Origin of the sequence: Providencia sp. PROV119 (assembly GCF_028482435.1) — a bacterium.
GTDB classification, from domain to species: Bacteria; Pseudomonadota; Gammaproteobacteria; order Enterobacterales; family Enterobacteriaceae; genus Providencia; species Providencia stuartii.
Map to the genome: position 1 here is coordinate 115,343 of NZ_JAMPQL010000008.1, position 84,840 is coordinate 200,182.

At 41.8% G+C, this 84,840-nt stretch carries 83 protein-coding genes, 4 pseudogenes and 1 riboswitch (1 of these 88 running past the window's edge); of the genes and pseudogenes, 38 read left to right on the plus strand and 49 right to left on the minus strand.

The window, feature by feature from the left end; translation table 11 throughout:
* The 25 genes and pseudogenes from PSF11_RS09845 to PSF11_RS09965 all read right to left on the minus strand — a co-directional run.
* Positions 1 to 647: the 5' portion of a hypothetical protein gene (locus PSF11_RS09845; protein WP_272682760.1), read on the minus strand. Its footprint begins 1,027 nt before the window's first position; only the first 647 of its 1,674 coding nucleotides appear in the window; the start codon lies at positions 645 to 647; its stop codon lies off the left edge, out of view.
* 5 nt (positions 648 to 652) lie between these two features.
* A complete protein-coding gene (locus tag PSF11_RS09850; RefSeq protein ID WP_210853304.1) occupies positions 653 to 1,192 on the minus strand; it encodes a baseplate complex protein in 540 nt (179 codons plus the stop codon).
* Positions 1,158 to 1,922 (minus strand): hypothetical protein, encoded by a 765-nt coding sequence (locus PSF11_RS09855; RefSeq protein WP_272682761.1) that lies wholly within the window; start codon positions 1,920 to 1,922, stop codon positions 1,158 to 1,160. Before PSF11_RS09855 ends, PSF11_RS09850 begins: the two co-directional genes overlap by 35 nt.
* Positions 1,901 to 2,086, minus strand: a pseudogene (locus PSF11_RS09860) (tail fiber assembly protein); the annotation flags it as partial. The pseudogene PSF11_RS09860 and the gene PSF11_RS09855, both read right to left, overlap by 22 nt.
* 493 nt (positions 2,087 to 2,579) lie before the next feature.
* Positions 2,580 to 2,795 (minus strand): annotated as a pseudogene (locus PSF11_RS09865) (hypothetical protein); the annotation flags it as partial.
* A gap of 122 nt (positions 2,796 to 2,917) precedes the next feature.
* Positions 2,918 to 3,223, minus strand: a complete 306-nt coding sequence (locus tag PSF11_RS09870) for a hypothetical protein (protein ID WP_210853311.1) — start codon at positions 3,221 to 3,223, stop codon at positions 2,918 to 2,920.
* Between the two features lie 8 nt (positions 3,224 to 3,231).
* Positions 3,232 to 3,531 carry a collagen-like protein gene (locus tag PSF11_RS09875; RefSeq protein WP_210853312.1) on the minus strand — a complete coding sequence of 100 codons (300 nt, stop codon included), beginning with the start codon at positions 3,529 to 3,531 and terminating at the stop codon, positions 3,232 to 3,234.
* Positions 3,532 to 3,539: 8 nt separating this feature from the next.
* Positions 3,540 to 4,841 (minus strand): phage tail-collar fiber domain-containing protein, encoded by a 1,302-nt coding sequence (locus PSF11_RS09880; RefSeq protein WP_272682762.1) that lies wholly within the window; start codon positions 4,839 to 4,841, stop codon positions 3,540 to 3,542.
* Between the two features lie 3 nt (positions 4,842 to 4,844).
* Entirely contained in the window at positions 4,845 to 5,507 is a 663-nt protein-coding gene (locus PSF11_RS09885) for a phage tail protein (RefSeq protein ID WP_272682763.1), read from the minus strand.
* The gene (locus PSF11_RS09890) at positions 5,500 to 6,684 is read right to left on the minus strand and encodes a baseplate J/gp47 family protein (protein WP_272682764.1); all 1,185 of its coding nucleotides are present in this window, start codon (positions 6,682 to 6,684) and stop codon (positions 5,500 to 5,502) included. Before PSF11_RS09890 ends, PSF11_RS09885 begins: the two co-directional genes overlap by 8 nt.
* Positions 6,674 to 7,006 carry a DUF2590 family protein gene (locus PSF11_RS09895; protein WP_272520280.1) on the minus strand — a complete coding sequence of 111 codons (333 nt, stop codon included), beginning with the start codon at positions 7,004 to 7,006 and terminating at the stop codon, positions 6,674 to 6,676. The genes PSF11_RS09890 and PSF11_RS09895 overlap by 11 nt, the downstream gene beginning before the upstream one ends.
* Positions 6,999 to 9,074 (minus strand): phage tail tape measure protein, encoded by a 2,076-nt coding sequence (locus PSF11_RS09900; protein ID WP_272682765.1) that lies wholly within the window; start codon positions 9,072 to 9,074, stop codon positions 6,999 to 7,001. Before PSF11_RS09900 ends, PSF11_RS09895 begins: the two co-directional genes overlap by 8 nt.
* Entirely contained in the window at positions 9,071 to 9,229 is a 159-nt protein-coding gene (locus PSF11_RS09905) for a DUF6890 family protein (RefSeq protein WP_196718330.1), read from the minus strand. Before PSF11_RS09905 ends, PSF11_RS09900 begins: the two co-directional genes overlap by 4 nt.
* A 32-nt stretch (positions 9,230 to 9,261) precedes the next feature.
* Positions 9,262 to 9,522, minus strand: a complete 261-nt coding sequence (locus PSF11_RS09910) for a putative phage tail assembly chaperone (protein WP_115167863.1) — start codon at positions 9,520 to 9,522, stop codon at positions 9,262 to 9,264.
* Positions 9,523 to 9,613: 91 nt separating this feature from the next.
* Positions 9,614 to 10,012 (minus strand): hypothetical protein, encoded by a 399-nt coding sequence (locus PSF11_RS09915; RefSeq protein ID WP_272682766.1) that lies wholly within the window; start codon positions 10,010 to 10,012, stop codon positions 9,614 to 9,616.
* Positions 10,012 to 10,344 carry a M15 family metallopeptidase gene (locus tag PSF11_RS09920; RefSeq protein WP_110731688.1) on the minus strand — a complete coding sequence of 111 codons (333 nt, stop codon included), beginning with the start codon at positions 10,342 to 10,344 and terminating at the stop codon, positions 10,012 to 10,014. The genes PSF11_RS09915 and PSF11_RS09920 overlap by 1 nt, the downstream gene beginning before the upstream one ends.
* On the minus strand, positions 10,341 to 10,634 hold the full coding sequence (locus PSF11_RS09925; RefSeq protein WP_110731689.1) for a phage holin family protein: 294 nt from the start codon (positions 10,632 to 10,634) through the stop codon (positions 10,341 to 10,343). The genes PSF11_RS09920 and PSF11_RS09925 overlap by 4 nt, the downstream gene beginning before the upstream one ends.
* Before the next feature lie 14 nt (positions 10,635 to 10,648).
* Positions 10,649 to 11,104, minus strand: coding sequence for a phage protein (locus PSF11_RS09930; protein WP_272682767.1), 456 nt, complete (start codon positions 11,102 to 11,104; stop codon positions 10,649 to 10,651).
* Complete coding sequence (locus tag PSF11_RS09935; RefSeq protein ID WP_272682768.1) at positions 11,101 to 12,222, minus strand: DUF2586 domain-containing protein; 1,122 nt, start codon at positions 12,220 to 12,222, stop codon at positions 11,101 to 11,103. Before PSF11_RS09935 ends, PSF11_RS09930 begins: the two co-directional genes overlap by 4 nt.
* A 24-nt stretch (positions 12,223 to 12,246) precedes the next feature.
* Entirely contained in the window at positions 12,247 to 12,915 is a 669-nt protein-coding gene (locus PSF11_RS09940) for a hypothetical protein (RefSeq protein WP_272682769.1), read from the minus strand.
* Positions 12,912 to 13,382 carry a phage tail protein gene (locus PSF11_RS09945; protein WP_272682770.1) on the minus strand — a complete coding sequence of 157 codons (471 nt, stop codon included), beginning with the start codon at positions 13,380 to 13,382 and terminating at the stop codon, positions 12,912 to 12,914. The genes PSF11_RS09940 and PSF11_RS09945 overlap by 4 nt, the downstream gene beginning before the upstream one ends.
* Positions 13,379 to 13,831: a head completion/stabilization protein gene (locus tag PSF11_RS09950; protein ID WP_132495662.1), complete on the minus strand. Its 453-nt coding sequence runs from the start codon at positions 13,829 to 13,831 to the stop codon at positions 13,379 to 13,381. The genes PSF11_RS09945 and PSF11_RS09950 overlap by 4 nt, the downstream gene beginning before the upstream one ends.
* Positions 13,832 to 13,926: 95 nt before the next feature.
* Positions 13,927 to 14,628 (minus strand): phage terminase small subunit, encoded by a 702-nt coding sequence (gpM, locus tag PSF11_RS09955; protein ID WP_272682771.1) that lies wholly within the window; start codon positions 14,626 to 14,628, stop codon positions 13,927 to 13,929.
* Positions 14,628 to 15,659, minus strand: a complete 1,032-nt coding sequence (locus PSF11_RS09960) for a phage major capsid protein, P2 family (protein ID WP_131680172.1) — start codon at positions 15,657 to 15,659, stop codon at positions 14,628 to 14,630. Before PSF11_RS09960 ends, gpM begins: the two co-directional genes overlap by 1 nt.
* A gap of 46 nt (positions 15,660 to 15,705) precedes the next feature.
* The gene (locus PSF11_RS09965) at positions 15,706 to 16,461 is read right to left on the minus strand and encodes a GPO family capsid scaffolding protein (RefSeq protein WP_272682772.1); all 756 of its coding nucleotides are present in this window, start codon (positions 16,459 to 16,461) and stop codon (positions 15,706 to 15,708) included.
* A 148-nt stretch (positions 16,462 to 16,609) separates the two neighbouring features.
* Here PSF11_RS09965 and PSF11_RS09970 point away from each other — a divergent pair, with 148 nt between their 5' ends.
* Genes PSF11_RS09970 through PSF11_RS09985 form a run of 4 tightly spaced genes read left to right on the plus strand, consistent with a single transcriptional unit; the run spans position 16,610 to position 20,582 of the window.
* Complete coding sequence (locus PSF11_RS09970; RefSeq protein ID WP_272682773.1) at positions 16,610 to 18,388, plus strand: terminase large subunit domain-containing protein; 1,779 nt, start codon at positions 16,610 to 16,612, stop codon at positions 18,386 to 18,388.
* The gene (locus PSF11_RS09975; RefSeq protein ID WP_240133454.1) at positions 18,388 to 19,410 is read left to right on the plus strand and encodes a phage portal protein; all 1,023 of its coding nucleotides are present in this window, start codon (positions 18,388 to 18,390) and stop codon (positions 19,408 to 19,410) included. The genes PSF11_RS09970 and PSF11_RS09975 overlap by 1 nt, the downstream gene beginning before the upstream one ends.
* A gap of 56 nt (positions 19,411 to 19,466) precedes the next feature.
* Entirely contained in the window at positions 19,467 to 19,784 is a 318-nt protein-coding gene (locus PSF11_RS09980; protein ID WP_272682774.1) for an ogr/Delta-like zinc finger family protein, read from the plus strand.
* 57 nt (positions 19,785 to 19,841) lie between these two features.
* On the plus strand, positions 19,842 to 20,582 hold the full coding sequence (locus PSF11_RS09985) for a hypothetical protein (RefSeq protein ID WP_272682775.1): 741 nt from the start codon (positions 19,842 to 19,844) through the stop codon (positions 20,580 to 20,582).
* Positions 20,583 to 20,636: 54 nt separating this feature from the next.
* Here PSF11_RS09985 and PSF11_RS09990 read toward each other — a convergent pair whose 3' ends face one another.
* Both PSF11_RS09990 and PSF11_RS09995 read right to left on the minus strand, forming a co-directional pair.
* Positions 20,637 to 21,389, minus strand: a complete 753-nt coding sequence (locus PSF11_RS09990; protein ID WP_272682776.1) for a hypothetical protein — start codon at positions 21,387 to 21,389, stop codon at positions 20,637 to 20,639.
* 57 nt (positions 21,390 to 21,446) lie between these two features.
* Positions 21,447 to 21,632: a hypothetical protein gene (locus tag PSF11_RS09995; protein ID WP_132495678.1), complete on the minus strand. Its 186-nt coding sequence runs from the start codon at positions 21,630 to 21,632 to the stop codon at positions 21,447 to 21,449.
* 247 nt (positions 21,633 to 21,879) lie between these two features.
* On the opposite strand from PSF11_RS09995, the gene PSF11_RS10000 reads away from it, so the two are divergent.
* Complete coding sequence (locus PSF11_RS10000) at positions 21,880 to 23,031, plus strand: hypothetical protein (protein WP_272682777.1); 1,152 nt, start codon at positions 21,880 to 21,882, stop codon at positions 23,029 to 23,031.
* On the opposite strand, the gene PSF11_RS10005 is transcribed toward PSF11_RS10000, so the two are convergent.
* Entirely contained in the window at positions 23,028 to 25,133 is a 2,106-nt protein-coding gene (locus PSF11_RS10005) for a replication endonuclease (protein WP_272682778.1), read from the minus strand. The two genes, PSF11_RS10000 and PSF11_RS10005, sit on opposite strands and share 4 nt — an antisense overlap.
* Positions 25,134 to 25,493: 360 nt before the next feature.
* On the opposite strand from PSF11_RS10005, the gene PSF11_RS10010 reads away from it, so the two are divergent.
* Entirely contained in the window at positions 25,494 to 25,802 is a 309-nt protein-coding gene (locus PSF11_RS10010) for a hypothetical protein (RefSeq protein WP_115167847.1), read from the plus strand.
* Positions 25,803 to 25,808: 6 nt separating this feature from the next.
* On the opposite strand, the gene PSF11_RS10015 is transcribed toward PSF11_RS10010, so the two are convergent.
* The 5 genes from PSF11_RS10015 to PSF11_RS10035 form a co-directional block, all read right to left on the minus strand.
* Positions 25,809 to 26,051, minus strand: a complete 243-nt coding sequence (locus PSF11_RS10015) for a hypothetical protein (RefSeq protein ID WP_272682779.1) — start codon at positions 26,049 to 26,051, stop codon at positions 25,809 to 25,811.
* Between the two features lie 72 nt (positions 26,052 to 26,123).
* Entirely contained in the window at positions 26,124 to 26,474 is a 351-nt protein-coding gene (locus PSF11_RS10020) for a DUF5347 family protein (protein WP_272682780.1), read from the minus strand.
* A 9-nt stretch (positions 26,475 to 26,483) separates the two neighbouring features.
* Positions 26,484 to 26,636 carry a hypothetical protein gene (locus PSF11_RS10025; RefSeq protein WP_272682781.1) on the minus strand — a complete coding sequence of 51 codons (153 nt, stop codon included), beginning with the start codon at positions 26,634 to 26,636 and terminating at the stop codon, positions 26,484 to 26,486.
* Positions 26,637 to 26,643: 7 nt separating this feature from the next.
* Positions 26,644 to 27,153 carry a phage regulatory CII family protein gene (locus PSF11_RS10030; RefSeq protein ID WP_272682782.1) on the minus strand — a complete coding sequence of 170 codons (510 nt, stop codon included), beginning with the start codon at positions 27,151 to 27,153 and terminating at the stop codon, positions 26,644 to 26,646.
* A gap of 30 nt (positions 27,154 to 27,183) precedes the next feature.
* Entirely contained in the window at positions 27,184 to 27,408 is a 225-nt protein-coding gene (locus PSF11_RS10035) for a regulator (RefSeq protein ID WP_272682783.1), read from the minus strand.
* A 144-nt stretch (positions 27,409 to 27,552) separates the two neighbouring features.
* Here PSF11_RS10035 and PSF11_RS10040 point away from each other — a divergent pair, with 144 nt between their 5' ends.
* From PSF11_RS10040 to PSF11_RS10055, 4 genes are read left to right on the plus strand one after another with little or no spacing between them, the layout of a single operon-like run.
* Positions 27,553 to 28,140, plus strand: coding sequence for a phage repressor protein CI (locus PSF11_RS10040; protein ID WP_272682784.1), 588 nt, complete (start codon positions 27,553 to 27,555; stop codon positions 28,138 to 28,140).
* Between the two features lies 1 nt (position 28,141).
* Entirely contained in the window at positions 28,142 to 28,987 is an 846-nt protein-coding gene (locus PSF11_RS10045; protein ID WP_272682785.1) for a hypothetical protein, read from the plus strand.
* Position 28,988: 1 nt separating this feature from the next.
* Complete coding sequence (locus PSF11_RS10050) at positions 28,989 to 30,008, plus strand: phage integrase (protein ID WP_272682786.1); 1,020 nt, start codon at positions 28,989 to 28,991, stop codon at positions 30,006 to 30,008.
* Positions 30,005 to 31,024, plus strand: coding sequence for a hypothetical protein (locus PSF11_RS10055; RefSeq protein WP_272682787.1), 1,020 nt, complete (start codon positions 30,005 to 30,007; stop codon positions 31,022 to 31,024). The genes PSF11_RS10050 and PSF11_RS10055 overlap by 4 nt, the downstream gene beginning before the upstream one ends.
* 2,056 nt (positions 31,025 to 33,080) lie before the next feature.
* On the opposite strand, the gene PSF11_RS10060 is transcribed toward PSF11_RS10055, so the two are convergent.
* From PSF11_RS10060 to PSF11_RS10070, 3 genes and pseudogenes are all read right to left on the minus strand, one after another.
* Positions 33,081 to 34,268, minus strand: a complete 1,188-nt coding sequence (locus PSF11_RS10060) for an MFS transporter (RefSeq protein WP_036943102.1) — start codon at positions 34,266 to 34,268, stop codon at positions 33,081 to 33,083.
* 248 nt (positions 34,269 to 34,516) lie between these two features.
* The gene (locus PSF11_RS10065; protein ID WP_052127991.1) at positions 34,517 to 34,882 is read right to left on the minus strand and encodes a tetratricopeptide repeat protein; all 366 of its coding nucleotides are present in this window, start codon (positions 34,880 to 34,882) and stop codon (positions 34,517 to 34,519) included.
* A gap of 39 nt (positions 34,883 to 34,921) precedes the next feature.
* Positions 34,922 to 35,361: pseudogene (locus PSF11_RS10070) on the minus strand (transposase); the annotation flags it as partial.
* A 481-nt stretch (positions 35,362 to 35,842) separates the two neighbouring features.
* Between PSF11_RS10070 and PSF11_RS10080 the strand changes: the two are divergent.
* From PSF11_RS10080 to PSF11_RS10090, 3 genes are all read left to right on the plus strand, one after another.
* Positions 35,843 to 36,142 carry an HdeA/HdeB family chaperone gene (locus PSF11_RS10080; RefSeq protein WP_014657621.1) on the plus strand — a complete coding sequence of 100 codons (300 nt, stop codon included), beginning with the start codon at positions 35,843 to 35,845 and terminating at the stop codon, positions 36,140 to 36,142.
* A 523-nt stretch (positions 36,143 to 36,665) separates the two neighbouring features.
* Complete coding sequence (locus PSF11_RS10085) at positions 36,666 to 38,870, plus strand: TonB-dependent siderophore receptor (protein WP_004925228.1); 2,205 nt, start codon at positions 36,666 to 36,668, stop codon at positions 38,868 to 38,870.
* 62 nt (positions 38,871 to 38,932) lie between these two features.
* Positions 38,933 to 40,033, plus strand: a complete 1,101-nt coding sequence (locus PSF11_RS10090; RefSeq protein ID WP_072502811.1) for an ABC transporter substrate-binding protein — start codon at positions 38,933 to 38,935, stop codon at positions 40,031 to 40,033.
* A gap of 157 nt (positions 40,034 to 40,190) precedes the next feature.
* On the opposite strand, the gene PSF11_RS10095 is transcribed toward PSF11_RS10090, so the two are convergent.
* Entirely contained in the window at positions 40,191 to 41,084 is an 894-nt protein-coding gene (locus tag PSF11_RS10095) for a LysR family transcriptional regulator (RefSeq protein ID WP_272682788.1), read from the minus strand.
* Between the two features lie 98 nt (positions 41,085 to 41,182).
* On the opposite strand from PSF11_RS10095, the gene PSF11_RS10100 reads away from it, so the two are divergent.
* From PSF11_RS10100 to PSF11_RS10130, 7 genes are all read left to right on the plus strand, one after another.
* Complete coding sequence (locus PSF11_RS10100) at positions 41,183 to 42,514, plus strand: MFS transporter (RefSeq protein WP_072502813.1); 1,332 nt, start codon at positions 41,183 to 41,185, stop codon at positions 42,512 to 42,514.
* A gap of 3 nt (positions 42,515 to 42,517) precedes the next feature.
* Positions 42,518 to 42,910: a hypothetical protein gene (locus tag PSF11_RS10105; protein WP_180977800.1), complete on the plus strand. Its 393-nt coding sequence runs from the start codon at positions 42,518 to 42,520 to the stop codon at positions 42,908 to 42,910.
* A 568-nt stretch (positions 42,911 to 43,478) separates the two neighbouring features.
* A complete protein-coding gene (locus PSF11_RS10110; protein ID WP_072502814.1) occupies positions 43,479 to 44,339 on the plus strand; it encodes a helix-turn-helix transcriptional regulator in 861 nt (286 codons plus the stop codon).
* Between the two features lie 37 nt (positions 44,340 to 44,376).
* A complete protein-coding gene (locus PSF11_RS10115) occupies positions 44,377 to 45,453 on the plus strand; it encodes a chemotaxis protein (protein ID WP_072502815.1) in 1,077 nt (358 codons plus the stop codon).
* A gap of 55 nt (positions 45,454 to 45,508) precedes the next feature.
* Positions 45,509 to 47,080 (plus strand): cobalamin adenosyltransferase, encoded by a 1,572-nt coding sequence (locus tag PSF11_RS10120; RefSeq protein WP_072502816.1) that lies wholly within the window; start codon positions 45,509 to 45,511, stop codon positions 47,078 to 47,080.
* Positions 47,077 to 47,349, plus strand: a complete 273-nt coding sequence (locus PSF11_RS10125; protein ID WP_004925202.1) for a YkgJ family cysteine cluster protein — start codon at positions 47,077 to 47,079, stop codon at positions 47,347 to 47,349. Before PSF11_RS10120 ends, PSF11_RS10125 begins: the two co-directional genes overlap by 4 nt.
* 253 nt (positions 47,350 to 47,602) lie before the next feature.
* Entirely contained in the window at positions 47,603 to 49,066 is a 1,464-nt protein-coding gene (locus tag PSF11_RS10130) for an MFS transporter (protein WP_072502817.1), read from the plus strand.
* A 56-nt stretch (positions 49,067 to 49,122) separates the two neighbouring features.
* On the opposite strand, the gene rpoD is transcribed toward PSF11_RS10130, so the two are convergent.
* The 3 genes from rpoD to rpsU all read right to left on the minus strand — a co-directional run bounded on the left by rpoD (position 49,123) and on the right by rpsU (position 53,224).
* Entirely contained in the window at positions 49,123 to 51,030 is a 1,908-nt protein-coding gene (gene rpoD / locus PSF11_RS10135) for an RNA polymerase sigma factor RpoD (RefSeq protein WP_120752680.1), read from the minus strand.
* A gap of 117 nt (positions 51,031 to 51,147) precedes the next feature.
* Positions 51,148 to 52,893: a DNA primase gene (gene dnaG, locus PSF11_RS10140; RefSeq protein ID WP_004925191.1), complete on the minus strand. Its 1,746-nt coding sequence runs from the start codon at positions 52,891 to 52,893 to the stop codon at positions 51,148 to 51,150.
* 115 nt (positions 52,894 to 53,008) lie between these two features.
* Positions 53,009 to 53,224: a 30S ribosomal protein S21 gene (gene rpsU, locus PSF11_RS10145; RefSeq protein WP_001144069.1), complete on the minus strand. Its 216-nt coding sequence runs from the start codon at positions 53,222 to 53,224 to the stop codon at positions 53,009 to 53,011.
* Between the two features lie 326 nt (positions 53,225 to 53,550).
* Here rpsU and tsaD point away from each other — a divergent pair, with 326 nt between their 5' ends.
* A complete protein-coding gene (tsaD, locus tag PSF11_RS10150; protein ID WP_004925183.1) occupies positions 53,551 to 54,579 on the plus strand; it encodes a tRNA (adenosine(37)-N6)-threonylcarbamoyltransferase complex transferase subunit TsaD in 1,029 nt (342 codons plus the stop codon).
* 107 nt (positions 54,580 to 54,686) lie between these two features.
* Here the strand turns inward: tsaD and PSF11_RS10155 are convergent, their stop codons facing one another.
* Entirely contained in the window at positions 54,687 to 56,219 is a 1,533-nt protein-coding gene (locus tag PSF11_RS10155; RefSeq protein WP_040132438.1) for a methyl-accepting chemotaxis protein, read from the minus strand.
* Positions 56,220 to 56,418: 199 nt separating this feature from the next.
* Positions 56,419 to 57,075 carry a glycerol-3-phosphate 1-O-acyltransferase PlsY gene (gene plsY / locus PSF11_RS10160; protein WP_014657630.1) on the minus strand — a complete coding sequence of 219 codons (657 nt, stop codon included), beginning with the start codon at positions 57,073 to 57,075 and terminating at the stop codon, positions 56,419 to 56,421.
* A gap of 114 nt (positions 57,076 to 57,189) precedes the next feature.
* On the opposite strand from plsY, the gene folB reads away from it, so the two are divergent.
* The gene (gene folB, locus PSF11_RS10165) at positions 57,190 to 57,549 is read left to right on the plus strand and encodes a bifunctional dihydroneopterin aldolase/7,8-dihydroneopterin epimerase (RefSeq protein WP_004925173.1); all 360 of its coding nucleotides are present in this window, start codon (positions 57,190 to 57,192) and stop codon (positions 57,547 to 57,549) included.
* A 44-nt stretch (positions 57,550 to 57,593) separates the two neighbouring features.
* Here folB and PSF11_RS10170 read toward each other — a convergent pair whose 3' ends face one another.
* Together PSF11_RS10170 and PSF11_RS10175 are read right to left on the minus strand one after the other, a co-directional pair.
* Positions 57,594 to 58,838, minus strand: coding sequence for a multifunctional CCA addition/repair protein (locus PSF11_RS10170; RefSeq protein ID WP_272682789.1), 1,245 nt, complete (start codon positions 58,836 to 58,838; stop codon positions 57,594 to 57,596).
* 9 nt (positions 58,839 to 58,847) lie between these two features.
* Complete coding sequence (locus tag PSF11_RS10175; protein WP_014657632.1) at positions 58,848 to 59,465, minus strand: TIGR04211 family SH3 domain-containing protein; 618 nt, start codon at positions 59,463 to 59,465, stop codon at positions 58,848 to 58,850.
* Between the two features lie 391 nt (positions 59,466 to 59,856).
* Here PSF11_RS10175 and PSF11_RS10180 point away from each other — a divergent pair, with 391 nt between their 5' ends.
* The 3 genes from PSF11_RS10180 (at position 59,857) to hldE (ending at position 65,192) form a co-directional block, all read left to right on the plus strand.
* Entirely contained in the window at positions 59,857 to 60,819 is a 963-nt protein-coding gene (locus PSF11_RS10180; RefSeq protein WP_004925160.1) for a CYTH domain-containing protein, read from the plus strand.
* A gap of 9 nt (positions 60,820 to 60,828) precedes the next feature.
* A complete protein-coding gene (glnE, locus tag PSF11_RS10185; protein WP_053109743.1) occupies positions 60,829 to 63,690 on the plus strand; it encodes a bifunctional [glutamate--ammonia ligase]-adenylyl-L-tyrosine phosphorylase/[glutamate--ammonia-ligase] adenylyltransferase in 2,862 nt (953 codons plus the stop codon).
* Positions 63,691 to 63,761: 71 nt separating this feature from the next.
* The gene (gene hldE, locus PSF11_RS10190) at positions 63,762 to 65,192 is read left to right on the plus strand and encodes a bifunctional D-glycero-beta-D-manno-heptose-7-phosphate kinase/D-glycero-beta-D-manno-heptose 1-phosphate adenylyltransferase HldE (protein ID WP_004925155.1); all 1,431 of its coding nucleotides are present in this window, start codon (positions 63,762 to 63,764) and stop codon (positions 65,190 to 65,192) included.
* Positions 65,193 to 65,286: 94 nt separating this feature from the next.
* Here hldE and ubiK read toward each other — a convergent pair whose 3' ends face one another.
* A complete protein-coding gene (ubiK, locus tag PSF11_RS10195; RefSeq protein WP_004925153.1) occupies positions 65,287 to 65,571 on the minus strand; it encodes a ubiquinone biosynthesis accessory factor UbiK in 285 nt (94 codons plus the stop codon).
* Between the two features lie 281 nt (positions 65,572 to 65,852).
* Positions 65,853 to 66,003, plus strand: a riboswitch (FMN riboswitch).
* Positions 66,004 to 66,159: 156 nt separating this feature from the next.
* Here ubiK and ribB point away from each other — a divergent pair.
* Positions 66,160 to 66,813, plus strand: coding sequence for a 3,4-dihydroxy-2-butanone-4-phosphate synthase (ribB, locus tag PSF11_RS10200; protein ID WP_072502819.1), 654 nt, complete (start codon positions 66,160 to 66,162; stop codon positions 66,811 to 66,813).
* Between the two features lie 165 nt (positions 66,814 to 66,978).
* The gene (ygiD, locus tag PSF11_RS10205; RefSeq protein WP_014657634.1) at positions 66,979 to 67,767 is read left to right on the plus strand and encodes a 4,5-DOPA dioxygenase extradiol; all 789 of its coding nucleotides are present in this window, start codon (positions 66,979 to 66,981) and stop codon (positions 67,765 to 67,767) included.
* Positions 67,768 to 67,873: 106 nt separating this feature from the next.
* Here ygiD and PSF11_RS10210 read toward each other — a convergent pair whose 3' ends face one another.
* The 4 genes from PSF11_RS10210 to tolC form a co-directional block, all read right to left on the minus strand.
* Positions 67,874 to 69,034 (minus strand): glutathionylspermidine synthase family protein, encoded by a 1,161-nt coding sequence (locus PSF11_RS10210; RefSeq protein ID WP_072502820.1) that lies wholly within the window; start codon positions 69,032 to 69,034, stop codon positions 67,874 to 67,876.
* A gap of 6 nt (positions 69,035 to 69,040) precedes the next feature.
* A complete protein-coding gene (locus tag PSF11_RS10215) occupies positions 69,041 to 69,739 on the minus strand; it encodes a DUF1190 family protein (RefSeq protein ID WP_004925139.1) in 699 nt (232 codons plus the stop codon).
* 489 nt (positions 69,740 to 70,228) lie between these two features.
* Positions 70,229 to 70,432, minus strand: coding sequence for a hypothetical protein (locus PSF11_RS10220; RefSeq protein WP_127891330.1), 204 nt, complete (start codon positions 70,430 to 70,432; stop codon positions 70,229 to 70,231).
* Between the two features lie 319 nt (positions 70,433 to 70,751).
* Positions 70,752 to 72,128 carry an outer membrane channel protein TolC gene (tolC, locus tag PSF11_RS10225; RefSeq protein ID WP_004925132.1) on the minus strand — a complete coding sequence of 459 codons (1,377 nt, stop codon included), beginning with the start codon at positions 72,126 to 72,128 and terminating at the stop codon, positions 70,752 to 70,754.
* 343 nt (positions 72,129 to 72,471) lie between these two features.
* Here tolC and nudF point away from each other — a divergent pair, with 343 nt between their 5' ends.
* The 11 genes and pseudogenes from nudF to PSF11_RS10280 all read left to right on the plus strand — a co-directional run bounded on the left by nudF (position 72,472) and on the right by PSF11_RS10280 (position 84,748).
* Positions 72,472 to 73,110 carry an ADP-ribose diphosphatase gene (nudF, locus tag PSF11_RS10230; RefSeq protein WP_004925129.1) on the plus strand — a complete coding sequence of 213 codons (639 nt, stop codon included), beginning with the start codon at positions 72,472 to 72,474 and terminating at the stop codon, positions 73,108 to 73,110.
* A gap of 108 nt (positions 73,111 to 73,218) precedes the next feature.
* Positions 73,219 to 74,058: a 3',5'-cyclic-AMP phosphodiesterase gene (gene cpdA, locus PSF11_RS10235; RefSeq protein WP_014657637.1), complete on the plus strand. Its 840-nt coding sequence runs from the start codon at positions 73,219 to 73,221 to the stop codon at positions 74,056 to 74,058.
* The gene (gene yqiA / locus PSF11_RS10240) at positions 74,058 to 74,639 is read left to right on the plus strand and encodes an esterase YqiA (protein WP_004925122.1); all 582 of its coding nucleotides are present in this window, start codon (positions 74,058 to 74,060) and stop codon (positions 74,637 to 74,639) included. Before cpdA ends, yqiA begins: the two co-directional genes overlap by 1 nt.
* 96 nt (positions 74,640 to 74,735) lie before the next feature.
* Positions 74,736 to 76,631, plus strand: coding sequence for a DNA topoisomerase IV subunit B (gene parE / locus PSF11_RS10245; RefSeq protein WP_004925119.1), 1,896 nt, complete (start codon positions 74,736 to 74,738; stop codon positions 76,629 to 76,631).
* Positions 76,632 to 76,670: 39 nt separating this feature from the next.
* Positions 76,671 to 78,929: a DNA topoisomerase IV subunit A gene (gene parC, locus PSF11_RS10250; RefSeq protein ID WP_036943138.1), complete on the plus strand. Its 2,259-nt coding sequence runs from the start codon at positions 76,671 to 76,673 to the stop codon at positions 78,927 to 78,929.
* Between the two features lie 145 nt (positions 78,930 to 79,074).
* Positions 79,075 to 79,809 carry a 1-acylglycerol-3-phosphate O-acyltransferase gene (locus tag PSF11_RS10255; protein ID WP_014657639.1) on the plus strand — a complete coding sequence of 245 codons (735 nt, stop codon included), beginning with the start codon at positions 79,075 to 79,077 and terminating at the stop codon, positions 79,807 to 79,809.
* Between the two features lie 337 nt (positions 79,810 to 80,146).
* A complete protein-coding gene (gene ftsP / locus PSF11_RS10260) occupies positions 80,147 to 81,559 on the plus strand; it encodes a cell division protein FtsP (protein WP_040132433.1) in 1,413 nt (470 codons plus the stop codon).
* Between the two features lie 65 nt (positions 81,560 to 81,624).
* A pseudogene (locus PSF11_RS21305) lies at positions 81,625 to 82,048 on the plus strand (transposase); the annotation flags it as partial.
* A gap of 252 nt (positions 82,049 to 82,300) precedes the next feature.
* On the plus strand, positions 82,301 to 83,242 hold the full coding sequence (locus PSF11_RS10270) for a hypothetical protein (RefSeq protein ID WP_072502821.1): 942 nt from the start codon (positions 82,301 to 82,303) through the stop codon (positions 83,240 to 83,242).
* A 244-nt stretch (positions 83,243 to 83,486) separates the two neighbouring features.
* On the plus strand, positions 83,487 to 83,564 hold the full coding sequence (locus PSF11_RS10275; protein WP_376738355.1) for a hypothetical protein: 78 nt from the start codon (positions 83,487 to 83,489) through the stop codon (positions 83,562 to 83,564).
* A gap of 236 nt (positions 83,565 to 83,800) precedes the next feature.
* Positions 83,801 to 84,748: a hypothetical protein gene (locus PSF11_RS10280; RefSeq protein ID WP_004925096.1), complete on the plus strand. Its 948-nt coding sequence runs from the start codon at positions 83,801 to 83,803 to the stop codon at positions 84,746 to 84,748.
* Positions 84,749 to 84,840 lie beyond the last annotated feature (92 nt).

Below are 84,840 nucleotides of genomic sequence, written 5' to 3' on the forward strand. Positions count from 1 at the left end.
AGGTTCACTTTGTGCAGGAGTTTGCCATTTGTGTTCACGCCTGGTCTTAATGATTGCACCATCGGGACGGTCATGCTGTTCCCACCTGCTTGCGAGGTGGCAAATTCATTCGGGATTTCTACGGGTTTATTAGCAAATAATGAATGTGACCAACTGCCCACATACACATGACCATTCGGAAGCTGCTGCCACACATAATCACCAATATTGAACACACACCCTAAGTTGGTCAATAACTGATAACCTGTGCCACTGTGGGTAAAGTGAGGAATAGGCTCATCCACATAAGGCGCATCAGGTAATTGAAAGGTTAAGCCGCTTTCCTTTTGCAAGTGTTCGGCAATAGTACGCAAAGTGGGATGCTGAAAAGAACATGGCCACTCACGTTCAAACACGCCAACCAGTTCACGAATGAATAACCGTTGAAACCCATTGGATGAGGGCTGTGACCGCTCAACGTAACCAGTGAAATAACGCAATAATAGCTCTGGATAACCGACATCAAGACGCACTAATTTCCCTGTGTAGTCCTCATCGGTTTTCACGGTGACAAAGCCGCGCCCTGCGGCTGAAAGCTCTAACATAATATTGATATCGGTGACCTGAATTTCATCACCCGATAAATACAGTCGATTGATGGGGTTCATTCCCTTTACTCCAACGAATCGTTAATCGGTTTTAAGACTTTTTCTTCAAACCAGGTTAATTGCTCGGTTTCATCCGGAGCCCCTGATTGACCGCCTTTTATTGCACTGCCCCCTTGTGTTTTGCTGGCCACTTTGCTGTTGGCTCGGGCTTCGCGTTTTTCTGATACCGATAAATGCTCACGCAAGGTAAAAGTAATTTGCCACGCCTGTTTCCCTTCAATTTTGCTGGCATCAATGGAATTGGTAAAAGTACCGATACGAAAATTAATGGCTTGAGCCGTCAAGTTCGCCACGCGATAGCGCTTTAAATTGCCGTTTTCTTTAGCTTCTGCTAACGCAAAAAGGCGCGAAAATGCCTTATGCTCTGTAAAAGGTAAAATGCCCGTGATACGCAGTTCTTTGGGCTTAATGCCTTGCTCTGCCACGGCGGTACTTGAAGATTGCCCTGATTGGTCTTTATCCTGAAACATCATACTGGGCGTTACAGCCAAGTTTTTTAGTGGGATGGCTTCACCGTTCAGGGCAAGGGTGATGGTCTGTGTCATTTAACATCCTTGTTAAAGCGTGAATTTCATTGCCGACAAATAAGGTGGCGATAGTAAATATTGCGTCGGGTTCAGGAATATTTTTTCGCATTTTATCGGCCAAAGTGCTGGCATCATCCGTGCCTGAAAATGCCCAAACAGTCGCTGATTGGCCTAAAAGTCCATTTAAGGCGTCGTTCATCTGTTTTAAGGCATTGTCTTTTTGCTGGCTGAAATCGGATAGTGCGGATTTCATGCTATCCAACCCGATTGGCTGATTTGCGGCTGCTTTGGCCGCTTCAATTAATTGTGCGTTAGACGCCATGCGGCTGGTTGCCGTTGATAGGGATTGTGGCAAAGGTAAGCCGCCTGCCATTTTCCCTGGCAATTGCATTTTTGTGGTGGCCAACGTATGTGCCGTTCTGGCCATCCGTTCAACTTGAGCGAAAACAGGCAGCGGAAACACGGCCGAAAAAGCCGATAATTGCTGCATAAATTCAGCAAATGTTTTTCCTGTCACCATCAGTACCAATACCGAAACATGACCTGCGCCAGTAAGCTTGTCCGCTAAATGGTTAATCGCATTGGTGGGACTGAGGTAGCTGCCTGAGCTATTTGTTTGCCCAACACCATATATAAACGGATGCACGGGCAGAATGGAACAGGTGATCGGCGGCAAACTTGCCGCCATTTTCATGTTTTGTTGACGCCACTGATAACGTTGCTCGGTCATTGGGGTTTCTCTGGCCATGCGATATCGGGGGCGGCTGAAGTGTCGATACGGTTTAAATCAACACGATACTGTTTCCAAGCGTTTAGCTGGATAAGTTCTTTATCTGTAGCAATGCCTAAATCAATAGCATCTTGGAGTGGTGCAATGGCTTCACTCGCGACTTTCATCAAAGACTGTTTCTCTTTTAATGCTTGGGTTTGATGAAATGCATTGTCATAGCGATAGGAACAAATACCCTTTGCCGACAGCTCAAATTTAATATTCAGTAAGTCTTCAAACTCCCCATCAAACATGACCTCATAGAAATGTTTTTTTTCTTCTTGTTGAGGTTCAGGGATAATTTGATAGCAATCTAAATTACTTTTTTGTACCCATACAGTGATCATATTATGCCCTCACTCTGACTCGGATTTTACTGGGGGCACCACTAACACCGCCCCAAATGCATCGGAATGTTTTTCCTGAGTTTTCTAAGCGAATGCGCGCATTCCCTGACGCACCCGAATTAATCCCGACCTCGACATTGTCATCAGGTAAATATGCCGCTGACGTGATAACCCCCTCTGCATCATTGAAGTAAAACCAACACCCGCGGCAATCTTGCGGTAAGGCAATGGTTTGGTTATCTTTCATTCCAGCCCCTGAATAGACCGTAATATATTTATATTGCGGGTCATGGCCTTTGATTTCGTAGCGGTTATCTCCCTCGTTCTTCGTGTAACTGTCACCTTTAAGCGCATAATTGCCTGTCGGTTGATAACTTCCTTTTGGCTGATAACGCCCATCACTTTCGGTTTTTGTGTAGCTTTCCCCTTTAATGGCATAGTTGCCAGTTGGGGCATAATTACCTTTAGGCTGGTATTTATTATCAGTTTCAGTTTTGCTGTACGCCCCCACATCACCCGCACTTAACGAAATATCTGCGCTAAGCGGTTTGTTATTCACTTTTCGTCCGACGGGCACCGCACCGACATTCTCTGCGGTTAATCGGATCAACTTCCCTGTTGGTTTACTCATTTTGTTACCTCAATAGAAATAAAATCGCCATTTTTCAAGGCTTCGGCCAAATACAATGTGGTTCCCTCCACCGTGTACGCATAACCTTGGGGCTGAGTGATGCCATTAATTTGCACCGATAACACCGCCACGTTGCCGATGTTAAAGGAAACCTCGCCACCCTTGACCGCCGGAATAATAGACGTCACTTGAATATGGGCGTTATCGCCTTTTTCGCCGTCATTGACGACGAAAGAAACAGGCGGCAAGTTAGTGCCTGCACTGTTTTTAAACGTCAATGTGACCGTGCGACCTTTCGCCATGCATCACCTCACGGGTTTTCTTTAACTTGAACTGAAACGCTGACGATACTGGCACCTTGTGCGCCTGTAGTGCCTGTAATGCCTTTTTCCCCTTGAGCCCCTCGGTCACCTTTGTCACCTTTGTCTCCCTTTACCCCCTGCGCGCCTTTTTGTTCCGCAAAATATTGCGTTTCATTTTTTGCTTCATTCCCTGGGAGCTTTTTCCAAAGTTCAAAAGCGGATTCACCGTCTGATAGTTCAAACTCCGCACTTAATGTTTTTCCATCACTGGTTTTAAAATTCAATATAATTGTTTTTGGTTTTGGCATGTGTTCCCTCACTGATTTGTTTTAACTTCAACATCGATAGATGCAATTTTTTGCAATTCATTTTCTGAAATGAAAATATTTTCATCTGTACCAATAGCGACTAAATTCCGGCTATCCGCACTAATAAAATCCTTTCCCTTTAAGTTATGCACCGTTGTTCTGAGCGCCTCCACTTCATCGCGTAACACGTCAGTGTCAGAGCCTGTATGTAAAGCACGTTGGCTAATCACCGGCACATTAATCACTACCTCAATGTGGTCGTCTTTTAGCAACGGCTCGGCTAAATAAATCGTGTTGTTTTCAACGGCAAAAGAATAATTGGCGTATTGCTCAAGGCCATTAATAAACAGCAAACAGTGATGAAACACCTCGTTTGGGGTGAGGGTCGTTTCATTTCCTTTGGCGATATAGCGCCATGATTTCATTTCACTTTTTAGCGCGTATTGCTGCTTGATTTGCGCGATGCTTTGTTCCCATTTCGCCCCTTGAGGGCGTAAATCGGTGATTGCGCCTGTTTTATCAATCGCCGCGATGGCAAATACAAAATGGGCATAACCGCTACTGTCCACATAGTGTTTGAGTTGATTGCCCGTGGTGAGTTTAACCACCGTTTGCCATTGGCTGAGTAAGTTACCTTGATAGCTAAAATTCGCATAAATATAGGTATCGCGCAGTTTGTTAAACACTTGATTTTTAGCGAGTTTACCCCGTAAACCGCCCACATAGGCTAAACCGCTATTTACTGTGTATTGTTCGCCATCGCGGGTGACTTCAAAGGCTGAACCAAAGAAAGCTGCTTCCCCGTAACTGTCGGTATTAATTAGCCGCTGCGCTTCATCAATCCCCGTTAAGCGTGCAGTGAAATCAATTTGCCAGGTTTCTGCGGTGGTATTAATGGCGGTATCTTTAGCCGCCCCGTCAAACTCCAGCAAAAATGAGCGAGTTAAGACATTGCCCTGTTGGCCACCTTGCGTGCGCAGTTTCTTTTGTGTCGGGGCATGGGTGATCATCGCCACTGAGTTACTGGCTTTGTTTAACAACCCAATCCAGTTAAATTCGAAATCACCGACTTCAGTACCCAATGTCACGCTGTAGGCCACGGCATTTTCGCTGACTAACCCCGCCTTATTAATTGCTTGGCGATGCACAATGTGTTTGGCCTCGGGCAGTTGTTCGGTACGCTCAATGGGTTTCTTTGGGTCTAAATTTGGCACTAACGCAAACACAAACTCATCTAAAATGATGGGCTTACCCGTTGCGGCTTCCTGCGCTTTGTAGTGCTCAAATTCAAGGGTAATGACTGATGACATAATCTATCCTTTTAATGATGCCCCATAGGTCATATTGGGCGCGCTACTTCCTTGCAGCGTCGCATAACTGATTTGAATATCACTGGCGATTTCACCCACTCGTAGCGTCAAAATAGGCACAGGCAATTTCGCGTGATAACTGATGTAATCGCCCTCAATGCTGCCCACTCGCATATTCAGTTGATAATCGTTAATCACTTCAAACTGATAGCGTCGGCATGTGCGGCCATATTGGTAAATAATGTTGATCAGCAAATCAGGGGCGCGTGAGAGCTGCTCATCATTGAGCACGAGAATAATCACATCCCAATCGATGTGTGGCTGACGCTCTTTAATCAGTACGTTACCAATGCCCAGCCGTTCAAAAATGGCGATAAAACCCGCCACGCTGCCACTGTCTTTGGCGTTGATAAAGGCGTATTTCACCCGCTTGCGGTATAAGTCCAGCGGTTCACCATTAAAGCGCTGAATATCCCGCTGATAGGCCAGCAAGTTCAATAATGACTCTGTACAGGTTTCAGCGTCCAATTGCGCCAATGGCCACGTTAGCCAGCCATAAATCTGTGTCCAAAAACGACGTAATGCCGCCAGTAGCTTGGCAGGTTCGCCTTTGTCCATCCAACTTGGCAGGGCAAGGCGTTTCAATTTTTCGTGAAAGTCAGACATTTTTCACCTCAACCACTAACGATGTTAAGCGGGGGACATTGAGCTCACTTGTAATATCCCCCAATGAAAAATGCAGTGACTGAATATCACTAAACTGGCGATGTAACTCACGGCCTAAGTTTGAAAATGAAAACCGTGAATATGGCCATGTCTGTTTGACCTGGTACAAACTGTTTTCACGAAAGGCGCAGCGCACCAAATCGTTCACCTCATTTTTTAAGCTGCTCAGTTGTTCCGCGCTAAAGTTGCCGAGGTTATCGACGAATACGGTTAAAACTAACGCATGATGTGTTTCTGGCATGGCAAAACACTGCATGTCATCACCGTGGCCGTGATGGCCTTGTTTCATCACATACTCATTTACTTGGTCGATAAAAGGCTGACTTGCCACGCCACTGTCTAATAACAAATACGCATTGGCGGTACCTGCACCACGGGGCGCATCATGCAAAAAGAAAATACGGTCAATGCTCAAACCCACAAGGCTGGCTATCATGCCGCGATAAACCGCATCCGTGTGGTAATTCCCCACTAAATTGAATTGGTTGCGGCAGCGGTCGCGTAAATCATCATCGCTTTCAGCATCCGCACCAGGCGTCGTTAACCAATCATTTTCACTTTGCACCTGTTCAATCCCTGCGACGGCCACAGGCAAAATGCGAAAATAGCCTGGGGCGAGGTTATGCGCACCGCCTGCCATATCTGCCATCACAGGGATTAATTGGCTTTGCTGGCCTGCGGCAATCTCCACGGCTTGAGTGGTACTCACACTGTAAATCACCCCCGCGATGCGCTCCGTTTGGATGATGGTGCCTTTGGGTACGGTGACCGCGCTAGCGCCTGCCACTTTATAAAAGCGAATGACACCATGGGCTTGGGTGGCAGGTTTGCGGGTTAAGTTGACGCCCCAAGCAAACAAATCAAGCCATGCCCCTGATGCCGTGGCCAAATACATATTGCGCATCACCACATTGACTAAGGCCTCTTTTAACCACATTACTGGCTTGGTCACGATGGTGGTGATCAGTCGCCAAAACGGGGACATTCGTGAGGTATTGGTCACTAGCCCCTCATCGGCCACCACTTGGTTAAATTGTGCGTGAATTTCTGCTTCGGTGGTTGGCATCCCGCTATCTTGCAGGACTTTTTCATAATCAACGTCGGGTTTAGTCGCCATAATCCACTCCCACATCCATGCGGCCAAAATCATAAGTTTCAGCGGTGATCCACAATTTCACTTGTGATTCTTCTTGAATGGAAATTGTCCCTGGCACAATGCGTTCGTCATTTTCCACAAGCATTTCAATTTGGTTGCGAATATCGGCTCGCAATGTGGGGCTGCGTTCGCCCACCAATTGCGTGGCCAAGCCACTTTCCATAATGGCGTGAACACAATCTTGAGCAATAGACACACGGTTGTTGCACAAAATCGGCTCACTGCCTGAGTTCAAGGTAAAATCACGCTGAGTGATTAATAAATCAATGTATTGGCTATCCATGCGCTAACATCTCATATTCCGTTAATTGTTGTGGTGATGGCATTTGTTCCACTTTGATGATGATGTTTTCAAAGTTTTTACTGTTATCCACATGACTAGTCGTAGTGCCGATGCTGGTTTTTCCGACGCCGTTTTTATCAATGCCTTTGAGTTGTTTGCCCGTTAATATTTGTGTATTGGTGATGGGCTCCGCTTGCTCAACTTGTGCCTGCATAAACAATTGTTGCTGGCGAATAATATCGACCGCAGCCATGCCCTCAACATCAGGCACGCTATTGCTGGCTTGAGCTGCTGGGGTGTTGATTTCCATGCGCTCAATCTCAACACCGGGCAGATAATTCAACGTATCCACAAATGAGTTATAAATATCTGCAAAAGTCTGTTTTACCCACGTCCACACATTGCCGAAAATATCGCGGATGCTGTTGGCGACCGCTTCAAAGGTTTCCGTTAATGAAAATTCACCAAACCAATTGCACAGGGTTTCCCAACCTTGACCAATCCATTCCCATACATCGCTAAACACTTGGCCAACTGCCATCACAACTGCGGCCAACACTTTAAATGTGGTGGTGTCTTGAATGGCGGCCTTAACCGCATCCCAGTGTTTAATCAGGTAATAAATACCCACACCTAACAACGCAATCGCCCCAATAATCAAAATGATGGGCAAACTCATCAGGTTAAAACCAATACCTGCGGTGATGGCCGCCATCCGTAGCGCCAATAAGGTTCCGCGCAAAAGTTTTAAAGTGGTCTGCCAAATCAGCATCGCTTTATTGGCCAACCAGACAGCACTAGGGATTAATTTCAACGTGGCAAGGCTCAGTTTCCAGACGACCACTAACCCCGCCCAAATAAATTTACTAATGCCCATCACGATATTGGCCATCGCTCCCGCAGCGGCCACGCCTGTGATACTGGTGGCGATATAGCCCACGTATTTAGCGATATTGGGGAACAAGGTTAACCAGCGCTGGACGGTTTGCCCCATTTCCGCAATTTTATTTACCAATGGGGTAATGACAGGCAACAGTGTCATGCCCACAGCCACGCGCACGTTAGTCCAAATGGCCATTAAGCGTTCCCAAGGATCGGCCAATTGCTCGGCCATTTCACGGGTACGTTTCATGCCATCGTTCGCGCCCAGGGCGGTGATATTTTTGCGCAATACATCCACATCACCATAGAGCTGCTTCACGACAATGGCGGAATCCCCAAAGGCGGCTTCAATCTCTTTTTGCGCCTTAAGGTTGCCATCAATATTTGCGCCATATTTTTGCTGTAATTTCCCCAACATTTCAGGCAAGGAATTCATTTTGCCCGACGCATCGACAAAGCTTAGCCCCAGTTTTTTAGCCCCACCCGCTGCGCCCGTCATAAAGCCTTCATAGGCGCTACTGGCTTCGGTGCCCAATGTGCGCTGTAATTCCCCCAACACGGCCAGTTGTTCATCGATACCCACGCCAAAGTGAGTCCCTGCTGACCTTGCGCCCTCCATTAACCCCGTAATGTCTGCCATTGATGTGCCAAAGGTTTGCGACATATACAGCGCTTTGCCTGCCAGTTCTTCGGCAAATTGGCTTTTGCCCACTTGGTTGGCGTAGGTGGAAAACTGTGAAAACATCTGCCCCATATAGGCAGTAGTTTCATCTGCGGTACTTTTTAAGGCAGTGGCCGTGGTGTTGGTCACCGTGGTTAAATAAGGCAGTTCGTTATCGGCTACGCCTTGAATGGCTTTGCGAATGGTGAGCGCCGATTGGGTAAACTCCACGGAGGATTTGCCATATTGGGCGCTGAATTTCATCGCTGCTTGGGTGACATTTTTCATCACGCTAGCATCCACGCCTTGCAAACTGGCGGTTTGTAGCGCTTCATTCATTTGCAGCGCAGGGTCAAGTAGGCCTTTTAAGGAAAATAACGCACCCGCTAACCCTGCCACGCCAATGGCACTTTGGGTAAAGGCTTTTTGACTCTCATTGGCAAAATTGGATAACGCAGACTGTGCCTGTTTTAACGGCTGCGTCACGTTATCAATTAAGCTTAAGGTAAAATCTAATGAGTTCATTTATCACCCTTTAACGCCAGTGCAATGCCATTGGCCACGGCAATGCGCATATTTTCCCAGTGTTGGTTATTCAGCCATGCAGCACGAGCCAAACTATCAATTTCGTCACTATCATGAGGATAGTAATGACGACGCAGCGCAATAAATTGCTCCAACTCATTACGCTCAATAGATTCAACCCGTGCCCTCAGTTTTTTACGCTAATGTCCAATTTCGGGGCGTATTGCTCATTGATGGATGAAGCGATTTGCAGCGCGGCACCTGGCTGTTTTAAAAGTTCATCCAGCGCGTCTTTGTCGTCTTTCACCACAATGCGGCGTAAATAGGTGTGGGCAGGGGCAATTTTATTGTCCATCGCCATTTCATTGATAAACCCGTTATAGGCGGTCATGTTGGGTTCGAAACGGTAATCTTTTCCTGCGATGTCTAATGTGATTGGTTGGCTCATGGTTCAATTCCTTTTGCGGTTAATGTCATCCACTAATTGGTTATGACGTGCGGCACAATTGCCGTACAAGGTTAAAAACAGTTCTAACGGTTCACTGATGTGCTTGCCCGTTTGCCCGTTCAGTCTCGGCAACAAAATCGGGCATTTGGTTAACAGATTTTCCTGATAACTCTCGCTCGATACGCTCGGCGGCGCGGTTGTACAAGCTGACAAACTCAGGGCTAACACACACGTTAGTGAACACAGGTTTAATAACTTCGGTTCTGATTTCCTTGGGCGTCGCATTGGCGATATTCTCCAATTGGTTTTCAAGCTGACGCGCAGACTCACGGGAAATGGCTTGGGCTTCAGCTCGGGCTTTATCGCCTGCTTGTTTGGCAGCGCGTTCAATATTGAGCTGCAAACTGTCGTGATAAAGCCCATTCACCCACCAACCTGCACCAAAGGCCGCCATCCCTAACGCGAACACGAACGCAAGTTGTTTGGCCATTACTTCACCCCGTTATGGGCTAAGCTGAAATGGTTGCCATCGTTAAATCGGCCGCCCCAAGTGCCCCCGATAGATTCCCAATATTCACCCAGGGGTAAATAGCTTGGGGTATCTTCACGGTATTGGCCGTTGATAAATAAATTAAAATCCACGGCTAAACGTGAGGTGTGCAAGCTGTTTTTGATGCCTTTGCCTGTTTTGGCATTCGCGCTGGCTTGTTCGGTGGTACGAAAGGCTTCCCCAAAAGTCAGGCGGTAACCGTGCTCATCTGCCCATAAAATCAGTCTGCCAATCATCACAGTGAATAAGGCTTGTTTCTCTGAAAGTGTCATTGTTTAAATTTCCCTTTTAATAGTGCGCTTCCACGTTTGCGCAGCCACAATTCAATTAACTGATACCCCGCAATACCAAAGGCAGAGCCTAGTCCAGTGATGGCTAGCGGTGAGATATCGGGTACCCAAATCAAGATAGCGCCTGCCATCACTGACACGGCAGAACCCAAAAGAATGCGCCCAATAAATAAACGCAGGGTGATAGGTTCATCCCCTGTGAGCACCTTGCCAATGGCAATCAGTGCACCAATAAAAAACAGGGTGATAAATGTTTTCTCATGTTCTTCCATGAACACTTTTCCTTTTAACCAATTAATTTGTCTGTCAATTCTGACTCAAGGTAAGGAATACCATCCAAGCGTACAAAATCGGGGCTCGTGACAAGGAACTTCACCTTTAAATTGACGGTACTGCCGCCTTTTGGGTCATGATCTAAAATGTCCGATAACAGCAATTTGCAGCCAAAGGCTTCCACTTTCATTTCTTCACCGCCTGCTTTGGCGTACCACATCAAATCCACTTCGGGGATGCTGCGCCATGAGCCTGCCGCACGGGCTTTGGCTTTTAAAATCGCTAATGCTTTGGTGCTAAATTCCAGCTCACCCTCGCCAGACACATCCCCCGAAACCCAACCATCGGGCACACCATTGGTTTGGGCAACGCCTGTGTTATCCGTAAGGTTTAACGTTGATTTCTCAACATGAATGAGTGAGCCGTCTAAGTTGAAATCAAACGACTGACCCGAAATCCGTTTACTCATGCTGCACCCTCCAAGCTGGTATCTAAGATCACACTCGCTTCAATGCCTTTCGGGCACTCGTAGGTTCGAACCACAAAATAGACCGCGACTTTGGTTTTACTCATCCACGTAATGACCACGTCGCTGTCTTGTGGCGGTTTGCATTCCCCAGGGAACGTAATGCCGTTGATTTGGCTAGAGCGTGCCATTTCACGCATCACACGAGCAAAATAACTTTTGTGGGTTTCAATAGAATTGGGCGTACTGTTTAAGCTACGGTCACCAATTTTGGCAATTGCTCTGATACGCACGTTTCGCGCCACTTTATCGACAATGCGCAGGTTTTCGATGTTTTGAAAATCACCACCTTCTACGTCTAACGTGCGGCCATCTGCCCAATACAAACCATCGTAATCGGGATACCACATGGGTACACTGAGGCGGTTTTTCTCCAACGCTTGCAAGGTGGCCAAGTCAATCTCTTTGCCTGCGCCATCAAGGGGTAGCGTTGCGCCCATATCTTTTAATGCGCCCGTTTTTACACGAGCAGGCGTGTCCGCGATGGTCACCGAACGGGTACACAAACGGCCTGCCAATACACCCGCTTCTTTGCCCCACAGTTGCGGTACCAGTTGCACCGACGGGGCGGCAATGCCTTTTTGTAGCGCAATGACTTGTGCGACATAATCTGACCAGCTTTCGTCTTTGGTGGGGGCATTCACCGTAATGATTGACCAGACCCAACGGCCATACTTGGCAATCAAGGTTTCACGCAAGGTATTGGCGGCATCAATCACTTCTTTAGTGGCAGTGGTTAATAAAACGTAACCTTCCACACTAGCCACATCTTGCGCGGCAATCACCGCATTCACAAAATCCAGCGGCTCAGAATCAATGGGCATCACATGAAGATAAGCCGACCAGTTTTGCCCTGCATTATTCATTGCGGCCATCACATTACGTTTCAGATCGCTATCTTCACGGCCTAACACATCATCAAAATCCGTTTGCGTATTGACGGAAACCGTTTTGCCCACATTGGTATTGCCTGTACCGACAAACAATACGGTGCGTTCAACCTCTTTGGTTTCCCCTTGTAGCTGATTTACTTGGTTCACCTGTACAGATGGCCATGTCATAAAAAATCCCTCTTTTATGGTTGTTTAACCAAATCCAATCCCTTGCAGTTGCCTTGCGAGGGCTTTTTCAAATTCATCTTGATTGATGCCCAAAAACTCACGTGCTGGCACATCAATCACCCATGAATTTTGGGGCGTTTCATCGCTTAAGGTGCGGATTAATAAACCTGCTTTAGCAAAGCTCATCCCGTTTTCAATGGCTTTAACAGGCGGTTTGCGCCAGCCTTTGCCTTTGCGCTCCTTGTACCCTAGCGCCCGTAACTTTTTGGCTTGCTTCTTGGTGGCTGGCCGTGTTTTATCGCGCTCAGATTTAAAGCTGGATTTATTCACGGTCACATTCATCCCATGTTGTTGTGAGTAACCCACAACCCCCGCAGGGATCTGTTTTTTGCCATTGCGGTATTTGCCCCCTTTGAGGTAAATCCGCACACTTTGTGTTTCAGGCAGTTCCTTGATATGCAGCACTTTGGGCATATTGCGCAGCATCTTTTTACGCCAGTTTCCCTGGCGCTGTTGCCACGGTTCGCCCTCGGGTGTTTGTTGATTGCGAACGTTGCGTTTTGCCGCAGCAATCACACCATATTTGGCTATACGCCATAACAAGCGCTGGCGTTTTTTCGGCGTTAAATCAAACCGCTTAAGTGCCTCTTGCAGCGTGTTAAATTGGGTTTGGTTTAACTGGCCGCTTATCATGCGTGAACACCTGCAATATTAGCCTCTTGGGCAATCCACACATCGGGGTCACACAGTGTCCAGCGCTTACCATCCATGGTCACAATGCCGTTTTCGTCCTCTCGCATATTGACGTTCTCCGCCAGTTGCAGCGTGACAATCACCACCGCTTGGTGGCTCTCATTCAAGTCCACATCCATTGACGGGCGTTCTAAATCCAATTGAATATCATCGATATCGTCATTTTCATTGAGCCACGCATCAATCAAAATACCGATGTAATCAGGGTTCACTTGACGATAGGGGAAACGCCCCCACGCAATCGTCGCGTCATATTGTTTGATGTGCATTCGGTATTGGTCATTGCCCAAATCACGCTGCGCAGGGATGAATTGAATGCTGTCCATCACACTGGAAAACTCCACATTGCACACGCCATCGGGCAAGTTAGCCTTTAAAAAGGCGGTAAGTTGCTGCAATTTGCTCATATCATGGTTACCGTGGCACGTTTTAAGCCTTTCATATTGCGGATCACTAATGAGGATTCCGCTAACAGGCGGTTGCGCAATTCAGGGCTTTCTTGCTGCGAATTCGGGGCACGGTTCACAATGGAACTGTATTCCCCTAATAAATCCGCTTTGGCTCGCGCAAACACCGCTTTTAAATACTGCGCACATAAGGCATTACGGCCATTACGTTGCACACCTGGCACCTCTGCCGCTTGGTGGTAGCCTTTAGCGTGATGCTGATTTTTCACACTAGTGAGTTCACCATTGATTTCCGTGATGGTGTTCAGTAGTGCATCGGCTAAAAAATCCGTATCAATACTGGTCGGCAACGAACGGCTTTTCTGAAATTCCAGTAAATCCACATCTGGCCAAAAACCGTCATTGGTAATGATTTCTTGGCGATAATTACCGCTATTACCATCAAACATGGGCTGTCCTTAATTAAAAAGTGGGCAAGGCCAGCTTCCACGGCCAATTGCAATCAATTGCATTGCCTCAGCTGCGCCCACTTGGCTTGCGGTAGTCATTCGGCAGTAAGTGCCCTCAGTCGCATAGCAATACGCGTGCGATGGGTTCTTACGCCACTTTTGGGGTTAAGCTGATGCGCCCTCGCAAGGTAAGCATCGGCTTTTTCTAAATCATCCACATTATCAATGGCACTGGCTTTCGCTTCACCGTTATCCCCTTTGAGGATTTCCAAGGCCGCGAATTTGTACCACTTAGCCTTAATTTTTTCGTGAACCCGCCATTTTTCGGTGACGTTGTGAAACGTGCGTGAAAAATAGGGTTCAATGGCATGACCTGCTTCGCTTTCAAGCTGTGCCCATTGCAAGATGGTGTCAGCCACAAAGGCAGGAAAGCCACTTTTAAAGCCTGTCGGGGTGAGCTGTCCTTGCTCGATGGCGATGTCCGCCCAATCCAATCCTTGCTGGAATTCCCCCACATCAAACAGCCACACGACGCAGTAGGCAAAAATCGGGTTTTTATAGATTTTCCCGTCGTCCAGATAACGCTGGGCAGTCGGCAGATAATTGGGCAAAAATTCCTGCCGTTTTATCTCGGTGCGTTCTGCGTTGGTCATCCCTTTGAGCCGTGCGGCATCCTTGTCAACAGCACGCGCTTGTAAGTGCATACTTTCGCCATCGGCAATGGCAATTGCCTGTTGCTGCTCCAGCTTTTGGCGCATTTCCACTTTTAAGCGGTGGCGTTGACCGGGTGATAACATTACTCTGTCTCTACCGTGTCTTTCGGCTCAACGAGTTCACCGATAGTGACCGCTGACTCATCAATTGCCCCGTACAGCTCAGGGTATTCCAACGCATACCCCTCGTTACGGAGGTAATTGTTTTCATACTGTTTACGGTCATCCACAAATTCCGCTTTACGTTGGCGGGTATTGCGCTGCGTGTACAGGTGCAAGTTGGATAACGTGGTGACCACTAAACGTTTCCCTGGCATAAATGGCGGGATGTAGGCGGCACGGCCTGCAATAGTGGTACCCAGTAATTGCGCGGCAATTTTCTCCGTTGGGCGGTCAGCGGCTTGATATAAGCGATGCTGCTCAGCGGCTACCAAGTCAGCGCCCACTAACACCACAAGGCGTGGGTCGGTGCGGTATTGCACAGGAATACAGGTATTTACCACTTCTTGTGCCATCGCATCGAGCGAACGGAAATCGCCTTTTTCATCCAAAGTGATGGATTCGGAGATCACTTGTTTACCCCCGTCCCATTCTTTGGCGATTTGGTGCCAACCTTTGTTCACATCTTCCCCGTTCGGGTACTTTTTCGCGTCTGTGCTATCGGCCACATGGGTACCGTTAAAACCAATGCGCAACATGTCGAGGGCAAAGCTTTCATTAACGAAATTTTGCATCCGTTGGTAAAACTCATTTTCACCGCCTGAGTTTGCCCAAACGGACAGCACATCCCACGGTAAAAACGCCCCGGAGTCGGTTTCCGCTAATTTATACTCATTGCCATCAATCCCCGTTTCACGCATGAAACGGCCACCTTTTTTACGCCCCGTGAATAACCCTGGGTTACCCACCGAAATCACTTGGCCAGCCAGTTGGTCAACGTCCGCGCAGTAAATCAAGTTGAGAAACTCAACGGATTCCATAATCGCTTTACGTAACGCAATTTCTTTGGGTTCGGTGATGGCAAAATATTTGGACGCATCATCAATGTTGTATGAGCGTTCAAGGCCTGATTTATGGCCTTTCAAATACGTTCTAGCCGTATTGTTTAAAAACATGGAAATCCCTCTCCAAAATTCAGTAATGGGCTCTAATCACAACGGATTAGAGGTGTACAAACTCTTTACGGCCTGCGGGGTTTTTCCCTGGGAGTGGGGTCGCCACTTTGCTGAATGATTTGGTGATTTCCGGTAAGTTGTCGCGCAGTTTGGCGAAATCTTCGGTGTCCACGACCTCTTTCACCACTTCCACATCACTTTGCGCTTGTTCCAACATGGTTTCTAATTCAGCGATTTTAGTCAGTGCTGCCGCCAAATCTGCCGCCATGCCCGATAACACCTCATCATCAACGGTGGTTTCGGTTGGCTTTTCTTCTTTGACTTCTTCAATGCCAAAGTGCTGACGCCATGTTTTCTTTGCGGGTTTTGCCATTTTTCGTTTCCTTTGTTTTTGACGACTAAAGTCTAGCCTTGTCGTACCTACACTGGCTGGGGTGTCCGTTACCGCCAAGCCTTCTAAATATGTCACGCCTGAATTGCGAAAATCGGTATTCATTTCGACCGAGGTAAACACCCCACGGTTTTGGCTGTTCATTTCCAATAAACGGGCAAATGGCCGCAATACGGCATACAAACGTAACGTATCGCTTTCATCGGTATCCGCTTGTAACTCTATGACCTCTCCTAGTGGGTCACCGCGGTCTTCGCCTGGCTTATTGTGTCGAGGCCAAATCATGGCGGTATACAAATCGGTATCATAGGTTTCTGCCATTTCGATAATTTCCTCTGGCAGAATTTCCCGACCATCAACGGTTTCACCTTCCGTGGCAATGCAGAGCCATGTTGTGCGTAATTGCGACATTCAAAATCCTTAGCTGCATTCCGTTCCTTTTGAGCCATCAGTATTGCCAATTCTTATTCACGGTGCGAATGGTTGAGTTCGGTTATCCCGCCATTACCGAAAACAGGTAGATGCCTGCAATTTCTGAACATTGCACAATGGCACCACTATGGCTAAACACTCAGATGCAAAAATACAGGTCGCCAAGTCACTTTACTTGCGACGCTATACCCCTGCTGAAATCGCGGAGGAACTTAACCTGCCTAACAGGCGGATTGTCTACTATTGGGCGCAAAAGTGGTGCTGGGCGGATATGCTCAACCATGAGAGCGTGTTGGAGGCAATTAACCGGCGCATTGCGCTGTTATCGGAGCGCAATAAAAAAACGGAACTTGAACTGGAGGAGCTCGACAGGCTGATAGCCCATCACGTCAAATTGATGGCGCAGGCCAATAAGCACAAAGAAAAGCTGGCTGAAATCAAAGCGCAAGCGGAGTCTGGCGGGGAATACAGTGCAAGCGACGATGGCGAAAGTAAGAAAAAACGTCGTTATAAGAAAAATGATATCTCTGAACTGACCCCTGAAGACTTTCAGAAATTCGCGGATGAAATGCTATTTGGCTACCAAAAACACCTGCGTATTAATATTAAAAAAGCCATTCGCAATATCCTCAAATCACGCCAAATCGGTGCAACGTGGTATTTTGCCTTTGAAGCGTTTGAAGATGCAGTACTCACTGGCGACCCGCAAATCTTTTTATCCGCTTCACGACCACAGGCAGAGGTATTTCGCTCCTATATCGTCAATATCGCGGATAAGTTTTTTGGCGTCACGCTCACGGGTAACCCTATCCGTTTAAGTAATGGTGCAGAGCTGCGTTTTTTATCCACCAATAAAAACACTGCACAGTCATACAGTGGCCATTTGTATTGCGATGAATATTTTTGGGTGCCTGACTTTAAACGCCTAAATGAAGTCGCCTCTGCGATGGCAACCCACGATAAATGGCGCACCACCTATTTTTCGACGCCCAGCGCCAAAACCCATCCTGCTTACCCGTTTTGGACTGGTGACGAGTGGCGCGGCAGTGATGCCAAACGTAAGAATGTGGAATTTCCAAGCTTTGAAGAAATGCAAGACGGTGGCCGTGATTGCCCTGATGGCCAGTGGCGCTATGTCATTACCATTGAAGATGCGGTACGCAACGGATTTAACCTGGCATCCATTGAAAAACTGCGCAACCGCTATAACAAAGACACCTTTAACATGCTGTATATGTGCGTGTTTGTGGACAGTGGCGCATCCGTTTTCAAATATAACGACCTTGAAAAATGTGCCATCGATATTGGTGTCTGGGATGATCACGATATTAATGCCCCGCGGCCATTTGGGGATAGAGAGGTTTGGGGCGGTTATGACCCCGCGCGTTCGGGGGATACGTCCACCTTTGTGATAGTCGCACCGCCTTTGGTGGCAGGGGAATATTTTCGCATCCTCGCCACCTTTTATTGGCAGGGCATGAGCTGGAAACACCAAGCCAAACAAATTCAAGACCTGTACAGCCAATACCGTTTTACCCATATCGGCATCGATACCACGGGGATTGGTCACGGGGTGTATGAGATGGTGGCCGACTTTGCCCCGCGCGTCACCACGGCCATTCACTACAGCCAAAACACCAAAACTCAATTAGTCCTCAAAATGATTGATTTGGTAGATGAGCAGCGCATTGCCTGGGACGTTGAGCAAAAAGAAATTATGGCCAGCTTCTTAGCCATCAGGCACACCACCACAGGTAAAGGGGGTTCGATGACCTTTATCGCGGATCGCAGTAAGGAAACGGGTCACGCAGACGTGTTTTTTGCCACGTCACACGCCGTGGCCAACGAACCGCTAAACAATGAAAGACAGCGTAAATCTAAATATAAATTTCAAAAGGCTGCATGATGAGTAAGAAAAAGTTACGGAAAACTGCACAGAAACAAACTACGAGCCAAAAATCGATGAACATCATCACATTAGGCAAGCCAGAACCCATTTTAACCACCCATACGGAATACCAAAATATTTGGTATGACAATGATTATGATCATTACAGCCTACCCATAGACCGCACCGCCTTGGCGCAATTGGTGAATTTAAATGGTCAGCACGGGGGCGTTATTCATGCGCGTTCCAATATGGTGTTATCGGATTATCAGGGCGGTGGCCTGACGCATCAGGAGCTGCGCGCCAGCGTATTGGATTATATTGTGTTTGGCGATACGCCCATCTTAAAGCTGCGCAATTATTACGGGGAAGTGGTTGGGCTGTATGTGCTGCCTGCACTGTTTATGCGTCGTCGTAAAAATGATGATTTTGTGATTTTGCAAGAAGGTGAGCCGATGGTGTATACCCCCGACGATGTGATTTACATAAAACAGTATGACCCCCAACAGCAAGTTTATGGCATTCCTGATTATATCGGGGGCATTCATGCGGCCATGTTAAACAGTGAGGCCACTATCTTTCGTCGACGTTACTACCACAACGGGGCACATACAGGGGGAATGATTTTTTGTAATGACCCGATGCTGACCGATGAAGTGGAAGTGATGATCACCAAAAAGTTAGAACAAAGCAAAGGGATTGGTAACTTTGAAACCATGTTTGTGCATATTCCTAATGGGGATGCGGACGGCATCAAGTTTATTCCTGTGGGGGATATTTCGGCCAATGATGAATTTAGCAATGTGAAAAACATCAGCGCACAGGATATTTTAACCGCGCACCGTTTCCCTGCGGGGTTAGCGGGGATTATTCCTGGCAATGTTGGCGGCTTAGGTGACCCTCGTAATGCCCGTGAAGCCTATCGACAAGATGAAATTATTCCTGTTCAGCGCATGTTTGCCAATGCGATAAATAACGATGGTGAGGTGCCCGATCATTTAAAGATCACTTTTCAAGAAGATAGCCACCAATTGAATTAAGAATAACGCAAAATTAATGATATTTACGGAATTTAACGGTCATAGGGAAATGAAAAATGCGCAAAAATAAGGTAAAATTACGGGGTCATTATCAAGCGGAGATTTGGAACATGCGGGTATTAAAAATATTCTGCCCTGAGTGTGGGGAAAAGGCGATTATTCGTAAATCAAATAGAAAGCATCGTGAAGTTTCAGATCTCTATTGTGCATGCAGTGACGTCGAATGCGGCCACACTTATGTGTTAAGCCTGACCTTTGACCATACCATTAGCCCAAGCGCAAAAAGTAATAAAATGATTGGCTCGATGATACAGAATTTAAACCCTGAACAGCGCCAAATGGCGCTGGAGTTACTGCAAATAAAAAATGCTTGAATTATTCTAGATAACGGTATAATACGATATTCACTAATAAATTAAATCGTTATTAATATGACTGAAAATAAAAGCAAAGATTATGCAACTCTCTCACATAGAAATGATGGAAGTAGTGTTTTAGAAATAAAAAAGGGAACGACTCGTGAAAATACATATTATTTGCATGGGGAAAAAGCACCTCATGTATATTTAGAACATCACTTATGTAATCAATATTCAGCTTATAGGCTAATAGAAAAAGATATTAGGAGTATTTTAAGCTGGTTAAAAACAATGCATGAAATAATCTCTTCAGAAGAATTTATTTCTAGAGCTACGACACCAGAAAAAATGGATCTAATTAAAGCTTTATTTATATCATCAGTGACATTTTATGGTAAGTGTTTTACTAGATGCGAAGGTCGCCGAATAAAACTAGAAGAAAAAAATTTTGTAGATGAAAAGTATAAAGAAATTCATTCCTCTATTATGGATATAAGACATAATTTAGCTGCTCATAGTGGAAAAGCTGGATATGAAAAAGCTAGAGTGGCTTTGATATTACATCCTAGAGGTTTAGACATAAAACCAGAACTATTTGTGGAAATGATGCAAGCTAATTATATTACTGATAAAGGTGATATAGAAAATGATGAGTTTTATCAGCTAGCATTATCATTACAAAACAAACTAATTGAAAAAATAACCATATTAGATGAAAAAATATTAAATGAGGTTGTAAGACCAAAAGGACAAGAGTATTGGTATACAGAATCTGAAAAAGTTAAAAATGCACAGAAACTGGGAACAGACTGACTATCATAATATTAGTCGTCTCAACATCACCATAAATACCATTTTATGGTGATGTTACCCGTTAATCCATCCATTATTTTTTAACTTTTCCTCAAAGCGTTTAGCTTGTGCTTCATACTCGTTTCTTATGGCTGTCATATCATTTAATTTTAGAGTGAGCGCTCTAATTTCCTTATCTTTTGCGGCATTTCCATTCTGCTCTAAATGTTTTGTTAATTTTACATTCTCAGAAGATAAGTAATGTACTTTCTCTTGCTGCATTGAAATTGTTTTTTGTAGTTCACGCATATTCTCTAGATTAAATTCTTTTTCTACTTTCAATTCGTTGATTTCTCTTGTTAGAGTGCCTTCTTTATCTTTAGATACTGTAATTTGTTCTCTCATCTCTTGAATTTCTTTTTCTTTATTTGTTTTTGTATCCTCATAAGCCATATCTTTTTCAGCTCGTAATGATTCTCTTTCTTTCTCAAGCTCTAACTCTTTTATTTTTTTACTATGTTCGATTGACATAGATATGTAATCGAACCAAACCATTGCTTTTTGGAAAACGAGATTTAATGGCTTATTAAGAAATAAGTAAGCTGTTGTAAAAAATACAGGTATAAACCATGAGTTTTTTTCACTAAATGCAACTGACGCAATTTGTACTTTTTGCTGAATTGAATCATTCCCAAAAATTAGAACAAGTAAGGAGCTCCAATTAAATACACACCATGAAATAACAAATGTTGCCATGACAGGATTTTTAATTCTATCTTTTGCGGCCTCAGTTACAGCCTGTACGATTTCTTTTGCTTCTTCTTTCATGTCTACGATCCATAAAAAATAATTGCCGATTATATATAACCAGCAATTATTTTAAACCTAATGATCTTGGTTGTTTGGCACAGTTCCACTTTTTAGTAGTTTTTCCCTCGCTTCATCTGCAATTTCAGTAATCATTTCTAGTACTACCTGCATATCACATGCGTTGCATGTCTCTAAGCTGCCTAACTTCGCAATCACACTGATACGCTCAAAGGCTACTGCTTCCCGTAGAACATCACTCATATTCAAATATCTCATCTGTATACTGTGTATTTGTACAGTATATATGAATAATCCTTTTTTGAAACCCTAAATAAGTAAATATCATTAGGATTAAAGAGTTACGTTACTTTTTAAACGATTTGATTAGATTACCTACAACATAAGTGAACTATTCTCTATCCCTAAAGTAAATTTATTTCATATGAAAGAGGTAGTTTAAAATTTTTTGATCGATTAAAATTCTGTGCAAATTTTGATAGGGGGTGGTATGGATAGTGAGCAAAGTAAACTAAATTGGAAATTTATTACTTTTGGAAGTGTGTTTCCTTTAATTATTCCTTTTTTTAGAGAGAAGGCTAGAATAACGCCAGTTAGTTTAGATAAACAAAATTTATTCTGGATAGCGATTTTTTCACCTATCGTGTATTTTTTTCTGTTGGGATGCATCGCTTGGAGCGGAACTGAAATTGATCGTTCATGGAACGGATTTAATAAATTTCTTGAAATAAGTAAACTACCTTTAGGAATTCTAGCGCTTTCTCCAATTTTTGGCGTTTTTGTATCAAGTGTGCATAGAACAATCCAAACTGAAAAACAAATTATTGTTACAGAAAATAAAAACAACTCTGATTATTTTAAAATGAGGTATGAAAGAATAAAAGACATAATTTCTTCAATAATTGTATATATAGATAAGCCAGATGATTTTGAAAATATTGAACGTTATTTTAATCTAGTATCTACAGATATGTATAAAGTTAAGATTGAAGAAAATAAAGTAAAGGATACTTTAGAGGTTAAGTGTAATAGTTCTAGTGAATTATTTAATGAAATGTATTTGGATGATAGATTTGATGGGTACTCTGATTTCTCCACTTCTGGTAATTATGTTAAAAATTGTACTCTAGAAATAAAGAGCATGAAAGAATACTTGGAAAGTTTGATTGAGAAAGAAAATTATGGGAAGGTCAAGGATATAGTTGAATATAAGCCAAATATAAAAACCTTTCTCTATTTAACTGGACTGTCGTCTAAGTTAAAATTAAACATAGAATCGCTAGTTGCATTGGATCCTGATTTTGATTTTAATTTTTATATAGGTCCAAAGGATTCTTATCACATTAATTTTTGTAATGATTACAGCGATTCTGAAAAAAAAGTAAAATATAAAGATACACTCATTAAAGCAATATATTTTTTTGAGATGACTCTTAGATATAGAAATTATGTGTATGTGTCCACTGAATTTTTGAGAAAACTTTTGTTTGCTCTTCACCTTAAAGAACTAGATATTGAAAAGAATGAGGATATAGACTTCATTATTAAATTATCATCAGAAGTTAATAAATTGATAGATAAAATTTTGTTAAAAAATCAAAAGGTTTTAATGGACGTTTTGTTTAAATTAAAAACTGATTAGTATTTGTTGGTAGGTTTTATCATTAACATAGATGCTACTATTGAAGACATAATCTCATATTTCTCTAGGCTAAGTTTCCTTTTTTGCTCCCTAGTCATAACCCTTTGAATATGGCCATTGCCGTGAAACCTCACGCTTTGGCCATTTTCTGTGTAAACAGCTCCTTTCCATAACGACAACAACATCGGCTTATCCTTATCAGGGTCAAAAATTATCCCAATCGACTTGGCCGCATCCACAATATTATTGATGGCCACGTTTCTATCTTTAACCGTACCGAGAACCTCCGTACAGTTATTGACAGAACTCCTAGGTGATGCGTTCGCATCACTAAAAACAGACTCCGCTATCGCTTCGTCTAACTTCTTCACAATCTTCCAGCTCTTGAGTCTGGTAATAATCGGACTATCAGAACCCACTAAAGGTGAGAATACACCTTTAACCCGTATAATTTCCTCACCATAGGCATTGGTTTCTTCGCTTTCTTGGTACCACAGACGAGCAATAAGATCGTCACGACGCACAAATGGGCCACCTTGTGCATTGATATAGCCAGCCCAATCCCCTGAGTCAGCGGCATCATGCACAACAGCAAACTCCACATCCAGACCCACCGCAGTATCGTGATCGGCCATCTTGCGTAATTCACGGTAAACGGTAACAGGTGCGCCACCTATAAATTGAAACTGACGTATACGCCAACGGCCAGCCCATGCAGCGGCAGCCATTGCGGCTTCTTTCATCGGTTTGCCGCTTTCATCATCCAATTCATCATCAAGCGCGTAGCCATCCACATTTTTAGAAATGTATTTGGCTACATAGCCTGTTGCTGAACCTTTTTCAGGGTCGATGGCTTCGGCATGAAAGCGGGCTTTTCGGGCTTTGGCGGTAATGAGTTCATTTTCATCTTCTTCAAAGGCATATTCCCTAAGAATTTCGCGGATGCTATCCGCTTGCTCAGGCAACATAAAAAACAACATATGCCAATGTGGGGTTGCATCATGGTGCGGCTCTGCCACGCGAATACCAAAAATCCGCAAATCATTGCGGTGTAATTTCGCGCGCATCTTGCTCCACACTTTACTTAAATAACGTTGGGTATCGGCAGGGCTGCTACCATTCCACTTGCGGTTACGGTGACCGTGTATGGTAGTGGCATGATATTTAGATGGAGCTGTTAACGTATAGAATTCAGCAATATAGCCAAGTTCATTGCATATATTTTCAAAGCCGCGAATTCTAACCATCATTTCAGTACGACGAATGGCAGGGTTTGCCACACTGCCATAATATTTATCAATCAAACTAAAACGGTTGCCGTCCTCATCCTCTAATTCCATCGATTTCAAAAATTCACGAGTACGCCACTTTTGCTCTTTCCATTCACTCATGGCCATAGAGCTTGCATAAAGGCTACTGCGTTTACTGACGTTAGTTAACGCGATGTGTAAGTGTTCCCGCCATTCTGATGCGTGCCTACGTAAACGGTTTAACCACCATTTTTCAGACGTCATTTGTGCGATAGCAATAAAGGCGTCTTTTTCGTTAAAGTAGCGTTTGGTTAACTTCGCGAGTCTTGGCGGTTCTTGGTGATAGGCTTGGGTGATCGCAGCTGCTTCCGTATACAGCATATGAGCAATTTTTAAATCACCTTCATCAGTGCGTTTTTTACTGAGGTCTGAAAGTGTGGTGAACACGAAAGCAGATAATTCAAGGGCTAATGATTCAAGAGATTTACGCGACATATCAGGCATCGCATTAAACCAATTAAAAAATCGATAGGTTTCGGAATTTTTATTCGTTAAACAGTAACGCTTTGTGACTTGCTCAACTCTTGGGTAAATGCGCTCACAGAAATTCTTAGCAAGGTAGGCGTTTGCACGTTCAAGGCCTTGCTCTTTGAGTAACACGTCATAGCGTTTGTTAACGGTAATTTGAACAATTTTAGGTTGCTCTGAAAGTAGCGTTTCTGCGTTAGCTAATGCTTTGGCTCTTTTTTCTTTTTCATGAAGTTCTGGATAAGTCGGAAACGGCCTTTCAATAGGCTGTGCTGGCTTGTAATATAAGGTTTTCTTAACTGTATTTCTTAGCTCTGTAGTCATTTAAACCTCATGAAAAAGAAAACTGGGGTACTTTAAAAAGCGTTAGCGGCATGTTGTTCGGTCTGCCGCTATTGATTGAGGTATTCAATGAATAAACCTGAAAATAAAAGATATATAGACACTGTTAATATGTTGTCTTCTGTAGGCGTTCCTCCAAACGAAGTAAGGCTCTTATCAGCTGGCGAGTTGTACGAGGTTTGCGGCGTTTTTCAGCGCGCCACTCGAAACCATATAGAAAGGCGTTGGCTTCCATCAAAAGATTGTCGAAATGCGTTGGCGCACCACCTGCGCACGATTTTTCCAAACGAATGGATAGAGCACGCAAAATGGACAGAACTAATTGAGCACGGATTGGATAGTATGATTCATGGACGTAACCACCCCCGTATACCTGAATCTGAGTTTTGGGATTCTTTGGAAGAATTAGAGTCAGACTTACACCTTGCGATTCAGGCGACGCGCAAGACGATTTTGCTTTTCCAAAGTGGTGACAACCGACATTTGCCAATGCCAACAGATGTTTTTGTGGTTCCGTCACGTATGAATGAGTTTCTCGCATCACTGGTTGCTGGCGAGATATACCCTGCGTGGGTTGCACGGGTTGATTCTGGTATGACGCCTGGAGCTGATAATGGCAAGTATCCTGAATACGCCCCGCTAAGAGGTTAATTGTCATTACATTGCTCCTTTTATATTTTCTATATGCCCAATCTCACTTTCGATTAACTGACTGATAGCTGCGTAATCAGGCTTTTCAGTCAGCACATACATTTGTAACTTGCGCAGGCGTGACGCATAACGGTCATTACATACCTTGCGCTCATCTTGGCGGTTCCAGTTGATGCAGCTATCCATTAAAACAGCGTCGTTTGAACTGTTATCTAATACAGGTGTAAACATCGGTTCTGGTATATTCATTTATCTGTTTTCCTAAATTTAGCATGTAAAAAGCCCTGACAAATCAATGTCATTCATTTTTTTGTCGGTTATTTAATTAAGGGGTAATGCTAAGTTTTTGGGTAAAAATGCACTAATCGCTTTTATGTGATTAATGGCTTTGACTATATTAAAAATCTCTTTCGTAGTGAGCTCTTCAAATTGGCAATCGTGGCGACTCTTATCAATATTCGCCATATAGAAAATAACGCCTAAAAACTTTTTATTTTCTTCGTGATGCTCATTAAAACGGTCGCGCATTTCTTTGATAAAATATTTCAGCTCATCATTTTTTAAACCAAAGTGTTTTGACTTAATTTCTGATGTTTTATTAAGCCCATTAATGCGCTGATCTAATTGCAGATATTGGACGCGTTGTTCTAGCTCTATTGGGTTTTGATACATAATTTCCACCTATATTCTTGAAACTATATAAATAATGGCAATAGCAATCACTGAAATAACCACATTTGAACTACTGCTAGTTTCTGCCTTACTGATGGTTTTTTCTTTAAATGAATCGCCCGTAACTTTGTATTTATATTGCTGCTTGTGTGCTTGAGTCATATTGTCCTCACACCATTGATTGGCCAAAACCTACCACCGTATCAATTGCCGATACTAATGCAGGGTTTGAATGAAAACGTGCTGAGATAGTGACGCCAACTAAAGCTAAGCAACGGATCGCATTATTCACGCTTTGCTTAATTTCCGCTGACCGTATGCTGTTAATATGGCCACCATCAACCACGTGGTTGGCTAATTTACCGACCTCTGCGGTTGCCCCTAATAGATAACCTTGAACATTGTTATCACTAATATCTGTCATCGGGACGGATGGCTGGCAATTCAGCTGCTCCAACAGTCCATCTAACAATGATGGGTCTTTGGTAGCGTTGGTTAATTTAAACAGGTCTGCACAGGTAACTAAGTGCGGTTGTTCAGGGTTTAGCTTGTTGCGTAACATTTGTGGGTTCATGCCGATATCATTCGCAATCTGAACAAGCTCACCTTTGTGGGATGTAGCAAATGCCCGACAGGCATTATCAAAGTGCGCTTGTTTGGAAACCTGATAATCAAACATGGTTTAAATTCTCCAAAAGCGAATAATTAATTACGCATTAAGCGAAATATCACAGCCTTTCGATGCATCCGTATAAAGCGCAAGTAGGTTAATCAGTACTTTTCCTCGTTTCATGTCGGCAGATTTGCCTCGGACAGGCAAGCGGCCATCGGCAATCATGTCGCGGATGGTTGATTTTGAAAGCCCTGAGTGTTGGCTAAATGCCTCAATTGTGAGGTAAGGGGATGGAATGTTAATTGAAATTGTAGGTCTCATAAGGCAAAATCCTATTTAAGTTTATTTCGGTTTTATACACCGTTCGCCAACGGTGTTCGCATTTTGAAAACAAATTAAAGATACTTCTCATAATGAAAATAGTCAAGGCGAAAGTTTTCAATTTGAAAAGTTAAGGTGCACTTTATGGGAATTTTTTCATTTCAACCAAGTGAAGATAACACTCAAGTACTTGATAGAATTATTGAGGCTTACGGCTTTTCATCAAAAATTATGCTTGCTGAACACTTTGAAATGGCTGCGAGTAGTTTGTCTGGTCGATATAGAAGACCTGGCTTTCCTGCGGATATGGTTGTTCGTTGTATGGCTGAAACGGGCGTTACCCTTGAATGGCTTGTAACTGGGGAGGGTAAAAAGTTTGATGATGAAGAATTAGACGTTTTACGCCTGCCAAAATTTAAAATTATCGATGGCGAGCAATTTAATGCTGGCATGGCCATGTTTGATAAGGTGCTGTTCAAGCAGGGCGTTCCATTTCCTAGAGAGCCTATTATGGTTCAAGATGGCCAAGATTATTACATAGTGGATCGCCAATTTGGTGAAGTCTACGACGGTAAGTGGCTAGTAAAAATCGATGGCAAGGTTAGTATCAGAGAATTAACCCGAATGCCTATGCAGCGTGTCCGTGTTTCAGGTGTTGGGATGGCGTTTGACTGTGAATTGAAAGACCTAGAAATCATTGGGCGTGTAGTGAAAGGGATTGAGGACTACTGATATGAGTGCAACTAAAAAAGACAAAAGCTCTGATTCAATTGAAGTTTTAGAGCAACAGGAAGTAAAGGAAAAAACATGTTTTGTCATTATGCCTATATCTGATCATCCAGACTATGATGATGGGCATTTTAAGCGGGTTTACGACCATATTATCTCGCCTGCATGTAAGAAAGCAGGGTATAAACCTGTTATAGCAACGGATAGTAAAGCATCTAATTTAATTATGTTTAATATTCTAAAAAACATCGTTGAATGTGACATGGCAATTTGTGATTTAAGCACAAAGAATGCAAATGTATTTTATGAATTAGGTTTAAGACAGGCATTTAATAAAAAAACAATTTTAATAACAGATGGAAAAGAAAGAGAACCATTTGATATAACAGGATTTAGGTATGTTAAATACTCTCCTAGCTTACGTATTGATACAGTTGAGCGTAATGTAAATGATATTGCGGATATGCTAAAGGAAACTGAATTAGCTGATGAAAATGATATCAACTCAATTACTAGTTTATTGAGAATACATCCAGCAAGTATAGATAAAACCAAAGATATAGAGCTGAGTAAAGAGAATACAGTAATATTTAGTATGCTTTCAACTATTAATGAGAAATTAAACAAAAGTGTTATATATGAAAATGATGTATATGATACCCAAAAAACATTAGCCTTTGTTGAAAAATATGAAAGAGAAAATTTATATATATATGAGTATTTTAATAGGTTAGATAAACAAAAATTAGGAAGATTAAAAAAAATAGGTGAGGGCATGATTGAGTTTGATGAACAGATTTATTTAGGTAATCTTCCAGAATTTAAAAATGAAATATATGTTTTAAAGTGAAATGACAATTAAAAAACAACCAGACGGCCGTTGGCAAGTTGAGCTATACCCTAACGGCCGAACAGGTAGAAGAATTAGAAAGTTATTCACCACAAAGGGTGAAGCCATAGCCTATGAGCGCCATATCGTTGAGCAGACGGAAGATAAGCCGTGGCTGGGTGAAAAGCAGGATAGGCGCAAACTAACTGAGTTAGTGGATACCTGGTATCGTGCGCATGGTGTGACGCTTGGGGATGGAGAGAAACGCCAGTCACTTATGGTTTTTGCTTGTGATGCAATGGGCGACCCGTTAGCGACTGAATTTAATGCCAAGATGTTTTCGGTATACCGTGAAAAGCGCTTAAGCGGTGAAATAACCCGTACTGAACGTTTAAAAACAGTCACACCCCGCACTGTTAATTTAGAGTTGGCTTATTTTAGAGCCATGTTTAATGAATTAATTCGCCTTGATGAGTGGGGTTTAGAGCACCCGTTAGCTAAAGTTCGTTCTTATAAAACCGACGAACAAGAAATGGCTTTTTTAACTGATGATGAAATTAAGCTGTTATTGATGGAATGTGAAAATAGCTCATCGGCTGATTTAATTCATGTCGTTAAAATTTGCTTGGCAACAGGTGCTAGGTGGTCAGAGGCTGAGAACTTAACCACCATACAGATTCGCAATAATACGGTGACCTTTACCAAAACAAAAGGGAAGCGCAACCGTTCTATTCCTATCAGTGAAGAATTAATTGCAGAATTACCGAAAGGTAAAGGCTCTAAGCGGTTATTTAAGTCTTGTTATTCTGCATTTCGTTCTGCATTAAAGCGCACAGGTATTGAGTTACCTGAACGCCAATCATCACATGTTTTACGCCACACCTTTGCATCCCACTTTATGATGTCAGGTGGAAATATTTTAGTCTTACAAAGAATCCTTGGGCATACCGATATTAAAATGACAATGCGGTATTCCCATTTCGCCCCAGATCATCTTAATGATGCACTGGTTTATAATCCTTTGGTGAAGTTGAAGATATGAGCCTAGCTATAATCATATTATTAATTATATTTGTGCCTGCTATTCCATTTTTCTGTTTACTAAAAAAAAGGAAATGGAAGTTTTGGCTAGATGAATCTAGCTTACATGTACAACCACTATTTTGGTTTTTAGTTTTTCTTCCTCTCATTATTAGTGGTATTGCATGGGTATTAGTTGCTCAGGATTATGAGTTAGATGTATCTACGAACGGTTATAGTCGACTGATGGAAAATGCAAAATTTCCATTTTTAATCTTAGCACTATCACCAATTTTAGGTGCATTTGTAACTAGCGCTCATCGTTCACTTCAAACAGAGATTCAAATAAAAACTGCTAATAATCAGTTAATAGAGGCTCAAAAGAAAAATAAAGTTGATATTTATTTTTCTAGAAGGAAATATATAATAGAAAGGTTGGTAGGGGTAAGGTCAGAGTACTTATCTAATGATTTTAATTCTAACTATATATATGAATTGGCATACAATTTTAATGATTATACTGATGAGATAAATGTCTCCTTTTATAAGGATTTAAATTTAAGGTTAGAACTAATAAGGAAGTTGACAGGATTAATTAGGTATGAATTAGGTAATATAAAAAGTAATGGTGACTATATTAATGTTATTGAAAGTATGACTGTATATAGAACTAAGCAATTAGTGTATATGATGAGAAACTTTTTTAAAAATATTGGTTCTAATTTGAATGAAAATAATGAATTTGAAATTAAAGTAAATATGATTCACGATTTTTTTAAAAAAAGAAAAAGTTTTAACTCAGAAGAGTTTTCCAATTTTTTATCTCTTTATACGACAGAAGTTATGTTTGAGCTTGAAAAAATTAAATCAGTGATTAAAGAAATATGCATAATATTGCTACTTAGAAATGATGTTCAGGACATGATACCAGAGCTAGATAATGGTTCGATATCGCATGGTGATACAGTATACTGTTCAATTCTTACACCTAGTAATGGCGACAAACTGGCGACAGAGAACCAGAACCCTCCTGAATAACCATCAGTCACCGTTTTCTATCCTTTTGATAAATATGTAATTTATTGATTTATAAAGGGTAGGGAACGTACTCATAATCGATTGGTCACTGGTTCAAGTCTAGTAGGGGCCACCAAATTTTAGCTGTTAAATCAGCGCATTAAGCCACTTCTTAGCAAGTGGCTTTTTTGTTTCCATCCTATTCCTTTAGTTCAAGAAATCTCTTCACTGAAGTTCTCCCTATCTATTGAAAATAATGAATTTAAACTATTCGCTTTAAGATTAATTAGGTATCCGTTCCAGTTAAGGACCTAATGATAAAAGTATTTCTTTATGCTGCTAATGGGAGTTTGACTTCTACAAGATATGGTTTATTTTTATTTAATTGTTATATATAGACTATCTATTTAAGGTTGGTTGAGTAATATTTATTTTTAAATGAGAAAGAAGTATTCCCATAATCATTAAAACTATTCCTTTATGAGTGTTTAATTAATTATAAAAAGCACCATTGAGAATGTTCTTAATAGTGATCAGATTGATGGATTTTATAGGTGTTTCGTGATGACAACTTTGTTGTATGTTTAATCATGCACATTGGTTTAAAGAAAATCCCCTCATAAAAATCACGATTAATTTTAAAAAGCATATATCTGTTAAGATTTTAAATTATATTATTAATTAAAATTTAAAGTGAGAAAGAAATATTTTTATATAAAGAAGTGTTTTTCTTGTTAATTGGTCTAATTTTTTATAATTAATGGAATTTAAAAATATATTATGGCATTTATGTGGTGTTTAAATCTATTTGGTTATCCTTTATTGCGTTTTTGTAGGCTGTAATTGTAGGTTTTCGTATTTTTATAGTTGTTTTTACTTATGTGGTTATTGTTCTATGGTGAGATTAGTCTTAAATGGTGTTTTTTTATTTTTTTGAAATCTTTTGTAATAAGTTTGTTTTAATTTATTCTGACTTATTAAGTTCATGATTATTAATGAGTATTTTTAATTTTGTAATTTAACTATTACAACTTTAAAGGGTTTTTGGGGAATTTTAAGCTATTGAATATTTAAAATTGCTGGAATATTATTAATCCCGAATTAGGTGTAACGACGATTGAAATATATTGTTTAAATTTAGTTTGCACATAAATGTATATAAAGTGTTGTCCTCCCAGGTTTTACTTTAATATGGTTGTTGTGCACTCTGAAGTTTAATTTTTTGTCCATGTTACTATTTCTACAATTACAATAATTTATTAACGTTTGGTTACTATATTTTGTGTTGTAGAAATAGTTTCTTTTTGAAAATAACTGTAGGAGTTAGGTAAAAAGCTCCTTAATGTTAAAGCGCCTACCTTAATCATACAATCATAATCTTATCAAGTTGACAAAAGCGAACTGAGAATGAGTGATTTTATATGTTCGTTATCGGTCGGTATATTTTTACAGCTATAAATATTTGAACGTTTCGATAAATAAATTGTTTTTGATAGCGACTATCTATTTGAATTGCTACCTTGGCGGTATTATTGTTTTCACACAGAAGGAAATGGTGCGATTGTCGTGATATAGCTAATTTAGCAACTTGAACTAGGGAACGAGTATTTCATTACTCAACAGAGGATATTGATAACATATCAGGTTCATGTAATCTCAGTGCTGAATTTTAACTTGGGGTCACTTAACGGGGTCTAGGCTAAAATAACACTGTATCTAAAGCTATCAATGCGTTAATCAACCATAGATGAATAGCAGGCAGTTCAAGTGAAAGCCTAAAGGCATTCACAATAAGCCTCACCGATGAATAAAAAAATCAGCCGGTTGCAAGCACACAATACAATTCAAGAAAGCTACCGCACTGCTGATACTAGACCTTCTGTATAATTCGCGATAGCTCAAGTGCTGTGGGCAAATTTTATTGACCATGACAATTTTTTGAGAGAAAACCACTTTCCAATATTTCCTCATAAGACAAAATGAGCTTACTGAAAATGGATAGAGTCATACGTTATCATTAATGTGAAGAAAACCTCGACTTATCAAAAGTAAGAAAATTATTATTTTATAACTTAAATTATGACTTTGACTGTTTTATAAAGTAAGCAACTAAGGCGAATGAGCATAGGGTGCATAACGCTGCAAAACTAATAAAGGTCAACATTTGTGTCGAATTGACTAAAATATATCCACCAATGGCAGGGCCAATAGCCATTCCACCACCAATTACCAAATTTATGTTATTCATGAGCCTACCGCTGGTATCAAGCTGGGAGACCGCTCCCATAATAAAAGGTAAGACAAATGTCCATGTGAATTTAAACAATAAGGCGGCAACAATAAACCGTATTACGGTAGGTGAACCAATCAATAACAAGATACTTGCCATTAATAATCCATATCCTAAAAACACTAATTTATTGGTTTTAAACCGATTAGAAACAGTTGCCGCAATCACCGCACCAACCATACCTAAAATGGTGGCGATCGCTAAAATCTGACCATTCTCTTCAGCATCTAGCCCGCTATTTTGGCCAAATACACCTATGAATGTCCAAACTTGGCTCAAACAAATATAGAAAATGAGTATCGCAATAATGGCCATCGCCTTATTAATAAATGCATTTCGCGGGTGAGTTGATGAGTGATGATGTTGATTTTTTTCCATTATCACATTAGGAAATGCTCGAATTAATGGAAAAAAGATGACCATAAAAGCAGCGAGAATAAAGTAAACGATACGTAATCCGTAGAGTTCAAATAACGGTGGTAAGACAAGTAGTCCAAGTGTACCTAATGCGAGTTGACCTAAAACCCAAAAAGCGTACATGCGGCTCGGGTTTTCTGTTTTTCCGGCACATGAAATACACAGTATCATTAATGTACCACCAGCTAATGATGCTATGACGCGAAAAATTAACAAGGTGATATAGGTGGCCGCGAAAGCAGAGAGTAGGTTACCTATGATAAAAATAATGGCAGAGATAATGGCTATTTTTTGCCAATTAATACGGTTGATCCAATACCAAGCAGGAACAGTTGCAAAGCTCATAGCCCCTAATTCTGCTGAAAAAAGATAACCTATTTTATCGGCCGATAACTGCCATTGAGAGCCCAATTGAGTTGCAACTGCCGGCGCTGTCATCAAAATACCTGGGGCAATGGCCGCAAAAATAATAATTGCGAGTAGTAAACTCAATGAAGATTTTAGGATGACTTTTGGTGGCATGGCATTGACATCTTGTGTGTGCAGCGATTCGTTCATTTAAGCACCTCGTCAATAATAAGCAGTACCTTCGGTGAATGTTAATAAAAAGTTAATAATTACTTGTCGATTTTAGGGTGAAATAACGAAAGGTGACTATCATTCTTAAGAACGAAAAATAGGGCTTTTTTTGTTTTTTAGCGGCAACATCAAGAAATTTGCAGATTATCTGATAGGTTGAATAAACATACATTGGGAAAAGTTAATGGGATTTAAGTTCCCATTAACGTTTAAATAGAGAGGCTGTTTTAGAAATGTTCGCTATGCGATTTTTCTAGCGCGAAGCAGGCTTTTTCTAAGCCCCCTTTGCAGGCCAACTCAAAATAGTAGCGTGCCGCATAAGGAGAAGCATTTTCGACTTCACCTTTTTGCATGAGCCAGCCAAGGTTATATTGTGCATATGCATTGCCCTGTTCTGCTGCACGCATAAACCATTTCTGTGCTTGTTCAATGGAAACAGGAACTCCATCTCCTTGATAGTACATTAAGCCAAGGTTGAGCTGTGCATCTTTATCGCCCAGTTCATTTTCCACAGAGGTTTTCAGTAGAATGATGTTAACCGAGCCGCTTCTGCATCGGCGTAATACCGCTAAGACCCATGTGTGGTCACTCATGATTATAATGGTATAACCAGTTTGTCGCGACCTCCTGTACTTATTTTTTGTTGTCAGCTCAGTCAGCAAATCTGTAATTTGCTGATTTTCATCGCAGAGCACAGGCTGATAACGATAACCACTTTCACTAATACAAAAAGTCTCGCACGTAAGCCGGACACTGATACCTCTGATCTCCACCGCAGTCTAAGCCAGTTCACGGCGCTGCAGTAGTGTTACCACTTTTTTGCATGGCTTCCTGAATAATTTCGGCTTTAAAATACTCTTCGGCATCCATTTTTCAGCCGCCAGTTCTTATCTTCAAGCTCTTTAAGACGGGTCATCATGGAGGCATCCATCCCTTCGAACCGTGAACACCATTTATAAAAACTTGCGCTGCTCATGCCGTGTTCGCGGCAAAGCTCGGGAACTAGTGTTCCTGCCTCAGTCTACTTGAGGATTGTGATAATCTGACTGTCAGTAAAACGTGATTTTTTCATATGGATCCCCTCGATTCATATTACGAGAAAATTCCACTTATGAACACTCTGGTTTTTCGGGAGGATTACTCAACGATTGAGCAACATAATGCTGTTGTAAGACTAATGGCGCTATGCAAGGATCCTAACAAAGAGGTGGCAGTATCATCAATTAGGTCATTAAGTAAGCTAGCCGGTTATTTTCCGGGGACAGAAAAATAATGAAATCTCTATGCTCATTTATTCCAATAAACAATTTATATTTTAAATATTAGATTCAGTGATAGGTTTATATTATTATTTTTTATTTACTCTTATAGAAACTTAAATGAAAGTTTTTTTCTATTTTATCAATTTAAGTTAATTATAAAAAGATGGTCAAATTAAGTCTTTTGTTTTCTATTTTTATCATCCAAATAAGATTATATAAACTTTAATAAGTTTGTGATAAAAATAAACAGCCACATTGTTATGCATTATTTATACACATAAGAGGTTTATAATGAAAAAGATTGTTATCTCTAGCGTTTTAGCTGCTATGGCAGCATTCTCTTTTAATGCGATGGCTGCGGACTCGAATATTGTCACGCCTGAAAAAATGACTTGTCAGGAATATATTAACCTGAACCCGCAAAGCTGGGCACCTGTTGCATTGTGGATCACCAATATGGATACACAATTTAAAGGTGGTGATTATGTTGCGTTAACAGAGCAAAGCGTTGCTGAAGCGCCACAGATTGTTGAATTCTGTAAGAAGCACCCTGAAGGTACGTTACAAGATTACTTAGCGTCAAAAAAATAAGTTAAATTTATGCCCTAGATAATTTCAATTTAGGTTAGTTGATAAGTGAGTAAGTCGTTAGGCACAGACAAAATGTTGTGGCGAATACGAGCGAACCTAATCAATAACGTTGTCACTTGAAATATTATGGGGAGTACAAAATCAAAGCCTTGTTAATGTGGTGTTTGTTTTTAGTTTATCAAAGGCAAACACCTTACTATTCGTTTTATATATCGTTTTAATTGGCTCGACAACGACATAGCGACTTAGTCATAACTTGTTATTGATGGTAGCTCAAAATCCGATAAACCTGCTTTTTGTCTGATCTCCTCCAGCATTTCTTTTTCTGATTTATAAATATTTTGCTTCTCCTATCTTCTTATCTGCCGAAAGTGTCTAAAAAAAGACATAATAATGATAATAGTTCTTAATAGTATGTTTGTTATCAGTTAAAATTAGCCGCTAATTTAGCCGGATAAAAAGCCGTAATGCTATCGGCCGCGGCTTTTAAAAAAACACGACAACCTATTAGGATCTTAGGCACATGAAAATTAAGCATCTTTGGATACTCTCTCCATGTTTTGCTTCATTTATTGCACCAGCAACATTCGCAGCAGAAAACAAACAAGATGAAATGACTGTCTCGGCAACGCGTTCTTATCGAAGTGTGTCGGAGATGGCCCAAACCACATGGGTTATTGATAATGTTGAAATTGAACAGCAAGCAGAAGGTGGAAAAGAGTTAAAAGATATTCTGTCACAATTGATCCCCGGTATGAGTGTTAGCGGTCAAGGACGTACTAATTACGGCATGAATATGCGTGGCCGCTCAATGATTGTGATGGTGGATGGCGTACGTTTAAATTCTTCGCGTAGTGACAGCCGCCAATTAGACTCTATCGACCCATTTAATATTAACCATATTGAGGTGATTTCTGGCGCGACTTCTTTATATGGTGGCGGTAGTAGTGGTGGATTAATTAATATTGTCACCAAAAAAGGCCAAGAAGAAAAACAAGTTGACCTGCAAATTGGTGGAAAAACCGGTTTCAGTAATGGCAAAGATCATGATGAAAATGTTGCTGCGGCAATGAGTGGGGGTAATGAAAACGCCCATGGTCGTTTATCTGTTGCCTATCAACGTTATGGCGGTTGGTATGATGGCAAAGGTAAGGCAATCAATATTGATAATACACAAACAGGCCTACAATTTTCTGATCGCTTGGATGTAATGGGCGCTGGGGTTATTAATATTGATGATAATCAGCAGCTACAAGCCACGGTTCAATATTATAAAAGTGAGTCCGATGGCAAACATGGGCTTTATTTAGGCAAAGATTTTGCGGCGGTGAAAGGCCAAGGCGAAGCCCATAATAGTGGCAAATTAAACTCAGATCGTTTACCGGGTACTGAGCGCCATATGTTGAATTTACAATATTCAAATGGCGACCTTTGGGGGCAAGATTTTGTTGCTCAAGTTTATTATCGTGATGAATCACAAAAATTTTACCCATTCCCCGCTTTAAATAAAGCAAAGGATGTGACCAGCATTAGTGCTTCCGATCAAAAAACCAATTTCTATGGCACTAAGCTGACGTTTAATAGTGAGCCTGTCGATAATCTGACGCTGACTTATGGTGCTGACGCTGAGCACGAACAATTTCGTGCTAATCAAATGTTCTTTAATTTAGATAAAGCGAAAGAATCAGGTGGTATGGATTTGAAAAAAGCCTATCAAGTTGGGCGTTATCCAAGTTATACCACAACCAATATGGCCGCTTTCTTACAAAGCAGCTACGATATTAATCCAATATTCACTTTAAGCGGCGGTGTGCGCTATCAATATACCGAAAACAAAGTGGATGACTTTGTTGGGTATGCTCAACAGCAGCAAATTGCAGAAGGTAAGATAAAATCCGCCGATGCAGTACCTGGGGGGAACACTGATTATAACAATTTACTCTTTAATGCAGGTCTACTAATTAATTTAACGGAAGATCAGCAAACATGGTTTAATTTCTCTCAAGGCTTCGAAATTCCTGATATTGCAAAATATTATGGTACAGGGAAATATGCAGCAGCCCCTGATGCTAATGGGCATTTGGCATTAGAAAATAGTATTAATATTAATGATACTAAAGTTAAAGGCATTAAAGTTGACTCTTATGAGCTGGGCTGGCGTTATACCGGCGAGAACCTACGTACACAGATTGCAGCATATTATTCATTGTCAGACAGAAGTTATGACATTAATAATACGGATATGACGATTTATATGAAGTCAGATAAACGTCGTATTTATGGTGTGGAAGGAGCGATTGATTATTTCTTCGATAATAGTGATTGGAGTGTTGGTAGTAACTTTAATCTGCAAAAGTCAGAAACCAAAGTAGATGGTAAATGGGAAAAATGGAGCGTTAAATTTGCTAGCCCATCAAAAGTCACTGCTTATGTGGGATGGGAGCCTAATGATTGGTCTCTACGTTTACAAAGCCAGCAAACCTTTAATGTTTCAGATGCGGATGGTAACAAGCTCGATGGCTATAATACCGTGGATTTCTTAAGCAGTTATTTATTGCCAGTTGGTAAAGTCAGTTTTGCGGTAGAAAATTTACTGGATGAAGATTACACCACCATTTGGGGACAGCGTGCGCCTAAATTATATAGCCCGAGTTATGGGGCAGCAGATCTGTATACCTATAAAGGTAGAGGAAGAACTTTTGCGTTGAATTATAGTGTGACGTTTTAAGTTGAATATTTTATGAGCCATCTTATTGATGGCTCATCTTTATGACTCAATGAGGTTATTGAATGAAATGGCTATTAACCGGATTATTATGCTTAGTCAGTGTAATTGCGTCAGCTAAAACGCCTACATTAATTACGGACTTACAAGGACGTGAAGTGAGTGTTGATCTTCCTGTCGAAAAATTATTTTTGATTGATGGAAGAGATATTTTGTCGGTCGATATTGCCGCGGGGCAAGACGCTTTTTCACGTATTGTTGGCTGGAGTGATTCGTTAGAACAGTATGCGCCTGATTTAAAGCAGGCTTATTTTTCTGCGGTTCCTGAGTTAGCCAAAATACCAACACTAAGAAAAACCCGTGAGACGGGCATTCAAATTGAGAAATTACTTGAGCTGGCGCCAGAAGTGGTATTAATGCATAAATCTAATTATGCAGCGATGCGCGATAGCCAATTTATGCCACAATTGGAAGCAGCAGGGATCAAGGTTATTTTTATTGATTTCCGTATGGATATCGCCAATAACACGCCAAAAAGTATTGTGTTATTAGGTGAATTATTAGGAACTCAGGAACGTGCAAACCGCTTTGCAAAATTGTATCAAGAAAAGCTAGCCGCCGTTGAAGAGCAATTGAAAAAACCTTATCCGTCGGTATTAATTGAGGCTAATGCAGGCTTATTTACCGATAGTTGTTGTCAGCTCTACGGTCGTTCAGGTTTTGGGGTTTTAGCAAGCCTTGCGGGTGGTAAAAACTTAGTGGAAGACAAGTTTCCGGCTAAAGGTGCTGAAAGTTCAATTGAAAACATTATTACCCTAAACCCTGACTTTTATTTATTAACCGGTGCAGATTGGCAGAATTTTAATCGCCGTTCAACAGCCGTTAAACTGGGTTATTATGCAGATGCAACGGTTGCTAAAAAGCAATTGGCTAAGCTTGTCGATCGCCAAGGGATTTCATCGCTGACAGCGGTAAAAGATAAGCATGTCATGGCGGTTTACCATAATTTCTATAATAACCCAATGAATATTTTTGCTATTGAAGCCATGGCTAAGTTTATGCATCCGCAGACTTTTGCAACCTTAGAGCCAGAGCAAAATTTGCAGGAATTCTTACAGCAGTTTACGGCTATTAAAGCGAATGGGGTGTTTTGGATAGCCCTTTAATATACTCGTCATACTTTACGCTTTGCTGATGACGCTGACTCACACTCACACAAGTCTGTGCTCTAGCGCCTTAGTCATTTATTGCCTAGCTGCACCCAGCGTTATTGACAGTTGCGATGCTATTTTAAGGCCGTGTTTCGATGAGACACGGCTTTTTTTATAGGCTAAATTTTTCAACTAAGTAATCAATAAAGACGCGTGTTTTCGCAGGTAGAGTGGTGCTATTGGGATAAAGTAGCTGAATATTCTGTGAAGGTAGATATAATTCAGGTAATAAACGAATGAGACGCCCTGCATTAATATCATCATTAACTAGCCAATCAGGACAGATAGCGACCCCAAGAGAGGCCAGTACCATTTGCTGGATCACCGCTACTGAATTCGATTCATATTGGCTTTTTATGATAGGAAGAGGGTATTTTTCCCCTAGAGTATTTTTTAGAACGTATTGTGTATCTTGCCAATTGAGTAATGAATGGGTTATCCAAGGAATTTGTGCTAAATCGTTAATACCTTTAACGGGATAGTGTTTTAATAGTTCAGGGGTCGCCACAATATAGATTTGGTATTCACCTATTTTACGTATTTTTAGTGATGAGCTTTTTAAATTACCTAAACGTATCGCGAGATCTAATTTTTCGGTGACCAAATCATCTAATGATGAATTAAAGCTGTATTGCAGGCGTAACTTCGGGTAAAGGCGACAAAATTCAGGTAGTAAAGGCAAAATATAACGTTGGCCAAATTCATTCGTGGATGAAAAACGCAGTAAGCCTGTGACGTTTGTTGCTAAATTTTGGCTTCTTTCAAACGCTTCTTCTATCTCTAGTTGAATACGTTTAAAGTCATCATAAAAATGCTTACCCGCCTCGGTGAGGGCAATATTGCGCGTATTACGTATGAGCAGACTGACATTCAGCCGTATCTCTAACTGCTTGATATCAATACTGACCATAGACCGGCTCATACCTAAAATATCAGCGGCTTTAGTAAAAGAGCCTGAGTCCACGACTTGCAGAAAAGTGGTTATTTGCTTAAGGTTTTTTTGCATAATCAGTCTGATTGTTTGTCATTATTAAACAATGAGTTTAATCCTCTTATATCGACAAAGAAAGGGGGAATACCTACTCTTGTGCGCCGGAGGTAGGTATGTCTTATCGATATAAAATCGCAACTGTTTTTTTAATCGGCTTCTTTATCGACTGTATTAATATTTTTATGTCAGCGATTGCATTGCCTGATATTGCTTCAGCATTTTCTACCAGCCAATCAATGGTGGCTTGGGTCGCTAATAGTTATATCTTAGGTTTAGTCCTGATCATGCCATTGAGTTTGTGGCTCGCTGGGCAATTAGGTAACCAGAAACTGCTCAGTATTTCTATGCTGTTATTCTCAGTCAGTGTTTTATTGTGTGGGCTGAGTCATTCAATTTATAGCTTGGTAGTTTGGCGTTTTATTCAAGGCGTTGCTGGTGGGCTATTGATCCCTGTGGGACAGGCTCTCGTTTTTGAGCTATTTCCAGGTAAAGAGCGCCATCGTATTTCAACTTTAATTATGGTTGTCGCTTTAACGGCCCCTGCATTTTCTCCAGCAGTAGGGGGAATGATTATTGATTCATTATCGTGGCGCTGGGTATTTTATGCTAATTTGCCTTTCTCATTATTTGCGGCAATCTTAGCATGGTGGTGGGTGAATAATGATGGGCGGCAACAAAGAGAAAAACCTGATGTGATAGGGTTGATTATGGTGAGCTTTAGCTTACTGTTCTTATTGTTATCCTTTTCATTTTATAACGACTATCATAGCCTTGTGCTGGCCGTAAGTAGCTTTCTATTTTCCGTTTTTATTCTGGTTTTATATCTTCAATACGCCAAAAAATGTTCGGCGCCCATTTTAAATTTTCAGTTACTCGTAAATAGCAATTTGCGTAATGCTTTTATTGTTTATTACGCAGTACCTGGTGTATTTACAGGTGTCAATTTACTCAATATTTTTAACTTACAAAGCAATTTGCATTTTAGTGCAGCTCAGACGGGTATGTTTATGCTGCTATATGCCGCGGGGGCACTACTATCAATGCTAAGTGGTGGTTACCTCTATCACCAAGTTGGTAAGAAAACGCTATTTTTTGCAGGAATGACGACTCATAGCTTAGGAATAATGTTGCTGTTTTGGGTATCAAGTTATTCAGATTTGCCTCTACTCATTGCTGCTTATTTATTAATGGGGGCTGGTGGTGGGTTGTGTACTAATACCGCTCAGATCAGTGCATTAATTGATTTTTCAGGGAAGGATTTATTGCAAGGGAGTGTGCTATGGAATATTAATCGCCAAGTTTCGTTCAGTGTGGGAACGGTCGTGTTGGTATCTATTTTTAGTGTCGTCACCGTACAAAATGATTTATTACGCTATCAGTATACCTTCATGATAGCAGCGGTTGTCGGCCTACTATCATTAATCGCAGTATTAAAAGAGAGATAATTTATGAGTCACATGGAAAAAGCGTTGCAGAGTGTTATAGATCTACATATCTTGATTGAAAATGTATTTACTGGCAAAGATACGCATGCATTAACCCCTTTATTAGCTAGCTTTGATGATGCTTTTGCAATGGTGACAATTAAGGGAGAACGTATTGGTTTAGAGCAAGTGAATGAGTTGTTTAGCCAAAATATAGGCACAAGGCCTTCACTTACAATCACATTATCAGATATTAAACCAATTTTTGAGCGAGGTGAGTATTGCTGGATACAGTATCAAGAGTTGCATGAAACCCCTGAATCAAGGCTGTTACGAACTGCTACGGTTTGTATTAAGGTACTCGGGGAACGTTGTTTTTGGGTATATTTGCATGAAACTCCTATAAATAAAAACTAACTTACTTATTAAAGCGTTAGCGTATTTTTGATCAGTAGGCTAACGTTTTTTCATCTTCATTATCATTTTTAATCGAATTTTCGACATATTGGCTGGGGATAACTAGGATATTCCTTTATACATTAAAATGTTGCTCACATGTGCGAGCGACTATGCTGCCATCATTATCACTATTTCCAACCCAGTTAAAGTCATCACGCTACTTAATCATAGTCTCGTTTTCCCTTTATTAAAAGACTAAGATAATACGAATTAGATAATCACAGTTTGTTTTATGAGCATTTTTAACTTGTCGTTAGAATAAAAATCACCTATTAAGCGTAATTTTGTTATTAATGTTTTTTATTGGCTGTTTACTCTTAAATAGTCTGTGCAGAATTACAGTGGTTTTTAAATAAAAGGTAATTACACTTAATAAGAGTTTTAATTGAAGGTAGCAGAAAAATTGCTATGATATAAAAATGAGAGTTATCTTATACGACAAAAAGTTTTGTACTGACGCTATTTGTCACTGAGTTTGATATTCTTTGTGTAATCAATCTTAACCTAAATCATAGTTGGTGATAAAATGGATGACTATAAAAAAAATCAAGGAGTCAGATTAGCAACAATTATTCTCGAAGCATATCTTTATGGTGAAGTAGATAAGTATGAATTAGCCTCTCGTTTTAAAGTCAGCGAGCGGACGATTTATCGAGATTTGAATTCGCTAAACTTAATTTTAGAGCATAAAGGGAATTCAAAGTATGGTTTTTCGACAGTTGTCGAATATTATAAAATGATTTCTTTTTTTGGTATAGATAAGTATTTGCCTGATTTTAGTCAGTCTTTTTTGAAGAGTATTCCTGAGACTATTCAGAACAGAAGTGTTCTCATTAAATTTAATGGTATTGAGCATAAGATCAAGAGCTACTTAAAAACACATTATGAAAGAATTAGGTATGCAATTGATAATAAAAGAGAATGTCATATTTTGTATAAAAGCAAAAATCGGACAATATATCCATATAAGCTCATCTGTCACAATACGATTTGGTACTTGAATGCCATTGAAGAGGGGAAGCTTAAATCATTTTCACTAAATAGGATTGAATGGTTAGATGTCAGCAAAAAAACTTTTTTACCTGATAATAATATTGTCAATATGTTAATGGAGAGTAAAGACCCATGGACTAGCCATAATTATTTTCATGCTCGAGTATTGGTTTCAAAGTCGATAGCTGATTACTTCAAAAGAAGAGATGTTTTACCTAATCAGTGTATTGTTGATGAAAGTAGTGATTCTCTAACTATTTCATGCTCTGCGATGAGTGAAAAACAAATTTTACCTTTAATTCAATATTGGATCCCAAATATTAAAGTTTTAGAGCCAGAATGGTTAAAGATAAAGTTTGAACAAAACCTACGGGATTATATTAATCAATTGTAACTAGTTATTTTCATTTTATTAAAACTGAGAGGATTTTATGGCAATACCATTTATTATTGCTGGTGCAGCTATTGCGGCCGCCGCGTTTGGTGGAAAGAAAGCTTATGATGGATACCAAACAAAATCAGAAGCTGACGATATTTTAGAGAGCTCTAAACGTCGTTATGATGAAAAAAAAGAAGTGCTAGAGTCAATAAATGTTAGCACGACAACGGAATTAGAAAAGTTAGGTACGCTTGAGTTAAAAATCGGTAAAAGTTTCAATAAATTTAACACTATCGCACAATCAATATTAAAGCAGCTTAATGAATCAGGACAGGATATTTCAATTTCGATTCCACGTCATGAAATCAATAAAATTGAAAACCTCGCTATTTCAGCGACAGAGTATCTTGGAACCTTAGTGGGAGCCGGTGCATCAAGTGCTGCTGCGGGGTTTGCTGTCTATGGTGGTGTTATGGCATTCGCGGCTGCATCTACAGGAACACCAATTGCAGCGCTTTCAGGTGCGGCTGCTTATAATGCGACAATGGCGGCTATCGGTGGCGGTTCTCTAGCTGCTGGTGGTTGGGGGATGGCAGGTGGAGCAATGGTGTTAGGTGGTGCTGTTGTTGCTCCTATCTTAGCGATTGCTGGTTGGGCTTATAATTCTCACGCTGAAAAAGCATTAGATAATGCCCAAAAAATTCGCTCTGAAGTTAATGGTGCCGTTGCAAAAATGACTTTGGCTTATGAAAATTTAACCAAAACCAAAGAGTACGTTGTCGCTATTTATCATGTTTTAGAAGTACAATTTACCGTGTTTAAACCATATCTATTAGCACTCATAGAAGCCGACAAAATGATTCAACGTAATAAAGCATTAGGTCAGGCTAACACCCATGGCATTACGGATGAGTTAAAGCTCACTATTAATAATGGTTATAAACTTGCAGCTATTATGACTAACCTAATTACGACACCATTATTTAAGCCGAAATTAAATCAAAATAATGAGGCTATTATTGTTGATGAGGTTATCGAGATTGAAACAGATAGCCATGGTCTGAAAATATTAAATCAGGAATGTTTAGATAAGCGATTAGATGAAACTAAGCGTTTTACGTTATCTTGATGGCATCATAAATCATAAGTAGCAGTACTTTCACTGCTACTTATAGGTAAGACATATGCAACAGACAAATTATAATTGGCAAAAAGAAGTGAATGATACGATTGTTCAAAGTTTAGTCACTTCCTTTGGTTTGGATTTTTTATTATTAAAAGATAAAAAAGGGGGGGATGTTGATACGGTGCATAATGTCAGAAATGATATTTGGGCAACCGAGAAAGAAAAAAATCGTTATCAGGATCGTGGTGAATATGATTCACATGCATACCACAGCCACGAGAATTACAAAGAGACAAACCGCAAAGGCAAACAAAAAAAGTTAGCGGGTGAGTTAACGGACTCCTATACAGGAGAAACGTTTAGCCAACATGATGTGACTAATCTTGATCATATTATTGCGGCTTATGAAGTGCATAATGACCCTGCACGTGTTCTTGCTGAAATTGACGGTGCGGATTTAGCTAACCGTGACTCAAATTTGACCTTTACGAATGAAACATTAAATAAGTCGAAAAAAGCCAAAAAAATGGCAGACTTTATTTCGAATCTAAAGTCACAGCAAACACTGCTTAAAGCAGAAATTAGTGCATTAGAAAGTAAAGGGCAACTAACCGATATTGAGTTAAAAAAACTCAAGACACTTAAGAATAAGCAGAAAGCCAATTTTGATGCCATGAAGGCTGTCGATGAAAAGGCCAGAAAACAGTATGATGCAGAAATTAGTAGCAAGTACTACAGTAGCAGTAAGTTTTTTCTGAATACGGCATCAGCGGCTATTAACACTGGGTTGAGAATGGGAGCAAGGCAAATGCTAGGGATTGTATTTGCAGAGCTTTGGTTTGAATTAAAAGATTCGATTCCTAAATTGATTGAACAGCATAAAACAAACTTTAAATTTAAACTTTTCTTGGAGGATTTGAAAGGTGTTGTTACGAATATTTGGGAAAGATTAAAAGCTCGTTTTAAAGATTTTTGGACTGAGTTTAATAATGGGTTGTTTGGTGGGTTATTAGCCAGTGTTACAACCACCATGTTGAATATTTTCCTAACATCGACAAAAATGATAGGGAAGTTAATCCGAGAGTCTGCAAATAGCCTATTTTCTGCTGTGAAGCTGCTCTTTTTTAATCCAGAAAATTTAGCATTAGGGGATTTACTAAAATCAGCCATTAAAATTATATCGACCAGTATTTCTGTTGTACTCGGTTCAATGATAACAACATACTTGAATGGAATATTATCATTCCCATTCGGTAATGATGTTGCGCTATTCATTGGGGCTTTAGTCTCTGGTTTATTGACATTGGCGATGTGCTATTATTTAGAGCACAGTAATTTAATGCAAAAGATTTGGCGTTTTTTAAATAAATTCCGCAATAAATATGAGCTAACATTAAAGTACTACCGAGATGTTAATGCTGCTTTAGATAAATACCTAACAGAACTTGCTCAGCTTGAATTTAATTTTAATGTTGCTGAAATGCAGACGTTTACCCATGCATTGCAGGCGACAAATACAGAATATGAGCGAAAAATTATTCTTAATCAGGAAATTAAACGGAGCAATATTGCATTACCCTATGATGTAGATAGTGATGATTCATTCAGTGATTGGCTGGATTCATTATGATTTTAGAAACCGAGCTATTTCCTTGTGATAAATGTGGGGCATGCTGCCGCCATGTTGATCGCGCTAATGAAACTCAATTTCTTGATAGAGGCGATGGCATCTGTAAACATTATAATGAAACTAGCATGTTATGCACTATTTATGAAGAGCGCCCAGATATCTGTCGTGTCGATAAACAGTATTTGCTTCATTATCACGATCAATATACATGGCATGAATTTGTTGAAGTGAACAGAATTGCCTGTGAAATAATACTGGGCAGTGAATAATTTTGACTTATGCTATATCCGTTTACTAAGACCATTACTAAATCTTTTAGTGATGGTCTTATTTTATGAATTGATAAAGTAGGCTTGGTTTATCAACGTCCCCCATAACTTAGTTAATGATCCCTTTTCATTAAACCCACAGGCGTGATCTTATTGATCCCTAGCATTAAATGATATTCAATCTCATTTATTATTGACCGTCGGTCGGTCGATAATTATGATAAAGGCATCATTTGATGGGAAGGTGAGAATAATGAAACGTCTTTTTTTGATCTCTGCCGTCTGTTTAGGCACGTTTATGGCGACATTAGATATCAGCATCGTCAATGTTGCATTACCTGCAATTCAACGGGATCTCAATGCTGATATGGGAATGCTCCAGTGGATCATTGATGCTTATGCGCTTTGTTTATCTGCATTGATTTTGTCTGTGGGGCCGATTAGTGATCGTTATGGGCGTAAAAAAGTGTGGCTAGCAGGGATCGCCATTTTTACACTTGGCTCTGCCCTTTGCGCGATAGCGACGACAACAAATATGCTGATTTGGGGAAGAGTGACCCAAGGCATTGCGGCAGCAGCACTGATCCCCGGAGCTTTATCTATTATTACCCAAGCATTTTTGAATGATATTGAGCGAGTGAAGATAATTGGGATCTGGTCTGCTGTGAGTGCATTGTCATTGATAATTGGTCCTATTTTAGGCGGGTTATTAGTTGAACTGTTTGATTGGCCAACGATCTTTTTAATTAATCTTCCTCTTGGAATAGTCACTTTGTTGTTGGGTTGGATAGGCATTGATGAAAGTGCAGATCCCGAGAAAGCCGCCTTTGATCCATTAGGCCAATGCTTGAGTATTGTTGCGCTTGCGGGTGTCACATATGGCTTAATTGAAGCAGGAGCGCAAGGGTGGGGAAGCGTTATGACGATAGGGGGATTAACTGTAGGTTTTCTCGCTTTGATCAGTTTTGTGATAGTCGAAATGAAAGTCGCAAAGCCTTTATTTCCCATCTTTTTGTTTAAAACTAATCAATACTTTTTTCAATATAACGTGGCCTCTTTTACGCTTGGTTTTGCGACCTACAGCAATGTATTTTTTATCGCCTTATTTCTACAAAAAGGGCAGGGCTGGGGAGCCTTTGAGGCTGGATTGCGTATGGCTCCTGAATTTGTTGCCATGGCACTATTTTCTTTCTCTTTCGGTCACTTGACTCGATTGACGAGTGTCAGAAATTTAATGATTTTAGGGTTTTTGCTTATTGCACTAACATCTACTGCGCTTGGTTTGGTGAATGCAGATACGGCTTATACGGTTATTGCTTTGCTTTTATTTGTGCTGGGGGCTGGGATGGGAATGGCGACACCGGCGATAGGAGCTTTGATTATGGGGAGTGTTGATAAAGCCTATTCAGGGGTTGCCTCCGCGGTGATGAATGCGTTACGGCAAACAGGTATGACATTGGGGATTGCACTATTAGGGACATTAATGACGCATCAAGCACTCAATCAATTACAGCATGATGAAGTGTTAATGGCAACCGTACCTGCTCAAGAAGTCAGTTTACTTATTAATAATACTTCATCAGTTACTTTGCCTTATGTTGCTCAAGCTGTTCGAGCAGCAATGACATCAGGGTTTAATGTGGCGATGATAGGTGGGGCGGGTGTTGTGGTTTTCACGCTATGGTTGATTGTTAAACGTCGAAAAGTGAACATTTAATGTACTAATTAGGCGAATAAAAAAACACCTGCCGAAGCAGGTGTTTAAAGACTGAATTATTCGTCAAGGAAGCTACGTAGAACTTCTGAGCGGCTTGGATGACGCAATTTACGCAGTGCTTTTGCTTCGATCTGACGGATACGCTCACGGGTAACATCGAACTGTTTACCCACTTCTTCTAGCGTGTGGTCAGTGTTCATATCGATACCAAAACGCATACGCAGTACTTTTGCTTCACGTGCAGTCAAGCCAGCTAATACTTCATGAGTTGCCGAACGTAGACTTTCTGAAGTTGCTGAGTCTAATGGCAGTTCTAAAGTATTATCTTCAATGAAATCGCCGAGATGTGAATCTTCATCATCACCAATTGGCGTCTCCATAGAGATAGGCTCTTTAGCTATTTTCAGTACCTTACGGATCTTATCTTCCGGCATCATCATGCGTTCCGCTAACTCTTCTGGTGAAGGTTCACGGCCCATTTCCTGTAGCATCTGACGAGAGATACGGTTCAATTTATTGATGGTTTCAATCATGTGAACAGGAATACGGATGGTACGAGCCTGATCTGCGATAGAACGCGTAATTGCCTGACGGATCCACCAAGTTGCATAGGTCGAGAATTTATAACCACGGCGATATTCAAACTTATCAACCGCTTTCATCAGACCGATATTCCCTTCTTGGATCAAGTCAAGGAACTGCAAACCACGGTTGGTATATTTTTTCGCGATCGAAATAACCAGACGTAAGTTCGCTTCAACCATCTCTTTTTTCGCACGGCGAGCTTTGGCTTCACCAATAGACATGCGACGGTTGATATCTTTCACCTGCTCAATAGTCAGGCCTGTTTCTTCTTCAATTTGACGTAATCTTTGCAGACAACGCAAAATCTCTTCTTCAACTTCAACCAGCTTTTCACACCAAGGCTTGTTCATCGCTTTGGCGGCTGTTAGCCAAGTTTCACTGGTTTCATTACCGCTAAATAGCGTGATGAAGTTTTTCTTAGGCATTTTGCACTGTTCAACACACAGTTTCATGATGGTACGCTCTTGAAGGCGAACGCGATCCATCATTTCACGCATGTTATTGACCAGATAGTCAAATTGTTTTGGCACTAAGCGGAACTGTTTGAAGACTTCAGAAAGCTCTTCAATCGCTTGTGCGGTTTGTGCATTGTTACGACCAAATTGCTTAATGTGCTGACGTGTTTTTTCGTATTGCGCGCGCAATTCGCTGAATTTTTCACGGGCTAGTTCAGGATCGATGCTGTTATCATCATCGCTATCGCTGTCATCGCCGTCTTCATCATCTTCGTCTTCATCGTCGTCTTTATCTAACTCTTCTTGTGGAAGTTCAGAGCCAACGTGTGTTGCAGTTGGTGCGAGATCTTCCTCAGCGTTAGGGTCGACGAAACCGGTGATCAGGTCGGATAAACGGCTTTCGCCTGCCTCGACGTGATCATACTGTTCAAGGAGATAAGTGATGGCTTCAGGGTACTCTGCAACAGAGCATTGAACTTGGTTTATGCCATCTTCAATACGTTTTGCGATGTCGATCTCACCCTCACGGGTTAAGAGTTCGACCGTTCCCATTTCACGCATATACATGCGCACAGGGTCTGTAGTACGACCAATTTCACTTTCAACACTGGATAGAACTTGTGCTGCAGCTTCTGCCGCATCTTCATCCGTGTCGGATGTGGTTTCAGCCAGTATCAAATCATCGGCGTCAGGTGCTTCTTCCATGACCTGGATGCCCATGTCATTAATCATCTGGATGATATCTTCAATCTGATCTGAATCGACGATATCTTCCGGCAGATGGTCGTTGACCTCAGCATAGGTTAAGTAACCTTGCTCTTTACCCTTGGTTACGAGTAGCTTAAGCTGCGACTGCGGGTTTTGCTCCATAAGACGGTATCCACACTTCTGAGTATTTAGATTGGTGTCGGTCGGCGAAACAATCGGCCAACAAGAACATTCAAAGGGGATTTTTATTATTACGCTACGCCCCTTTAAAATCGTAGCATTTTACAGGCATTTGCCTTTAGTAAATCGGCACTTAAGCCGTTTGGTATTCAGTTATGTCTTCACACGTGAAAGCGTGATTAGGCGGACTTCTGCGCGCTCTTCTGGGGTCAGCCCTTCAGTTCGTTCTTTGGCTATCAAGTAGTCAAAACGCTCGTCAAGCGCGCTATTAAATAGATGGTTTAAAGCATCTTTAAATGTCTTTTCCGCTATCTCCTCTATTTCTATATCGTTCCAAGTTGCCAGTTTTTCAAGTTGACTCGCGAATTTATTGTCACGATACAGCTCAAGCAACTGCCCAGTCGTCATACCAGGGGTGGAACGGCAAACATCAACCAATTCCTGAAATAGAGAAAGCCCCGGCATTTGGATATGGGCTATCCCCTCTAGCGAGGGAACGAATTCCGAAAAACTCGGATTCTGTACCAACAACGCGATTAAAATACGCATTGTGGTTGGTTTTAATTTCGGTGCTTGGTAATTTACCGGTTCTGCATTCTCTCTATCAATCATAGCAAGAACCTGAGAAATATCCGGTATACCAATAAAATTTCCTAGCTCTTGAGCCATATATAGGCGCAATGTTTCACCAGGTATTTGTTTTATCAAAGGGATGGCGAGCTTACTAAATTTTGCTCGTCCTTCCTGTGTTTTTAAGTCAACTTGTGGCACGAGTGAATCAAATAGAAATGACGATAATGTTTGTGCGTCATTCATTCGTAATTCAAATGCTTCTTTACCTTCTTTGCGAACTAAAGAATCAGGGTCTTCGCCATCAGGTAAAAACATAAACCGTAATTGACGACCATCGGTCAAATAGGGCAATGCATTTTCAAGGGCTCGCCAAGCTGCCTCTCTCCCAGCACGGTCGCCGTCATAACAGCAAATAACCGTATCTGTTGAACGATAGAGCAACTGAATATGTTCAGAGGTTGTTGAGGTTCCAAGTGAGGCAACCGCATAACGGATACCGTATTGTGCCAATGCAACAACGTCCATATAGCCTTCAACAACCAGTAATTTATCAAGTTCACTGTTGTGTTGCGTTGCTTCATAGAGGCCAAATAGCTGCCGGCCTTTATGGAAAATATCGGTTTCCGGTGAGTTTAGGTATTTCGGTAATGCGTCACCTAAAACACGCCCACCAAAAGCGATAACACGCCCACGACGATCTCGAATGGGGAACATTACCCGTTCCCTGAAACGGTCATAGGTACGGCCACTATCATTCGTCACTAACATACCTGCATCATCAAGCTGTTTGCGACTTTCTGGGTTTACGGCAAATTTTTTGAGCAGGTTGTCCCATCCGACAGGGGCAAAACCTATCGAGAAATGCTCAATAACGTCAGCCGATAAACCACGTTGGCTTAAATAATCTTTGGCTTTACTTGCCGATGGATGATTTAAGGCAGCGTGGTAAAAATGGTTTATTTTCTCCATCAACTGATACAGATTTTGCCGTTGATGAAGTTCAATTTGGCTTGTGCCAGTTCCCGTTTCATAAGGAACATCAAGGCCATGTAAGGCGGATAATTCTTCGATGGCTTCAACAAAATCGAGTTTGTCGTAATTCATCAAGAAATCGATCGCATTACCATGTGCACCACAGCCAAAGCAGTAATAAAACTGCCTTTCACTGTTCACCGTGAAAGATGGTGTTTTTTCGTTATGGAACGGACAGCACGCGTGATGATTTTTACCCTGTTTCTTTAACGGGACTTTTGCATCGACTAAATCGATGATGTCGGTTCTCGCTAACAAATCATTGATAAATGAACGCGGGATTCGTCCAGCCATAAGCCTCTTTTCGCCTGTTGATGAACGATAATAAGCCGCGCTTCCCTCAGGAAAGCACGGCCTTTAACTGCTTACTAATACTGCCTGTGATGATTGCGGTGGTTACCGCGACCAATTAGTACAGGCGAGTACGGCGTGCGTTTTCGCGAGCCAGTTTCTTAGCGTGACGCTTAACAGCAGATGCTTTAGCGCGTTTACGCTCAGTCGTTGGTTTTTCATAGAATTCACGACGACGAACTTCAGCTAAGACTCCTGCTTTTTCGCAGGAACGTTTGAAACGACGTAATGCAACGTCGAATGGCTCGTTTTCACGTACTTTAATTACCGGCATGTGCCTCTCACCTCAATAGAAATCGGGTTGTTGCTGGCTTTATTCCACCAGCCGTCATTTAAAATGGTGCGGAATTTTACTTCAATGAGTACGGGTTTGTAAAGTGCCGTATAAAATTGAAACACACAAGATTACCATTTCGTTGTTTTTTTGATGAAAAAAACAGCGAGTTTAGGTAATAATGAAAATTAGCCACACGAAATTTATTACAGGGCACTGATTATAGACTATACAACAGGAAAAGTCAGCCTTTTGGCATCATAAATTATACGATAGCCTGAATTTAATGATAGACTTTGGCTCATGCAACAAACAAGGGTAGTGCAATGCGCGTTTTAGGTATCGAAACATCCTGCGATGAAACCGGGATCGCAATCTACGATGATAAGGCCGGTCTATTAGCTAATCAATTATATAGCCAAATAAAAGTTCATGCTGACTACGGTGGCGTGGTTCCTGAATTGGCCTCTCGCGATCATATTCGCAAAACGGTTCCACTCATTCAGGCCGCGCTTAAACAAGCCAATCTTACGAGTGCCGATATTGATGCGGTCGCTTATACAGCGGGGCCGGGGCTTGTAGGCGCTTTAATGGTTGGTGCCACCGTGGGACGTTCGCTAGCCTTTGCATGGGGCGTTCCTGCTGTTGCTGTTCATCATATGGAAGGGCACTTACTAGCACCGATGCTGGAGGAAAAAAGCCCTGAGTTTCCATTCGTTGCTTTATTAGTGTCAGGGGGGCATACCCAGCTAATTAGTGTGACTGGTATTGGTGAATATGAATTACTCGGTGAGTCTATTGATGATGCCGCGGGTGAAGCATTTGATAAAACAGCAAAACTACTCGGGTTAGATTATCCGGGGGGGCCAGTGTTATCGCGTATGGCACAACAAGGCACAGAAGGTCGTTTTGTTTTCCCTCGACCAATGACCGACCGACCAGGGCTTGATTTTAGCTTTTCAGGGCTGAAAACCTTTGCCGCTAATACCATTCGGGAAAATGCGGATGATGAGCAAACTCGCGCAGATATTGCACGCGCTTTCGAAGATGCCGTAGTGGATACATTAGCCATAAAATGCAAGCGTGCACTTGAACAAACCGGTTTTAAACGCCTAGTTATGGCGGGGGGAGTGAGTGCCAATCGTACACTACGCGCTAAAATGGAAGAGGTGCTAAAGCAGCGTGGGGGGGAGGTGTTTTATGCACGCCCAGAGTTCTGTACTGATAATGGTGCGATGATTGCATTAGCGGGGCTGATCCGCTTAAAAGGCGGCGCGACAACAGGCTTAGGCGTTACAGTGCGCCCGCGTTGGCCATTAGCGGAGCTTCCACCATTAGTCGAAACTCGCGAATAGTATCGAAAGTGTGATTAGCGCGGCGGCCCATTTATTGTCAATTGAGTCGCCGCTAATTTATTGTCTCCCGATATCTCGTTTTCTTTTTTAGATCCAGAAACGGTGATTTAGTGCAAAATAGTTATCGCATCATCCAATCTTATCGCATGTTTTTTGACGACCTCAGAGGCATTAGCACTTTGTTCGACTAACACGGTATTTTTCTGGGCGATGGATTCGAGTTCAAAGACGGCCTGTGTGATTTCAGTGAGTCCGGCTGCTTGTTCGGAAGTTGCGTTGCTGATATGGCTGATCAGTTGGGTGACATCCTGTACTTGCTTGACCACTTCTTGCAATGTATCTCCCGTGGTGTGTACGTGCAATTTGCCTGAATGTACTTTGTTTTCACAGTCATCAATAAGGTCACGAATATCGTTTACGGCGCTCGCACTTCGGCTGGCAAGGCTACGCACTTCATCTGCAACAACCGCAAAACCTTTTCCTTGCTCTCCTGCTCGAGCTGCTTCAACAGCGGCATTAAGGGCCAATATATTGGTTTGAAAAGCGATCGTTTTAATCACATCGGTAATAGCGTTGATTTTATTCGTACTGTGAACAATTTCATCCATGGTTTGGACAACATTTTTCATGGCTTCCGCGGCATGAATTGCGGTTTCACTTGTCTGACTAGAGAGTTTATCCGCCTGTATTGTATTATCTGCGTTCATTTGTACGGACACTGACATTTGATTCATCGCCGCTACCGTTTGTTGCACATAGCCCACTGTTTTTTGGGTATGCTGTTCTAGTTCATCACAATCGTTAACTAATAGTTCACTCTCGTTGTGCACATTACTGATTTGGTAAGACACGTCGTTGGTTAACCACCGGCACACTAATCCGAGTTGACCAATAGATCGTAATATCATCCCAATTTCATCAACACGATGAAGATGGCTGATACTGTGGCGCTCGCCTCTTGCCACATCAAGGGCTTGTCTAGCAACATTTTCGATAGGCTTCGCCACCATACGTTCAAGTAAAACGTTGCTAGCGGATAAGGTGATTAAGGTGAGAACGGTTGCGTGAAGAAAAGACAAGCCTTGTAGGCCCGAGAGTGCAGCAACGCTTATCCAACCCGTAAATAATAGGATCATCAGTAATCGAATACGCCAACGTATCGACAGCGCAGGGTATTGTCCAAACCAGTGCTTTGCTAACACGAGGCCTTTATGTAATTTATGAGGGGGGCGCCCTTGGTTTAATGCCCGATAGAGCGGCTCAGCACTGGCGATTTCTTCTCGTGAGGCTTTTGTTCGAATCGACATATAACCCGTGATAACACCTTCTCTCATCATTGGGCAAATATTGGCTCTAACCCAATAGTGATCACCGTTTTTACGGCGATTTTTTACAATACCAGTCCATGGCTCCCCCTTTTTTAAGGTACTCCACATGTCCGCAAAGGCTGCTTTAGGCATATCAGGGTGGCGAATGATGTTATGAGGTTGGTTCATCAGTTCCAAGAGTGAATAACCACTTACTTTAATAAAGTCATCGTTTGCGTGAGTGATATTGCCATCCAAATCACTCGTGGTCATCAGTGTGGTATCGTCTTCTAATTGATATTCGTTTTGTGTAATAAAGGGAATGCTCGTCATAAATACACCATTATAATTGTTGAGTTTCTCAATGGTATATTTCGACTTATTTCAAATTATCATTAGGCATTATTTATAATAATTTGATGTTTATCTGATTTTTACCCGCAATATCACTTAAGTTTGGTACAGAGTTTGGATAGGAGTAGGTCAATTATGTTGAAAGCATAAAAAAGGCTGTTATGACAGCCTCTTAATATTAATCTTCTTGTTCCTGCTCTTTTGCTTCTTGAGCGATTTCTTTCGGGGTTTTTTGTTTCTTATTTTTGAGCTTTTGCCAAATACGGCTTTCTTGCCCGCGCCATAAACGTTGAATATTACCATGATGGCGCACTAAGACGAGGCAGGAGAGCATCGCCACAGGGAAGGTGAACTCGGGCTTAAACCACCAAACATAGAATGGGGCAAGTAGTGCACCGATAATGGCACCTAATGAAGAGTAGCCGCTAAGAAGTACCGTGAGTAACCAAGTGCCCGCAATTAAGCCAGAAAGATCCCAGCCGATAGCGGCGATAGAGCCAAATGCCGTTGCGACACCTTTCCCGCCTTTAAAACGGAAGAAAACGGGGTAAATATGTCCCAGACAAGCTGCAATCGCGACAAAGCCAAGATAGAATGGAGGAACTTTTAGATAATAAGCCAACCAAACCGGGATCATCCCCTTTAGGACGTCACAAATGAGCACTGCGGCTGCGGCTAATTTACCGCCGACGCGCAAGACGTTGGTTGCTCCAGGGTTACCTGAGCCGTGTTGACGAGGGTCGGGCAATCTTGCCAATCGGCAGATCAGTATAGCACTTGAAACTGAGCCACAAAGGTAGGCAAAGATTATCATGCCAAGCGCGGTTGCACTCATAGCAAACTCCAAAACAGTTGGGGTATATATACACAATTTATTTCACTCATTGGATAATACGCATATTTTCCATGAAGTGGTATCAATTCAGCACATAAACGAGAAAATGACGTGATGGATATCGTATTTATTGAACAATTATCAGTCATCACCACCATTGGTGTATATGACTGGGAACAAAAAATTGAGCAGAAACTCGTGCTCGATATCGAAATGGGATGGGATAACAAACGAGCATCAAGGAGCGATAATGTCACCGATTGTCTCGATTACGCGCAAATTAGCCAAGCCATTATGGATCATGTCAGTAAAAACAAATTTGGCTTAGTAGAACGTGTCGCGGAAGAAGTCGCTCAACTTCTATTAGGTCATTTTTGTTGCCCTTGGGTACGCATTAAAGTTGCTAAGCCAGGCGCAGTTGTGCGGGCGAAAAGTGTGGGGGTTATTATTGAAAGAGGCACTAGACCCGCTTAAAACTGAAAAGAAAGATAGGGCGGTGTATCGCCGCCAACTATCGGTTAGGCATTAATAGGTAACAGTGTTTGCTGTTGCAGCCACTGTTCAATCTGTTCAATGCGTTGGCGAGTCAGCTCTTCTCGGATTTTGGGACCTTGAAACCCTTGCTCAACAATAGGCTTAACGCTAACCGTTTGGGCAACATGAAAAGCTTGGCGAAAAAACTCCGCTTGTGGATACGCTTGCTGTTCAAAGCCAGCGCGACCACGCGCATCAGCTTCACTAATCACCCCCAATTGGGCTATTCGCTCAGGTTTACGCCAACTGTCTAATCCATCAAATAATTGAACCAGCTCTTGGGCTGTTAATCGATTTATGACATGAATTTTATCATGGAAACGAGCGGTTAGGCGTGCAAGCTCCCTCGCGCTATTAGGAATTTTTAAGCGATCACACAAGTTATCGATTAGGGCAATGCCAGCTTCGCCATGATGAGGATGGCTAGGCCAGATAGTTTTGGGAGTGAGTGCCTTACCGACATCGTGGCACAGTGCAGAGAAGCGAATATCAACATCAGTGGAAAGTTGGGCGGCCATACGTAACACCATTAGGGTGTGTATCCCCGTATCAATTTCTGGGTGCCATTTGGCAGGAGCTGGCACGCCAAACAAATTATCGATTTCGGGAAATAGCACGGCAAGGGCCCCACATTGACGGAGTACCTCAAAGTAGACCTGCGGTGATTTGGACTTCAAGGCTTTTTCGGTTTCTGCCCAAACACGTTCAGCGGTTAGATGAGTAAGTTCACCAGATGCCGTCATGGTTTGCATTAACGATAGGGTTTCGGGGGCAATATGAAAACCTTGTTCAGCGTAACGAGCGGCAAAACGCGCTACGCGTAAAACGCGTAGTGGATCCTCAGCAAATGCCTCAGACACATGACGTAAGACTCTCGCCTTTAAGTCATCGACCCCATTATAGGGATCGGTCAACTGTCCTTGGTCATCTTTAGCGATGGCATTGATAGTGAGATCACGGCGTAGAAGATCATCTTCAATGGTCACGTCTGGGGCGGAATAGCAACTGAATCCAGTATACCCTGCGCCTGTTTTGCGCTCAGTTCTTGCTAGAGCGTACTCTTCATGGGTTTGAGGGTGAAGAAATACCGGGAAGTCTTTCCCCACTTGCTGGAAACCTTGGGCCAACATCGTTTCAGGTGTTGACCCTACCACCACATAGTCTCTATCTGAGACCGGAAGGCCAAGCAGTTCATCTCGTACCGCTCCACCGACCAGATATACTTTCATCATTAATTTTTAGCTCATCCAACGATCATTACGTTTTTTACGGCGCGGAATAATATGCGGCAGGATCAAACCAAAAATAAGCCCAGCCCCCGCAACGCCACCACCATACATAAACCATTGTAATATGAGTTCACGACGACGGTCATCAAGGTTAACTTCCGCAATTTCTAATTTCTTGCCAGACTTAATAAGCTCATTTTTCAATTTTTCATTTTCGGCTTTCAATTGGTTGACGATTTTATCGTTATCGGCAACACGCTGTTGCATATCCGCCGTGCGTGTATTCCACGTATTATCAATATTTTCGAGTTGCTGACGTAATTTTTGATTTTCGGCTTCTAACTCAGGAATACGTATTTTCATACTCGGTGTGTCACTGAGTTGGTTTTCTGGAAGCCATACTGTACGCCCACGTTCGTCTTTGACTTGAGCGAAATTACCATCCGTTGAGATAAGCTCAACACTTTCACCCGCATTGAGTGTGCCAACAATCCGATATTTTGTTCCTGGCCCACTATGCACATAAGTTGATAAGTCATCAGAAATATAACGTTTTTCAGCGGCAACGGTGCTGACTGATAGGCTTAGCCCCATGATTGAAAGGAGTAATAATGGTATTTTTCGCATAGTATTTACTTTCTATTATTTATGGTGAATGAATGCGGCATATGTGTAGACATACTCTAGATCATTCGAGTTGCGGCTAGACGGTGAGTGAGCGAAATAGATAGCGATGCCATTCGCGCGGATGACTTAGTCAACAAAAACTCAGCGTGTTGCGACAACTTGAAGTACGACGAGTACAAATACTAAAGAGTTAAGTGTGCGTGTGCAAATGTAAAACCAGAATGGGAACTATCCTAACTCACTATATAGCGTATAATTCCTTGCATTTCTTGACATAAACACCTGAAATAAATTGAGAGCATAGAATTTTTGGTTTCTTTGCGCTTTGTTTTCTCACTCGGCGCTGATTGGGGTAATATAATTGCAGAGAAATTATCAATTAAGGAAATGTATGAGCCACCTAGAAGTTGAACTGAAATTGGCTGCTCAAACCACGGCAATTGAGCCAGTACGCCAATTTTTATCGACACTTTCCCACCAACATACTGAACCAAAGAAACTGACTAATATCTATTTCGATACTGAAACACGCCAACTGCGCCAATGGGATATGGGATTGCGTATTCGCGGTTGTGATGGTCGTTATGAAATGACCATTAAAACGGCAGGACAAGTGATTGGCGGATTGCATCAACGTCCTGAATATAATGTTGATATTGATGCACCAGAGCTCAATTTACCCGCTTTTCCCGTCGAAATTTGGCCAGAAGGCACCGATGTCCAGCAATTACAGTCACAATTACAGATCCTTTTTAGTACTAATTTTACCCGTGAAAAATGGCTAGTGACATTTGAAGACAGTGAAATCGAAATTGTTTTCGATCAGGGGGAAATTTCTGCTGGCTCCCGAGATCTTCCTATTCAAGAATTTGAATTAGAACTTAAAAAAGGTTTCGTTGCAGATGTACTGAATTTAGCGAAAAAGCTAGCCGACATTGATGGTTTGCGCCTCTCTTCCACCAGTAAAGCTGCAAGAGGCTATTCATTGATGCAAACAGAGCGCGCGCCATTGCAACAGCCAGAAACGGTGTTTGATTATGAGCAACAGCCCATAGAACAAGCATTGATGCATATGCAGCAGCTAAGCCAACAGCATGAAGCCTATTGGCTAGCCGATGAGGCGGGTGCCCGTGAAGGGCTTGATGTCTTTTTACGCTTTGTCCAAGCGTTTTTGGTGCATTATCGCAACTCTGCCCCCCAGTTTGTGCAGGATATTCCTTTAGAGCAGCTTCGCGCGGATCTTGCCGATGATAAACTGAGTGCAGAAACCTTTTGCTACAGCAGCCGCTGGTTAAAATGTAAATTGGCTTTCACGCAGTGGTTAATTGCCTTGAAATATACTGATATTCATTAAGGTGTTGATATGCATCCTTTTCCTGAGTTGCTACACAGCCAACGAGAGCGGGTTATCGCACGTTTGGCCGATCATGGAAGTGAATTACTGCCTCTGAGTGATGAAGAAGCCATCGTACTAAGTTTTAGTGACTTTGTGTTAAAGCAGGTTTTAGCGCATTCACGTTTTTTGCAGCAGATCCGTGAGCAACGACCTAGCCCTAGCGAATGGCAACATTATGAGCAGTGGCTTGGAAAGGATTTGGAATCGGTGGTAGATGAAGATCATTTGATGCGAGTATTGCGGACATTTCGCCATCAAATGCTAGTCAGAGCCGCTTGGATGCAAGCCTTAAAGATCAGTTCGGAAAAAGAAACCTTACAGCAACTGAGTCATTTAGCGGAAACCGTGATCGTTGCCGCAAGAGATTGGTTATATCAGCAATATAGTCAATCGTGGGGAACGCCTTGTGATAGCGAAGGTAACCCACAGCCATTACTGGTTCTTGGGATGGGGAAATTGGGTGGTGGAGAGCTTAATTTTTCCTCTGATATCGATTTGATTTTTGCCTATCCCGAAAATGGCGTAACACGCGGTGGACGCAAAGAGCTAGATAACGCGCAATTTTTTACCCGTCTAGGACAAAAGTTGATCCGCGTCCTCGATCAAGTCACGGTTGAGGGCTTTGTCTATCGTGTCGATATGCGTTTACGCCCATTTGGTGACAGTGGGCCTTTGGTGTTCAGTTTCTCTGCTTTAGAGGATTATTATCAAGAGCAAGGGCGAGATTGGGAACGTTATGCAATGGTTAAAGCACGTATTATGGGGCCAGATAGCCTACATTATGCAGATACATTGCGTCAGTTACTACGTCCCTTCGTCTATCGCCGTTATATCGATTTTAGTGTTATTCAATCGCTACGTAATATGAAAAATATGATTGAGCGAGAGGTTCGCCGTCGGGGGCTGGTCGATAATATTAAACTTGGGGCTGGTGGCATTCGAGAAATTGAATTTATCACTCAAGTTTTTCAGTTGATCCGTGGCGGCCGCGAACCGGCACTGCAATCACAATCATTACTGCTAGCCATGAAAGGTATTCGAGAGCTTGAACTGCTTCCTGCCGAGCAAGTCGAACTGCTACAAGAGAATTATCTCTTTTTACGGCGGGTGGAAAATTTATTGCAAAGTATTGATGACCAGCAAACCCAGACTCTACCAGATGATGCTCTCAATCAAGCCCGTTTAGCTTGGGGGATGGGCTTTGAACACTGGCAGGCTTTTTATCAAGAACTCATGCAGAAAATGGCGATGGTTCATCATATTTTTACTGAACAAATTGGTCAGGATGATGAAGAAGAGCGTCAAGATAGCTTCGATGAGATCTATATCACCTTGTGGCAAGGAGAGCTTACTAAAGAGGAGTTAGCCCCTTACTTGCCTTCTCAGGACGAGGAAGTTGCCCAGAAAATCATTCATGGCATTTTGATGTTTCGTCACGACCTCAATAAACGCACGATAGGGCCGCGTGGGCGAGATGTTCTTGATGAATTAATGCCTAAATTATTGGCAAAAGTGGGAGAGCGGGCGGATGCAGGGCAAGTTGTTGAACGTCTAACACCACTTTTATTAAGCATAGTTAGCCGAACAACCTATTTAGAGTTGATGCTTGAATTTGATGAAGTATTGACTCACGTTATTCGCTTATGTGCCGCATCCCCAATGATTGCGGAGCAGCTTGCCCGCCACCCATTATTGCTTGATGAGCTACTCGATCCGAAGTCCCTTTACCAACCTCTACCTTTAACCGCATATCGTGATGAATTGCGTCAATATTTAATGCGAGTGCCTGAAGAAGATGAAGAGCAACAGCTAGAGGCATTAAGGCAATTTAAACAAGCACAATTATTGCGTATTGCTGCGGAAGATATTACGGGCGTCTTGCCAGTGATGAAAGTCAGTGATCATTTAACCTATTTGGCTGAAGCGATCATTGATGCCGTTGTTCATCAAGCATGGCAAAAAATGGTGAAACGCTACGGTGAGCCAGCACATCTTGCTCAATTAGATGAAAAACAATATGGTTTTGCGGTATTGGGATATGGGAAATTAGGCGGCTGGGAGCTTGGCTACAGTTCCGATTTGGATTTGGTGTTTCTATTCGATTGCCCTATCGGGGTTGTCACGAATGGTGAGCGTTCAATAGACGCAAGGCAATTTTATTTACGTGTTGCACAGCGTATTATTCATCTATTTAGTACCCGTACAGCCTCTGGGGTACTGTATGAAGTGGATGCCCGTTTAAGGCCATCAGGGGAGTCTGGTATGTTAGTCAGTACCATTGAAGCCTTTGATGATTATCAAAAAAATGAAGCATGGACATGGGAACATCAGGCATTGATCCGAGCTAGAATGGTATTTGGCGATGCTAGATTACAACAAGAGTTTAATCGTATTCGCCATGAAACCTTATGTACTCCACAAGATGCAGAAACATTACGTCAGCAAGTACGTGATATGCGGTTGAAAATGCATCAACACTTAGGGAGCCATCAAAGTAACCTATTTGATTTGAAAGCTGATCCGGGTGGCATTACCGATATTGAATTTATCGCACAATACCTTGTTTTACGCTACGCACCTGAAAACCCATCGTTAACTCGTTGGTCTGATAATGTCCGTATCTTTGAACTTATGGCTCAACATGCGTTGATGCCTGAAAATGAAGCCAATGCTTTAACTCAGGCGTATGTGACTATGCGTGATGAATTACATCATCTTGCTTTGCAATCATTGCCAAGTAGAGTGGATATCAGCCAGTTTGTCGTTGAGCGTGAACAGGTTTTAGCGAGTTGGGAAAAATGGCTAGGGGCGGTCGAATCGCATCATTAACGCGGCCTATTGCTTTGTGATAATATCGCGTTAATTAATTACAGCTTCCTTTTGAAAACTGGAGTTTTGGGATGAAAGTAACACTCCCTGATTATAAACAAGCAGGTGTACTTGTTGTTGGTGATGTCATGTTAGACCGCTATTGGCATGGCCCAGCGAGTCGTATCTCACCAGAAGCACCGGTGCCGGTGGTTAAAGTCAATATGGTTGAAGAGCGTCCTGGTGGTGCTGCTAACGTAGCCATGAATATTGCTTCATTAGGCGCCAACTCTCGCCTTGTTGGCTTGACGGGAATTGACGATGCGGCAAAAGCACTCACTGAAAGTTTGAATGCTGTAAAAGTACGTTGTGACTTTGTGGCAATCCCAACTCATCCCACGATTACGAAATTACGGGTGTTGTCACGTAATCAACAACTGATCCGCCTTGATTTTGAAGAAGGCTTTGAAAATATTGATGTTCAACCTTTGCTAGAACGTATTGAACAAGCCTTGCCACATATTGGTGCATTGGTATTGTCAGATTATGCTAAAGGGGCATTATCGCAAGTACAAAAAATGATTGCCTTGGCAAACAAAGCCGGCGTGCCTGTTCTGATTGATCCGAAAGGGAGTGATTTTGAACGCTACCGTGGGGCGACGTTGCTGACACCAAATATGTCTGAGTTTGAAGCCATTGTCGGTCGTTGCCGTGATAACCAAGATGTTGAAGAGAAGGGGATGAATTTATTGAAATCCCTCGATTTAACAGCGTTATTGATCACACGATCTGAGCAAGGGATGAGCCTGATCCGCCGTGATGAGCCACCGCTACATTTACCGACAGAAGCGCAAGAAGTTTATGATGTAACAGGGGCGGGGGATACGGTTATTGGCGTATTGGCGGCCTCTATTGCTTCAGGTCGCCCTCTGCATGAGGCATGTGCGTTAGCTAACGCTGCGGCAGGTGTGGTCGTTGGAAAATTGGGGACTTCAACCGTTTCCCCTATCGAGTTAGAGAATGCGATCCGCGGCCGTGCCGATAACGGTTTTGGTGTGATGGATGAAAAGCAGCTAAAACAGGCTGTGGCAAACGCGAGGTTGCGTGGCGAACGTGTGGTGATGACAAATGGTTGTTTTGATATTCTGCATGCAGGCCATGTTTCGTACCTTGCTAATGCTCGTAAGCTAGGGGATAGGCTAATCGTCGCCGTAAATAGTGATGCTTCGACGCGCCGCCTTAAAGGGGAAACTCGCCCCGTCAATCCGCTGGAGCAGCGTATGATTGTGCTAGGAGCGTTGGAATCTGTCGATTGGGTCGTTCCTTTTGAAGAAGACACGCCACAACGTTTAATTAGTGAAGTGCTACCTGATGTTCTGGTGAAAGGGGGAGATTATCGCCCTGAAGAGATAGCTGGGAGCGAGGAAGTTTGGGCTGCGGGTGGTGAGGTTAAAGTACTGAACTTTGAAGATGGTATTTCAACGACGAATATCATTAAAAATATTATGAAAACCAGCAAATAAGCTACAAACATACCGTTGATAAGGCCTGTGATAGATGTGGCACAGGTCTTATCAAAATTCGTCGTATAGCGCTACCGCCTAGGGGAGCAAGAAATTATTCTTGTTCAGATGGCTTCTCTTCAAGCGCTTTTGGTTCACCAAAACGCTCTTCTAATGCTTTCACTCGTTGTTCCATTTGCGCTAACTTTTCGCGTGTACGCAATAACACTTGGGTTTGAATATCAAACTCTTCGCGGCTTACAAGGTCAAGTTTACTGAGTTGCGACTGAAGCAGTGAACGTAGTTTCTTATCAAAATCTTCACCCAAATCACGGACGCCTTTTGGTAAAGCACCTTGAATTTGGCGGGCTACTTGTTCAATTTTTTTCGGATCGAGCATTCGCGGGTCCTTAAGTTTTAAAAGATCAATTTGCCGATAGTGTAATACTAGAATGCTTTGTAATAAAGCCCATATGCACCTTGTGCAGCAAGTTGAGGTAAAGGTGTGCAAGATAGGCCTGTCTTCCTCAATTGCTGATCCTCACTTAAGCGTATCTAATGTGTGACTTGAATGAATAACGCTTCGTTTTTTATTGATTTTTTTTGACAGAAAATGTGAGTTAGCCGTTAATTTTGGGTTTGCCCGTTGCACGTTGTAATTATTGGCGTTATATTGAATGCGCTTATCTCAGGGCGGGGTGGAAGTCCCCACCGGCGGTAACATGCCTAGGCATGAAGCCCGCGAGCGCTTTATCATTTGTTAGGGTAAAGGTCAGCAGATCCAGTGTGAATCTGGAGCCGACGGTTATAGTCCGGATGGGAGAGAATAACGGTATTAGCATTATTGTGCTATCGAAGCACTGTATTGCTTTTCATATCTGAATTGGCAGAGCGCACACTCGTGGCTGTTTTGTTTATTCAGTTCTCATACTCCTAAGACTGCCCTGATTCTGGTAACTAATAAATTATTACTTAAGAGGTTTTTACCATGAATCAGACGCTACTTTCCGAATTCGGTAATCCAATCGAACGTGTTGAACGTGCCATTGCAGCATTGCGCCAAGGCCAAGGTGTGCTTGTGCTCGATGATGAAGATCGTGAAAATGAAGGCGACCTTGTTTTTGCCGCAGAAACAATGACGCCAGAACAAATGGCCATGACGATCCGCTATAGTAGCGGGATTGTGTGCCTGTGCATTACGGAAGAACGCCGTAAACAGCTTGAATTGCCTATGATGGTGCAAAATAATACCAGCCAAAACAATACTGCTTTTACGGTAACGATTGAGGCAGCTAAAGGGGTAACGACGGGCGTTTCAGCAGCAGACCGCATCACAACAATCCGTGCTGCCATTGCTGATAATGCAACGCCGCCAGATCTACATCATCCAGGACATGTGTTCCCGCTGCGTGGTCGTGATGGCGGGGTTCTGACTCGTCGTGGTCATACAGAGGCGAGCATTGATTTAGCGACACTAGCTGGGTTTAAACCCGCGGGAGTGTTGTGCGAATTGACTAACGATGATGGCACAATGGCTCGCGCACCGGACGTCGTTGCTTTTGCTAAAGAACATGGTATGACCGTTTTAACAATTGAAGATCTGGTTGCATACCGTTTGCAGATGGAAAAGAAAGCGAGCTAAGCAAACAGAGAGTTAGACATTTAGCATCGAATTTTAAGCCACAAAGTTGCACACCTTTGTGGCTTATTCAATTTATTTGACGAAGATGCTCAGCACCATCTACTGTGATTTATTATTAAACTGCGTATGCTGAGATAATAATGTGTAAGATGGAGCATGAAACTCATGTCAGCGAACAAAATGCCAGCGGTTTTTATTGGCCATGGCAGCCCAATGAATGCGATATCAGATAACCAATATACTCAGGCATGGGCAGCTCTTGGGCAGTCGCTGCCTAAACCCAAAGCTATCTTGATGATCTCGGCACATTGGTATACTCGAGGAACCGCCGTCACCGCGATGGCTCAGCCAAGAACCATTCATGATTTTGGCGGCTTTCCTGAACCTTTGTATCAAATGCAATATCCAGCATCAGGCTCCCCTGAACTAGCTCAGCAAGTCGCCGATTTATTAGCGCCATTACCAGTCTATTTAGATAAAAGTGAATGGGGGCTAGATCACGGTGCATGGGAGATCCTCGTTCGTATGTATCCTCAAGCAGATATTCCAGTCGTTCAATTGAGTATTGATGGAACAAAACCTGCGGCTTGGCACTTAGAAGTGGGGCGTAAGCTGGCCTCATTAAGAGAGCAGGGAGTGATGATTATGGCTAGTGGGAATGTGGTGCATAATCTGAGGGAAATGAATTGGCAAAATGCGAATGTTGAGGCGTACCCTTGGGCGCGTTCGTTTGAGCAATTTGTGATTGAGCACCTAACAAGCAAGCAGTTACCTCACCCTTTGACAGAGGCTCTTATACGGGAAGATGGGAGGCGTTCTAACCCTTCACCGGAGCATTTTTTACCTTTGTTGTATGTGATTGGTAGCTGGGATGGTAAAGAAGCAATATCTACCCCGACAGAAGGGATTGTATCAGGCTCTTTGAGCATGCTATCGGTGCAAGTAGGTGAATAACAGGCTAGGAAAGGTAAACAAAAATGACTTTCCCGCGTTGAAGGTAAATTTACTGCCTTGTGTTTTTAGTGGAAGAAAACGGCATGGTTAACATGCCGTTTGTCTATCAGTCAATAATGACATGAGGATAGAAGCGAGAGAGGTCTTGAGTGATAAGCTCTTTGTCTTCGCGAATACAGATACCCGCAGGTTGATCATTCACTAACCAACTTCCTACTAATGTATAGTTACCTTCAAATTGAGGTAGCGGATGGAACTGCTGGATGATCATGCCTTCTTCGCCATATGGACCATCTGCTGAGGCAATCTCTTGGCCTTTTTCAATCACACGAATATTCGCCCCTTCGCGAGAAAATAGTGGTTTGATCACATAACTTTCAAGCTCTGGTTTTTCGCCATCAGCAAAGTAAGCTGGCAACAAATTAGGATGATTTGGGAACATTTCCCATAACATTGGTAGCAGTGCTTTATTCGAAATAATGCTCTTCCAAGCTGGCTCTAACCAACGTACACCGGCATCTTCCAATTTGGTAGAAAAAATTTCTCTGAGCATAAATTCCCACGGATACAGTTTAAACAGATTACTAATGATCTGATCCTGTGTATCTGTGAATTCACCTCTTTCACCTAAGCCAATTTCATCCATATAAAGGAATTCAGTTGCGACACCTGCTTCATGAGCACAATCTTGTAGGTACTGAACAGTGCCACGATCTTCATCGGTATCACGGCAGCACGCCATATGCAGCAGACGGAAACCATGTTGATCTTTAAGCTGAGTGAAACGTTCGATCAACTGCTCTTGAATACTGTTAAATTGATCGGCGTTTTCTGGTAGTTTCCCTGCATTGATCTGATCTTCCAACCAAATCCACTGGAAAAAGGCTGACTCATAGAGCGATGTCGGTGTATCAGCATTATTCTCTAGTAGCTTAGGAGGGTTAACTCCATCGTAGGCCAGATCAAGGCGTGAATAGAGCGAAGGTTGGCTCGTCTTCCACGATTGGCGTACAAACTCCCAACAGTGTTTTGGGATTTGAAAGCGCGCAAGTAACTCATCACTTTCAATAACCCGTTCAACCACTTTTAAACACATTTGGTGTAATTCAGCAGTGGCATCTTCAATTTCTTCAATTTGCGCCATTGAGAATTGATAGTAAGCGTCTTCAGACCAGTATGGCTCGCCATACATGGTATGAAAACCGAAGCCAAATTCAGCTGCTTTTTCGCGCCAATCAGGGCGCTCAATAATTGGTACTCGTTTCATTACTTATCAACCACCCATTGAACGGGAAGATGAAGAAGATTTAGACGAGGAAGATTTCTGTGCCATCGCTTGCTTATTCACCGTGTCGCCAAAGCCACCACGAGTGATGGTGGAAGTGGTTGGTGGCTTAGGTGCCATTGCTGTTTTTGGTACGCTGATTGAACGTCCACCTGCAACAGCAGGACCATAGCTTTTACCTGTAGCATCGACAAATTTGCCATTAGCTGGGCTAGCTGGGTTTTTAGAGCTAAAAAGTGGTTGTGAAGGTGCACTACCGCCCATCATTCGACCCATCATGTAACCCATCATCAATGGCATCCACATGCTACCAGAGCTACTTTGTGCTTGAGCTGTTTGTTCACCATTACCTGCGGTACTTGAGAAACTAGCCTGTGCAGGTGCTTGAGTACACATTGCTTCGCCAAATTCGGCGATACAATCTTCTTTCGTTGCATATTTAGGGGCTGTTTTTGCCGCTTCTTGTAATGCGTTGTTGTAGGCTAAAGTACATTGTTCAGCTTGAGAAGGATTAGCTTGGCTACAATCCTGCGCATTGGTATACAGAGAAACAGTCTCATCGCTTTCTTCACAAGCGGAGAGCATAAATACAGCACTAACGGCAATAGCAACAGGTGCTAAGCGATATGAACGCCAAGACTTACGAAATGCGTCTTGATTAATATGCTTGGTACGCTTCATGGTCATGGTAATTACCCTGAATTAAGAGTGAGTAAGAGGTTAGTTTTGTTGACTCTAGGATAGGGGAAATACGTTGAAAATTAAAGCAGAAATGCTAATGAAATGCGATTAAATAATAAATTTTGCAAATTCCTCGTCAGAATTAATACGCAAGAGAAGTTATTTTAGAAAAAGTATAACTATTTTTGTTTTATTTCAATAAATTATATTTTGTTGGTTTTTTGATTTATTACCTAATGTTTCTCATCAGAGTTGGCTGATTTTGCACAAAGAAATAATCAATAAAGTCTGGTTGCACTCTTTTAGATAGCAAAAACGATATTTATACGAATTTCTACTATTACTACATGATGTTTTAGGCTTTTTATAAAATCAAAAACCCTGTTTTATGGTGATTATTCACTAAATAAAAGGGCTTTATCAGTTAAAGATACTTTGCTTGCTAAATAATGGGTGGTTTAAATTCATAAACACACCCATGCACATTAGTCCCAATTATGGTCTTGGTGGAATTTTAGATTTATGTTTTCTTGGGGCTTTTTTCTTTTTTGGCGGTGGTGTTGGCTTTTTATTTTTATGTGCTTTAACTGGTGATGCTGAAATTTTTGCCTCAGTATGATGAGAGCGTGGGGATGCTTGTGCACCCATAGTTGGCAGTATAAGCGTCGTGCATAATGCAAGAAGAATAAATCTCTTCATAATATTTCCATCTGTTATCTATCAATTAAGGAGCCCGTTTTATATCACTCCCTAATTATTGAGAAAAATGGCTTTGCATTCACTGACGCAAACTCCATAATTTATGCTAGATTTCATTGTAACCTATTGAATTTATTTTATATTAATAGATTTTGTTAATTTATTGATGGAGGAGAAAACACAAATTTTTCACTGATGACAGCGTGCAATTTAGGCCGTGGTGATCATCAACGTGTTTAAGAAAGGAAAGTTAAAAAAGGAGGGAGGTTGGCGCGAATAAAAAGGGGCCGACTTATCGACCCCTTTAAAGAAGATGTTATTACCTAATTTGTGGTGTTTCAATATTGCGAATAATGCTGCTAGGTGAGGTTGAAACCTCTTTGCCTAGGCTTGCATTAAGGCGAGCAATATCTTCTTCATTGAGTGTGCCACGAGCAAACTCAATGTTTAATTGGTTAATCATGTAATCATAACGTGCATTAGACAGGTTTTGTTTTGCCTGATACAGCGCGGTAGTTGCGGTTAACACGTCAACAATCGTACGAGTTCCCACTTGGTAACCGGCTTCCATCGCATCTAATGAACTTTGCGCAGAGACAACGACTTGTTTGTACGCATTGATGCTACTGATAGAAGATGACACGTTGTTATATGAAGAACGTACCAACTGAATTACGTTACGATAAACACTCTCAAGTTGCTCACTGGCACCTTGGAAACCATATTGTGCTTGTTCAACTTGTGAACTCACCGCACCGCCACTATAAAGTGGTAAGCTTAAGGTTAAGCCAATGCTGTTTTGACCAGTATAGCTATTGCGATCTAACCCGTTGAAGTTGCTGCCATGGTTATGTGTATTGGCAACGCTGGTAGCCGCATCAAGGTTGATGGTTGGCATATGCCCAGTTTCCGCTAAACGAATGTTTTCACGTGAAACATCTTGTGCTAAACGAGCGCTCAGTAAGCTTAGGTTACGCTCTTCCGCTTCTTTTAAAATTGCATCAACCTGATCAGGAGTCACGGTTTTAAAACGATCGATATTCAGTGAAGCTAGTTGATTGTAGTAAACACCGCTGACCTGACGCAGTTTTTCAACCGCATTTTCTAAGTCATTACGGCCTGAAACTTCTTGTGCTAACACGCTATCGTAGTTTGCACGGGCGTTTTGTACGTCAGTGATAGCCACTAAGCCCACGTTAAAGCGTTGGGTCGTTTGATCGAGTTGACGGTAAACGGCTTCTTTATTTGCTTCGATATAGGATAGCGCGTCAATCGCTTTTAATACGTTAAAGTAAGCTGTTGCAGTATCCAAAATCAGTTGCTGTTGGCTGGTTTGATACGAAACATCCGTGATACCCGCGGTTTTTTCTTGGACGCTGAGTTGACGCCATTTTGACATATCAAAAACGACTTGGGTCAATTTCAAAGAAGCATTGAGACCGTTGCTTTCAGTATTTCTCGTATCGCGATAACCACTGCCATATGTTATACCGGCCCCTAAACCTAATTGTGGTAATAATGGGCTACGGGATTCATTAATCTTTTCAAAAGCTTGGTTACGTTCCGCTAATGATTTTCTTAGATCAGGGTTACTTTCTTTGGATTTTTGGTAAACCTGAAGTAGATCTTCTGCGTAGCTATTCGTACTGAGACCCACAAAACTTAATGCAATAAAAAGGGGAAGCAGTTTCTTCATTTGGATTCCTTGATTAAACAGCAAATAAGTTCAGCCTGTTACCTGTGCCCCACTGGCATAAGTGAGGAGAGAGCCGAGATAAATAGGACAAACTGGAACCTATATGTAAATAAATCATCATCACTAGAAATACTTGTCAAAAACAGACCTTGTTGTTGCCTATATATTTCAGTTCATATTGACGCTTATTGTAACAGAGTATCGCATAGGTTAACGGTAGCGTTTTGTGCCATTTTGTCTCAATTTGTTTAAACATTAACTCATATAAAGGGAAAAAGCCCTAAAAACTGTTTTATTCCATAATTTTTCCTTAATATGGAAAACATCAGCTTAGGAGATTGTTATGACAAAAAATGTAGAGCAGCCAATTAAATATAATAAAAATGATGTTGAAATTATATCTAAGCGTAAATTATTTAATGGTTTTTTTCAAATGATTGAATACCGCTTTCGCCATCGATTATTTGAGGGGGGTTGGAGCGAAGAAATTACTCGTGAGGTCTTTGAACGCGGGCACGCCGGCGTTATCTTACCCTATGATCCTGAAGCCGATAAGGTTGTGCTTATTGAGCAGATTAGGTTGCCTGCCATAGAAACCAGTCAAACGCCATGGTTACTTGAAGCGGTTGCAGGAATGATAGAAACCGATGAAACTGCAGAGCAAGTAGTACGTCGTGAAGCTGACGAAGAAGCCGGATTGGTCATTGGTCGCACTGAAAAAGCATTAAGCTATTTATCGAGTCCTGGGGGCACCTCTGAACGTATGTACGTGTATGTTGGTGAGGTTGACAGTTCCCATGCTTCTGGTATCCATGGTTTAAAATCAGAAAATGAAGATATCCGTGTCCATGTGGTTAGCCGTGAGCAGGCTTATCAATGGGTTGAGGAGGGGATTATTGATAATGCGGCAACGGTCATTGTGCTCCAGTGGCTACAGCTTAATTACAAAAAATTGCAACAAAAATGGGTGAAACTGTCTTAAATAACAATTAATCTAATGAAGTGTGTGCTATTTAGCAGATATTAACCTACTGTTAACGGTAGAATAGCAAAATAACGGTGACATTTTTTATTGGAACAAGGAAAACTTTTGGACAGCCAGCTCGAAGTGACTGCTCGTAATGCGAAGGTAGTCAGGATTTTACAAGTTACTGATACGCATCTCTTTGCTGATACAGCGAATACCCTATTGGGGATTAACACGCACAAGAGCTATCATGCCGTCCTTGATGCTATTTTAGAACAAAATCTGCCTATCGATCTGATCGTTGCAACCGGTGATTTAGTCCAAGATCAATCACCAGAAGCTTACCAACATTTTGCAAAAGGGATTGAGCGTCTACCGGCTCCCTGTGTTTGGCTCCCAGGTAATCATGATTACCAACCTGCAATGGTCAGCTCTTTAAAGTTAGCGGGGATTTCAAGCGCAAAAGAAATTTTGATTGGTGATGAATGGCAAATTTTGATGCTGGATAGCCAATTGCAAGACGTTCCACATGGCGAATTGTCAGAGCAGCAACTTGAGTGGATGAAAAGCTGTTTGGATAAGCGCCCTCAGCGTACCACTTTAGTGATGCTTCATCATCATCCTTTACCTTCGGGCTGTACTTGGCTTGATCAGCACAGCTTGCGTAACTCCCATATTCTTGCGGATTACCTAAAAGGGTATCCACAAGTTAAAGTGATGCTTTGTGGGCATATTCATCAAGAAATGGATGAATACTGGCATGGTATTCGTTTATTAGCGACGCCTTCGACATGCGTGCAGTTTAAGCCTCATTGTACCAACTTTGCACTAGATACCGTCGCTCCAGGCTGGCGCTATCTCGAACTCTCCATCAATGAGAAAGGGGAAAGGCATATTAGTACGCAAGTGTGTCGTTTAAATACCAAAGAATTCAGTCCTGACTTTGATTCGGACGGCTACTAATGTCGACGCTTCTTTATATCCATGGCTTTAATAGTTCGCCACAGTCGGCGAAAGCCAATGGCTTAAAACAGTGGGTGAATGAGCACTACCCGCACATCAACATGATTGTGCCGCAATTGCCTAACTATCCAAAGCAAGCCGCTTCTATGTTAGAAGAGATCGTGCTACAGCATAAAGACGCGCCGATGGGGCTCGTTGGCTCATCATTAGGCGGCTATTTTTCGATTTGGTTTTCACAGCGTTTTCAGATCCCAGCCGTTGTGGTGAATCCCGCAGTGCGTCCTTTTGATCTTTTGCAGGATTATCTTGGCGAAAATATCAATCCTTATACGCATGAAAAGTATTTTCTTGAGCCTAAGCATATGCATGAACTGAAAGCATTGCATCTGCCACAAGTTGATCATCCCGATTTGATCTGGTTGTTACAACAAATGGGGGATGAAGTGCTCGATTATCGCCAAGCGGTTTCCTATCTTGCAAAATGCAAACAAACTGTTGAACCACAAGGTAATCATGCCTTTGTTGGTTTTGAGAATCACTTTCCGCAAATCATCCATTTTCTGAGATTGGCAGAGAAATAATGCCAAAACATCTGTACACTGTTATTATCAACAGTAAATCACTGATTGAACGCTTTGAGTTGTTCAATTAATCACCTATTACCGCAGAATGACAACATGACTCAATCTAGTTATAACGCAGAGGCCATTGAAGTCCTCAGTGGTTTGGAACCTGTTCGCCGTCGCCCTGGGATGTATACAGACACCAGCCGACCGAACCATTTAGCACAAGAAGTAATTGATAACAGTGTTGACGAAGCACTGGCAGGGCATGCAGGGCATATTGAAGTAATTTTATATCCTGATCAGTCACTTGAAGTGATTGACGATGGGCGAGGTATGCCCGTTGATATCCATCCTGAAATGAAAGTCTCCGCTGTGGAACTGATTTTAGGGCAGTTACACGCTGGTGGTAAATTTTCCAATAAAAACTATCAATTCTCAGGTGGCTTGCACGGTGTAGGTATTTCCGTTGTTAATGCTTTGTCTAAGCGTATTGAAGTCACAGTGCGCCGTGATGGTCAAATTTATCAAATTGCCTTTGAAAATGGCGATAAAGTCGAAGAATTGCATGTTATCGGTACGTGCGCTAAGCGCAATACTGGCACTAGCGTGCATTTTTGGCCGGATGAAAGCTATTTCGATAATCCGCGTTTTTCCGTTTCTCGTTTAGCTCATAATTTAAAAGCAAAAGCGGTTTTATGCCCTGGCGTGAAAATCACGTTTAAGGATCAGCTCAACAATACAGAGCAAAGCTGGTGCTATACGGATGGGCTAACAGACTATTTAATGGAAGCCGTTAATGGATTAGAGCTGTTACCGGATCAACCATTTACTGGGGAGTTTTCGGGGGAGAGCGAAGCGGCTGAATGGGCGCTTTTATGGCTACCAGAAGGCGGGGAACTGCTCACGGAGAGCTATGTTAACTTGATCCCAACCGCACAAGGGGGAACCCATGTGAATGGGTTGCGCCAAGGGTTACTTGATGCAATGAGGGAGTTCTGTGAGTTCCGTAATATCTTACCTCGTGGCGTAAAACTGTCTGCTGATGATATCTGGGAGCGCTGTGCGTATGTGCTTTCGGTTAAGATGCAAGATCCGCAATTTGCTGGGCAAACGAAAGAGCGTCTCTCTTCTCGCCAATGTGCGGCATTTGTTGCTGGCGTCGTAAAAGATGCCTTTAGCCTATGGTTAAACCAAAACGTTCAAGTTGCCGAACAATTAGCGGAAATGGCAATTGCTAGCGCTCAGCGGCGTATGCGTGCGGCTAAAAAGGTGGTGCGTAAGAAGTTAACCAGTGGCCCCGCTTTACCCGGTAAGTTAGCAGATTGTAGCTCCCAAGATTTAAGTATGACAGAGCTGTTCTTGGTGGAAGGGGATTCTGCGGGAGGTTCAGCAAAGCAAGCCCGCGACCGTGAATATCAAGCTATTATGCCTTTACGTGGGAAGATCCTAAACACATGGGAAGTCTCTTCCGATGAAGTGCTGGCGTCGCAAGAAGTTCATGATATTTCTGTTGCCATCGGTATGGATCCTGATAGTGAGGATTTAAGCCAATTGCGTTACGGGAAAGTGTGTATTCTTGCGGATGCTGACTCTGATGGGTTACATATTGCGACGCTGTTATGTGCATTGTTTGTGCGTCATTTCCCTAAGCTTGTCAAAGAAGGGCATGTATACATGGCAATGCCGCCACTGTATCGTATCGATTTAGGGAAAGAGACGTTTTATGCATTGGATGAAAGCGAAAAGAATGCCGTGCTTGATAGGCTGAGTCGTAAGAGAGGCAAACCCAATGTACAGCGCTTTAAAGGGTTGGGGGAAATGAACCCAATTCAATTGCGTGAAACGACATTAGATCCCAACACTCGCCGTCTTGTTCAATTAACCATTGATGATGAGAACTACAAAGAAACAGTGGCCGTCATGGATATGCTGTTAGCAAAAAAACGTTCAGAAGATCGTCGTAACTGGTTACAAGAAAAAGGCGATATGGCTGAAATTGAAGTCTAACATTCATCACGCTATCAAAAAGAGTAAGGAAAGTATTGAATGAGTGAAATTACTCATGACGGCGTAGAGCGTTTACCCCTCCACGCCTTTACTGAGAACGCCTATCTGAACTATTCGATGTATGTGATCATGGATAGGGCGTTACCTTTTATTGGCGATGGGCTAAAGCCCGTCCAGCGCCGTATCGTTTATGCAATGTCCGAGTTAGGACTTAATAATACGGCGAAATATAAAAAATCAGCGAGGACGGTCGGTGACGTACTAGGTAAATATCACCCTCATGGTGATAGTGCCTGTTATGAAGCGATGGTGCTAATGGCTCAACCGTTTTCTTACCGCTATCCATTGGTTGATGGTCAAGGAAACTGGGGTGCGCCTGATGATCCTAAATCTTTCGCCGCGATGCGTTATACCGAATCACGGCTATCAAAATACGCAGAAGTATTATTGAGCGAGCTTGCGCATGGCACAGTGGACTGGATCCCTAACTTTGATGGCACTTTGAATGAGCCAAAAATGTTGCCAGCGCGTTTACCGAATATTTTGCTCAATGGTACAACGGGGATCGCCGTTGGGATGGCGACAGATATCCCACCTCATAATGCACGGGAAGTGGCTCAAGCCTTGGTTGCTCTATTGGATAAGCCAACGCTGTCGCTGGATGACATTATGTCGTATGTTCCTGGTCCAGATTTCCCAACCGAAGCAGAGATTATCTCTTCCCGAGAGGATATTCGTAAGATCTATCAAAATGGTCGCGGCTCGGTTCGTATGCGTGCTGTTTGGGAAAAAGAGGATGGCAATGCGGTTATTACTGCTCTGCCTCATCAAGTTTCTGGGGCGAAAGTGCTTGAGCAGATTGCAAGCCAGATGCGCGCGAAGAAATTACCGATGGTGGATGATTTACGTGATGAGTCCGATCACGAAAATCCTACACGCCTAGTCATTGTGCCGCGTAGTAATCGTGTTGACCTCGAACAAGTGATGAATCACCTGTTTGCGACGACAGATCTCGAGAAAAGCTATCGCGTTAACCTCAACATGATAGGTCTTGATAATCGTCCAGCAGTTAAAGGGTTGGTAGATATACTCAATGAATGGATTGTTTACCGCCGTCAAACGGTACGTAATCGCCTTAATCATCGTTTAGAAAAGGTTCTTAGACGCTTACATATTTTAGACGGTTTATTAATTGCTTATCTTAACATTGATGAAGTTATTGAGATCATCCGTACGGAAGATGAGCCAAAACCTGTCTTAATGTCGCGCTTTAATCTCTCTGATACGCAAGCAGAAGCTATCTTAGAATTAAAATTACGTCATTTGGCTAAACTCGAGGAGATGAAAATTCGAGGCGAGCAAGATGAATTAATTAAAGAGCGTGATGAATTACAAAGTATTTTAGGCTCCGAGCGTAAGCTAAATACGCTGATTAAAAAAGAAATTCAGGCTGACGCCAAAGCTTATGGGGATGAGCGTCGCTCGCCACTGCGTGAACGTGAAGAAGCAAAAGCATTGAGCGAACATGAAATTCTACCCTCAGAGCCGATTACCGTTGTATTGTCAGAAATGGGCTGGGTACGCAGTGCGAAAGGGCATGATATTGAGCCTTCTAACCTGAATTATAAGGCTGGAGATAGTTTCAAAGGTGCCGCTCGAGGTAAAACCAATCAGCCTGTTGTTTTCCTAGATACGACAGGGCGTAGTTATTCGGTTGACCCATTAGAGCTACCTTCCGCACGCAGTCAAGGGGAGCCATTAACCGGGCGTTTATCACTACCGCCAGGGGCGACCGTCGAACATGTTCTGATGGCCCAAGATGAGCAAAAATATTTAATGGCATCGGATGCGGGTTATGGTTTTATTTGTACCTTTAATGATCTTGTCACCAAGAACAAAACAGGTAAGGCTCTGATTAATCTGCCGGATAACGCCAAGATCCTCACACCAATTGAGATCAATAATGAGCAAGAAGATGTACTGTTAGCCATTACTAAGGCTGGTCGTATGTTAATGTTCCCTGTTGCTGATTTGCCTCAATTGTCGAAAGGGAAAGGTAATAAGATCATCAATATTACCGGTGCTCAAGCGGCAAGTGGTGAAGACCTTCTTGTTTGGTTATTAGTGCTGCCAGCACAGGCTTCAATTACGCTCTATTTCGGTAAACGGAAACTGAGATTGAAATCGGAAGAGTTGCAAAAATATCGTGCAGAAAGAGGGCGTCGTGGTACATCACTACCTCGTGGCTTGCATAATATTGAGCGAATTGAAGTTGAAACTGCGGATGCAGACAAATAATAATAGTGCAATTTTATTATGGGATTGATTATGCTCTAAATACGTAAAGGTCAGCCAGCCGATAGCGGAATCAATCGTGCTGACAATGCTGCACTTGAAGTATGGCGAGGATAATCAAGTTCTGATTATTTAGACAGAGGTCTCTATGCTAGCGCTGATTAGGGCCATTATTGTGATTATTTATACAATATTGGTGTGTGTATTTGGGGGAATTTATTGTTTATTTAGCCCTCGTGATCCAAAACATGTGATGGTTTTTGGCCATATGTTTGGGCGGTTATCAACATTATTTGGCATAAAAATTATTAACCGCGTTCCAGAAAAAGCGAAAAAATATGGCCCGAGCATTTATATTGGTAACCACCAAAATAACTATGACATGGTCACAATGTCGAATGGTGTTCAACCAAGAACGGTGACAGTAGGGAAAAAAAGTTTAGTGTTGATCCCGTTTTTTGGTTTTCTGTACTGGATCACGGGGAATATTTTGATCGACCGTTCGAATCGTTCAAAAGCGCATAACACAATTTCGCAAGTGGCTGAACAAATCAAAAAACATCAAATTTCGATTTGGATGTTTCCAGAGGGAACTCGCAGCCGTGGTCGTGGGTTGCTACCTTTTAAAACAGGGGCATTTCATGCGGCGATTGCTGCGGGTGTACCAATTGTACCGGTTTGTGTTTCTACCACTCAAGGAAGGATCAAACTCAACCGTTGGAATAATGGTCATGTGATCGTTGAAATGTTAGAGCCAATAGAGACAAAAAACTATTCCAAGGAGCAAGTCAGGGAGCTCGCTGAATATTGCCATGATTTGATGGAAGCTAAAATTAAGCAGCTCGATGAAGAGATTGCTGAAATAGACAAGCAAAATAAATAAGTTGTTCGGCACGATGACTTAACATGACGCCCTTTTCTGAATAGGTTATCTCATCAGAAAAGGGCGTTTTTATTTAATGAATCACATGATCCTGTTTACACGTCTAATTACATTTTATCTTGTCATTTTTGACTATTAAATTTTATTTATCGTTATAGATATTTTTAGAGTTTCATCTATTTTCGCGATATCATTACAACCCATTTGTATCAAGTTTAAGATTATGGCCCAATGATGGGTTATGCTAGCGCGAACCTAAAATTAACGATTAAATTGGCTTATATTGCGAATATCTAACAATAATTAGCGCTGCTATTTTTAGTTTAGTGGAGAATTTATGTCATTCAGTCGGCGTCAGTTTCTGCTTATTGCAGGGCTGGCTTTGTGTTTGGTCAATACATCAAACTATGCTTTTGCGAGCGGTAATGGCAAAAACCCGCTCCCTGTTCCTCCATTATTAGAATCCAAATCAGGACAGCCGTTATTTTTGACATTACAAAAAATACATTGGTCGTTTGATGGGAAATACTCTGCGGATATATGGGGGGTTAATGGTTCTTATCCAGGTCCAACGGTAAAAGTAAAAAATGGCGATGATATTAAGCTGATTTATAGTAATCGCTTACCTGAGTCTGTTTCCATGACAGTTAGTGGCCTGCAAGTTCCTGGTACTCAAATAGGTGGAGCGGCAAGGTTAATCTCTTCAGGAGCCGATTGGTCTCCTGTGATCCCTATTCGTCAACCCGCAGCGACCCTTTGGTATCACGCGAATACAGAAGGCAAAATGGGGCCTCAAATTTATAATGGTCTATTAGGGATGTGGATCATTGAAGATGATTCAACGAAGAATCTGCGACTACCAAAACATTATGGCGTCGATGATTTTCCTATTATTATCCAAGATAAGCGCTTAGATAATTTTGGGGTTCCTGAATACCAAGCCAATGAGGACGGTTTTCTTGGGGATACGTTATTAATTAACGGTGTTCAAGACCCTTATATTGAAGTTTCCCGTGGCTGGATCCGTTTACGCTTATTAAATGCCTCTAATTCGAGGCGCTATGTCATGAAAATTAGCGATGGGCGTCCTTTTGTGATGATAGCCTCCGATCAAGGATTATTGACATCACCAGTCAAAGTGCCTGAACTGTCGTTGGCACCGGGTGAACGTCGAGAAGTCTTGATTGATATGGCAAAAACAGAAGAGCTTACCATTACAGCGGGTGAATCAGCGAGCTTTATGGATAGAGTGAAGAGTTTATTTGAACCTTCAACAACACTCATATCGACCAATGTGTTGACTATCAAAGCAACAGGGTTAATGTCTTTGGTGACTGATGATGTTCCTACTCAGTTAGTTGAAGATAAAACTCAGATCACTTCATCTATTCGTAATCGTGATATTCACCTTAATGAACCTTATGGCATCAATAATACGACAAAAGATACTCGTCGTATTGATCTATCAAGCCAACAAGGTGGGTGGGAGCGCTGGGCCGTAACCAGTAATGTTCCTCAACCTTTTCATATTGAAGGGGTTCGTTTTAAAGTGATTAACCGTAATGGACAACCGACACCACCGGAGGATTTCGGCTGGAAAGATACAGTTTGGGTTGATGGTAAAACAGAACTATTGGTACAAATGATGCAGCCATCCTATGAGCACTTTCCATTTTTATTCTACAGCAACAATTTAGAAAAAGCGGATTTAGGCTCAGTGGGGCAACTGGTCGTGGCACCTGAAAATTAATGTTAAATCGGGAGTGTTAGAAATTCTGTGTCATCCTAGTAAACGACCTCAAAAAGGAAGGGCTGATGACACAACCTTTCGATTTTGATAAAACCTTAAAATTACTTCAAGAGGGGCAGGTATTGATCGGCAAAGGCGGTATCCTGACCCCATTGAGACTCTTATTTGGCGAATGATATCAATGCCAATCGCCGAAATGGTATCACTAAGAAAACCATCAAAATATCAACGGGTAACGTTGAACTGGCAACGAGACCTGATCGTAATGGTTCTTTCGAACCGTAACGGGTGAAAAAGCACCAAGCGACATTATCGAATGAGGTCGAGCATAAAATAATACGTTTTTTGCTCTGAGTATGAGTTACTCGGGTATTAGCCGAGAATTGAAGAACTGTATGCTTTTAGTCTCTCACCTGCCGCGATTAGCGCAGTGACTGGCAAAGTTATTCTGAACTCAAACTATGGCAACAGCAACCACCGGATATGGTGGGTTGGAAACAAAATATGCTAGCTATCTATAACCAAATAATTGAAGACCTCATGACGATCAATCCAGAGCTGCAAGTGATTCATAAGCTATTTTAACCACGGCGATTAGACGGTCGTTGATCGTCTTTGAATATTTACGTGCTAATATTGATATGTAAAGAGTATCAAAATAACAGTTGGAATAGATGAGACGTTTTCTGTTAGTAAAACTTCTCGATTTGATAACAGGTTTCTTATGGAAAGAATAAAATAATGAATAGAATGGAGCTAATCAATAAATATATAGAAACTGAATTGAAAGACATAGAAGTTAGTACTATAGATTTGAAAAAAAAGATAGATAGTCGGTTTTATAAAGATATAGAAATAGATATTACAAGAAAGCCTGTTGATAAGTATATAAATTATCTTGTAGCTCTTGATTCTGCAATGGGAATTACTGGGTTGCTTTATACGAAAGAAATCTACTCAAATGTGAATGAAAAATCTTATGCTTTTGAGAAATTCTTTTGGCATAGAAATGTTTCTTTTTTAGCTAGTTATTATAACCTATTTAAGGATAAAAATTTATCTTTAGATTTTTCTGAACAAGGCGAAATTTTACTGATGGATTTTGCTTGTGATGACTTTAGAATTGGGCACCTTTGCTACGATAGAATTATTGAGAATATTCAATCGGGTAAAATGGCAAAATCACTCCCTATGTATACTCGCCCACAGAAGCTAGGCGTATTTGCCGTTGAAATGTTGGCAAGCGAAAAAAATCAAACCATAGATTGGGAGAGTGCAGGTATTCCTATCGATCCGTTTTATCAACGTTTTTGCCAAGAAGCGTTATATAATGAAAATCACGATGTTGTCGCCCAATGGCTTATTGCACTGTGTGATCGTCATGTCGAATGGTCCGCTTTATTTGACTGGGATGAAAATGAACAAAGTGCGACAGGCTATGAAATAGATATGGAAATATTATTAGCGTGGCCGTTTGAATATCAAGCCGTCAAAAATTTCCGCGCCAAACATGGCTTAACTACTCCTATCATCGATCACCCATTACTTAAAACCCCGATGGCAATTGAACATCGCCCTGATATGGTGGGTTGGAAGCAAAATAGGCCCGCTATTTATGATCAGATGATTGAAGACTTGATCACGATTAATACAGAGCTGCAAGTGATTCATAAACTATTTTAATCACGGTAAATCACCGATGGTTTACCATCTTTAGATACAGGTAATATTATGAAGCAGACGGCAGAAAGAAAACAAATTATTTGTGATAATAAGCTGTAAGCCTTTTATCTTGATGCAGTTCACTATTTTGAAGAGGAATATCAAGCTGTCTTAGAACACAATGAAATTAAGCGAGAGGCCTTGTTTAATCAATTAAAGAAAAATTATTTGCACTTTGAATCTATTGGTCGAGCAAGTCAACTTGATGAAAATTAATGGGGTCTCAGTAGCATTAGAAGGACACAAGGTGGTTTGTGGGTGTGTGCTTGTCGCAGTGGATTAAGCAAGTAGTAAAAAAGTATCTTGAGCGGGGTGTTTTAATCATAGGGGTTAAAACAATAAAGAATGAGTGAATACTATTATTAGTCAGTATGTTAGCTTTAAAGAATCGAATGATTATAAGGATGATTTCATTTGCAGAATTGAGTCACCTCTACCACCGATGCGGTATATCGACAGTGAAAAAGCGTTAGATGAGGCTAATTGCACTCTGGGTTTTATTAATGAGGAAAAGATATAATGGGAATAGTTGCCTTTGTCAAAAAACACATGACATTAAAATCCAATTTTGATCGTGCCAAGAAACAACGCTTTGTATCTAATCACGAACGTTACCAAAATAATGTTGAGCTTGAAGAGTTAACCTTTATTGATGAAATTAATGCTAAACAATTTGCCATTGCGAATATTAATCGAGGAAAACGTGATGTTGGGGCAATGAGCTTTTTTCTGGTTATTTTAGTTTTTTTTATAGTAATTTTGAGTGTACTAATAAAGTCAAATATAGATAACTACAATAGTTTTGTTAGCACCATCTCAATGTATGAGAAAAAGTATAATCTTTATAAAGAAAAAAATATAACATTGACTAAAAAAATTAAGGAGCTTAGACCATTTTATGGTGAAGGCAATAAAAGCTTTGGGGTTTTCTTTGTCGATTACTATTTATGGGGAGGGCATGTCGATAAAGTTGGAGGTAAGGACGTTACTCTTATAATTTTCACGTTAATTTTTGGTATTTTTACCAGTATTGTGGGTTATATAATCTTTTTAAAGCCGCTACCAGTCCTGATTTTTGATCGAGAGAAAAAATATGTCTATAGCTATTTAAAAGGGAAAGTTTCAGCAGACCGCTATGAATATATTGAGTATGGTCATGCCCCGATTATGCTTGCAGTCCGGTTATATAGCATTAATACTGAAAATGGTGAATTGCAGGAAGAGATGTTTTTGCCTTATACATCAGCCATGTCAAACCTTAACTTTAATACAGCTAATGAAGCCAATATCTTTGTCAGCTTTGTGAATACTTTTATGCGTGAAGGGCGTGAAGCGGTAATGGACAGTGATTATAAGCAGCCAAAACCTTTACTCTTACTTTCTCGCAATAAATTACCAAAAGATTTTGAGGCACAAATTGAAGCCATACTGATTAAACGTGACGAGGAGAAAGCTCTGAATGCGTAGCACAGTTAACGGTCGTAAAATTATTTTAAAAAATGATACCACCAACACAGGTGGTACAGTGCTTACGGGGTCTTCCCTTGCCAAACAAATTC

Coding starts and splice junctions, on each gene's coding strand:
- PSF11_RS10120 (WP_072502816.1), top strand. CDS start 45,509: ATGCAACAGACAAATTATAATTGGCAAAAAGAAGTGAATGATACGATT.
- PSF11_RS10065 (WP_052127991.1), bottom strand. CDS start 34,882: ATGAGTGACCACACATGGGTCTTAGCGGTATTACGCCGATGCAGAAGC.
- PSF11_RS09960 (WP_131680172.1), bottom strand. CDS start 15,659: ATGTTTTTAAACAATACGGCTAGAACGTATTTGAAAGGCCATAAATCA.
- PSF11_RS10005 (WP_272682778.1), bottom strand. CDS start 25,133: ATGACTACAGAGCTAAGAAATACAGTTAAGAAAACCTTATATTACAAG.
- PSF11_RS10040 (WP_272682784.1), top strand. CDS start 27,553: ATGGGAATTTTTTCATTTCAACCAAGTGAAGATAACACTCAAGTACTT.
- yqiA (WP_004925122.1), top strand. CDS start 74,058: ATGTCGACGCTTCTTTATATCCATGGCTTTAATAGTTCGCCACAGTCG.
- PSF11_RS10175 (WP_014657632.1), bottom strand. CDS start 59,465: ATGCGAAAAATACCATTATTACTCCTTTCAATCATGGGGCTAAGCCTA.
- PSF11_RS10020 (WP_272682780.1), bottom strand. CDS start 26,474: ATGTATCAAAACCCAATAGAGCTAGAACAACGCGTCCAATATCTGCAA.
- PSF11_RS09965 (WP_272682772.1), bottom strand. CDS start 16,461: ATGTCGCAATTACGCACAACATGGCTCTGCATTGCCACGGAAGGTGAA.
- nudF (WP_004925129.1), top strand. CDS start 72,472: ATGACAAAAAATGTAGAGCAGCCAATTAAATATAATAAAAATGATGTT.
- PSF11_RS10215 (WP_004925139.1), bottom strand. CDS start 69,739: ATGACCATGAAGCGTACCAAGCATATTAATCAAGACGCATTTCGTAAG.
- ribB (WP_072502819.1), top strand. CDS start 66,160: ATGAATCAGACGCTACTTTCCGAATTCGGTAATCCAATCGAACGTGTT.
- PSF11_RS09945 (WP_272682770.1), bottom strand. CDS start 13,382: ATGAGCAAATTGCAGCAACTTACCGCCTTTTTAAAGGCTAACTTGCCC.
- PSF11_RS10275 (WP_376738355.1), top strand. CDS start 83,487: ATGAAAATTAATGGGGTCTCAGTAGCATTAGAAGGACACAAGGTGGTT.
- ubiK (WP_004925153.1), bottom strand. CDS start 65,571: ATGCTCGATCCGAAAAAAATTGAACAAGTAGCCCGCCAAATTCAAGGT.
- PSF11_RS09950 (WP_132495662.1), bottom strand. CDS start 13,831: ATGTTTGATGGTAATAGCGGTAATTATCGCCAAGAAATCATTACCAAT.
- PSF11_RS10025 (WP_272682781.1), bottom strand. CDS start 26,636: ATGACTCAAGCACACAAGCAGCAATATAAATACAAAGTTACGGGCGAT.
- PSF11_RS09940 (WP_272682769.1), bottom strand. CDS start 12,915: ATGATAAGCGGCCAGTTAAACCAAACCCAATTTAACACGCTGCAAGAG.
- parC (WP_036943138.1), top strand. CDS start 76,671: ATGAGTGAAATTACTCATGACGGCGTAGAGCGTTTACCCCTCCACGCC.
- parE (WP_004925119.1), top strand. CDS start 74,736: ATGACTCAATCTAGTTATAACGCAGAGGCCATTGAAGTCCTCAGTGGT.
- ftsP (WP_040132433.1), top strand. CDS start 80,147: ATGTCATTCAGTCGGCGTCAGTTTCTGCTTATTGCAGGGCTGGCTTTG.
- PSF11_RS10125 (WP_004925202.1), top strand. CDS start 47,077: ATGATTTTAGAAACCGAGCTATTTCCTTGTGATAAATGTGGGGCATGC.
- PSF11_RS10115 (WP_072502815.1), top strand. CDS start 44,377: ATGGCAATACCATTTATTATTGCTGGTGCAGCTATTGCGGCCGCCGCG.
- PSF11_RS09985 (WP_272682775.1), top strand. CDS start 19,842: ATGACTGAAAATAAAAGCAAAGATTATGCAACTCTCTCACATAGAAAT.
- PSF11_RS09880 (WP_272682762.1), bottom strand. CDS start 4,841: ATGTCATCAGTCATTACCCTTGAATTTGAGCACTACAAAGCGCAGGAA.
- PSF11_RS09910 (WP_115167863.1), bottom strand. CDS start 9,522: ATGAGCCAACCAATCACATTAGACATCGCAGGAAAAGATTACCGTTTC.
- PSF11_RS09975 (WP_240133454.1), top strand. CDS start 18,388: ATGAGTAAGAAAAAGTTACGGAAAACTGCACAGAAACAAACTACGAGC.
- rpsU (WP_001144069.1), bottom strand. CDS start 53,224: ATGCCGGTAATTAAAGTACGTGAAAACGAGCCATTCGACGTTGCATTA.
- PSF11_RS10180 (WP_004925160.1), top strand. CDS start 59,857: ATGAGCCACCTAGAAGTTGAACTGAAATTGGCTGCTCAAACCACGGCA.
- PSF11_RS10220 (WP_127891330.1), bottom strand. CDS start 70,432: ATGAAGAGATTTATTCTTCTTGCATTATGCACGACGCTTATACTGCCA.
- PSF11_RS10085 (WP_004925228.1), top strand. CDS start 36,666: ATGAAAATTAAGCATCTTTGGATACTCTCTCCATGTTTTGCTTCATTT.
- PSF11_RS10050 (WP_272682786.1), top strand. CDS start 28,989: ATGACAATTAAAAAACAACCAGACGGCCGTTGGCAAGTTGAGCTATAC.
- PSF11_RS09870 (WP_210853311.1), bottom strand. CDS start 3,223: ATGGCGAAAGGTCGCACGGTCACATTGACGTTTAAAAACAGTGCAGGC.
- PSF11_RS10170 (WP_272682789.1), bottom strand. CDS start 58,838: ATGAAAGTATATCTGGTCGGTGGAGCGGTACGAGATGAACTGCTTGGC.
- PSF11_RS10255 (WP_014657639.1), top strand. CDS start 79,075: ATGCTAGCGCTGATTAGGGCCATTATTGTGATTATTTATACAATATTG.
- PSF11_RS09930 (WP_272682767.1), bottom strand. CDS start 11,104: ATGAGTAAACGGATTTCGGGTCAGTCGTTTGATTTCAACTTAGACGGC.
- PSF11_RS10080 (WP_014657621.1), top strand. CDS start 35,843: ATGAAAAAGATTGTTATCTCTAGCGTTTTAGCTGCTATGGCAGCATTC.
- PSF11_RS10280 (WP_004925096.1), top strand. CDS start 83,801: ATGGGAATAGTTGCCTTTGTCAAAAAACACATGACATTAAAATCCAAT.
- tsaD (WP_004925183.1), top strand. CDS start 53,551: ATGCGCGTTTTAGGTATCGAAACATCCTGCGATGAAACCGGGATCGCA.
- PSF11_RS10010 (WP_115167847.1), top strand. CDS start 25,494: ATGATTCATGGACGTAACCACCCCCGTATACCTGAATCTGAGTTTTGG.
- tolC (WP_004925132.1), bottom strand. CDS start 72,128: ATGAAGAAACTGCTTCCCCTTTTTATTGCATTAAGTTTTGTGGGTCTC.
- PSF11_RS10090 (WP_072502811.1), top strand. CDS start 38,933: ATGAAATGGCTATTAACCGGATTATTATGCTTAGTCAGTGTAATTGCG.
- plsY (WP_014657630.1), bottom strand. CDS start 57,075: ATGAGTGCAACCGCGCTTGGCATGATAATCTTTGCCTACCTTTGTGGC.
- PSF11_RS09890 (WP_272682764.1), bottom strand. CDS start 6,684: ATGGCGACTAAACCCGACGTTGATTATGAAAAAGTCCTGCAAGATAGC.
- PSF11_RS10030 (WP_272682782.1), bottom strand. CDS start 27,153: ATGTTTGATTATCAGGTTTCCAAACAAGCGCACTTTGATAATGCCTGT.
- gpM (WP_272682771.1), bottom strand. CDS start 14,628: ATGTTATCACCCGGTCAACGCCACCGCTTAAAAGTGGAAATGCGCCAA.
- PSF11_RS10095 (WP_272682788.1), bottom strand. CDS start 41,084: ATGCAAAAAAACCTTAAGCAAATAACCACTTTTCTGCAAGTCGTGGAC.
- PSF11_RS10155 (WP_040132438.1), bottom strand. CDS start 56,219: ATGACGAGCATTCCCTTTATTACACAAAACGAATATCAATTAGAAGAC.
- folB (WP_004925173.1), top strand. CDS start 57,190: ATGGATATCGTATTTATTGAACAATTATCAGTCATCACCACCATTGGT.
- PSF11_RS09885 (WP_272682763.1), bottom strand. CDS start 5,507: ATGTCTGACTTTCACGAAAAATTGAAACGCCTTGCCCTGCCAAGTTGG.
- PSF11_RS09995 (WP_132495678.1), bottom strand. CDS start 21,632: ATGAGTGATGTTCTACGGGAAGCAGTAGCCTTTGAGCGTATCAGTGTG.
- PSF11_RS09935 (WP_272682768.1), bottom strand. CDS start 12,222: ATGACATGGCCATCTGTACAGGTGAACCAAGTAAATCAGCTACAAGGG.
- PSF11_RS10000 (WP_272682777.1), top strand. CDS start 21,880: ATGGATAGTGAGCAAAGTAAACTAAATTGGAAATTTATTACTTTTGGA.
- PSF11_RS09980 (WP_272682774.1), top strand. CDS start 19,467: ATGCGCAAAAATAAGGTAAAATTACGGGGTCATTATCAAGCGGAGATT.
- glnE (WP_053109743.1), top strand. CDS start 60,829: ATGCATCCTTTTCCTGAGTTGCTACACAGCCAACGAGAGCGGGTTATC.
- PSF11_RS09895 (WP_272520280.1), bottom strand. CDS start 7,006: ATGGATAGCCAATACATTGATTTATTAATCACTCAGCGTGATTTTACC.
- PSF11_RS10105 (WP_180977800.1), top strand. CDS start 42,518: ATGAGTCACATGGAAAAAGCGTTGCAGAGTGTTATAGATCTACATATC.
- PSF11_RS10055 (WP_272682787.1), top strand. CDS start 30,005: ATGAGCCTAGCTATAATCATATTATTAATTATATTTGTGCCTGCTATT.
- PSF11_RS10100 (WP_072502813.1), top strand. CDS start 41,183: ATGTCTTATCGATATAAAATCGCAACTGTTTTTTTAATCGGCTTCTTT.
- PSF11_RS09970 (WP_272682773.1), top strand. CDS start 16,610: ATGGCTAAACACTCAGATGCAAAAATACAGGTCGCCAAGTCACTTTAC.
- PSF11_RS09875 (WP_210853312.1), bottom strand. CDS start 3,531: ATGCCAAAACCAAAAACAATTATATTGAATTTTAAAACCAGTGATGGA.
- PSF11_RS10210 (WP_072502820.1), bottom strand. CDS start 69,034: ATGAAACGAGTACCAATTATTGAGCGCCCTGATTGGCGCGAAAAAGCA.
- PSF11_RS09925 (WP_110731689.1), bottom strand. CDS start 10,634: ATGGAAGAACATGAGAAAACATTTATCACCCTGTTTTTTATTGGTGCA.
- PSF11_RS10060 (WP_036943102.1), bottom strand. CDS start 34,268: ATGAACGAATCGCTGCACACACAAGATGTCAATGCCATGCCACCAAAA.
- PSF11_RS10045 (WP_272682785.1), top strand. CDS start 28,142: ATGAGTGCAACTAAAAAAGACAAAAGCTCTGATTCAATTGAAGTTTTA.
- PSF11_RS09920 (WP_110731688.1), bottom strand. CDS start 10,344: ATGACACTTTCAGAGAAACAAGCCTTATTCACTGTGATGATTGGCAGA.
- ygiD (WP_014657634.1), top strand. CDS start 66,979: ATGTCAGCGAACAAAATGCCAGCGGTTTTTATTGGCCATGGCAGCCCA.
- dnaG (WP_004925191.1), bottom strand. CDS start 52,893: ATGGCTGGACGAATCCCGCGTTCATTTATCAATGATTTGTTAGCGAGA.
- PSF11_RS10035 (WP_272682783.1), bottom strand. CDS start 27,408: ATGAGACCTACAATTTCAATTAACATTCCATCCCCTTACCTCACAATT.
- PSF11_RS10270 (WP_072502821.1), top strand. CDS start 82,301: ATGAATAGAATGGAGCTAATCAATAAATATATAGAAACTGAATTGAAA.
- PSF11_RS10130 (WP_072502817.1), top strand. CDS start 47,603: ATGAAACGTCTTTTTTTGATCTCTGCCGTCTGTTTAGGCACGTTTATG.
- PSF11_RS09915 (WP_272682766.1), bottom strand. CDS start 10,012: ATGGCCAAACAACTTGCGTTCGTGTTCGCGTTAGGGATGGCGGCCTTT.
- PSF11_RS10015 (WP_272682779.1), bottom strand. CDS start 26,051: ATGAATATACCAGAACCGATGTTTACACCTGTATTAGATAACAGTTCA.
- PSF11_RS09850 (WP_210853304.1), bottom strand. CDS start 1,192: ATGACACAGACCATCACCCTTGCCCTGAACGGTGAAGCCATCCCACTA.
- hldE (WP_004925155.1), top strand. CDS start 63,762: ATGAAAGTAACACTCCCTGATTATAAACAAGCAGGTGTACTTGTTGTT.
- PSF11_RS09855 (WP_272682761.1), bottom strand. CDS start 1,922: ATGGCCAGAGAAACCCCAATGACCGAGCAACGTTATCAGTGGCGTCAA.
- PSF11_RS10110 (WP_072502814.1), top strand. CDS start 43,479: ATGGATGACTATAAAAAAAATCAAGGAGTCAGATTAGCAACAATTATT.
- PSF11_RS09900 (WP_272682765.1), bottom strand. CDS start 9,074: ATGAACTCATTAGATTTTACCTTAAGCTTAATTGATAACGTGACGCAG.
- PSF11_RS09990 (WP_272682776.1), bottom strand. CDS start 21,389: ATGAAAGAAGAAGCAAAAGAAATCGTACAGGCTGTAACTGAGGCCGCA.